This window comes from Pseudomonas sp. 22526, from assembly GCF_052044735.1.
In the GTDB taxonomy this organism is placed as follows: Bacteria; Pseudomonadota; Gammaproteobacteria; order Pseudomonadales; family Pseudomonadaceae; genus Aquipseudomonas; species Aquipseudomonas piscium.
On sequence record NZ_JBQENK010000003.1, the window covers coordinates 145,209 to 229,583 of the forward strand.

85 protein-coding genes, 4 tRNA genes and 1 riboswitch are annotated in these 84,375 nt (G+C 62.4%); of the genes, 44 read left to right on the forward strand and 45 right to left on the reverse strand.

Features of this window, described 5'->3' with window-relative positions; translation table 11 throughout:
- The first annotated feature begins 43 nt into the window (after nucleotides 1-43).
- Nucleotides 44-877: a nucleoside triphosphate pyrophosphohydrolase gene (gene mazG, locus ACTJKT_RS05450; protein ID WP_009050273.1), complete on the forward strand. Its 834-nt coding sequence runs from the start codon at nucleotides 44-46 to the stop codon at nucleotides 875-877.
- A 27-nt stretch (nucleotides 878-904) separates the two neighbouring features.
- On the forward strand, nucleotides 905-1,444 hold the full coding sequence (locus ACTJKT_RS05455) for a DUF2058 domain-containing protein (protein WP_007927770.1): 540 nt from the start codon (nucleotides 905-907) through the stop codon (nucleotides 1,442-1,444).
- A gap of 94 nt (nucleotides 1,445-1,538) precedes the next feature.
- Here ACTJKT_RS05455 and ACTJKT_RS05460 read toward each other — a convergent pair whose 3' ends face one another.
- From ACTJKT_RS05460 to purM, 4 genes are all read right to left on the reverse strand, one after another.
- Nucleotides 1,539-1,727 (reverse strand): hypothetical protein, encoded by a 189-nt coding sequence (locus ACTJKT_RS05460; RefSeq protein WP_025805664.1) that lies wholly within the window; start codon nucleotides 1,725-1,727, stop codon nucleotides 1,539-1,541.
- Between the two features lie 329 nt (nucleotides 1,728-2,056).
- Nucleotides 2,057-2,770 carry a DUF3108 domain-containing protein gene (locus ACTJKT_RS05465; protein ID WP_097304672.1) on the reverse strand — a complete coding sequence of 238 codons (714 nt, stop codon included), beginning with the start codon at nucleotides 2,768-2,770 and terminating at the stop codon, nucleotides 2,057-2,059.
- Between the two features lie 8 nt (nucleotides 2,771-2,778).
- Nucleotides 2,779-3,429, reverse strand: a complete 651-nt coding sequence (gene purN / locus ACTJKT_RS05470; RefSeq protein ID WP_440786589.1) for a phosphoribosylglycinamide formyltransferase — start codon at nucleotides 3,427-3,429, stop codon at nucleotides 2,779-2,781.
- An 11-nt stretch (nucleotides 3,430-3,440) separates the two neighbouring features.
- The gene (gene purM, locus ACTJKT_RS05475) at nucleotides 3,441-4,499 is read right to left on the reverse strand and encodes a phosphoribosylformylglycinamidine cyclo-ligase (RefSeq protein WP_038634283.1); all 1,059 of its coding nucleotides are present in this window, start codon (nucleotides 4,497-4,499) and stop codon (nucleotides 3,441-3,443) included.
- Between the two features lie 386 nt (nucleotides 4,500-4,885).
- On the opposite strand from purM, the gene ACTJKT_RS05480 reads away from it, so the two are divergent.
- The 6 genes from ACTJKT_RS05480 (at nucleotide 4,886) to ACTJKT_RS05505 (ending at nucleotide 10,193) form a co-directional block, all read left to right on the forward strand.
- Nucleotides 4,886-5,923: a DUF2066 domain-containing protein gene (locus ACTJKT_RS05480; RefSeq protein WP_440786433.1), complete on the forward strand. Its 1,038-nt coding sequence runs from the start codon at nucleotides 4,886-4,888 to the stop codon at nucleotides 5,921-5,923.
- A gap of 36 nt (nucleotides 5,924-5,959) precedes the next feature.
- Nucleotides 5,960-7,033 (forward strand): AI-2E family transporter, encoded by a 1,074-nt coding sequence (locus ACTJKT_RS05485; RefSeq protein WP_097304671.1) that lies wholly within the window; start codon nucleotides 5,960-5,962, stop codon nucleotides 7,031-7,033.
- Nucleotides 7,034-7,261: 228 nt separating this feature from the next.
- Nucleotides 7,262-7,966: a DnaA regulatory inactivator Hda gene (hda, locus tag ACTJKT_RS05490; protein ID WP_007898944.1), complete on the forward strand. Its 705-nt coding sequence runs from the start codon at nucleotides 7,262-7,264 to the stop codon at nucleotides 7,964-7,966.
- Between the two features lie 213 nt (nucleotides 7,967-8,179).
- Entirely contained in the window at nucleotides 8,180-8,803 is a 624-nt protein-coding gene (locus ACTJKT_RS05495) for a C40 family peptidase (RefSeq protein WP_440786434.1), read from the forward strand.
- Between the two features lie 165 nt (nucleotides 8,804-8,968).
- Nucleotides 8,969-9,502 (forward strand): C40 family peptidase, encoded by a 534-nt coding sequence (locus ACTJKT_RS05500; protein WP_007927778.1) that lies wholly within the window; start codon nucleotides 8,969-8,971, stop codon nucleotides 9,500-9,502.
- Between the two features lie 28 nt (nucleotides 9,503-9,530).
- The gene (locus tag ACTJKT_RS05505; RefSeq protein ID WP_440786435.1) at nucleotides 9,531-10,193 is read left to right on the forward strand and encodes an O-methyltransferase; all 663 of its coding nucleotides are present in this window, start codon (nucleotides 9,531-9,533) and stop codon (nucleotides 10,191-10,193) included.
- A gap of 2 nt (nucleotides 10,194-10,195) precedes the next feature.
- Here ACTJKT_RS05505 and ACTJKT_RS05510 read toward each other — a convergent pair whose 3' ends face one another.
- Nucleotides 10,196-11,515: a PQQ-dependent sugar dehydrogenase gene (locus ACTJKT_RS05510; RefSeq protein WP_440786436.1), complete on the reverse strand. Its 1,320-nt coding sequence runs from the start codon at nucleotides 11,513-11,515 to the stop codon at nucleotides 10,196-10,198.
- Nucleotides 11,516-11,587: 72 nt separating this feature from the next.
- Nucleotides 11,588-12,169 carry a hypothetical protein gene (locus ACTJKT_RS05515; RefSeq protein WP_440786437.1) on the reverse strand — a complete coding sequence of 194 codons (582 nt, stop codon included), beginning with the start codon at nucleotides 12,167-12,169 and terminating at the stop codon, nucleotides 11,588-11,590.
- A 170-nt stretch (nucleotides 12,170-12,339) separates the two neighbouring features.
- A riboswitch (cobalamin riboswitch) is annotated at nucleotides 12,340-12,575 on the forward strand.
- Nucleotides 12,576-12,655: 80 nt separating this feature from the next.
- Between ACTJKT_RS05515 and cobO the strand changes: the two genes are divergently transcribed.
- The 14 genes from cobO (at nucleotide 12,656) to ACTJKT_RS05585 (ending at nucleotide 23,995) form a co-directional block, all read left to right on the forward strand.
- A complete protein-coding gene (gene cobO / locus ACTJKT_RS05520; protein ID WP_025805652.1) occupies nucleotides 12,656-13,267 on the forward strand; it encodes a cob(I)yrinic acid a,c-diamide adenosyltransferase in 612 nt (203 codons plus the stop codon).
- Nucleotides 13,264-14,589 carry a cobyrinate a,c-diamide synthase gene (locus ACTJKT_RS05525; RefSeq protein WP_440786438.1) on the forward strand — a complete coding sequence of 442 codons (1,326 nt, stop codon included), beginning with the start codon at nucleotides 13,264-13,266 and terminating at the stop codon, nucleotides 14,587-14,589. The genes cobO and ACTJKT_RS05525 overlap by 4 nt, the downstream gene beginning before the upstream one ends.
- Nucleotides 14,586-15,236: a 5,6-dimethylbenzimidazole synthase gene (gene bluB / locus ACTJKT_RS05530; RefSeq protein ID WP_097304666.1), complete on the forward strand. Its 651-nt coding sequence runs from the start codon at nucleotides 14,586-14,588 to the stop codon at nucleotides 15,234-15,236. The genes ACTJKT_RS05525 and bluB overlap by 4 nt, the downstream gene beginning before the upstream one ends.
- A complete protein-coding gene (gene cbiB, locus ACTJKT_RS05535) occupies nucleotides 15,233-16,141 on the forward strand; it encodes an adenosylcobinamide-phosphate synthase CbiB (protein WP_007927792.1) in 909 nt (302 codons plus the stop codon). Before bluB ends, cbiB begins: the two co-directional genes overlap by 4 nt.
- Nucleotides 16,134-17,126: a threonine-phosphate decarboxylase CobD gene (cobD, locus tag ACTJKT_RS05540; protein WP_440786439.1), complete on the forward strand. Its 993-nt coding sequence runs from the start codon at nucleotides 16,134-16,136 to the stop codon at nucleotides 17,124-17,126. Before cbiB ends, cobD begins: the two co-directional genes overlap by 8 nt.
- Nucleotides 17,123-18,574: a cobyric acid synthase gene (locus ACTJKT_RS05545; protein WP_440786440.1), complete on the forward strand. Its 1,452-nt coding sequence runs from the start codon at nucleotides 17,123-17,125 to the stop codon at nucleotides 18,572-18,574. Before cobD ends, ACTJKT_RS05545 begins: the two co-directional genes overlap by 4 nt.
- A 61-nt stretch (nucleotides 18,575-18,635) precedes the next feature.
- On the forward strand, nucleotides 18,636-19,157 hold the full coding sequence (gene cobU / locus ACTJKT_RS05550) for a bifunctional adenosylcobinamide kinase/adenosylcobinamide-phosphate guanylyltransferase (RefSeq protein WP_053280432.1): 522 nt from the start codon (nucleotides 18,636-18,638) through the stop codon (nucleotides 19,155-19,157).
- Complete coding sequence (gene cobT / locus ACTJKT_RS05555; RefSeq protein ID WP_440786441.1) at nucleotides 19,154-20,209, forward strand: nicotinate-nucleotide--dimethylbenzimidazole phosphoribosyltransferase; 1,056 nt, start codon at nucleotides 19,154-19,156, stop codon at nucleotides 20,207-20,209. The genes cobU and cobT overlap by 4 nt, the downstream gene beginning before the upstream one ends.
- Nucleotides 20,206-20,781, forward strand: coding sequence for an alpha-ribazole phosphatase family protein (gene cobC / locus ACTJKT_RS05560; RefSeq protein ID WP_440786442.1), 576 nt, complete (start codon nucleotides 20,206-20,208; stop codon nucleotides 20,779-20,781). The genes cobT and cobC overlap by 4 nt, the downstream gene beginning before the upstream one ends.
- 2 nt (nucleotides 20,782-20,783) lie before the next feature.
- Entirely contained in the window at nucleotides 20,784-21,515 is a 732-nt protein-coding gene (locus ACTJKT_RS05565; protein WP_210477132.1) for an adenosylcobinamide-GDP ribazoletransferase, read from the forward strand.
- Nucleotides 21,516-21,597: 82 nt separating this feature from the next.
- The gene (locus ACTJKT_RS05570; protein ID WP_124372772.1) at nucleotides 21,598-22,002 is read left to right on the forward strand and encodes a MarR family winged helix-turn-helix transcriptional regulator; all 405 of its coding nucleotides are present in this window, start codon (nucleotides 21,598-21,600) and stop codon (nucleotides 22,000-22,002) included.
- Nucleotides 22,003-22,053: 51 nt separating this feature from the next.
- The gene (locus tag ACTJKT_RS05575) at nucleotides 22,054-23,256 is read left to right on the forward strand and encodes an MFS transporter (RefSeq protein WP_053280427.1); all 1,203 of its coding nucleotides are present in this window, start codon (nucleotides 22,054-22,056) and stop codon (nucleotides 23,254-23,256) included.
- Nucleotides 23,253-23,375: a hypothetical protein gene (locus ACTJKT_RS05580; protein ID WP_256581500.1), complete on the forward strand. Its 123-nt coding sequence runs from the start codon at nucleotides 23,253-23,255 to the stop codon at nucleotides 23,373-23,375. Before ACTJKT_RS05575 ends, ACTJKT_RS05580 begins: the two co-directional genes overlap by 4 nt.
- A 68-nt stretch (nucleotides 23,376-23,443) precedes the next feature.
- Nucleotides 23,444-23,995 carry a glutathione peroxidase gene (locus ACTJKT_RS05585; protein ID WP_440786443.1) on the forward strand — a complete coding sequence of 184 codons (552 nt, stop codon included), beginning with the start codon at nucleotides 23,444-23,446 and terminating at the stop codon, nucleotides 23,993-23,995.
- Between the two features lie 73 nt (nucleotides 23,996-24,068).
- On the opposite strand, the gene ACTJKT_RS05590 is transcribed toward ACTJKT_RS05585, so the two are convergent.
- From ACTJKT_RS05590 to ACTJKT_RS05600, 3 genes are all read right to left on the reverse strand, one after another.
- Nucleotides 24,069-25,355 carry an OmpP1/FadL family transporter gene (locus tag ACTJKT_RS05590; protein ID WP_440786444.1) on the reverse strand — a complete coding sequence of 429 codons (1,287 nt, stop codon included), beginning with the start codon at nucleotides 25,353-25,355 and terminating at the stop codon, nucleotides 24,069-24,071.
- 146 nt (nucleotides 25,356-25,501) lie between these two features.
- Nucleotides 25,502-25,984, reverse strand: coding sequence for a hypothetical protein (locus tag ACTJKT_RS05595; RefSeq protein ID WP_025805636.1), 483 nt, complete (start codon nucleotides 25,982-25,984; stop codon nucleotides 25,502-25,504).
- A 274-nt stretch (nucleotides 25,985-26,258) separates the two neighbouring features.
- Complete coding sequence (locus ACTJKT_RS05600) at nucleotides 26,259-26,483, reverse strand: hypothetical protein (protein ID WP_007927809.1); 225 nt, start codon at nucleotides 26,481-26,483, stop codon at nucleotides 26,259-26,261.
- Between the two features lie 943 nt (nucleotides 26,484-27,426).
- Here ACTJKT_RS05600 and ACTJKT_RS05605 point away from each other — a divergent pair.
- The gene (locus ACTJKT_RS05605; RefSeq protein WP_081251686.1) at nucleotides 27,427-27,750 is read left to right on the forward strand and encodes a hypothetical protein; all 324 of its coding nucleotides are present in this window, start codon (nucleotides 27,427-27,429) and stop codon (nucleotides 27,748-27,750) included.
- A 175-nt stretch (nucleotides 27,751-27,925) separates the two neighbouring features.
- The gene (gene rmuC / locus ACTJKT_RS05610; protein ID WP_164486445.1) at nucleotides 27,926-29,293 is read left to right on the forward strand and encodes a DNA recombination protein RmuC; all 1,368 of its coding nucleotides are present in this window, start codon (nucleotides 27,926-27,928) and stop codon (nucleotides 29,291-29,293) included.
- Between the two features lie 110 nt (nucleotides 29,294-29,403).
- Here the strand turns inward: rmuC and ACTJKT_RS05615 are convergent, their stop codons facing one another.
- Both ACTJKT_RS05615 and ACTJKT_RS05620 read right to left on the reverse strand, forming a co-directional pair.
- Complete coding sequence (locus tag ACTJKT_RS05615) at nucleotides 29,404-32,874, reverse strand: hybrid sensor histidine kinase/response regulator (protein WP_440786445.1); 3,471 nt, start codon at nucleotides 32,872-32,874, stop codon at nucleotides 29,404-29,406.
- Between the two features lie 181 nt (nucleotides 32,875-33,055).
- Entirely contained in the window at nucleotides 33,056-33,601 is a 546-nt protein-coding gene (locus ACTJKT_RS05620) for a TetR/AcrR family transcriptional regulator (protein WP_440786446.1), read from the reverse strand.
- Between the two features lie 91 nt (nucleotides 33,602-33,692).
- Between ACTJKT_RS05620 and ACTJKT_RS05625 the strand changes: the two genes are divergently transcribed.
- From ACTJKT_RS05625 to ACTJKT_RS05640, 4 genes are all read left to right on the forward strand, one after another.
- Nucleotides 33,693-34,898 carry an MFS transporter gene (locus ACTJKT_RS05625; protein WP_440786447.1) on the forward strand — a complete coding sequence of 402 codons (1,206 nt, stop codon included), beginning with the start codon at nucleotides 33,693-33,695 and terminating at the stop codon, nucleotides 34,896-34,898.
- Nucleotides 34,899-34,993: 95 nt separating this feature from the next.
- On the forward strand, nucleotides 34,994-35,305 hold the full coding sequence (locus ACTJKT_RS05630) for a cupin domain-containing protein (RefSeq protein WP_025805630.1): 312 nt from the start codon (nucleotides 34,994-34,996) through the stop codon (nucleotides 35,303-35,305).
- 107 nt (nucleotides 35,306-35,412) lie between these two features.
- Nucleotides 35,413-36,561, forward strand: coding sequence for a TDT family transporter (locus ACTJKT_RS05635; protein ID WP_440786448.1), 1,149 nt, complete (start codon nucleotides 35,413-35,415; stop codon nucleotides 36,559-36,561).
- Nucleotides 36,562-36,645: 84 nt separating this feature from the next.
- Nucleotides 36,646-38,520, forward strand: a complete 1,875-nt coding sequence (locus ACTJKT_RS05640) for an MFS transporter (protein WP_440786449.1) — start codon at nucleotides 36,646-36,648, stop codon at nucleotides 38,518-38,520.
- A gap of 144 nt (nucleotides 38,521-38,664) precedes the next feature.
- Here the strand turns inward: ACTJKT_RS05640 and sugE are convergent, their stop codons facing one another.
- The 3 genes from sugE to rdgC form a co-directional block, all read right to left on the reverse strand.
- On the reverse strand, nucleotides 38,665-38,982 hold the full coding sequence (gene sugE, locus ACTJKT_RS05645; protein ID WP_097304652.1) for a quaternary ammonium compound efflux SMR transporter SugE: 318 nt from the start codon (nucleotides 38,980-38,982) through the stop codon (nucleotides 38,665-38,667).
- 117 nt (nucleotides 38,983-39,099) lie between these two features.
- A complete protein-coding gene (locus ACTJKT_RS05650; protein WP_440786450.1) occupies nucleotides 39,100-40,065 on the reverse strand; it encodes a bile acid:sodium symporter family protein in 966 nt (321 codons plus the stop codon).
- Between the two features lie 100 nt (nucleotides 40,066-40,165).
- On the reverse strand, nucleotides 40,166-41,086 hold the full coding sequence (gene rdgC / locus ACTJKT_RS05655) for a recombination-associated protein RdgC (RefSeq protein ID WP_009045083.1): 921 nt from the start codon (nucleotides 41,084-41,086) through the stop codon (nucleotides 40,166-40,168).
- A 160-nt stretch (nucleotides 41,087-41,246) separates the two neighbouring features.
- Here rdgC and ACTJKT_RS05660 point away from each other — a divergent pair.
- The 4 genes from ACTJKT_RS05660 (at nucleotide 41,247) to ACTJKT_RS05675 (ending at nucleotide 41,776) form a co-directional block, all read left to right on the forward strand.
- Nucleotides 41,247-41,322, forward strand: a tRNA-Val gene (locus ACTJKT_RS05660).
- Nucleotides 41,323-41,341: 19 nt separating this feature from the next.
- Nucleotides 41,342-41,418: transfer RNA gene (locus ACTJKT_RS05665), tRNA-Asp, on the forward strand.
- Between the two features lie 186 nt (nucleotides 41,419-41,604).
- Nucleotides 41,605-41,680: transfer RNA gene (locus tag ACTJKT_RS05670), tRNA-Val, on the forward strand.
- A gap of 19 nt (nucleotides 41,681-41,699) precedes the next feature.
- Nucleotides 41,700-41,776: transfer RNA gene (locus ACTJKT_RS05675), tRNA-Asp, on the forward strand.
- Between the two features lie 130 nt (nucleotides 41,777-41,906).
- On the opposite strand, the gene ACTJKT_RS05680 is transcribed toward ACTJKT_RS05675, so the two are convergent.
- Entirely contained in the window at nucleotides 41,907-43,043 is a 1,137-nt protein-coding gene (locus tag ACTJKT_RS05680) for a catalase family protein (RefSeq protein WP_440786451.1), read from the reverse strand.
- 29 nt (nucleotides 43,044-43,072) lie between these two features.
- The gene (locus ACTJKT_RS05685; RefSeq protein WP_440786452.1) at nucleotides 43,073-44,881 is read right to left on the reverse strand and encodes a di-heme-cytochrome C peroxidase; all 1,809 of its coding nucleotides are present in this window, start codon (nucleotides 44,879-44,881) and stop codon (nucleotides 43,073-43,075) included.
- Nucleotides 44,882-45,150: 269 nt separating this feature from the next.
- On the opposite strand from ACTJKT_RS05685, the gene ACTJKT_RS05690 reads away from it, so the two are divergent.
- The 5 genes from ACTJKT_RS05690 to ACTJKT_RS05710 all read left to right on the forward strand — a co-directional run bounded on the left by ACTJKT_RS05690 (nucleotide 45,151) and on the right by ACTJKT_RS05710 (nucleotide 47,858).
- The gene (locus ACTJKT_RS05690) at nucleotides 45,151-45,864 is read left to right on the forward strand and encodes an FKBP-type peptidyl-prolyl cis-trans isomerase (protein ID WP_440786453.1); all 714 of its coding nucleotides are present in this window, start codon (nucleotides 45,151-45,153) and stop codon (nucleotides 45,862-45,864) included.
- Nucleotides 45,865-46,153: 289 nt separating this feature from the next.
- Nucleotides 46,154-46,609, forward strand: coding sequence for a YkvA family protein (locus ACTJKT_RS05695; RefSeq protein ID WP_007927824.1), 456 nt, complete (start codon nucleotides 46,154-46,156; stop codon nucleotides 46,607-46,609).
- Nucleotides 46,610-46,716: 107 nt separating this feature from the next.
- A complete protein-coding gene (locus ACTJKT_RS05700; RefSeq protein WP_053280555.1) occupies nucleotides 46,717-47,058 on the forward strand; it encodes a helix-turn-helix domain-containing protein in 342 nt (113 codons plus the stop codon).
- The gene (locus ACTJKT_RS05705) at nucleotides 47,055-47,426 is read left to right on the forward strand and encodes a hypothetical protein (protein ID WP_003179080.1); all 372 of its coding nucleotides are present in this window, start codon (nucleotides 47,055-47,057) and stop codon (nucleotides 47,424-47,426) included. The genes ACTJKT_RS05700 and ACTJKT_RS05705 overlap by 4 nt, the downstream gene beginning before the upstream one ends.
- Nucleotides 47,427-47,858, forward strand: coding sequence for a sel1 repeat family protein (locus ACTJKT_RS05710; RefSeq protein ID WP_440786454.1), 432 nt, complete (start codon nucleotides 47,427-47,429; stop codon nucleotides 47,856-47,858).
- Here the strand turns inward: ACTJKT_RS05710 and ACTJKT_RS05715 are convergent.
- Nucleotides 47,794-49,620: a bifunctional diguanylate cyclase/phosphodiesterase gene (locus ACTJKT_RS05715; RefSeq protein WP_440786455.1), complete on the reverse strand. Its 1,827-nt coding sequence runs from the start codon at nucleotides 49,618-49,620 to the stop codon at nucleotides 47,794-47,796. The two genes, ACTJKT_RS05710 and ACTJKT_RS05715, sit on opposite strands and share 65 nt — an antisense overlap.
- A gap of 133 nt (nucleotides 49,621-49,753) precedes the next feature.
- Nucleotides 49,754-51,838: a carboxy terminal-processing peptidase gene (locus ACTJKT_RS05720; protein WP_440786456.1), complete on the reverse strand. Its 2,085-nt coding sequence runs from the start codon at nucleotides 51,836-51,838 to the stop codon at nucleotides 49,754-49,756.
- Between the two features lie 138 nt (nucleotides 51,839-51,976).
- Between ACTJKT_RS05720 and ACTJKT_RS05725 the strand changes: the two genes are divergently transcribed.
- A complete protein-coding gene (locus tag ACTJKT_RS05725; RefSeq protein WP_440786457.1) occupies nucleotides 51,977-52,939 on the forward strand; it encodes a zinc-binding dehydrogenase in 963 nt (320 codons plus the stop codon).
- A gap of 111 nt (nucleotides 52,940-53,050) precedes the next feature.
- Here the strand turns inward: ACTJKT_RS05725 and ACTJKT_RS05730 are convergent, their stop codons facing one another.
- The 6 genes from ACTJKT_RS05730 to ACTJKT_RS05755 all read right to left on the reverse strand — a co-directional run bounded on the left by ACTJKT_RS05730 (nucleotide 53,051) and on the right by ACTJKT_RS05755 (nucleotide 58,361).
- Complete coding sequence (locus ACTJKT_RS05730; RefSeq protein ID WP_023966499.1) at nucleotides 53,051-53,704, reverse strand: HAD family hydrolase; 654 nt, start codon at nucleotides 53,702-53,704, stop codon at nucleotides 53,051-53,053.
- A gap of 37 nt (nucleotides 53,705-53,741) precedes the next feature.
- The gene (locus tag ACTJKT_RS05735; RefSeq protein ID WP_440786458.1) at nucleotides 53,742-54,746 is read right to left on the reverse strand and encodes an ABC transporter ATP-binding protein; all 1,005 of its coding nucleotides are present in this window, start codon (nucleotides 54,744-54,746) and stop codon (nucleotides 53,742-53,744) included.
- On the reverse strand, nucleotides 54,743-55,543 hold the full coding sequence (locus ACTJKT_RS05740) for an ABC transporter permease (RefSeq protein ID WP_440786459.1): 801 nt from the start codon (nucleotides 55,541-55,543) through the stop codon (nucleotides 54,743-54,745). The genes ACTJKT_RS05735 and ACTJKT_RS05740 overlap by 4 nt, the downstream gene beginning before the upstream one ends.
- The gene (locus tag ACTJKT_RS05745; RefSeq protein ID WP_440786460.1) at nucleotides 55,530-56,375 is read right to left on the reverse strand and encodes an ABC transporter permease; all 846 of its coding nucleotides are present in this window, start codon (nucleotides 56,373-56,375) and stop codon (nucleotides 55,530-55,532) included. The genes ACTJKT_RS05740 and ACTJKT_RS05745 overlap by 14 nt, the downstream gene beginning before the upstream one ends.
- Complete coding sequence (locus ACTJKT_RS05750) at nucleotides 56,372-57,178, reverse strand: alkaline phosphatase family protein (protein WP_440786461.1); 807 nt, start codon at nucleotides 57,176-57,178, stop codon at nucleotides 56,372-56,374. Before ACTJKT_RS05750 ends, ACTJKT_RS05745 begins: the two co-directional genes overlap by 4 nt.
- 115 nt (nucleotides 57,179-57,293) lie before the next feature.
- Entirely contained in the window at nucleotides 57,294-58,361 is a 1,068-nt protein-coding gene (locus ACTJKT_RS05755; RefSeq protein WP_025805607.1) for an ABC transporter substrate-binding protein, read from the reverse strand.
- Nucleotides 58,362-58,724: 363 nt separating this feature from the next.
- On the opposite strand from ACTJKT_RS05755, the gene phnR reads away from it, so the two are divergent.
- Nucleotides 58,725-59,438: a phosphonate utilization transcriptional regulator PhnR gene (gene phnR, locus ACTJKT_RS05760; RefSeq protein WP_097304640.1), complete on the forward strand. Its 714-nt coding sequence runs from the start codon at nucleotides 58,725-58,727 to the stop codon at nucleotides 59,436-59,438.
- A 53-nt stretch (nucleotides 59,439-59,491) separates the two neighbouring features.
- Here the strand turns inward: phnR and ACTJKT_RS05765 are convergent, their stop codons facing one another.
- From ACTJKT_RS05765 to minC, 8 genes are all read right to left on the reverse strand, one after another.
- Nucleotides 59,492-61,648, reverse strand: a complete 2,157-nt coding sequence (locus ACTJKT_RS05765) for a mechanosensitive ion channel family protein (RefSeq protein ID WP_097304639.1) — start codon at nucleotides 61,646-61,648, stop codon at nucleotides 59,492-59,494.
- A gap of 78 nt (nucleotides 61,649-61,726) precedes the next feature.
- On the reverse strand, nucleotides 61,727-61,903 hold the full coding sequence (locus ACTJKT_RS05770) for a hypothetical protein (RefSeq protein WP_007927853.1): 177 nt from the start codon (nucleotides 61,901-61,903) through the stop codon (nucleotides 61,727-61,729).
- Nucleotides 61,904-62,105: 202 nt separating this feature from the next.
- A complete protein-coding gene (locus tag ACTJKT_RS05775; RefSeq protein WP_053280404.1) occupies nucleotides 62,106-63,395 on the reverse strand; it encodes a M18 family aminopeptidase in 1,290 nt (429 codons plus the stop codon).
- Nucleotides 63,396-63,500: 105 nt separating this feature from the next.
- A complete protein-coding gene (locus ACTJKT_RS05780; protein ID WP_440786462.1) occupies nucleotides 63,501-64,337 on the reverse strand; it encodes a hypothetical protein in 837 nt (278 codons plus the stop codon).
- A 155-nt stretch (nucleotides 64,338-64,492) separates the two neighbouring features.
- Nucleotides 64,493-65,128, reverse strand: coding sequence for an RluA family pseudouridine synthase (locus ACTJKT_RS05785; RefSeq protein WP_007928667.1), 636 nt, complete (start codon nucleotides 65,126-65,128; stop codon nucleotides 64,493-64,495).
- Nucleotides 65,129-65,245: 117 nt separating this feature from the next.
- Complete coding sequence (minE, locus tag ACTJKT_RS05790; protein ID WP_007928666.1) at nucleotides 65,246-65,500, reverse strand: cell division topological specificity factor MinE; 255 nt, start codon at nucleotides 65,498-65,500, stop codon at nucleotides 65,246-65,248.
- Nucleotides 65,500-66,312 carry a septum site-determining protein MinD gene (gene minD, locus ACTJKT_RS05795; RefSeq protein ID WP_009050222.1) on the reverse strand — a complete coding sequence of 271 codons (813 nt, stop codon included), beginning with the start codon at nucleotides 66,310-66,312 and terminating at the stop codon, nucleotides 65,500-65,502. Before minD ends, minE begins: the two co-directional genes overlap by 1 nt.
- A gap of 167 nt (nucleotides 66,313-66,479) precedes the next feature.
- Nucleotides 66,480-67,217: a septum site-determining protein MinC gene (gene minC / locus ACTJKT_RS05800; RefSeq protein ID WP_440786463.1), complete on the reverse strand. Its 738-nt coding sequence runs from the start codon at nucleotides 67,215-67,217 to the stop codon at nucleotides 66,480-66,482.
- A gap of 121 nt (nucleotides 67,218-67,338) precedes the next feature.
- On the opposite strand from minC, the gene ACTJKT_RS05805 reads away from it, so the two are divergent.
- Nucleotides 67,339-68,271: a lipid A biosynthesis lauroyl acyltransferase gene (locus tag ACTJKT_RS05805; protein ID WP_097304636.1), complete on the forward strand. Its 933-nt coding sequence runs from the start codon at nucleotides 67,339-67,341 to the stop codon at nucleotides 68,269-68,271.
- A 50-nt stretch (nucleotides 68,272-68,321) separates the two neighbouring features.
- Nucleotides 68,322-69,494, forward strand: a complete 1,173-nt coding sequence (locus tag ACTJKT_RS05810; protein ID WP_440786464.1) for a patatin-like phospholipase family protein — start codon at nucleotides 68,322-68,324, stop codon at nucleotides 69,492-69,494.
- A gap of 52 nt (nucleotides 69,495-69,546) precedes the next feature.
- Here the strand turns inward: ACTJKT_RS05810 and ACTJKT_RS05815 are convergent, their stop codons facing one another.
- The 10 genes from ACTJKT_RS05815 to puuE form a co-directional block, all read right to left on the reverse strand.
- Nucleotides 69,547-70,401 (reverse strand): pirin family protein, encoded by an 855-nt coding sequence (locus ACTJKT_RS05815; protein WP_440786465.1) that lies wholly within the window; start codon nucleotides 70,399-70,401, stop codon nucleotides 69,547-69,549.
- A gap of 142 nt (nucleotides 70,402-70,543) precedes the next feature.
- Nucleotides 70,544-71,329 (reverse strand): outer membrane protein OmpK, encoded by a 786-nt coding sequence (locus ACTJKT_RS05820; RefSeq protein ID WP_440786466.1) that lies wholly within the window; start codon nucleotides 71,327-71,329, stop codon nucleotides 70,544-70,546.
- A gap of 39 nt (nucleotides 71,330-71,368) precedes the next feature.
- Nucleotides 71,369-71,713, reverse strand: coding sequence for a hypothetical protein (locus tag ACTJKT_RS05825; RefSeq protein WP_143492568.1), 345 nt, complete (start codon nucleotides 71,711-71,713; stop codon nucleotides 71,369-71,371).
- Nucleotide 71,714: 1 nt separating this feature from the next.
- Complete coding sequence (locus tag ACTJKT_RS05830) at nucleotides 71,715-72,500, reverse strand: outer membrane protein OmpK (protein ID WP_440786467.1); 786 nt, start codon at nucleotides 72,498-72,500, stop codon at nucleotides 71,715-71,717.
- A 145-nt stretch (nucleotides 72,501-72,645) separates the two neighbouring features.
- Nucleotides 72,646-74,004, reverse strand: a complete 1,359-nt coding sequence (locus ACTJKT_RS05835) for a nucleobase:cation symporter-2 family protein (RefSeq protein ID WP_440786468.1) — start codon at nucleotides 74,002-74,004, stop codon at nucleotides 72,646-72,648.
- Nucleotides 74,005-74,154: 150 nt separating this feature from the next.
- Nucleotides 74,155-75,474, reverse strand: coding sequence for a urate hydroxylase PuuD (locus ACTJKT_RS05840; protein ID WP_440786469.1), 1,320 nt, complete (start codon nucleotides 75,472-75,474; stop codon nucleotides 74,155-74,157).
- Between the two features lie 51 nt (nucleotides 75,475-75,525).
- Complete coding sequence (locus ACTJKT_RS05845; RefSeq protein ID WP_009050214.1) at nucleotides 75,526-76,029, reverse strand: ureidoglycolate lyase; 504 nt, start codon at nucleotides 76,027-76,029, stop codon at nucleotides 75,526-75,528.
- Nucleotides 76,030-76,177: 148 nt separating this feature from the next.
- Nucleotides 76,178-77,173 (reverse strand): allantoicase, encoded by a 996-nt coding sequence (alc, locus tag ACTJKT_RS05850; protein ID WP_440786470.1) that lies wholly within the window; start codon nucleotides 77,171-77,173, stop codon nucleotides 76,178-76,180.
- Nucleotides 77,174-77,251: 78 nt separating this feature from the next.
- Nucleotides 77,252-77,767, reverse strand: coding sequence for a 2-oxo-4-hydroxy-4-carboxy-5-ureidoimidazoline decarboxylase (uraD, locus tag ACTJKT_RS05855; protein WP_009050212.1), 516 nt, complete (start codon nucleotides 77,765-77,767; stop codon nucleotides 77,252-77,254).
- Complete coding sequence (gene puuE / locus ACTJKT_RS05860; RefSeq protein WP_440786471.1) at nucleotides 77,764-78,690, reverse strand: allantoinase PuuE; 927 nt, start codon at nucleotides 78,688-78,690, stop codon at nucleotides 77,764-77,766. The genes uraD and puuE overlap by 4 nt, the downstream gene beginning before the upstream one ends.
- 421 nt (nucleotides 78,691-79,111) lie before the next feature.
- Here puuE and uraH point away from each other — a divergent pair, with 421 nt between their 5' ends.
- Nucleotides 79,112-79,465: a hydroxyisourate hydrolase gene (gene uraH / locus ACTJKT_RS05865; RefSeq protein WP_440786472.1), complete on the forward strand. Its 354-nt coding sequence runs from the start codon at nucleotides 79,112-79,114 to the stop codon at nucleotides 79,463-79,465.
- Nucleotides 79,466-79,624: 159 nt separating this feature from the next.
- Here uraH and ACTJKT_RS05870 read toward each other — a convergent pair whose 3' ends face one another.
- From ACTJKT_RS05870 to ACTJKT_RS05880, 3 genes are all read right to left on the reverse strand, one after another.
- Nucleotides 79,625-80,251, reverse strand: coding sequence for a LysE family translocator (locus tag ACTJKT_RS05870; RefSeq protein WP_023966462.1), 627 nt, complete (start codon nucleotides 80,249-80,251; stop codon nucleotides 79,625-79,627).
- A gap of 63 nt (nucleotides 80,252-80,314) precedes the next feature.
- Nucleotides 80,315-81,664: an NCS2 family permease gene (locus ACTJKT_RS05875; protein ID WP_151264420.1), complete on the reverse strand. Its 1,350-nt coding sequence runs from the start codon at nucleotides 81,662-81,664 to the stop codon at nucleotides 80,315-80,317.
- 328 nt (nucleotides 81,665-81,992) lie between these two features.
- Complete coding sequence (locus ACTJKT_RS05880) at nucleotides 81,993-82,427, reverse strand: MarR family transcriptional regulator (protein ID WP_169914573.1); 435 nt, start codon at nucleotides 82,425-82,427, stop codon at nucleotides 81,993-81,995.
- Between the two features lie 82 nt (nucleotides 82,428-82,509).
- Between ACTJKT_RS05880 and ACTJKT_RS05885 the strand changes: the two genes are divergently transcribed.
- Together ACTJKT_RS05885 and ACTJKT_RS05890 are read left to right on the forward strand one after the other, a co-directional pair.
- A complete protein-coding gene (locus ACTJKT_RS05885) occupies nucleotides 82,510-83,676 on the forward strand; it encodes a PLP-dependent aminotransferase family protein (protein WP_440786473.1) in 1,167 nt (388 codons plus the stop codon).
- 12 nt (nucleotides 83,677-83,688) lie between these two features.
- Nucleotides 83,689-84,291 (forward strand): glutathione S-transferase family protein, encoded by a 603-nt coding sequence (locus ACTJKT_RS05890; protein ID WP_440786474.1) that lies wholly within the window; start codon nucleotides 83,689-83,691, stop codon nucleotides 84,289-84,291.
- Nucleotides 84,292-84,375: the final 84 nt, after the last annotated feature.

The following is an 84,375-nucleotide window of genomic DNA, read 5'->3' on the forward strand; positions in this document are numbered from 1 at the left end:
CTATCGCGGGCAAGCCTCGCTCCTACAAAAGAGAATGAGTGTGATGTACAGCCTTGAAGACCTGTTGCACCTGATGGCGCGGCTGCGGGACCCGCAGTACGGCTGCCCTTGGGATATCAAGCAGAGCTACGCCACCATCGTCCCGCACACCCTGGAAGAAGCCTACGAAGTGGCCGATGCCATCGAGCGGGGCGATTTCGAGCACTTGCAGGGCGAGCTGGGCGATCTGCTGTTCCAGGTGGTGTATTACAGCCAGCTGGCGCGGGAGGAGGGGCGTTTCGAGTTCGACGGCGTGGTCGACAGCATCACCCGCAAGCTGATCCGTCGCCATCCCCATGTGTTCCCTACCGGGGACCTGTACGCGCCGCTGGATACCCCGCGGCTGGATGAAGAGCAGGTCAAGCAGCGCTGGGAAGAGATCAAGGCCGAGGAGCGCGCCGAGAAGTCGGCAGAGCCTTTGCAGTTGTCCTTGCTCGACGATGTGCCCGCGGCGCTGCCGGCCCTGTCCCGTTCGGCCAAGTTGCAAAAGCGCGCGGCCCAGGTCGGTTTTGATTGGCCGGACGCCTTGCCGGTGGTGGACAAGATCCGCGAAGAGCTCGATGAAGTGCTCGAAGCCATGTCCGAGAATGACCCGCAGGCGATCGCCGACGAGGTGGGCGACCTGCTGTTCGCCGTGGTCAACCTGGCCCGGCATCTGAAGGTCGATCCGGAAACCACCCTGCGTGGCGCCAATGCCAAGTTCGAGCGGCGCTTCCGATTTATCGAGCAGGCATTGCGCGATACCCGCCGACCCATGGAAGATTGCACCCTCGAAGAGTTGGACGCCTTGTGGGGCGAAGCCAAACGTCAGGAAAAGAATTTGCCCAGCTGTGGCTGAGGCTGTTGCCTAAGTGAGTGAGCACCAATGAGCCTTTCCCTTCGCGACCAGTTGCTCAAAGCAGGACTGGTCAACCAAAAGCAGGCCAAGCAGGTCAGCAAAGAGAAACAGAAGCAGCAACGTCTGGTCCATAAGGGCCAGGTCGAGGCGGACGATACCCAGGCGCGCCTGGCCCAGGAAGCGCAGGCCGAGAAGGTCAAGCGCGACCAGGAACTCAACCGCCAGCAGCAGGAGAAGGCCGAGCAGAAGGCCCGTGCCGCGCAGATCAAGCAACTGATCGAAGTGTCGCGCCTGCCGAAGCTGACCACCGAGGACTACTACAACTTCGTCGACGACAAGAAGGTCAAGCGCCTGTCGGTGAACACCCTGATGCGCAACAAGCTGAGCAGTGGCTCGCTGGCCATCGTGCACCATGCCGGCGGTTATGAAGTCATCCCCCGTGAAGCCGCGCTGAAGATCCAGGAGCGCGATCCGCGGCGCATCGTTCAGCTCAACACGCCGACCGAGGCGCCGGACGAGGACGATCCGTACGCGGCTTACCAGATCCCTGACGATCTGATGTGGTAAACCCGCAGAAACAACAAACCCCGCCATGAGCGGGGTTTGTTGTTTCTGAAGCGCCTGCCGATGCGTGGCGGCAGGCGCGGCAGTCAGTGTGAGATCAGGAGCTTTGCGGTGCGCGGTTCTGCTCCAGCTTCTCCAGTTCGGCCTTGTAATTATGGGCATCGCTCTCGGAATGAAACATTCCCACCAGCATGTCTTGTTGATGCACGTCCCAGATCCGTACACCTGCGGCTACGCCTTCATGGGACATGTGTGAATCGTCGCGTTCAGTTACTTTTACAGTCATCTGCTAGCTCCAATCTCTATTGATCTGCAGCAAGGCGTGTGCAGGACTCTGTTATATATTTTGTTAGCTGGCTAAGTAAATTGCTTTCAAACGCAACAATCTTTTGCAGATTTCGCAACAGTTCCGCAGGCCGCGGAAACTGTGACATCCGGTCGCAGGGGGCGGAGTTTTATGACAAAAGTTTCATGTTGGGCGGCGGTCGTGCTGGGCCTTTTTGCCCGGCGAGCGAGCCTGCAGGGTCGCCAGGAGAGCTGTGCTTGAGCGGTTAACTAGAAACTCCAGGCGAAAAAAAGCCCCGCATCGGCGGGGCTTTTTTATGGTCGTGGGGCTTAGCTGCCTTTGACGGTCTTGCCGTTGACGGTGCCGTTCAGGAGCATGATGTTGTACTCCTTGCCGTCGGTTTCGACCTGTTGCAGGCGGACCAGCAGGTAATCCCAGTCCTTGGCGAACCACATGACGGTGATGCGTTTGCTTTGTGTCGGGTCGCGCACGCGCTCGACCTTGATTGCATCGATCTGGCCAGCCTTGGTGTCGACTTTTTCCGAGCCCAGGACACGGAAGTCGTAGGTATCGACTTCGCCATCATCGACGACCTGATAGCTCATGCTTTTCTTGCCGGCGGCCACATCGTGCTGCAGGGCGAGCTGGTAGGTGGATTTGTCGACCATGCCGCGATTGAGCGGGATCTTGACTGCATCGCCGCGATCGGTGCCGGTGACCATCTTGGCGTTCCAGTCGAAGTCCAGATCGGCCTTCTTGGCTTTGCCCAGGCCGCCACGCTCGAAGTGATAGGACTGCGGCAGCAGGGTGTCCTTGTCGAGCGTCAGGGTGCTTTCTTCAGTCAGGCTGGCGATCATCATCGAGGCCTTGAAGCTGAGCTTCCAGGTGCCGTCGGCTTTCTTTTCCAGGCTGCGTTCGGCAGTACCGCTCATCGGCAGCTGTTTCCAGTCGGCGGTATAGCTGGCGGAGAAGGGTTGAAGGTCCGCAGCCTGCGCGAAGGGCAGGGCGAGCAGAGCACAAGCGAAGAGCAGGGCGCGACGCATAAAATCTCCTAATTACGAATCAAGTGGCCACTGGCGGCCAGTAACTGACCATCCAGTAAAGCACCCTGTTCGCCGAGTGTGAGTCGACCTTCGGCAAACCAGCGTACGGCCATCGGGTAAATCCGGTGTTCCTGGACGTGGACCCGCTGCGCCAGGCTTTGCGGCGAGTCGTGCAACTCTACCGGGATCACTGCCTGTACGACCAGTGGTCCGCCATCGAGTTCCTCTGTCACAAAGTGCACGCTGCAGCCGTGCTCAGTGTCTGCGGCCTCCAGCGCTCGCTGATGAGTGTGTAACCCTTTGTATTTGGGTAGCAGCGAAGGATGGATGTTGAGCAGGCGACCCTGATAGTGCCGCACGAAGTCTGCGCTGAGAATGCGCATGAATCCGGCAAGCACCACGAGCTTGGGCTGGAAGGCGTCGATCAGTTCGATCAGCGCGGCATCGAAGGCCTCGCGGCCTTCGAATGTCTTGTGATCGAGGGAGCGGGTATCGATACCCGCGTCCTGGGCGCGTTGCAGGCCGTAGGCATCGGCGCGGTTGGAAATCACCGCGCGGATGCGTACCGGGCTGTCGCCGGCCTGGGTGCTATCGATCAGGGCCTGCAAGTTGCTGCCGGTACCGGACAACAGCACCACTACATCACAGGTGGCGGGCATCGGCTCTTGCATCAATGTGCCTTGAGGTTTTTCAGCTCGACCTGGGCAGCGCCTTCGGCGGCGCTAGCGATCTGACCAATGACCCAAGGTTGTTCGCCGGCTTCGCGCAGGACGTTCAGGGCCGTTTCAACATGCTCCTGAGCCACGCAGATCACCATGCCCACGCCGCAGTTCAGCACGCGGTGCATTTCGTGTTCTTCGACGTTGCCCTTCTCCTGCAGCCAGTCGAATACCGCCGGACGCTGCCAGCTGGCCACGTCGACCACGGCCTGGGCGCCTTTTGGCAGAACGCGCGGGATGTTGTCCAGCAGGCCGCCGCCGGTGATGTGGGCCATGGCCTTGACTGCGCCAGTGTCCTTGATCAGCTTGAGCAGTGGCTTGACGTAGATGCGGGTCGGGGCCATCAGCAGTTCGGTCAGCGGCTTGCCGTCGAGCTGGACGGTTTCGATGTCGGCACCGGAGACTTCGATGATCTTGCGGATCAGCGAGTAGCCGTTGGAGTGCGGGCCGGAAGACGGCAGGGCGAGCAGGGCGTCGCCGGTGGCCACCTTGGAGCCGTCGATGATTTCGGCTTTTTCCACCACGCCGACGCAGAAACCGGCCAGGTCGTAGTCTTCGCCTTCGTACATGCCTGGCATTTCAGCGGTTTCACCGCCAACCAGGGAGCAGCCAGCCAGTTCGCAGCCGGCACCGATGCCGGTGACCACGGTGGCGGCGACGTCGACGTTGAGTTTGCCGGTGGCGTAGTAGTCGAGGAAGAACAGCGGTTCGGCACCGCAGACCACCAGGTCGTTGACGCACATGGCGACCAGGTCCTGGCCGATGCTGTCGTGCTTGTTCAGGTTCAGTGCCAGGCGCAGCTTGGTGCCCACGCCGTCGGTACCGGACACCAGCACTGGCTGCTTGTAGCCGGCCGGGATTTCGCAGAGGGCGCCAAAACCGCCCAGGCCGCCCATGACTTCCGGGCGCGCAGTGCGCTTGGCGACGCTCTTGATGCGTTCGACCAATGCTTCACCGGCGTCGATGTCTACACCGGCGTCTTTGTAGCTCAGGGAGGGTTGCTTGCTCATGATCCAGGCCTTTAGGGGGGATTCAGGGGGTATCGACCGAGTCCAGGGAGGCCATTGAAACAGTCGCGGCGGCAATGCCGCGCGATCATTTCAGCGACCCCGGCTGTTGCCGGTCTGCGAAGGCGCGCGATTTTATCAGGCTTGAGGTGTAGCGGCCATCCTCGGGCCGACGGGCAGGGCATATCCGCTTAAAAAAAACCGCAATTGCGTGTGTCGATCGCGTCGCTCAGGGCTGTATAAGGTATAGCCTTGTATCCGCTGTCGTTATGACAGCACGAAAACTTCCACCGATCGGGTGAATGTTTGCCTGGGCTTTGTGGTCACAGCCTGGGCCAGTCCTGTTCATGCGGTCTGTTCCAGCCGCCTTTTGTCGTCGGGAATCCTCCATGCGTTTGTACAAATTTCTTTTTATGGGCTGTTTGTCATTGGTCAGCCTGGCGAGTCATGCCGAAACCCTCAATAACCTGTATCAGGTCCGCGAGCCGGTCAGCAGCCAGGCTCCTGGCGAGCGCGATCAGGCCACCCAGCGGGCCCTGGAAACCCTGGTATTGCGCCTGACCGGCGATAGCAAGGCCCTGCAGAACCCCGGGCTGGCGGCGATCCGCAAGGACCCGCAGCAGATCATCAGCCAGTACGGCTACGACGCCGGTCCTCCCGAGAGCCTGCAGGTCGACTTCGATCCGTCCAGTACCGATCGGGCGTTGCGCCAGGCTGGCCTGTCGCTGTGGGGCAGTAATCGCCCATCGATTCTCGGCTGGTGGCTGACCGACTCCAGCGAAGGTTCCAGCCTGGTGGGGGATGGCCAGGCCAGCGCTACGCCGTTGCGTCGCGCGGCCCTGCACCGCGGTTTGCCGCTGCGTTTGCCGCTGGCTGACCTGAATGAGCAGATTGTCGCCACGGCGCCGAATCTCGAAGGTTCCGATCCGGCGCCATTGCGTGCCGCGTCGGAGCGTTATGGTGCGGATGCGCTGCTGGCGGTGCATGCCAGTGAAGAGGGCGGTCAGTGGCAGGCCAAATGGCGCCTGTGGCTGGGTGACCAGAAGGAGCAGGGCAGCGTCCAGGGAGCTGATGTGCCGGCCTTGGCCGATGCCGTGCTGTTGGCGGTCAGCCAGCGCCTGGCGCCGCGTTTCGTGGTCAAGCCGGGGGCATCCAGCGAGCAGTTGCTGGAAGTGCAGGGCATGAACCTGGAGCGTTATGCGGCGTTGGGGCGTCTGCTCGAACCCTTCGGCGGGCGTTTGCAGAGCGTCGATGGCGATCGCTCGGTGTACCGGGTCAGCGGCAGCGCCGAGCAATTGCGCGCGCAGCTGAGCCTGGCTCGGTTGCAGGAAGTCCCGGCGGGCGCTGCGCCTGTCCAGCCGACTGTCGAAGGCGCGGCACCTGCGCCGACACCTGCACCGGCCGCGCAACTGCGTTTTCGCTGGTAGGTTTTCTTTCTTTATATAGAAGCAATGGAGTGGTTCATGGCTGATACGCGTCGATGGGTCTGGTTGGGTGGGTTGGTCCTGCTCTGTGGGTTCGTGTACCTGTTGCATCCGATCCTGACGCCGTTCCTGGTGGCCTTGCTGCTGGCCTATCTGTTCGATCCGCTGGTGGATCGCCTGGAAAAGCTCGGCTTGTCGCGCACCTGGGGCGTGGTGGCGGTGTTTGCCCTGTTCACCCTGATCGTCATGGCGTTGCTGCTGGTGCTGGTGCCCATGCTCGCCAAGCAACTGCTGCGCCTGTACGAACTGGCGCCGCAGATGCTCGACTGGCTGCAGCACACGGCGATGCCCTGGGCGCAGTCCAAGTTGGGCTTGTCCGACGGTTTCTGGAAGTTCGACAAGGTCAAGGCGGCGATCAGCGAGCACATGGGGCAGACCACCGATATCGTCGGCGTGGTCCTGAGCCAGGCAACGGCCTCCAGCCTGGCGCTGATCGGCTGGCTGGCCAACCTGGTGCTGATTCCGGTGGTCAGCTTTTACCTGCTGCGCGACTGGGACCTGATGATGGCGAAGATCCGCAGCCTGTTGCCCCGTGATCGTGAGGAGCGGGCGGTGGCGCTGGCCGGGGAATGCCATGAGGTACTGGGGGCGTTCGTCCGTGGCCAACTGCTGGTAATGGTCGCCCTGGGAATGATCTATGCCGCCGGCCTGATGCTGGTCGGGCTCGAGCTGGGCCTGTTGATCGGCTTGATTGCCGGCCTGGCGGCCATAGTGCCGTACATGGGGTTTGTCATCGGCATTGGCGCGGCGCTGATTGCCGGGTTGTTCCAGTTCGGCGGTGACCTGTACCCGATGATCGGCATCGTGGCGGTGTTCATGGTTGGCCAGGCCCTGGAGGGCATGGTACTGACCCCCTTGCTGGTGGGCGACCGGATCGGCCTGCACCCGGTGGCGGTGATCTTCGCAATTCTCGCCGGGGGCGAGTTGTTCGGTTTCACCGGCATCCTGCTGGCCTTGCCGGTGGCGGCGGTGATCATGGTGCTGGTGCGCCATGTGCACGACTTGTACAAGGATTCGGACATCTATAGCGGCGCAGAGGAGTCCGAGCGGTAATGCCCACTGTTGATGCTTTCGGGCTGCCCGTGTTTCGGGCGGGTGGCCCCGAGGGGCTTTACAGCTGTCACATCCACCGTCAAAGAAACCCCCGTGATTTCATCAGGCTGACGCAAACCTTTGATTTTGCTTGTGGTCTGCTGCATTGTGCGCCCGGCGTCACGGGTATAAACTTTGCAAACTTTACACAGAGGCCACTAACGGTTCGTTTGGAACTGTTCAGTCAGCATGAAACCGATTCAGCTGCCCCTAGGTGTGCGTCTGCGTGATGACGCCACCTTCATCAACTACTACCCAGGCGCCAATGCCGCTGCACTCGGCTATGTCGAGCGGCTTTGCGAAGCCGACGCCGGCTGGACCGAAAGCCTGATCTACCTCTGGGGCAAGGATGGGGTAGGGCGTACGCACTTGCTGCAGGCGGCCTGCCTGCGGTTCGAGCAGTTGGGGGAGCCGGCGGTCTATCTGCCCCTGGCGGAATTGCTGGATCGCGGCATCGAAATCCTCGACAACCTGGAACAGTACGAACTGGTCTGCCTGGACGACTTGCAAGCGGTGGCGGGCAAGGCTGACTGGGAAGAGGCGCTGTTCCATTTGTTCAACCGTCTGCGTGACAGCGGCCGGCGCCTGTTGATCGCGGCCTCGACCTCTCCCCGGGAGCTGCCGGTGAAGCTGGCGGACCTCAAATCCCGCCTGACCCTGGCACTGATCTTCCAGATGCGCCCGCTCTCCGACGAAGACAAATTGCGTGCATTGCAATTGCGCGCTTCGCGTCGCGGGCTGCACCTGACCGACGAAGTCGGGCACTTTATTCTGACGCGCGGGACCCGCAGCATGAGCGCCTTGTTCGAGCTGCTGGAGCGCCTCGATCAGGCGTCCTTGCAGGCTCAGCGCAAGCTCACCATTCCCTTCCTCAAAGAAACCCTGGGCTGGTAAACCGCGGGCGGTAGTGGCTTTTTGGCATATTTCAGGCGCCAGAAAACCCGCATCCGGAAGCGGTTCCAGAGACGCGTGCGTTTAAAATGGGCTTAAGGCCTTAGATGTTGAGTCGAAACCGATAAGTCACATTTCAATCGATTGAATTTGCAAATTAGAGCGATAGAGGGCATAGTCGCGACTTCTTTATAACTTTAAGCCACGGTCGTGCCCATGCTGAAGCGCTTCGCACCCCTCGTGCCTCTTGCACTCGTCACCCTGTTGTTTGGTTGCGCCACCCACTCTCCGGTGAGCCAACAAGAGCAGCAACAACAGGTTCAAAACTCTTCAAAAGCCCAGTCTTCCGCTATTTTCCAGGAAGAGCTGGCAACCGAAAAAGAACTCGCCGAGTTCGCTGACAGCAAGCCTTACCAGCTGCCAGTGCTGGCTGACAGTATCCTCGAACGTGGCATGTCCCTGATCGGTACCCGTTACCGTTTCGGCGGTACCTCCGAAGCCGGTTTCGATTGCAGCGGTTTCATCGGCTACCTGTTCCGTGAGGAAGCCGGCATGAATCTGCCGCGCTCCACCCGTGAAATGATCAACGTTGACGCTCCGCTGGTTGCGCGTAACAAGCTGCAGCCGGGCGATCTGTTGTTCTTCGCCACCAATGGCCGCCGCGGTCGCGTAAGCCACGCTGGCATCTACCTGGGCGATGACCAGTTCATCCACTCCAGCAGCCGCCGCAGCGGTGGTGTGCGGGTGGACAGCCTGGGCGACAGCTACTGGAGCAAGACCTTCATCGAAGCCAAGCGCGCCCTCGCCATGGCCCCGACCGTGATCACTGCACGCAAGTAAGCGGACTTTTTGTAAGGTGAAGTTAAAGTCTTACTTGAAGTTTGGCGCGTAGACGCTAGAATCCTGATCTATTGTTGAAAACTAACCGCGTAAGCCCTGCTTACGCGGTTTTGTTTTCGGCCTCACGGCAGAGAAAGCCGCATCCAGATCAGGATTGTTCTGCATATGTCGACGTCGGCCCGCCTCGCATTGATCGTTCTCGCCGCGCTGCTCAGCGCGTGTGCCAGCCGTACCCCGCCACCCGCGCCTGTGGTCCGTGCTCCGGTTTTCAATACTCCCCAGACCTTCTCGCCAGCTGCCGAAGACGTGCTGTTTCGTGCGTTAGGCCTGGTGGGCACGCCTTATCGCTGGGGCGGCAACACGCCGGACTCCGGTTTCGATTGCAGTGGCCTGATCGGCTACGTCTATCGCGATGCCGCCGGTATCTCGCTGCCACGTTCGACCCGCGAAATGATCGGCATGCGTGCACCGAATGTCGGCAAGAACGCCTTGCAGACCGGCGACCTGATATTTTTTGCCACCAATGGTGGTTCTCAGGTCAGCCACGCGGGTATCTATGTCGGCGAAGGCCGCTTCGTCCATGCGCCGGCCACCGGCGGCACGGTAAAGCTGGACAGCCTGTCCAAGGCCTATTGGCAAAAAGCCTACCTGAGCGCCAAGCGCGTGCTGCAGCCAGAGCATCTGGCGCACAACCCTTAGGTTCTTCTTTCTTTGCGTCGAGGTGGCCATGACCGCTCGTACCCTCAACCTCGACGACGCCCTCTATCACTACCTGCTCGACGTTTCCCTGCGCGAAACGCCGCTGCTGCGCCGTCTGCGTGACGAAACCCAGGCGCTGCCCATGGCGCGCTGGCAGGTGGCGCCCGAGCAGGGGCAGTTCCTCGCCTTGCTGATCAAACTGATCGGCGCCCGGCGTGTGCTGGAGGTGGGGACTTTCACCGGCTACAGCGCCTTGTCCATGGCCGCGGCTTTGCCGGAGGATGGCCAGTTGATCTGCTGTGACATCCCGGGCGATTACAACGCCACCGCGCGCCGCTACTGGCAGGAAGCGGGTGTCGCCGGGCGGATCGAGTTGCGTCTGGCGCCGGCCCTGGAGACCTTGGCCAGGATCGAGTGGGAGGAGGGCGAGGCTGGTTTCGACCTGGTCTTCATCGACGCCGACAAGGCCAATTATCCGGCTTATCTGGAAAGTGCCCTGCGCTTGCTGCGCGTGGGTGGGCTGGCGGTGTTCGATAACACGCTGTGGAGCGGTCGGGTGCTGGAGGAGAATCCCCAGAGCGAAGACACCCGGGCCATCCAGGCACTCAATCGTGCCTTGAAGGATGACCCGCGTGTCGACCTGTCGCTGCTGCCCCTGGGGGATGGCTTGACCCTGTGCCGCAAGCGCTGAACCTATTGCGCCTTGGCTGCTGACACGCGCCAGACCTTGTTGCCGACATCATCGGCCACCAGCAGATCCCCTTGCTTGTCGATCACCACGCCGACCGGGCGGCCCATGGCTTTTTCATCGGCATTGAGGAAACCGGTCAGTACATCCACCGGTTGGCCCACCGGCTTGCCGTTGGCGAAGGGCACGAAGATCACTTTGTAGCCGCTGTGGGGCTTGCGGTTCCACGAGCCATGCTGGCCGATGAACACGCCTTGGGTGAACGGCGTCGGCAGCTTGCTGCCTTCGGCGAATGCCAGGCCCAGGGAGGCGGTATGCGGGCCGACGGCATAATCCGGGGCGATGGCCTTGGCCACCAGGTCCGGGTTCTGTGGAGTGACTCGCACGTCCACATGCTGGCCGTAGTAACTGTATGGCCAGCCATAGAAGGCGCCGTCCTTGACCGAGGTGATGTAGTCCGGCACCAGGTCGCTGCCGATCTCGTCGCGCTCGTTGACCGCGGTCCATAGCTTGCCACTTTGCGGCTCCCAGGCCATGCCGTTGGGGTTGCGCAGGCCGGAGGCGAAAATCCGTTGCTTGCCGGTGGCGCGGTCGACTTCCCAGATGGCGGCGCGACCTTCCTCCTGGTCCATGCCGTTTTCGCCGACGTTGCTGTTGGAACCGACCGTGACGTACAGCTTGCTGCCGTCCTTGCTGGCAATCACGTTTTTGGTCCAGTGGTGGTTCAGCTTGCCGCCAGGCAGGTCGACCACCTTGGCCGGCTGGGCGCTGATCTTGGTGTCGCCGTCCTTGTAGGGGAAACGCACCAGGCGATCGGTGTCGGCGACGTACAGGTCATTGCCCACCAGGGTCATGCCGAACGGCGAGTTGAGGTTTTCCAGGAACACCGTGCGGGTTTCCGCCACGCCGTCGTGATCCTTGTCCCGCAGCAGGGTGATGCGGTTCGGGCTGGGCACGCCGGCGCCGGCGCGGCTCATGAGCTTGCCCGCGATCCAGCCGCGCAAACCCTTGCCGTCATCGGGCGTGGGCGGGGCGTTGGTCTCCGCCACCAGGACGTCGCCGTTGGGCAGCACGTACAGCCAGCGCGGATGGTCCAGGCCTTCGGCGAATGCGGCCACCTGGGTGCCGGCGGCGGCCACCGGTTTGGCGCCTTGCGGCCAGCCGATCGCGGGCGCGATGTTCACGGTTGGGAACAGGGTTTTGTTCGGTTCGGGCAGTTTCGGCGAGGGGCCGGTGCCGTCGGAGACCTGGAGGGTGGAGCTTTCGCCACAGGCGGCAAGGCCTGCGGCGAGGGTAATAAGGATTGCGTATCGAGGCTTGAGCATGCTGATTTCCCTATGAATGCACGACGTCGGTGTAGTCATAGAGAAGCACAGACGGGCGATGGTTCAACCCGTTCAGCGCGCTTCCTTGAACAGCACGGCAACGCCGGGGTGATAGTTGCCGGCTTCGTTGCGCAATTTGCGGTACGCGTAGGGGAAGTACCAGGCCACGGCACAGCAATGTTCCTTTTGCAGGTCGTCGACCATGTCCTGCAGTTCTTCCGGGGTGGCGCTGTGCTGGGTTTTCTGTGGCGTGACGAACAGGCAGCCGAGTTTCAGGTCGCTGGGGTAGCTGGCTTTTTTCGCGTCGCTGGCGGCATCCAGCAACGGTTGGGTCAGGTGCAGGCTGTTGACCCGGGGCCAGCGCTGGGTGGTCTGGATATAGACGCGTTCCTCTTGCGTGGCGATGTAGAGGTCGGTGCGGCCGCTGCGGTCGCCGTCCTCGACCTGTTTTTTGCTCGGGGTGTGTTCCAGGGTGACCATCTCGGCCATCCAGGCCGCCGCCGAGAGCAATCCCAGGTTGGCTTGTTCGTCGAACCAGTAAGGGCTTTCGTTATCACCGCGCACGGCGTTGTAGCGGTCGATGCAATCAAACCAGCGTTCCAGGGCAGGGCGCAGGAATTCCAGTTTCGGATTGCTGACGATCATGCCTTTCATCGGACTTTTCCTATTATTGTTGAGATATTGGAGTTTTTTAACGGGATTATGGCTATTTGATATCGCTGCACTGAGTGTGGCACAAGATTGGCGTCATATTTCCGATATGCAGCAGTTCGTCGATCTGTCGGCCCCCGGCTTTAATTGACGCTCCACCCCCAACCCTCTAACCTTCGCGACTTGTTTCAGGTGCTCTGTGGCCGCAGGTCGACAGAGTGAAACAGGGAAGCCGGTGAGTACGCGTGCCGAAGGCGCACGCACGACAATTCCGGCGCTGCCCCCGCAACGGTAAGTGAGTCAAGACTGCGCCTGAGGCCACTGTGTCGATTGTCGACATGGGAAGGCGCGCAGTTGGGCGTCCAAGCCACTCACAAGCCCGGAGACCGGCCTGATCCATCCAACGGCATCACGGTGGGCGATGCCAGGCTTGCGCCGTCTATTCCTATTCCTGCCCCCCGTTATCCAGCCCCAACGGAGAGCTGCCCCATGACTGAATCCCCTGATCGTGACGAACGCCATCTGGCGCGCATGTTGCGCAAAAAAGCCGTGATCGATGAACGCATCGCCAACTCGCCGAACGAGTGCGGCTTGCTGCTGGTGCTGACCGGCAACGGCAAAGGCAAAAGCAGCTCGGCCTTCGGCATGCTCGCCCGCGCCATGGGCCACGGCATGCAATGCGGCGTGGTGCAGTTCATCAAGGGTCGCAACAGCACTGGCGAGGAGTTGTTTTTCCGGCGCTTCCCGGAGCAGGTGCGTTTCCATGTCATGGGCGAAGGTTTCACCTGGGAAACCCAGGATCGCCAGCGCGACATCGCCGCTGCCGAAGCGGCCTGGGCGGTTTCCCGCGAACTGCTGAGCGATCCGAACATCGGCCTGGTGGTGCTCGACGAATTGAACATCGCCCTCAAGCACGGCTATCTGGACCTGGACCAGGTGCTCAGCGACCTGCAGGCGCGTCCGCCGATGCAACATGTGGTGGTCACCGGGCGTGGCGCCAAGCCGGAGATGATCGAACTGGCCGACACCGTCACCGAAATGGGCATGGTCAAGCATGCCTTCCAGGCCGGGATCAAAGCGCAAAAAGGCGTCGAACTGTGAGTGATGCCCGTCATTGCCCGGCGGTACTGATTGCCGCGCCGGCTTCCGGTCAGGGCAAGACCACCGTGACCGCCGCGCTTGCCCGCCTGCATCGCAACCAGGGACGCAAGGTGCGCGTGTTCAAGTGTGGCCCGGACTTTCTCGACCCGATGATCCTCGAGCGCGCCAGCGGTGCGCCGGTGTATCAGCTGGACATGTGGATGGTCGGCGAGCAGGAAAGCCGCCGCCTGTTGTGGGAGGCCGCCGGCGAGGCGGACCTGATCCTGATCGAAGGCGTGATGGGGCTGTTCGACGGCACGCCGTCCAGCGCCGACCTGGCGCGGCATTTCGGCGTGCCGGTGCTCGCGGTGATCGATGGCACGGCCATGGCCCAGACTTTCGGTGCCCTGGCGTTGGGGCTGGCGCGTTATCAGCCGGACCTGCCGTTCGCCGGGGTGCTGGCCAACCGCGTCGGCACCCTGCGCCATGCGCAGTTGCTCGAAGGCAGCCTGACCGAGGGCCTGCGCTGGTATGGCGCGTTGTCCCGGGAAACCGGCATCGAACTGCCCAGCCGCCATCTGGGGCTGGTGCAGGCCAGCGAACTCAACGATCTGGATCTGCGTCTCGACGCCGCGGCGGCGGCCCTGGCCGACAGCTGCGAAGTGGCCTTGCCGCCCGCCGTGGCGTTTGCCGCTCCCCAGGCGGTTGCTATCGAACCGCTGTTGGCCAGGGTGCGCATTGCCGTGGCCCGCGACGAAGCCTTTGCCTTTACCTATGGCGCGAGCCTGGATCTGCTGCGGGCCATGGGCGCCGAGCTGAGCTTTTTCTCGCCGATCCATGACGCGGCACTGCCCGAGGCGGACAGCCTGTATCTGCCGGGCGGTTACCCGGAGTTGCATCACCGGGCGCTGGCGGCGAACGGCTCGATGCTCAGGGCGATCCGCGCGCATCACGCTGCCGGCAAACCCTTGCTCGCCGAGTGCGGCGGCATGTTGTATCTGCTGGACTCCCTGACCGACGTCGACGGCGAACGCGCCGAACTGCTGGGCCTGTTGCCCGGCGATGCGGTGATGCAAAAGCGCCTGGCGGCCCTGGCCTTGCAGGCAGTGGAGTTGCCGGAAGGCTCGCTGCGCGGCCATACCTACCACCATTCGCTGACCAGCACCGAGCTTGCGCCGATCGCCCGCGGCCTGAGCCCGAATGGCGGGCGCGGCGCGGAAGCGGTTTACCGCGAAGGGCGGATGACCGCCTCTTATGTGCATTTCTATTTCCCGTCCAACCCCGAAGCGGTGGCGGCCCTGCTGGCGCCGGCAGGAGCGAGCCTGCTCGCGCGGTGCCCATGAGCGACAACGCCTTTTCCGCGGCCGAACGCGATGCGGTCTATCGCGCGATCGCCGAGCGTCGCGACATGCGCCACTTCGTCGGTGGCAGGGTCGAGCCGCAGGTCTTGCGTCGCCTGCTGGAGGCGGCGCACCAGGCGCCCAGCGTCGGCCTGATGCAGCCCTGGCGTTTCATCCGTATCAGCGACCGGCCGTTGCGCGGGCAGATCCAGCAACTGGTGGAAGAGGAGCGGGTACGCACCGCCGAGGCCCTGGGCGAACGCTCCGACGAGTTCATGAAGCTCAAGGTCGAAGGCATCAACGACTGCGCCGAGGTCCTGGTGGCGGCGCTGATGGACGACCGTGAGCGGCATATCTTTGGCCGGCGCACCTTGCCGGAAATGGATCTGGCTTCGCTTTCCTGCGCGATTCAGAACCTGTGGCTGGCGGCCCGGGCCGAAGGACTGGGCATGGGCTGGGTGTCGCTGTTCGAGCCCGCTGCCCTGGCCGAGCTGCTTGGCCTGCCGGCCGGGGCCAAGCCGCTGGCGGTGCTGTGCCTGGGGCCGGTGGGCGAGTTTTACCCGGCGCCGATGCTGGTGCTCGAAGGCTGGGCGCGGGAGCGTCCGCTGAGTGAATTGCTGTATGAAAACTACTGGGGAGTGAGTCAATGAGTGTGGCGTTGCTGAGTGTCGCCGGGGTAGCGCTGGACGCGTTGCTGGGCGAACCCAAACGCTGGCATCCGCTGGTGGCGTTCGGCCGTTTTGCCGATCGCATCGAGCAACGTTTCAACTCCGGCGGTCGCGGCTGGCGCAGTCATGGCGTCACTGCCTGGGTCATCGCGGTGCTGCCGCTGACCCTGCTGGCGACGCTGTTTTCCTGGCTGCCCTATATCGGCTGGCTGTTCGAGATCCTGGCGCTGTACTGCGCCCTCGGCCTGCGCAGCCTCGGCGAGCATGTCGAGCCGGTGGCCCAGGCCTTGCGCAGCGACGACCTGGATCAGGCGCGGCAGCGGGTCGGCTATCTGGTCAGTCGCCAGACCAGCGAACTGGATGCCACCGAAGTCGCCCGCGCCGCCACCGAATCGGTGCTGGAGAACGGCAGCGACGCGGTGTTCGCCGCCTTGTTCTGGTTTGCCGTGGCCGGCGCGCCGGGCGTGGTGCTCTATCGTCTGAGCAATACCCTGGATGCGATGTGGGGCTATCGTAATGAACGTTTCGAGCGTTTCGGCTGGGCGGCGGCGAAGATCGACGACCTGCTCAACTATATTCCGGCCCGTCTGGTGGCCCTGACTTACGCACTGCTGGGCAAGACCCGCCTGGCGCTGAAATGCTGGCGCCGCCAGGGACCGACCTGGGATAGCCCGAATGCCGGGCCGGTGATGGCGGCCGGGGCCGGGGCCCTGGGTGTCGAGTTGGGCGGCGCAGCGATCTATCACGGCGAGCTGCACCAGCGCCCGCAGCTGGGCGAGGGCGTGGCGGCCGATGCTTCGTCCATCGATCGCGGCTGGCAACTGGTACAGCGCGGGGTCTGGTTATGGCTGCTGATTCTCTGCGTGGGAGCTGAGTTCTATGCTTGAGCACGGTGGCCGCCTGCGCAAGGCGGCCGAGCAATACGGCATCGCCGAGGCCGACTGGCTGGACCTGTCCAGCGGCCTGGCGCCCTGGCCCTGGCCGATTCCCGAGATAGGCATACGCGCTTGGGCGCGCCTGCCGGAAACTGACGACGGCCTGGAGCAGGCCGCCCGCGACTACTACGGCGCCGCCCATGTGTTGCCGGTGCCCGGTTCCCAGGCGGCGATCCAGTTGCTCCCGCGTTTGCGTCGCGCCGGCAAGGTCGGCGTGCTGTCGCCCTGTTATGCCGAACACGCCGAAGCCTGGCGCCGCAGCGGCTACATCGTGCGTGAAGTGCTGGAGCAGGAAGTGGACTTTTTCCTCGACAGCCTGGACGTGCTGGTGGTGGTCAACCCGAACAACCCCACGGGCCTGAGCCTGACCCCGGAGCGCCTGCTGGACTGGCACGCGCGCCTGGCGCAGCGCGGTGGCTGGCTGGTGGTCGACGAAGCCTTCATGGACAACACCCCGCACCTGAGTCTGGCGGCCCAGGCCGATCAGGTGGGGTTGATTGTCCTGCGCTCCTTCGGCAAGTTTTTCGGCCTGGCCGGTGTGCGCCTGGGTTTCGTCCTGGCTGAGCGCAAGCTGCTCAAGCTGCTGGCCGAACAGGTCGGCCCCTGGGCCGTCAGCGGACCGACCCGGGTGCTGGGCCAAGTATGCCTGCGCGACAGCGAAGGCCATGGGCGGCAACGGCTGCGCAGCGAAGCGGCGAGCCTGCGCCTGGCGCAACTGCTCGAGCGCCACGGCCTGAAACCCCTGGGAGGCTGTGCGCTGTTCCAGTGGCTGATCACCGATCGCGCCGAGTTGTTGCATGAGTTCATGGCCCGTCGCGGCATCCTGCTGCGGCTGTTCACCCACAACAGCAGCCTGCGCTTCGGCCTGCCGGCCGACGAGGCCGACTGGTCGCGTCTCGAACAGGCCTTTGTCACCTACGCCAAGGAACATCCATGACCACCCTGATGGTGCAGGGCACCACCTCCGATGCCGGTAAAAGCACCCTGGTGACGGCCCTCTGCCGCTGGCTGACGCGCCAGGGTGTCAGCGTCGTGCCCTTCAAGCCGCAGAACATGGCCCTCAACAGCGCGGTGACCGCCGACGGCGGCGAGATCGGCCGCGCCCAGGCGGTGCAGGCTCAGGCCGCGCACCTGGAGCCGCACACCGACATGAACCCGGTGCTGCTCAAGCCCAACAGCGACACCGGGGCCCAGGTGATCATTCACGGTCGTGCGGTGACCACCATGAACGCCGTGGCCTATCACGACTACAAGGCCATCGCCATGCAGGCGGTGCTGGCCTCTCACCAACGCCTGAGCGCGGCCTATCCGGTGGTGATGGTGGAGGGCGCGGGCTCGCCGGCGGAGATCAACCTGCGGGCCGGCGACATCGCCAACATGGGCTTTGCCGAAGCGGTGGACTGCCCGGTGCTGCTGATCGCCGACATCAATCGTGGCGGGGTTTTCGCCCATCTGGTGGGCACCCTGGAGCTGTTGTCGCCGAGCGAACAGGCGCGGGTCAAAGGTTTCATCATCAACCGTTTTCGCGGCGATATCGCCCTGTTGCAACCGGGCCTGGACTGGCTCGAAGCGCGTACCGGCAAACCGGTGATCGGCGTGCTGCCCTACGTACTGGACCTGCATCTGGAAGCCGAAGACGGTATTGATCAGCGTCAAGCCGACAAGGCCGAGCAGGTGCTGAAAGTGCTGGTGCCGGTGTTGCCGCGTATCAGCAATCACACCGACTTCGACCCGCTGCGCCTGCACCCCCAGGTGGACCTGCAATTCATCGGTCCGGGCCAGGCGATTCCGCCGGCCGACCTGATCATCCTGCCCGGCTCGAAAAGCGTGCGCAGCGACCTGGCGTATCTGCGCGCCCAGGGCTGGGACACGGCCATCGCCCGGCACCTGCGTTATGGCGGCAAGTTGCTGGGCATTTGCGGCGGTTTGCAGATGCTCGGCGAGCAGTTGCACGATCCCCTGGGGCTGGAAGGCGCGCCAGGCTCCAGCGCGGGTTTGGGGTTGCTGGCGTTCGAGACAGTACTGGAACAAGAGAAGCAACTGCGCAACGTGCGTGGACACCTGGCGCTGGAAAAGGCCGAGGTCAGCGGTTATGAGATCCATGCCGGGGTCACGACGGGGGCTGCGCTGGAACTGCCGGCCGTGACCCTGGACGATGGTCGTTGCGACGGCGCGCGCAGCGACGATGGGCAGATTCTCAGTACCTACCTGCATGGCTTGTTCGAAGCGCCGGCGGCCTGCAGTGCGTTGCTGCGCTGGGCGGGTTTGCGCGAGGTGCAGGCGGTCGATTACCACGCCCTGCGCGAGCGCGACATCGAGCGCCTGGCCGACCTGGTGGAACAGCACCTGGACACTGAGCGCCTGCGCCAGCTTTGCGGGCTTTAGAGCGTCGGCGCCAGCATTGCGGCGCCGCTGTGGCTGTACCTCAATTCAAGGGTTTCCAAGCATGTTGCAACTGATCCTCGGCGGCGCCCGCTCCGGCAAGAGTCGCCTGGCTGAAAAGCTCGCCGGCGAGAGCGGCCTGGCCGTGACCTATATCGCCACCAGCCAGGCGCTGGACGGCGAAATGAACCAGCGCATTGCCCATCACCGCGAACGGCGTCCGGCCGAATGGGCCTTGATCGAGGAGCCGCTGGAACTGGCGCGGGTGCTGCGCGAAGCGGCGAGCGCCGAGCGCTGCCTGCTGGTGGATTGCCTGACCTTGTGGCTGACCAACCTGTTGCTGCTGGAGGATGCCGAACGGCTCGCCAGTGAGCGCGAAGCCCTGTTGCAGTGCCTGGCGTCGCTGCCGGGCGAAATCATTTTTGTCAGCAACGAGACCGGAATGGGTGTCGTGCCGCTGGGCGAATTGACTCGCCGTTATGTCGATGAAGCCGGTTGGTTGCATCAAGCCCTGGCCGAGCGTTGTCAGCGGGTAGTGCTGACGGTGGCCGGCCTGCCCCTGACTCTGAAAGGAACTGCGTTATGAATGACTTCTGGTGGCTGCGGCCGTGCAAGGCGCTCGACACTCAAGCCCTGGAGGCGGCGCGGTTGCGTCAGCAGCAATTGACCAAGCCCGCGGGTTCGCTGGGGCAACTGGAGCGGGTAGCGGTACAGCTGGCCGGCTTGCAGGGGCGGGTCAAGCCTGGCCTGGAGCAACTGTGGATCGCGATTTTCGCCGGTGACCACGGGGTGGTGGCCGAGGGCGTTTCGGCCTATCCGCAGGAAGTCACCGGGCAGATGCTGCACAACTTCGTCACTGGCGGTGCGGCCATCAGCGTGTTGGCGCGGCAGCTGCGGGCACGCCTGGAAGTGGTCGACCTCGGCACGGTGACGCCCGGGTTGAACCTGCCTGGCGTGCGTCATTTGAACCTGGGGCCGGGCACCCGCAACTTCGTCGAGGGGCCGGCCATGACCCAGGCCCAGGGCGAGCAAGCCCTGCAGGCTGGACGTGACACTGTGCTGCGGGCCGTCGAGCAGGGCAGCGAGCTGTTTATCGGTGGCGAGATGGGCATCGGCAACACCACTGCGGCCAGCGCCGTGGCCTGCGCCTTGCTGGACATTCCGGTGACGCATCTGGCGGGGCCCGGCACCGGCCTGGATGCGGCGGGTGTCAGCCACAAGGCGCGGGTGATCGAGCGAGCCTTGAGCCTGCATGCCGCCCAGCGTGGCGATGCCTTGCAGACCTTGTTCAACCTCGGCGGTTTTGAAATCGCTGCCCTGGTGGGGGCGTACCTGGCCTGTGCCCAGGAAGGCGTGGCGGTGCTGGTCGACGGCTTCATTTGCAGCGTGGCGGCACTGGTAGCAGTGCGGCTGAACCCCGAGTGCCGCCAGTGGTTGCTGTTCGGCCATCGTGGGGCCGAGCCGGGGCATCGGCATATCCTGCAAACCCTCGAGGCCGAGCCCTTGCTGGACCTCGGTTTGCGCCTGGGCGAGGGCAGTGGCGCGGCGCTGGCGGTGCCCCTGCTGCGCCTGGCCTGCGACCTGCACGGGCAGATGGCGACCTTCGCTGAAGCGGCCGTGGCGGATCGCCCGGCATGACTTTGCGCCTGGACCTGCTGCGCCATGGCGAAACCGAGCTTGGTGGTGGCCTGCGCGGCAGCCTCGACGATGCCCTGACCGATGCCGGATGGCAGCAGATGCGCGCCGCCGTCGCCGGCCAGGGGCCCTGGGATCGGCTGGTGAGCTCGCCCTTGCAACGCTGTGCGCGTTTCGCCGAGGAACTGGGCTTGCGCCTGGCGCTGCCGGTGACTCTGGAACCGGATCTGCAGGAGCTGCATTTCGGCGCCTGGGAAGGGCAGAGCGCGGCGGCGCTGATGGCGACCGATGCCGAGGCGCTGGGGCGGTTCTGGGCCGATCCTTATGCCTTTACCCCGCCGCAGGGCGAGCCGGTGCTGGCGTTTTCCGCGCGGGTGCTGGGGGCGGTCGAGCGTCTGCACCAGCGTTATGCCGGCGAGCGGGTGCTGCTGGTCAGCCATGGCGGGGTGATGCGGCTGCTGCTGGCCCGGGCCCGGGGTTTGCCGCGAGAGCAGTTGCTGAATGTCGAGGTCGCTCACGGTGCCTTGTTCGCCCTGACTGTCGAGGCGGGCCTGGTGTTGAGCGAAGGAGCCTGAACGTGCTGCCATTCTGGATCGCCCTGCAATTTCTCAGCAGTTTTCCGGTGCGTTTGCCGGGCATGCCGTCGCCCGAGGAAATGGGCCGGTCATTGCTGTTCTATCCGCTGGTCGGCCTGCTGTTCGGGCTGCTGCTCTGGGGCATGAACCAGTTGTTGATGGGCGCGCCGTTGTTGCTGCATGGGGCGTTGTTGCTGACGGTCTGGGTGCTGCTCAGCGGTGCCCTGCATCTGGATGGGCTGGCCGACAGCGCGGACGCCTGGCTGGGCGGCTTCGGCGATCGCGAGCGCACGCTGACGATCATGAAGGACCCGCGCAGCGGGCCGATCGCCGTGGTCACCCTGGGGTTGGTGTTGCTGCTCAAGTTCGCCGCGCTGGTAGCGCTGATCGAGCAGCAGGCCGGCGTTGCCTTGCTGCTGGCGCCGCTGATCGGTCGCGGCGCCTTGCTGGGGCTGTTCCTTTGCACGCCTTATGTGCGCCCTGGTGGCCTTGGGCAGGCGCTGGCGAATCATCTGCCGCGTCTGGCCGGCAAGTGGGTGCTGGCGCTCGCAGCGCTGGCGTGCGTAGTGCTCGGTGGCTATAGCGCAGTGTTGGCGTTGCTGCTGGCGGGCGTGGTGTTTGTCGGCTTGCGCCAGCTGATGCTGCGTCGTCTGGGCGGCACCACCGGGGACACGGCGGGGGCTCTGCTGGAACTGCTGGAGGTGGCGGTCCTGGTGGGGTTAGCGCTGTTCTAGAAAGGCGGGGCGCGGGTGTTATCCGCGCCCTGGGCTTTGCAAAATTCTTGCATTCCGTTAATCGCGGGTATATACACGCACCATGCTTCCTTCTCAATGTCTGTGCACCAACCTGCGTCGCGCCGCCCGTGGCGTCAGCAGGTTCTACGACGGCGCTCTCGACGGCTTCGGGATCAACGTTGCCCAGTATTCTTTACTGAGCAACCTGCAGCGCCTGGACCAACCGAGCATTTCCAGCCTGGCCGAGGCCATGGGCCTGGATCGCAGCACCCTGGGCCGCAACCTGCGGGTGCTGGAAGGCGAGGGGCTGGTCCGGCTGTCCGAGGGTGAGGATCAACGCAATCGTATCGTCCAGCTGACCCAGGAGGGCCAGCAACGACTGCTGGCGGCCTTGCCGGCCTGGGAAGCGGCGCAACAGCGCTTGATCGATCGTCTGGGGGCAGAGAAACGCGAAACCTTGCTGGCCTTGCTGAACGAACTGTCGTGAGCACTGTTCGTTCGATGATAAGCGGGTATATACCCGTAAATGGAGAATAAAATGACTTCGATGTGGCGTACCAGCGGTTGGGTTCTTCTCGGGAGTGCGCTGATCCTGGCCTTGTCTCTGGGGGTTCGACATGGCTTCGGGCTGTTTCTGCCGCCCATGAGCGCTGAGTTCGGCTGGGGGCGCGAGGTGTTTGCCTTTGCCATCGCCTTGCAGAACCTCATTTGGGGCCTGGCCCAGCCTTTCACTGGTGCCCTGGCCGATCGCTTCGGCGCGGCCAAGGTGGTGGTGATCGGCGGCGTGCTGTACGCCGTGGGCCTGCTGTTCATGGGGTTGGCCGATTCGCCGCTGTCGCTGTCATTGAGTGCCGGATTGCTGATCGGCATCGGTCTTTCGGGGACCTCGTTCTCGGTGATTCTCGGCGTGGTGGGGCGCGCGTTACCGCCGGAAAAACGCAGCATGGGCATGGGGATCGCCAGTGCGGCCGGTTCGTTCGGCCAGTTCGCCATGCTGCCGGGCACCCTGGGTTTGATCGGCTGGCTCGGCTGGTCGTCAGCGCTGCTGGTGCTGGGCTTGCTGGTGGCGTTGATCGTGCCGCTGGTGAGCATGCTCAAGGACAAGCCGCTGCCAAGCCTGGGCCATGAGCAGAGCCTCTCCGAGGCCTTGCGCGAGGCCTGCTCCCATTCCGGGTTCTGGCTGCTGGCGTTCGGCTTTTTCGTCTGTGGTTTCCAGGTAGTGTTCATCGGCATACATTTGCCGGCCTACCTGGTGGACCAGCACTTGCCGGCTACAGTGGGCACCACGGTGCTGGCGCTGATCGGCCTGTTCAATATCTTCGGCACCTACACCGCCGGCTGGCTGGGCGGGCGCATGTCCAAACCGCGCTTGCTGACCGGCCTGTACCTGCTGCGTGCGGTGGTCATCGGCCTGTTCCTCTGGCTGCCGGTGACGCAAGTCAGTGCTTATCTGTTCGGCATGGCCATGGGCTTCCTGTGGCTGTCGACGGTGCCCCTGACCAATGGCACGGTGGCCACCTTGTTCGGTGTGCGCAACCTGTCCATGCTGGGCGGCATCGTGTTTCTGTTTCACCAGTTGGGCTCGTTCCTCGGCGGTTGGCTCGGCGGGGTGGTCTACGATCGAACCGGGAGTTATGACTTGATCTGGCAGGTGGCGATTCTCCTCAGTCTGCTGGCCGCGGCCCTGAACTGGCCGGTGCGCGAACGTCCGGTCGCGCGTTTGCAGGCAAGCGCGGCATGAGCCGGACAGGTCTGCGCTGGGTCGGCCTGGCGGTTGTCGTCGCGCTGTTGGCGTTGGCCTGGTGGGGCTGGCACCAGGGCGGGCTGGCGCTGATGCAGTTGGGCATGGGCGTCTGCTAGGAGGCGCTTGCTAGGGCCTCCGCCGGGCGAGTAGCTTCACCCCTGACGGTACTTTCAAGGAGTTGAATATGTTGGCGCGTTGGCTGGCTGTTCCAGCTGTACTCATGGTGTTTGCCGGTTCGACCTGGGCGGGCGAATGCCCGTCGCTGTTGCAGGGCTCGTTGCCCAAGCTGCGCGCCAAGGAATCCATCGATCTGTGCCAGCGCTTTGCCGGCAAACCGCTGGTGGTGGTCAATACCGCAAGCTTTTGCGGTTTCGCCCCGCAGTTCAAGGGGCTCGAAGCGCTGTACCAGCGTTACAAGGATCAGGGGCTGGAGCTGGTAGGTGTGCCGTCCAATGACTTCAAGCAGGAGTCCAGGGATGGCGCGGAAACGGCCAAGGTCTGTTATGTGAACTACGGCGTCACCTTCACCATGACCGAGCCGCAGCAGGTCCGAGGCCCGGACGCGGTGCACCTGTTCAAGGTCCTGGCCGAGCAGAGCAGTGCGCCGAAGTGGAATTTCTACAAGTATGTGGTCGATCGCCAGGGCAAGGTGATCGCCAACTTCTCCAGCCTGACCAAACCGGACAGTCCTGAGTTGATCGAGGCAGTGGAACAGGCGCTGGCATCCAAGCCTTGAGTGTTATTTGCGGCCAATAAAAAAGCCCCGGCATCCTTGGATGCGGGGGCTTTTTCGTTCAGGCCATCAGGCTTTAGAAGCGGTAGGTTGCACCCACGCCGAAGCCGTTCGCGCTGTTTTCGTACTCGGAGCTGTAAGACTGGCCGAGTTGCTGGTTCCTGTTGTTGACCTTGACTTTCTCTTCCTTGAGGTAGGAGTAGGCCACGTCGATGGTCAGGTCTTCGGTTGGGCTCCAGCCGGCGCCGAGGCTGAAGATGGTCCGGTCGCCGGTAGGAATGCGTGGCGAACGGTTGGTGTTGTTGGCTGGCGACTGGTCGAAGCTCAGGCCGGTACGCAGTACCCACTGCTTGTTCAACTGGTAGGACGTACCGATGGCGTAGGCCCAGGTGTCGTGCCAGTTCTGCTCTTCCTTGACGGTGCTGAGCGCACCCGGGGCCAGAAGGCCGCCGGCGCTGGCAGTTACGCCTTCGTTTTCCACGGTGATGTCTTTCAGGCGGCTCCAGCGGGTCCAGGTCGCACCGGCGTAGAGTTTCCAGGCATCGTTGAGGTCCTGGGTCACCGAGAAGTCGGCCGATTCAGGGGTGGTGATGTCCAGCGAGGCGTCATAGCGAGCGCCACGCAGCAGGGCGCTCGGAGTGCCGGCGCCTGGGCTGACTTCAGTGTGGCCTTCGAGCTTGTACTTGACCTTCGAGTGGTAGGTCAGGCCCACGCGGGTGGTGTCGGTCGCCTGGACCAGCACGCCGATGTTGTAGCCGTAGCCAATGTCGTTCCCCTTGATCTGGACACGACCGTCGTTGGGCGACAGAGGGGTGGTCAGTGCGGATTCCAGGACGCCGGAAATGCGGTTGATGGTCGGGCCGAAACCGATCGACACCTTGTCGTTGAAGGCGTAGCTGACGGTTGGCTGGAAGGTGATGACCTTGACTTCGCTCTTGCTGCCGAAGTTACGGCCTTGGAAGCCGTTTTCGTAGTCGGTGATCAGGCCGAATGGGGCGTAGACACCCAGGCCGAAGGCCCACTGATCGTCGATAGGCTTGACGTAGAAGCCCATGGGCACGGTGGTGAAGGGCACCATATCGCCTTTGTTGGTACCGCTACGGCTGCCGCTGGCATCGTTGATGTCGGTGGATGCATCGATGGCCGCGACACCGCCAGTGACTTGCTGGCGTTTCAGGCGCGACATACCGGCAGGGTTACCAAAAACTGTGCTTGCATCATCGGCAGCAGAGGATCGACCGGCGAAACCAGTGCCCATGCCGCTGATGCTTTGTTCGTTCAGGGCAAAGCCACTTGCGAAGAGTTGAGTGGATGCCATGGCAACGGCAAGGCTAAGACTGGTTTTGAGTATTACTTTTTTCATTATTAGAACTCCTGGTGATCACCGGAGCGAAAATTACCAACATTTCCTCCTCAGCGCTATAGGCTGTATGGCTTGAGATAGAGCGGTTTTGTAGGACAATCCGACCAAAATTGCCGTTGTTTGCACGATCTTGCAAAAAGTCCGATTCAGCAGGCGACCTGATTCAGCGGTGCAACACAGGTTTGCCAGGCGTCGGCAAAGTCCCGCAAGCGTCCTTGTGGCTGGAAGATCTGCTTCCAGATGCGGGCCATGCCGACCAGGTCGTCGGCCTCGGGGAGCGGGGTGTTCTGCTCTTCTACCAGCAGCCAGGCGATGGCGGTGGCGTAACGCAGGTTGACGGTCAATTCCAGGTGTGGCCCGCTGAGGAATGCATGCTGGCTGGCCAGGCCGCGAACCAGGCTGGCCCGCTCCGGGTCCAGGGCCAGGTAGTGGTCCCAGAGTGCCTGGTGGCGGGGTTCGGCGATGCGATAGAGGCCGTGGCCTCTGCGGTCGTGCAGGGCGGAGCCGAGGGCGGATTGGCTGGCAGCGATGCCTAGCAGCAGTGATTCTGCAGTGCGACTGTGACTGCCCAGATAGATCAGGGTTGGGCGGATCACGTAGCGGCACAGTTCGCTGGCGGCAATACCCATAAAACCCTCGAAAGGTGAAAGTGGCCGGCGAGGCCTGATGGGGGAGCTTGGCAGCGGTGGATCGGTCAGACTCGCCGGAAGCGGATCATGCCGCTTGAGTTGAAGTCTAGTGTCATATCGTTGCTGTAAAGGACTGTTTTTAAAATATTTCCAGCTTCGAGTTATAACCGTTATATCGGATGGTGCTTTAGCCGAAGGCGGAAAAACCGAAATAACAGGCAACAAAAAGCCCCGCTGTTCAGGCGGGGCTTCGGGTTTTCAGCGCTCTGGCGTCTCAGGCAGTCAAGGCCTGGCGGGTTCGCTCGATCACCGCTTGCAGCGGCTCGGCGCTGGAGTACTGGTCGGGGTACAGGCGTTCGCTGTGACGAGCGATACCGTGTTCGTTGACCAGGGTGAAGCTGAAGCAGCCTTTGCGAGCAGCCATGATCAGGCAGTTCATTGGAGCAAAAGCGTTGGTGAGGGTGCGAATGGCATCCTGGGTCTGGATTTGAGTAGACATAGTTATTGGGTGTTCCTACAAATGACACGGTTAAGAACCGTGCAACGTTAAAACGTTCCAGTAACGTCGACCACCATTGGTCGAACGAAGAACCCGACTGGAACAAAGCAGCCAGTTGGAAGCGCTTTATCAAGTGCGCGCTAGGGCTGGCAGGTAGGTACTTAGGAGGGCAGGCAATCACAGCGGGGGGTTAAGGTTCTGGGCCCCAGGTGAAGATCCTGATCAATTTGCAGGTTGGTTCGGTCAGAGTAAAAGTGCTTCGCGACATCCTTTGCAATGTGTTCAAAGGCGGTGTCGGCGAAAGCTTTACCTGGAAACCAGCGAGGTGGTCGATCCCTTGTAGTCGGTAGAAACTTCTCTTGAGGGAAGCTGAACCGGGGGACTTGTTCGACCAGAATTGACTTTCAGCTTGGTACTAACGCTGTGGATGATAACGGATTGATGTAGCTGGTGCAAGTGTGTTAGGCAAAATGGTTATGAGCGTTGCAGGGGCGAGGCCATGAACGAGACAGGCTGGGCTTTCCAACGTAGTTGAGCAGAAAGTTGTTACTGGAATCTTTGGTCCTCGATGCTGTTCTCCCGTGAACGGGCGAAAAAGGTGCAGCGATATAACCGGATCGAGGGTACTTGTGCACAATAGTTGCGCGGGCTGTCACCAGCCTGTCACCTCAGCTGCCGGGCCCTTCAATGCCTGCGATGAAAATTTAAGTCAATGAAAAACATCGGTTTTTTTTACTGGTGAAAAAATCGTCAGTTTGACTGCGGGCCCCGTCCCATGCGGCTTTCGGCGACTTGTAGGGCGGTTGTCCACTGAGTTATCCACAGCTTCTGTGGATTGTCCCAAGCGCTTGCTCTAGCACGGGCGTGCCGAGTTTTTTTCGACTTTACGCATGCGAAAAAAGGAGTAGAGTGGCGCGCCTTCCGATCTGCCCTACAGTGCTTTATGAAGTTTCGCTCAGTGTCACCTTCTGTTACTTCTGCCTCCTCCAGTGTTACCGAACCCAAGCGTTTTACGTTACGCGTGGCCATGTGGCTGCTCGACAGTCCACGCCTGGGGGATAACCGGAACGTCAAACACTTTGCCGGGCGTTTGCTCAAGCAGCCTGCCCGGGAAGGGGTGGTGGCGGCGCAGAGTCGTCTTGGCCAACTGATGTGCCGCGAGTGCGGCAACGCCCGCGATCGGCGGATCGGCCACGATCTGCTGCGCCAGGCGGCACGAGCCGGCGACCGCCGCGCCCAGTTGGAGCTGGGCCAGATCGAAGACTGAGCTGTCCAAGCCTCGGTCCCTTGGTTAACCTTCAAGCTTTATTTCACTGTCTGGAGTGGCTATGGCTATGGACTTGACCAGCGTATTGCTTGGTCTGGCAGGCGCGGCATTGCCCTTGGTGGCGCTCGCCTGGCAACTGCAGCGCCGTCTGAGCTCCCGCCAAACCGAACTGTCCCTGCTGGAGGAGCGCCTGGCCACCGCGCTGCTGGCGCAGGATGGCTTGAACGCCCAGTTGGATGCCTGCCGCGACGAGATCAGCGACCTGGGCCAGGCCAATGCCGTGAAGCAGGCCGACCTGGCTGCGGTGCGCCGGGAAGTCGAGTTGTTGCAGATCGAGCGCGACAACGCCCGTGATGCCGCCCACGCCTGGAACCTTGAACGGGCCAATAAAGAAGCCGAACTGCGGCGCCTGGATGCCCAGGCCGCGTCGTTGAATGCCGAGCTGCGCGAGCAGCAGGAAAGTCACCAGCAACGCCTGAGCGATCTGCAAGGCTCGCGAGATGAGTTGCGGGCGCAGTTCGCCGAGCTGGCGGGCAAGATCTTCGACGAGCGTGAACAGCGTTTTGCCGAGAACAGCCAGCAGCGTCTCGGACAATTGCTCGACCCGCTCAAGGAGCGCATCCAGTCCTTCGAGAAGCGGGTCGAAGAGAGTTATCAGGCAGAAGCGCGTGAGCGTTTTTCCCTCGGCAAGGAACTCGAGCGCCTGCAACAGCTGAACCTGCGCTTGAGCGACGAGGCAACCAACCTGACGCGCGCGCTCAAGGGCCAGAAAACCCAAGGCAACTGGGGCGAGCTGATTCTCGAGCGGGTGCTGGAGCATGCCGGCCTGGAGAAGGGCCGCGAGTACCAGACCCAGGTCAGCCTCAAAGGGCCCGACGGCGAGCGTTTCCAGCCTGACGTGCTGATCATGCTGCCCGGCGACAAGCAAGTGGTGGTGGATTCCAAGGTCAGCCTGACCGCCTACCAGCAGTTTGTCGCGGCGGACGACGAAGTGATCGGCCAGGCGGCGCTGAAGCAGCATGTGCTGTCCTTGCGCAATCACGTCAAAGGCCTGGCCGGCAAGGACTACAAGCGCCTGGAAGGCTTGCACAGCCTGGATTTCGTGCTGCTCTTCGTACCCATGGAAGCAGCCTTTTCCGCTGCCTTGCAGGCCGAGCCCAACCTGTTCCAGGAAGCCTTCGACCGCAACATCGTGATCGTCAGCCCGACCACCCTGCTGGCCACGCTGCGGGTGATCGACAGCCTGTGGAAGCAGGAGCGGCAGAGCCAGAACGCCCGGGAAATCGCCGAGCGCGCCGGTTGGCTGTACGACAAGTTCGTGTTGTTCATTCAGGATCTGGACGAGGTCGGTAATCGTCTGCAGCAGCTGGACAAGGCCTACAGCGCCGCGCGCAACAAACTGACCGAGGGGCGCGGCAACCTGGTCAGCCGCAGCGAGCAACTGCGGTTGCTTGGCGCGCGCGCCAGCAAGAGCCTGCCGGCGGACCTGCTGGAGCGGGCGATGACTGATGCCGACGGCGCCGTGCTCGAACTGCCGGATTGATCTGTAGCCGCTGCCGTAGGCTGCGATCGGCCCCGGAGGGGACGCGGCATTTTCAATATCGCTGAAGGCCTTCGGCCTTATTGCAGCCGGCGGCAGCGACTACAGGACTCTCAGAGCGGCAGATGCCGGCTCAACAGCGCTCGCAACGCTGCCGGCTTCACCGGTTTGGCCAGGTAGTCCAGCCCTGCGGCGTGTACCTCGGCGACCATCTCGGGGCGCCCGTCGGCGCTGATCACCACGCCTGGCACCGGATCCCCCAGCTGGGTGCGCAGCCAGGCCATGACCTCGGTGCCGGTTTCGCCATCGTCCAGGTGATAGTCCACCAACGCCAGTTGCGGGCGCACGCCGTCACCCAGCAGCACGGCGCATTCTTCCCGGTTGCGTGCGGTCCAGACCTGACAGCCCCAGCGGCTGAGCAGGCTGTTCATGCCGATCAGGATGCTGTCTTCATTGTCGACGCACAGCACTTGGGCGCCGGACAGCAGATGGCCATTGAGTTCGGCCACCTGCCTCGGTGCGCTGACGGCCGCCTTGGCCAAAGGCACGCTGACGCTGAAGACGCTGCCCTTGCCCGGCCAGGAGCGGACCTGCAGGCCATGGCCGAGGACGCGACACAAGCCGTCGGCGATCGCCAGCCCGAGGCCCAGGCCTTTTTCGGCGCGGGTCTGGTGGCTGTCGAGGCGCTTGAACTCTTCGAAGATCACTTGCTGCTTGTCCAGCGGGATGCCCGGCCCGCGGTCCCAGACCTCCAGACACAGCTGGTTGCCGCGGCGGCGCACGCCCAGTAGCACAGGGCCCTTGGCGTAACGGAAGGCATTGGTCAGGAAGTTCTGCAGGACCCGGCGCAATAGCTTGATGTCGCTGTCGACCCTGAGGTGGCTGCCACGCAGGCGGAATTTCAGGCCTTGCTCCTGGGCCAGCGCCTTGAATTCGGCCCCCAGGGTATCGAACAGCTCGTTGAGCACGAACGGCTTGCGCTCCGGATTGATCTTGCCGTTTTCCAGGCGGGAGATATCCAGCAAGTCGCTGATCAGGTCTTCGGCGGAGCGCAGGGAGCTGTCCAGGTGCTGGACCAGTTGCTGGGCTTCGCTGGACAAGCCGTCGTCCTGGTGGGAGAGGGCGGCGGAGAACAGCCGGGCGGCGTTCAGCGGTTGCATCAGGTCGTGACTGACCGCCGCCAGGAAGCGCGTCTTGGATTGGTTGGCGGCCTCGGCGGTGCCCTTGGCCTCGGTCAGCGCGGCGTTCAGCTGCGACAGTTCCTGGGTCCGTTCGGCGACCCGTTGTTCCAGGCCTTCGTTGGCTTCGGTGAGGGCCTGTTCGGCCTCGCGGAACGGGGTGATGTCGGTGAAGCTCATGACAAAGCCGCCGCCGGGCATCGGGTTGCCGATCAGCTCGATCACCCGGCCATTGGGGAACAGCCGCTCGGAAGTGTGGGCGCGGCCCTGGCGCATCCAGTGCAGGCGGCGGGCGACATGCACTTCGGCCTCGCCCGGCCCGCACAGGCCACGCTCGGCGTTGTGGCGGATGATGTCGGCGATCGGCCGGCCGACGCTGATCAGCCCGTCCGGGTAGTTGAACAGTTCCAGGTAACGACGGTTCCATGCCACCAGCCTGAGGGACTGGTCGACCACGCTGATGCCCTGGCTGATGTTCTCGATCGCGCCTTGCAGCAGGGCGCGGTTGAACTGCAGCACCTCCGAGGCTTCGTCGGCGATGCGCACCACGTCTTCGAGCTGCATCTCCCGTCCTTCGATGGCGGCCTTGACCACCGCGCGGGTGGACGAGGCGCCGAGGACGCCGGCCAGCAGGCGTTCGGTATGGGCGATCCACTCGCCATCGGCGTTCTGGTTGGGGTTGAAACCCTTGCCCTGGCGGTAGGCAAAGCGGATGAAGCTCTGGCGGGCCCGTTCTTCCCCGACAAAACGCGCGGCGAGCTTGAGCAGGTCGTCGATCTGCACCGACAGCATCGAGCGGGAGCTGGGGCGGCCGCTGATTTCCTGGCCGATGAAACGCCCGGCCTGCCAGTGTTCCGAAACCCGGGTGCGCGACAGCACCGAGACCCAGGCGAACAGGGTGAAGTTACCCGCCAGCGACAGCACCACACCCTGGGTCAAGGGCGTGATCGGCAGGTTCAGCGGGTTGCCGTGCAGCCAGGCCAGGCCCGGGAAGCTGCTCAGTGACCAGCCCAGGCTGTGGGCGGCGATCGGCAGGATCAGGGTGTAGAACCACAGGAAGGTGCCGGCCGCCAACCCGGCGAACACGCCGCGGCGGTTGGCCTGCTTCCAGTACAGCGCGCCGAGCATGGCCGGGGCCAGTTGGGTCACGGCGGCGAAGGCGATCTGGCCGATGGTCGCCAGGCTCGCGGTGGAGCCCAGCAAGCGGTAGCTGACATAGGCCAGCAGCAGGATCACCACGATGCTGACCCGGCGTACCGAGAGCATCCAGTGGCGGAACACTTCGAAGGGCCGCTCGGCACTCTGCCGGCGTAGCAGCCAGGGCAGCAGCATGTCGTTGGAGACCATGGTCGACAGCGCCACGCTGGCGACGATCACCATGCCGGTGGCGGCCGACGCGCCGCCGATAAAGGCCAGCACGGCCAGGGCCGGATGGGCCTGGGCCAGGGGTAGGCTGATGACGAAGGAGTCCGGCAGGACCGAGCTGGGCAGCATCATCTGCCCGGCCAGGGCGATCGGCACCACGAACAGCGCGGCCAGGGCCAGGTAGGCGGGAAACACCCACTTGGCCAGGCGCAGGTCCTGGGGCTCGATGTTTTCCACCACTGTGACGTGGAACTGCCGCGGCAGGCAGATGATCGCCATCATGGCGACGCCGGTCTGCACCACCATCGACGGCCAGTTGATGGTTTCCTGCCAGTACCGCTCCAGGCGCGGGGCGAGCATGGCCTGGCTGAACAGATCGTCGAAACCGTCGTACAGGCCATAGGTGACAAAGGCGCCGACCGCGAGAAAGGCCAGCAGCTTGACCAGGGATTCGAAGGCAATCGCCAGCACCATGCCGCGGTGGTGCTCGGTGGCGTCGAGGTTGCGGGTGCCGAAGACGATGGTGAACAGCGCCAGGATCAGCGACACGATCAGCGCCGTGTCCTGGGCGCGGGTGCCCATGGTGTCGGCGCCGGCACCGATCAGCAGGTCCACGCCGAGCACGATGCCCTTGAGTTGCAGGGCGATGTAGGGGAGCACGCCGACCAGGCAGATCAGCGCCACCACCACCGCCAGGGACTGGGATTTGCCGTAGCGTGCGGCGATGAAGTCGGCGATGGAGGTGATGTTTTCCTGCTTGCTGATTATCACCATCTTTTGCAGGACCCAGGGGGCGAGTACCAGCAGCAGGATCGGCCCCAGGTAGATCGGCAAGAACGACCAGAGTTGCTCGGCGGCCTGGCCGACGGCGCCAAAGAAGGTCCAGCTGGTGCAGTACACCGCCAGCGACAGGCTGTACACCCAGGCACGAACCCGCGGCGGCAAGGGCGCGCTGCGACGGTCACCGTAAAAGGCGATGGCGAACATGATGGCCATATAGGCCAGGGCGACGATGGCGATCAGCCCGCTGGACAGCGACATGGAAACTCCGAACATAAAGGCGCGCCGGGCATTTGGGCCCGGTCAGACAGTCTCGCACGATGTTCGGGGTTCGTCAGTGTCGACCAAGGTATTGGCGCGGCCAGGTGTCGCAGGGGGAAGAGGGCTAGCTGTCAGGCTTTGCCCTGAACAGGCGCGCTCCTGCAGAAGCGCGATGACGGCCTCAAGACTGCAGCGCGATGTCGATCAGTTCATGCAGCTCCTGCACGTCAAGCGGTGCCGCGGCGAACAGGATGCGGAACACCGTCGGCGCCACCAGCATATTCAGTAGCCGGTCGAGGTTGGGCAGGGCTGCTTCGCTGTGCCGGTGGCGATCGAGGATGATCTGCAATTGCCCGCTGAGAATGCTCACGCAATAGCCGGGCGTGGCGCTGCATTGCACGTCGCGCATCATGGTGCGTCCGGGTTCGGAGCTCATTTCGTCGAGGTACTGTTCGGCCCAGGCCCGCAGGTCGCCGCGCAGGCTGCCGGTAGTGGCCGGTTCGCCGTCCGGGCGCATGCGTTCCAGGGCGACATCCGCCAGCAGCGCCGACAAGTCACCCCAACGCCGGTAGATGGTCGAAGGCGTGACGCCGGCGCGGACGGCGATCTGCGGCACGGTCAGGGTCGAGCGCTCCTGTTCTTCGAGGAGTTCACGGACTGCCGAGTGGATGGATTCCTGCACCCGGGCACTGCGCCCGCCCGGGCGTAAACCTTCTTTAATAGCCATGGATCGAACCTTAACACAAAGAATTTGCTTTAAGAGCGAGGCGGTAGCACACTCCGCAAAAGCAAAAAATTAGCTTTAATGGAGCGTGCCCATGTCCAGTCCTGTCGACTCTTCACTGTCAAACCGTTCCAGACTGCTGTTTCTGGCGATCACCTTACTCAGTTTTCTCGCCGCTTCCAGTGTGCCGACGCCGATGTACCACCTGTATCAGCAAGCGCTGCAATTCTCCTCGGCGACCTTGACCCTGATCTTCGGCGTCTACGCCTTGAGCCTGTTGGCGGCACTGCTGAGCGTGGGTTCGCTTTCGGATTATCTGGGGCGCAAGCCGGTGATCTTCGTGGCGCTGCTGCTGGACATACTGGCGATGCTGCTGTTCATCCAGGCCGACAGCGTGGCCTGGCTGATTGCCGCACGGGTGATGCAAGGCTTCGCCACCGGTATGGCCACCAGTGTGCTGGGGGCGGCGCTGCTGGACACCGACCGGCAGCAGGGGCCGCTGGTCAACAGCGTGGCGCCCTTGCTGGGCATGGCGTGCGGGGCGATGGGCAGCGGCTTGCTGGTGGAATACGCACCGTTGCCGCTGCAACTGGCCTACTGGCTGCTGCTGGTGTTGTTTGTCGCCCAGGCGCTGTACCTCTGGCGCCTGCCGGAGACGGTCAGTGCCCAGCCTGGTGTCTGGGCCTCCCTGCGGCCCACCCTGCATGTGCCGCCCCAGGCGCGACGGGCACTGTGGCTGGCGTTACCGGTGGACGTGGCAGTGTGGGCCGTGGGCGGGTTCTTTCTGTCGTTGGCGCCATCGCTGGTGCGCACCGCGACGGGCTCGACCTCGAACCTGATCGGTGGCGGCCTGGTGGCGGTGCTGACCCTGAGCGGTGCCCTGATGATTTTTGCCCTGCGCCATCGTCCGGCGGACAAGGTGCTGCGGCTGGGCGCGAGCCTGCTGGTCGTCGGCATCGGTCTGGTCCTCATCGCCGTGCACACCGCCAGCCTGCCGTTGTTCTTCCTCGGTACCCTGGTCACAGGTGGCGGTTTTGGCTCCGGGTTCCTCGGCGCCTTGCGCAGTGTGATGCCCCTGGCCTTGCCCCATGAGCGGGCGGGGTTGATGTCGGCGTTTTATGTCCTGAGTTATCTGGCGTTCTGCCTGCCGTCCCTGCTCGCGGGAAACCTGACGCGCAGCCTTGGCCTGATCGCGACCACCGACGGCTATGGCGTGGTGTTGATCCTGCTGTCCCTGGCCGCTTTGCTGGGGCTGCTGCGTCAGCGAACCGCCAAGACCTGTATCGCCCAGGAAAGTTGAGCACTGGGGTGGCTGATCCGGGCGCCGGCTTGGGTTAGCCTGCACACCGGGCGCGTGCAGGGTGCGCGCGCCAACCTTGGGAGCGGCGGGCATCGATGAAGATTATTCGCAGTAAAACCTTTACCGGGGAGCGGGCCTGGGCGGCGCTGGATATCGCCAACATGAACGGCATCACCACACGCCTGCATTGGACCGACCAGCCTTATAAATGGCACACCAACGACGGGCAGGAAGTCTTTGTCGTGCTCGATGGCCAGGTGCGCATGCACTATCGGGAAAACGGCCTGGAACAGTCGGTGCTGCTGGAAGTGGGCGATATCTTCTACGCCGATGTCGGTACCGAGCATGTGGCCCATCCGCAAGGTGCGGCGCGGGTGCTGGTGGTGGAAACCGAGGGCAGTGTCTAGTTCTTGTATTTGTAAAATAGATAACAGATAGAGAAATTACCCGTTATATAGATATTCGATCCGGTTCTATCATGGCTCCACCTCATCGGAGGACAGGAGATCACACCATGACATGCCCCAACACCCTCAGAACCGGACGGCCCTTGAGCCAGTTGCAGCATCCTCGCGAAGCCATCCGCCAGTTCACCCCCAACTGGTTCGCCGCCACCATGGGCACCGGCGTGCTGGCCCTGGCGCTGGCCCAGTTGCCGCTGCGGATCCCGGGCCTGCACCTGTTGGCCGAGGGGCTGTGGCTGTTCACCATCGTACTGTTCGTAGTGTTCAGCGCGGCCTATGCGGCACGCTGGGTAATGTTCTTCGACGAAGCCCGGCGGATTTTCGGGCACTCCACGGTCTCGATGTTCTTCGGCACCATCCCCATGGGCCTGGCCACCATCATCAACGGTTTTCTGCTGTTCGGCCTACCGCGCTGGGGCGAGGGCGTGGTGCAGTTGGCCGAGCTGTTGTGGTGGCTGGACGTGGCGCTGTCGCTGGCTTGCGGGGTGCTGATTCCCTACATGATGTTCACTCGCCAGGAGCACCGTATCGACCAGATGACCGCGGTCTGGCTGTTGCCGGTGGTCGCGGCCGAAGTCGCCGCCGCCAGTGGCGGGCTGCTGGCGCCGCACCTGGTGGACGCGCATTCGCAGCTGGTGATGCTGGTGACCAGCTATGTGCTCTGGGCCTTCTCGCTGCCGGTGGCCTTCAGCATCCTGACCATTCTCATGTTGCGCATGGCCTTGCATAAGCTGCCTCACGAAAGCATGGCTGCCTCGAGCTGGCTGGCCCTGGGACCGATCGGCACAGGGGCCCTGGGTATGTTGCTGCTGGGCGCGGACGCTCCGGCGATCTTTGCCGCCAACGGCATGACCGGAGTGGGCGAAATCGCTGAGGGCCTGGGGCTGGTGGCCGGTATCACCCTGTGGGGTTTCGGCCTGTGGTGGATGCTGACGGCGTTGCTGATCACTCTGCGTTACCTGCGCGACGGCATTCCGTTCAACCTCGGCTGGTGGGGGTTCACCTTCCCGCTGGGGGTCTATGCCCTGACCACCCTGAAACTGGCCAGCACCCTGAACCTGACGTTTTTCGCGGTGTTCGGCAGCCTGTTGGTCCTGGCGCTGGCGTCGATGTGGCTGCTGGTGGGCAAGCGTACGCTGCAGGGCGCTTATCGAGGTGAGTTGTTCGTTTCGCCTTGCATCGCAGGATTAGCGAAATAATCCGCGAACTTTAGGTAAGGTTGTGGCCTGGATCGAAGATCGATAATCCAATAACAGCATCCAAGCCACTCAGGGACATGGAAGATGAGTCACCCCTCACAGTTCACCTTGCTTCGTACGCGGCGTTTCCTACCGTTCTTCATTACCCAGTCCCTCGGTGCGTTCAACGACAACATCTTCAAGCAGTCGCTGATCCTCGCCATTCTCTACAAGCTGGCCATCGAGGGGGACCGCTCGATCTGGGTCAACCTCTGCGCCTTGCTGTTTATCCTGCCGTTCTTCCTGTTCTCGGCGCTGGCCGGGCAATTCGGCGAGAAGTTCGCCAAGGACGCGTTGATCCGCCTGATCAAGCTCGGCGAGATCCTGATCATGGCGGTGGGGGCGGTGGGTTTTGTCTTCGATCACCTGTCGCTGATGCTGCTGGCGCTGTTCGCCATGGGCACTCACTCGGCGCTGTTCGGCCCAGTGAAATATTCGATCCTGCCCCAGGCGTTGCGGGAGGAAGAATTGGTGGGGGGCAACGGCCTGGTGGAAATGGGCACCTTCCTGGCGATTCTCGCCGGGACCATAGGCGCCGGGATCATGATGTCTTCCGCCCATTACGCCCCCATCGTCTCGACGGCGATCATTGCCGTCGCCGTGCTCGGTTACCTCGCCAGCCGAGGCATTCCCCGGGCCGCGGCAGCCACCCCGGACCTGCGCCTGAACTGGAACATCTTCAGCCAGTCCTGGGCCACCCTGCGCCTGGGTCTGGGGCAGACTCCGGCCGTGTCGCGCTCGATCGTCGGCAACTCGTGGTTCTGGTTTGTCGGGGCGATCTACCTGACGCAGATCCCGGCCTATGCCAAGGAGTGGATGCACGGGGACGAGACGGTGGTCACGCTGATCCTCACCGTGTTCTCGGTGGGGATCGCTGTCGGTTCCATGCTGTGCGAGAAGCTCTCGGGACGTAAGGTCGAGATCGGCCTGGTGCCCTTCGGTTCGTTCGGCCTGACGGTGTTCGGCCTGCTGCTGTGGTGGCATTCCGGCGGGATTCCGGTCAGCGAGGCGGGTTACGGCTGGATCGAGGTACTAGGTTATAGCCACGCCTGGTGGGTGCTGATCGATATTCTCGGCCTGGGTATCTTCGGCGGTTTCTACATAGTGCCGCTGTACGCCCTGATTCAGTCGCGGACCCCGGAGCACGAGCGGGCGCGGGTGATTGCCGCGAACAACATTCTCAACGCGCTGTTCATGGTGGTGTCGGCGATCGTCTCGATCGTCTTGCTGAGCCTGGCCAAGCTGTCGATCCCGCAGCTGTTCCTGGTGGTGTCGCTGCTGAACATCGCGGTCAACGCCTACATCTTCAAGATCGTCCCCGAGTTCAGCATGCGTTTCATGATCTGGCTGCTCAGCCATTCCATGTACCGGGTCGAGCATCGCAACCTGGAGGCGATCCCGGACGAAGGCGCGGCGTTGCTGGTGTGCAATCATGTGTCCTTCGTCGATGCCTTGCTGATCGGCGGCGCGGTGCGACGGCCGATTCGTTTCGTGATGTATTACAAGATCTACAACCTGCCGGTGCTCAACTTCATCTTCCGTACCGCCGGGACCATTCCGATTGCCGGACGCAACGAAGACATCCAGATCTACGAAAGGGCGTTCACCAAAATTGCCCATTACCTCAAGGATGGCGAGCTGGTGTGCATCTTCCCGGAAGGCAAGCTGACCGCCGATGGCGAGATCAACGAGTTCAAGGGCGGGCTGACGCGGATTCTCGAAGAAACGCCGGTGCCGGTGATTCCGCTGGCGTTGCAGGGGCTGTGGGGCAGCTTCTTCAGCCGTGATCCGAGCAAGGGGCTGTTCCGCCGCCTGTGGTCGCGAGTGACCCTGGTGGCCGGTTCGGCCGTGACAGCCGACAGTGCCGAACCGGCCCGTTTGCAAAGCCTGGTGGGCGAGCTGCGCGGCTCCGTGCGCTGATACCTGTAGCCGCTGCCGAGCCTGCGAGGCTGCGATAAGGCCCGCAGGGCCTTGGTTCCCGATCTGCCGCCAGACCGCTGGCGATCTTCAGAACGCTGCGACCGTGCCGGTCGGTCGCAGCCTGCGGTAGCGGCTACAGAGGGTTCAGGCCGCGCTGACCTTCAAGCCGACCAACCCGGTAATGATCAGCGCCACGCTGGCCAGGCGGAACAGCGCCATGGACTCACCGAACAGAATGATCCCGGCGATCACCGTGCCGACCGCACCGACCCCGGTCCAGATGGCATAGGCGGTGCCCAGCGGCAGTTCCTTCATCGCCAGCCCCAGCAGGCCGAGGCTGACCGCCATGGCGGCGATGGTCAGGGCAGTAGGGAGAGGGCGACTGAAACCGTCGGTGTATTTGAGGCCGACGGCCCAGCCCACTTCAAACAGGCCGGCGAAAAGCAGAATGATCCAGGACATGATGACCTCCATCGATTGACGGGGTCGTCCCCAGATTAATGACTCGATCGAGCCGCGGGGTCGTCCCCGCGTTGCGCAGTATAGTGTCCAGCATTAATCCGGGGATCAAGTTTCTCCTTAGTCGCTCGCTTGCTGGGCCGCCAGCACGCGCTCGTCCTTTTCGCTCATGCGGCGGAACCAGGTGGAAAGCAGCGCCCCGGAAATGTTGTGCCAGACGCTGAACAGTGCGCTGGGCACCGCCGCCAGCGGCGAGAAGTGCGCGCTGGCCAGGGCGGCGCCGAGGCCGGAGTTCTGCATGCCGACTTCCAGGGCCAGGGATTTGCGTTGCGCCAACGGCAGCTTGAACAGGCGGCCGGTGAAGTAACCCAGCAGGTAACCGAAGCTGTTATGCAGCATCACCACAGCCATGATCAGCAGGCCGGACTCGGCGATTTTCGCCTGGCTGGCGGCCACCACCGCGGTGACGATGATCACGATGCTGACCACTGACACCAGCGGCAACACCTCCACCGCATGCCGCACTCGGTCGCCGAGCACGCGCTGGGCAATCACCCCGAGCACGATCGGCAGCAGCACCACTTGCAGGATCGACCAGAACAGCTCCATGAACGAGACCGGCAGCCAGGCCGAGGCCAGCAGCCAGATCAGGGCCGGGGTCAGCAACGGCGCCAGCAGGGTGGTGACGGCGGCGATCGCCACCGACAGCGCCAGATCACCGCGGGCCAGCCAGGTCATGACATTGGACGAAGTACCGCTCGGGCAGCAGCCGACCAGAATCACGCCGACGGCGATTTCCGGCGGCAGCTGGAAGACCTGGCACAGCAACCAGGCCACGCCCGGCATGATCACGAAGTGCGCGACCACGCCCAGGGCCACGCGCCATGGATGGCGGGCGACTTCGGCGAAGTCCTCGAGCTTCAGGGTCAGGCCCATGCCGAACATCACCAGGCCCAGCAGCGGCACGATGGCGCCCTTGAGGCCGATGAACCAGCCCGGCTGCAAGAACGCCACCACCGCGAAAATCAGTACCCAGTAGGCAAAGGTATTGCCGACAAAACGACTTAATGCTGCCAGTGCACGCATGGCCTGTTCCTTCTTATATGAAAACGCCACCGAAAGCGGTGGCGTCTATGGTGCTCCTGCAGGAGCGAGCGGCGGATCGGGCCAGCTGGCTGCTACAAGGTCAGATGCCTTGTGGAATCTCTTCGCCACCCAGGGCTTCGAACAGCGCCGGGAGGAAGTCGCCGAAGGTCAGCATCATCAGGGTGAAGCTGGCGTCCAGTTGGCCCAGGGCTTCGTCGCCGCCGTCCTGTTCCGCCTGGTCCTGCAACAGGTCTTCGAACTTCAGGCGCTTGACCGTCATCTTGTCGTCGAGCATGAAGGACAGCTTGTCCTGCCAGGCCAGGGACAATTGGGTGACCACCTTGCCGGTGCTCAGGTGCAGCTGGATTTCTTCGCTGGTCAGGTCCTGGCGCTTGCAACGGACGATGCCGCCGTCTTCGTGGGTGTCGCGCAGCTCGCATTCGTCGAGGACGAAGAAGTCGTCGGCGGCTTGTTGGGTTTTCACCCAGTCGGTCATGATCGCGGTCGGCGCGGTCTTCACGGTCAGCGGACGCACCGGCAGGGTGCCGAGCACTTCGCGCAGGGTGGAGAGCAGGTCTTCGGCGCGCTTCGGGCTGGCCGAGTTGACCAGGATCAGGCCCTGCTTCGGCGCGATGGCGGCGAAAGTCGAGGAGCGGCGGATAAAGGCGCGCGGCAGGAATGCCTGGATGATTTCATCCTTGATTTGGTCGCGTTCCTTTTTATAGACCTTGCGCATTTGCTCGGCTTCGATCTCTTCGACCTTTTCCTTGACCGCGTCGCGCACCACGCTGCCAGGCAGAATACGTTCTTCCTTGCGCGCGGCGACCAGCAGGAAGTCCTGGCTGACGTGTACCAGCGGCGCATCTTCGCCTTTGCCGAACGGCGCGACGAAACCGTAAGTGGTCAACTCCTGGCTTGCACATGGACGCGCCAGTTTGGTGGCCAGTGCGGTTTCCAGCGCCTCAGCATCAAAGGGCAGATCTTGGGTCAGGCGATAGATAAGCAGGTTCTTGAACCACATGGGGTGAATCTCTCCTTTATACAAAGGGGGGCATTATTCTCCGCGCAGCTCCATAGGCCAACCCTCCGCTAAGCCTTTGGAAGGCCTGAAAAAATTATTTTAAAAAGTGCTTGCCAGAGTAGGGGGCGCTCCGTAGAATGCGCGCCACACCGAACGTGAAGGGTGATTAGCTCAGCCGGGAGAGCATCTGCCTTACAAGCAGAGGGTCGGCGGTTCGATCCCGTCATCACCCACCATTCGCTTTCAGTGTTACGCGCAGCGGTAGTTCAGTCGGTTAGAATACCGGCCTGTCACGCCGGGGGTCGCGGGTTCGAGTCCCGTCCGCTGCGCCATATTCGATGATCTGGAACACTGAACGCCAGGTCATCACAGAAAGCCCGCTAACGCGGGCTTTTTTGTGCCCGTGTTTCATGCGCGGCGCCCGATACATCGAAATTCAGCTTTTTTTGATAATTTTGTTATTTAAATCAGCACGTTATGAATTTCTGTGTAATAATGCGCCCCGCAACGAAGGTAAAGGGTGATTAGCTCAGCTGGGAGAGCATCTGCCTTACAAGCAGAGGGTCGGCGGTTCGATCCCGTCATCACCCACCACTTGCTTTCAACGCTACGCGCAGCGGTAGTTCAGTCGGTTAGAATACCGGCCTGTCACGCCGGGGGTCGCGGGTTCGAGTCCCGTCCGCTGCGCCATATTCGATGAGCTGGAACACTGAACGCCAGCTCATTACAGAAAGCCCGCTAACGCGGGCTTTTTGCTGTCTGGGGTATGCGAATGCCCCCCCAAAAAAGCGGCCTGCGGGCCGCTTTTTTCGTTTGTGGCTCACTGCTCGGCGTTGCGACTGTGCCGGTAGTCGCTGACCGCTTCGTACACCGCCTTGCGCAGGCGGTTGATGCCACCGATGGGGCGGTGCGCCTCCAGGCCGAACCAGGGGTTGAAGGACAGGTTGTCGCATTGCAGGTTCTGCTGCGGGGTATCGAAGTCCTGGGCGGGAATCCTGATCCGCGCCACGGTTTCGAAGGGCGCATCGCTTTCTCGCCATTCGATGCTGGTGTCTTCGATGGGCATGTAGTGGCTTGGGTCCTGGCGTTGCACCTGCAGCACGAAGCAGGCCGGCACCCGGTCGGTCGACAGCTGCTGGTTCAGGGCGTGGCGCAGAAAGTTGGGCAGGGCCTGGTTCTGTGGGGGCAGGTTGTACGCCGGGCAGCTGTCCGGATCCGGTGCGACGCGGAACTTGGCGTTGACGCCGCCGAACTTGTAGGGCGAAACCGAAAAATAGCGGGTTTGCGTCGGGCTGGCCGGGGGCGGTGACAGGGTGGCCAAGGCAATGAACAGGTGACGGACCTGCCAGGTGCGCGGGTCCCAGCCAGGGAAAAAGGCTCCGACCTTTTTTCCGTCCGCCTGCGCGGCGACATTCTGCCGATACTCGGCGACATCGCTGACGAAGAAGTTCGGATGGTTGAACATCACAAAGTCCTGCTCGCCACGGCCCTGCTGCTCCTTCAATAGCTGGGTGCCGGGCACATTCAGCAACTTGATCGCCATCCCGCGTGCATCACGAATGCTGTCGAACTGTGGATAAGCATTGCCGTTGGACAGCCGCACCATGGCTTGCCAGGTCTTGCCGGGTTCGGCGAACACGCCCTGGCGCAACGGCGGCGTCAGTTGCTCGAGAACCTGGACCTCGGCCTTTATGCAGCCGTGGGCCTTGGCGTGGGCGTCGCGCAGGTATCGGGTGTTGTCCCGGTGCTGATCGACGATGCGCACGGCGGTCTTGATGATGTCCTGGGTCATGGCGGCTTCGCCGGGCGGGACCTGCTCTTCGGTCGAGACTGGCCCCTGGTAGCGCCAGATCGACCAGGCGCTGTTCAGTGCCCAGCCGAGCAGGGCGATCAGCACCAGCAGCACAAGTGTCTTGAGCAGCAGCGCACCAAGGCGCAGCCATAAGGTGATCAGCATCAAACCGTCCTTTCGATGAGGGGGCAGGGTCATGGCAGCTGCGCCTCCAGCGGCCCGCCCAGCACTTTCAGGTATTCCAGCAGCGCCCAGCGTTCCTCGGGTTGCAGCAGGTGGCCGATCACCCCGTTGCCACGCTTGCCCGAGCGGAATTCATGGCCGCTGTTGTGGTTGCCGCTGATCCGCGTATCGAACAGGAAGCCGTTCTTGAAGGGCGCGGTGCGGTAGCCCAGGTGCTTCGGATCGTATTCGAAGGTGCCTTTATAGAAGGTGCTGGCGCGTTCGGCCTGAGGCGAGAGCAACTGGTACAGGCTGGGCACCGAACCGTTATGCAGGAAGGGTGGGGTGGCCCACACTCCTGCCAGCGGCCGGGCCTTGTAGGCCCGCAGTTCGCGAACGCCGATCGGCAGGCCGTAGCCGTCGAGCCGCGGCCGCTCGGCCGGGGTCACCTGGGCGTCCCGGTAGGCGCGCTCCTCGACGAAGGCCGTGACATAGGCCAGGCCCTTGGCCGCGGACAACTGGCGCATGTCCAGCGGTTCGCCGGGTGTTGGGTGCAGTTCGACATTCGACTGGGCCAGCTCGGCGGCATCCCATTGCAGCGTGCTCAGGTCATAGCGTTGGTCGGCAATATTGTTGGCGGTATTGGGGTCGGTGCCGATCACCGCAACCGGCAGCATTTTCAGTCGTTGCACCGGGCGTCCGTTGACCTCGCTGACCGGCGGGACATGGCAGCCCGCACAGTTTTCCGCGAACAGCGCTCGCCCCTTGGCTGCCAGCGGCTTGTCGATGCTGCCGAACAGTTCTTCGGGCCAGGTTGGCGGTTTCAGCCGTTGCAGGGTTTCTTCGATGCGATTGAGGTCGCGCACCCGAACGCTCGACGGATACCGGGCATCGCCCTTGAGCGGCTGGCCCTGGGTATCGAAGAAGTTCAGGGTGGCGCCGACGCCCAGCGCCTCGCCGATATTGCGGGCCATGGGTTGCTGGGCCGAGCCGTTCCACTGCACCCAGTCGAAGGTCCAGATGTCCCATAGCTGGGGGTAATCCACCGGCGCATTGGCTACCCGATAGTTGTCGGGGGAAATGGCGTCGCCGAAGCTGGCGTTGGCGATCCGGCCAAAGGCGTCGGTACGCCCGGGGCCTTCTTCGGTGGGATAGAGGCCACGGTGGGTGTCGTTCCAGGCGACGCGCAGGAAGGTGTCCAGCGACGCCTTGAAGTCCTTGCGCAGCTGTTCATGCTCGGCATCGTAGTTCTGGCCCAGCACGTTGCGGGCGAAGCGCTCGAATTTCCACGGGTTGTAATAGGTCGACGCCAGGCTGGCGACCAGCGCCTGGCCGAAGCTGCCGCCACGCAGGGTGGGCACGCTGGAGGGCAGTACATGCTGCGCTGAACCGCCATCGACCCGCAGGGCCTGCTGGTTGTAGCGCAGCTCGCCGGTGTGGCAGGCGGCGCAGGTGATGTCCAGGTAGTGCTGCGGGCTGCCAGGGTTCTGATGGCGGGTGAAACCCACCGGCAGGTTCGCCGGATTATCGGCGCTGGCCTGCTGCGCCGGATCGACCAGGAAACCAAAGCGGGCCAGGTACTGGGGCGCGGCGAAGCGTTGCGTGGAGAAGGGCAGTTCCAGGGCGGCGAACCACTCATAGCGCAGGCCCTTCACCTGCGTGCCCTGGGGCGTGAAGTAATAGGCCTGGCGGTCGGCGGCGCTCCATTGATCCTGATAATGCACCTGTCGGGCGGGCACATAGTCGGGCAATTTCGGATTGGCCACGTAATACAGGGCTACGGCCAGGGCGACGCCGATCAGGGCGAGAATCAGCAGCAAAACACGGGATAAGAGGCGCAAGATGTACATCCTTGTCGAATTGTGGCTCTCTTATGCCTCAGGGCAAACTGCCGGGCAAGTGGCCATTACGTCAGATATCAGCCAGGTGTCATTACCTTGTGTGTGATGCATTCTTCCCCGCACTCGTTGTAATGACCGGCAAAATGCTTTTAAACACGTGAACTTATCGGGTTAATCCAGCTCTCATGCCGGTAGCCATTGGTCGTGGCCGCCTGATAAGCTCGCGGCTTTACTCGAATGCCCTTTAGGCGCATGAACAAGGAAATAGCATGAAACAGCATCGGTTAGCGGCGGCGGTAGCCCTGGTTAGCCTGGTACTCGCGGGTTGTGACTCGCAGACCAGCGTGGAGCTGAAAACCCCGGCGCAGAAAGCTTCCTATGGTATCGGCCTGAACATGGGCAAAAGCCTTGCCCAGGAAGGTATGGATGATCTGGATTCCAAAGCTGTAGCCCAGGGCATCGAAGATGCCATCGGCAAGAAAGAACAGAAGCTGAAAGACGACGAATTGGTCGAAGCCTTCGCCGCGCTGCAAAAGCGTGCTGAAGAGCGCATGGCCAAGATGAGCGAAGAGTCGGCAGCCGCCGGCAAGAAATTCCTCGAAGAAAACGGCAAGAAGACTGGCGTGACCACTACCGCCTCGGGCCTGCAGTACGAAGTGCTGAAGAAAGCCGATGGCGCCCAGCCTAAGCCGACCGACGTGGTGACCGTTCACTACACCGGTACCCTGACCAACGGCACTGTGTTCGACAGCTCGGTCGAGCGCGGCAGCCCGATCGATCTGCCGGTCAGCGGCGTGATTCCGGGTTGGGTCGAAGGCCTGCAACTGATGCACGTCGGCGAGAAGTACAAGCTGTACATCCCGAGCGATCTGGCCTACGGCGCACAGAGCCCGAGCCCGGCCATTCCGGCCAACTCGGTTCTGGTGTTCGAGCTGGAACTGCTGGGCATCAAGGATCCAGCGAAACAAGACGCCGCCAAGTAATCTTCGTCTGGTTCAATGACAACGCCCCGTCCTTACGGGGCGTTGTCGTATCTGGTCGTTGGTCCGGGAAAAAATGCGAACCCACGGCATAAGGCATAGTCTTAACAGGACGCGCTGCGGCTAGCCGCATGAGACTGCCAAGTCAATGAAATTATGGGTTTTTTTATGTGAGTAAAAAACGCCCGATCTGAGCCGAGCCCTTGTAAAACGGGGCTTTCAGCTGTGAAAAGCGGCTCTGTTCACAAGGTTATCCACAATTTGTGTGGATAACATTTCAGTGGGAGTGACGATGAAAGCACCCTGGAATTTTGCCCGCTTCCTGCCCCTGGCCGGCCGCTTGCTCAGCCGTGGCCGGTTGCCGACCCTGTTGTTCGCCGTGGCCAGCAAAGGCGCCTTGCAAGGCGGCCGTCTCGGCAAGCTCAAGGACGATTTGCGCCTGCTGCAGGCCCTGTGCCTGGCTTACTGGCGTGGCGAGTACCGCGCCATCAGCCCCAAGGCGCTGCTGTCGGTGGTCGCGGGCCTGATGTACTTCCTCAGTCCGCTGGATGCCATCCCGGACTTCCTACCCATGTTCGGCATGCTCGATGACATCGCCGTGCTGGCCTGGATCATGAAAACCCTGGACGGCGAACTCAGCGCCTTTCGCGCCTGGCGCAATCGCCAGCAACCGGAGAAGCTGGCGGTGGTGGAGCGTTTGCCCGACACCCCGGAACAACTGCAATTGGAAGGTCCGAAGAAAAACTGAGGTGAATTCGGATCCATACAACGCTGCCCCCGCGACCTTAGTGACTGTTAGGATTACACTTCATAAGGAAAAGTCCGACTCGTTATGTGTCGTCCTACGGGGTAGTAATGGATATTCAGATAATTGCACGCGATGGCGAGCCCGAGTATGCGGTTCTGCCATGGGCTCAGTATCAGGCTTTGCTAAAGGCCGCAGGTGTCACCGATCAATCTTCGCGAGAGGCCAGGGGGCCTGTCGCAACCGCAGCCGACCAGCCGCTTCCGGGTCTGGATCAACTCCGCAGTTTGCGCGAAACCAAGGGAATCGCCATCGAGGCGCTTGCCCGTACGGTAGGTATCAGTCCGTCATATCTGGCCATGATTGAAAGCGGTGAGCGTCAACCGGACGCCGCTATACGCCGTAGCCTGGCCTGGGAATTGACGGTTCCGGGTTGGAGGGATGAATCGTGAGCGTAAGGATCAGTCGTCAACATTGGGATGGCCTGTTGGGGGAACTCGACCAGGCCCGTCGGCAACGCCATCTTTTGACCTATCGCGCTCTGCTTGAGCGCTTGCAGCTACCCAGCCCCGCCATGCAGACCCTGACCGCGGCCCTTGAGCATCTGGCCGCGCTGGATGCGCGTGCGGAGCAGCCGTTGCGCAGTTCGCTGGTGATCAGCCAGGGGGCGAGCCGTTTGCCACGCACCGGTTTTTTCGAGTGTGTGGAGCGCCTCGGACGTTTTTCCGGGCCTTCCGACGGGGTGGCGGCCGCCTCATGGCATGCCTCGGAAGTGGTGCGTGTATTCGAGTACGAATACCCTGAGTCGGCGGAGGCCTGAGTGTACTGGCGCCTCAAGGCGCGGGCCGGCTACTGGCTGGCCCGCCGGTTGTTTCATTGGCCCTGGTTTGTGCGACAACCCCGGGGCTGGCACTGGCTGGAAGGGCAACTGGCGCGCATGGCGAACCTGGGGGACGTCGGCGCACAGAGCTTTTATGGCCATATCCTGACCTTTCGTGGCCAGGGCCTGGGGGCCCGTGAAGAAGGCATACGCCTGTTGCGTCTTGCCGGCTTGGCCGGGGACGCCAAGGCGGCCTATCAGATGGGCGTCATCAGCCTGGCCGGCTCACCCAGCAAGGCTGCGGATGCGGCAGAAGCGACCCGTTGGTGGACGCTGGCGGCGAAAGCCGGGCACCCCCTGGCCGAGGTCAAGCTGGCGCAGCTGAATCAGTCGAGTGCGCCGGATCCGCTAGCGGGGCCGCGTCAGTCGTAAAGCCGCCGGCCACCTGGCGGCTGTCGATCACATGAATGCTGTAGCCCGGCACGTTCTTGGCGTGGTGCTTGGCTTGCGAGGCCAGCTCGGCCAACTGGCTGGCATCGAGTTGTCCACAGGCCTGTGGATACAGATGCACCACGCCAATGGACAGTGACAGCAGGGCGAACTCCTGGCGAATGCCCTGGCGGTTGGGGGCGATGAAGCAGCCGGCTTCCAGGTGTTCGCTGCGATAGAAACGCCGGCACTGGCTGTGGAAGTCGTCCAGCAGCTGGTTCAGGCGCTTTTGCCAGTCTTCGGGGCCCAATACCAGGAGAAAGTCGTCGCCGCCGATATGGCCGACGAAATCGCGGCTGGGGTCCACCCGGTCATTCAGGCACTGCGCCAGACACAGCAGCACTTCATCGCCACGGCCGTAGCCATAGATATCGTTGAAGGGCTTGAAGCTGTCGATGTCCACATAACAGATCAGCGATTCCCGTCCTTGTTGCAGCAGGTGGGTCAGGCACTGCTGGATCGGTACGTTGCCAGGCAGCAGGGTCAGCGGGTTGGCATAACGCGCCTGCTGGATCTTCAGCTCGGTAATCAGCTTGAGCACATCGATCACCCGGCCCAGGCCCAGGTAGCCGCCGTTGAGGGTGATGATGAAATCCTCCTCGATCCGTTGCCGGGCGCGGCTGGTGATCAAGCGGCTGACCTGTTGTAGCGACTGGCTGAGCTCCACCGCGAGGAAGTCATCGTTCATCAGGCGGCTGATGGGCTTGCGGGCAAACAGATCGGTGGCAAAGGGCTTGAGCAGGGCGTCGGACAACGAATGGCGGTGCACGATGCCGCAAGGCTGGCCCTGTTCGTCGAGCACCGCCAGCGAGTTGAGGTTGGCCTGGCGACGGAAGGCTTCCAGTACCGTGGCTGTCGGTATGTTGCGCGCCACCGCTGGTTGTTCGTTGAGCAGGGCACTGAGGTCGCTGCCTTCGTCGTTGAGCGTCGCGGGAGTGCTTTCGCGCTTGGGCAGCAGGTTGCGGCCATCGCGGGGCGGATGTTCCTGGGGGCGGCAGAGCAGGTAGCCCTGCAGCAGGTCCACGCCCATTTCCGTGAGCACCTCCAGCTCTTCCGCCACTTCGATGCCCTCGGCGATCACCTGGGCGCGGGAGGCCTTGGCAATTTGCAGGATCGAGCCGACGAATTCGCGCTTGAGGGCGTCCTGGTGAATGCCGTCGATAAAGTGCCGGTCGATCTTCACGTAGTCCGGACGCAGCTCGGACCACAGGCGCAGGCTCGAATAACCGGCGCCGAGGTCGTCCAGGGCAATCGAGAAACCCATGTCCCGATAGTGATGCAGCGCATTGTGCAGCAGCTGGAAGTCGTCGATCGGCGTCTGTTCGGTGAGTTCGATCACCACCTGGCTCGGCGGGATACCGAAGTCCTGCAGCAATTGCAGGGTGCGGCCGGGCTGGTGGGCGGCCTCCAGCAATGATTCCGGGGACACGTTGAGGAACAGCTTGCCGGGCAACTGCTGCTCGCTGAACCCCTTGCAAGCGCTCTGGCGACAGGCGATTTCCAGCTCACTGAGGCGTCCGACCTGGCGGGCCACGGCAAACAGGGCGACAGGGGAGTGCAGCGGGCTGTTGGACGGGCCGCGGGTCAAGGCTTCATAGCCGAGAATGCGCCGTTCGGAGAGACAGATGATCGGCTGGAACAGACTGTGCAAACCGCTTTGAGCCAGGATTGAGCTCAAGGCACTCAGCTGTTCGGTCGTGGTCATGGCGATCTCTGTCGATAAAAAAAGGACCGGGCGCGCCCTTGATTCAAGAGCAGCGCCCGGTCCTTTATTTCACGACAGAATGATGACTGTTTGATGACGCTCCGAGGAGCGTCAGCATTAAATTGCCATCATCTCAGTGCTTGGCTACCGCAGTGTTGAGCTTCAGGTAATCGAGGAGGATTCGCCCGGTTTCGCTCAGGTAAGCGTCGTCTTCCGGCTTGGTCTTGTCCGGATCGGCGGCCGCGATGGCGTCTTCGTCTTCTTTCTTCAGCTCCTTGAGCGGCTCTTCACCCTTGGCCTTGCGGCGGATGTTTTCCAGCGCCAGTTGCTTGGCCTCGATGTCGGCGTGCTGCGCCCGACGTTCGGCTTCGTTGAGGCTGACGGTTTTTTCCGCCATCAGCTTCTTGGCCAGGGCCAGCTTGTCGCGGATGAAGACGAACTCGGCGTCCTTGGCCGAGCGCGCGTCATGCTCGGATTTCAGCTGCGTGAGGAACGGCTTGAACGGATCCACCGCCGGCTTGATGGCCGGGCGAATGGTGTCCCACGGCATGGCTTCGGGCAGGGCGCTTTCGCCGATTTCCTTGGTGTCGATGATCGACGGGTAATCGATGTCCGGCAGCACGCCCTGATGCTGGGTGCTCTGCCCGGAAACCCGGTAGAACTTGGCCAGGGTCAGTTTCAGCTCGCCGTGGTTGAGCGGCTGGATGGTCTGCACGGTGCCTTTGCCGAAGGTCTGGCCACCGATGATCAGTGCGCGGTGATAGTCCTGCATGGCACCGGCGAAAATCTCCGAGGCCGAAGCCGAGAGGCGGTTGACCAGCAGCGCCATCGGCCCTTTGTAGAAGGCGCCAGGGTTTTCATCTTCGAGCACGTCGACCCGGCCGTCGGCGTTACGCACCAGCACGGTAGGGCCCTTGTCGATGAACAGGCTGGTCAGTTCGGTGGCTTCCTGCAGGGAGCCGCCGCCGTTGTTGCGCAGGTCGATGACCACGCCGTCGACCTTGTCTTTCTGCAGCTCGGTCAGCAGCTTCTTGACGTCACGGGTGGTGCTCTTGTAGTCCGGATCGCCGGCACGGAAGGCCTTGAAGTCCAGGTAGAAGGCCGGGATCTCGATCACCCCGAGCTTGTAGTCCTTGCCGTCCTGCTTGAGGTTGAGGATCGACTTCTTCGCCGCCTGCTCCTCCAGCTTCACCGCTTCGCGGGTGATGGAGACGATCTTGCTGGTCTGGTCGTTCGGCGCGTTGCTCGCCGGGATGATTTCCAGGCGCACCACCGAGCCTTTCGGACCGCGGATCAGCTTGACCACTTCGTCCAGGCGCCAGCCGACCACGTCGACCATTTCCTTGTCGCCCTGGGCCACGCCGATGATCTTGTCCGCCGGTGCCACCTGCTTGGTCTTGTCCGCCGGGCCGGCCGGCACCAGGCGCACGACCTTGACCTGGTCGTTGTCGCTCTGCAACACGGCGCCGATGCCTTCCAGCGACAGGCTCATGTTGATGTCGAAGTTCTCCGCGTTATCCGGCGACAGATAGTTGGTGTGCGGGTCGTAGGACATGGCGAAGGTGTTGATGTACGCCTGGAAGATATCTTCGGCGCGGGTCTGGTCCAGGCGGGCGAGCTGATTCTTGTAGCGCTTGGTCAGCGTTTCCTGAATCTGCTTGGGTTCCTTGCCAGCGATCTTCATGCGCAGGACTTCGTCCTTGACGCGCTTGCGCCACAGGTCGTCGAGTTCCGCGGTGGTCTTGAGCCAAGGGGCGTCCTTGCGATCGATCAGCAGGGACTCCTTGGTGGTGAAGTCGAATTTGTCGACGCCTTTGCCCAGCTCGGCCAGGGCGAAGTCCAGACGCGCCTTGACGCGGTCCAGGTAGCGTTTGTAGATGATGAAGCCGGCGTTCAGGTCACCGCTCTTCAGGAAGTCGTCGAACTGGGTTTTCCACTTGTCGAATTCCGCGATGTCGCTGGCCATGAAGTAGCTGCGCGACGGGTCCAGCAGCTTCAGGTAGCTGTCATAGATGATCGCCGAGCGCGCGTCGTCCAGCGATGGCTTGCTGTAATGATGACGCTTGAGCAGCTCGACGACATTGAGGCTGGCAATTACCTCGTCGCGATCCGGCTGAAGTTTGTCCCAGCTATTGGCTGCGAACGTATTGGTCGACATCGGCAGCAGACCGAGACCAATGAAAAGAGCGAGGGCGGTGCTGGGGAACAAATGCTTCATGCTGATTCGACGCGGGGGCAATTGATAACGCATATTAGGCCGTCTTTGAAGTCGCCGGTTCCACAAGGGCCGGTCGCATAATGCAAAAAGCCCGGTGCTACAGCTCCGGGCTCAGTCCAGACTCACTATGGAGGCACTGTGAAAGCATTGCAAGGCGTTGAAGGTCATGTGGAGTGGGTTGAAGAGCCGAGTCCGACGTGCGACGTAGGACAAGTGCGAATCCGCGTGGCAGCTGCGGGACTGAACCGGGCCGACCTGTTGCAACGGGCCGGGCTCTATCCTCCGCCACCGGGCGCCAGCAAGGTGCTGGGCCTGGAGTGCTCGGGCGTGATCAGCGAGGTCGGCCCGGGTTCTGCGTGGCAGGTCGGCGATCGGGTCTGCGCGCTGCTGGCCGGTGGCGGCATGGCCGAGGAAGTGGTGGTCGATGCCCGTCATGTCCTGCCGGTGCCGGAAGGGCTGTCCCTGGCGGAAGCGGCGGCGCTGCCCGAGGTGTACAGCACCGCCTGGCTGAACCTGTTCCAGCTGGCGGCCCTCAAACCGGGGGAAAAGGTCCTGCTGCACGCTGGCGCCAGCGGCGTCGGTTCGGCGGCGATCCAGCTGTGCAAGGCTTTCGGCAACCCGTGCTGGGTCAGCGTCGGTTCTGCCGACCGCCTGGCCTACTGTGAAGCGTTGGGGGCCCAGGGCGGCGTGGTGCGCACCGATGGCCTGGAAGGCCTGCGGGATTTCGGGCCGTTCGATGTGATCCTGGATCCGGTCGGCGCCAACTATGCGGCGCACAACGTCAAGCTGCTGGCCCTCGATGGGCGCTGGGTGCTGATCGGGCTGATGGGCGGGCGCGAGGCCCAGCTGGACCTGGCGCAGATCCTCGGCAAGCGCATCCAGTTGCTGGGCTCGACCCTGCGCAGCCGCGACGAGCAGTTCAAGGCCGATCTGTTCAGCGACCTCAGCCAGCATGTCTGGCCGCTGTTCGCCGAAGGGCGCCTGAGCCCGCAGCTGGCCATGACCTTCCCGATCAAGGACGCCGAGGCGGCCTTTGCCGAGCTGGCGACCAACCAGGTGTCGGGCAAGCTGGTGTTGGTGATCGACGAGACTTTGGTGTGATCCTGTAGCCGCTGCCGCAGGCTGCGATAAGCCCGAAGGGCTTCAGCGATCTTCAGATCTTGCGCCCACGTTGTGGGCGATCGCAGCCTTCGGCAGCGGCTACAGAGGCGTTTATTTCCAGTGGTGGATCGGCCAGCCGGCCTTTTCCGCGTGTTCGCGCAGCACCGGGTCCGGGTTGACCACGTGCGGGTAGTCGACCTTCAGCAGCAGCGGCAGGTCGTTGCGCGAATCGGAATAGAAGCTCGCGCCTTCAAGGTTTTCTTCTTCGGCATCCAGCCATTCCAGCAGGCGGGTGACCTTGCCTTCGCGGTAGGTCAGGGTGCCCAGGGTATTGCCGCTGTAGACCCCGTGCAGCACCTCCAGCTCGATCCCCAGGACTTCATCGATGCCCAGGCGTTCGGCAATGGGCTGGACCAGATGGGTGCCCGAGGCCGAGATTACCAGGATCCGGTCGCCGGCCTTGCGGTGTGCGGCGATGGCCTTGCAGGCGTCGCTGAAAATGATCGGCTCGATCACATCCTCGACCCAGGGACCGACCAGGTGCCCGACCTCTTCCGGGGTACGGCCGGCCATCGGCTCCAGGCTAAAGGCCATGAACTCCTCCATGGCCAGCTTGCCGTGGCTGTAGGCGTCCATCAGCTCATTGTTGCGGCGCATGAAAGACTCGCTGTCGACCCAGCCCAGGCGCCCCATCTGTTCGCTCCAGAGGGTGGCGCAGTCGCCGTGGATCAGGGTTTCGTCCAGATCAAAAATTGCCAGGGCCATTAGTACCGCTCTCTCTTAATCGTCTGCGTCAAAGTCATCAGGCTACCTCACAGAGGGCCGTGGGATCGATGGAAAGTGCCAGGCGTTGACCGTCGGGGTGCAGGTCGTCCGGCGAGCGGTTCAACACATCCACCACCAGTTCCACGCCACGGGCCTCGACCCGGTAGCGGATTACGTTGCCCAGCAGGCTGTGGCTGCGGATCTGTGCGTCGGGTTCGCCGTCCTTGCGCAGTTCGATGGCCTCGGGACGAATCGCGATACGCCCGTTGATCGGCCGTTGCAGCAGCTTGCTGGCACTCTCGGCATCCAGCAGGTTGTAGTTGCCGATAAAGCCGGCGGCGAACACATCCACCGGTGCGGTGTAGAGCGTCTCGGCGTCGCCGCTCTGGACAATCTTGCCCTGGTTCATCAGGAAGATGCGGTCGGACATGGTCAGGGCTTCTTCCTGGTCATGGGTGACGAAAATCGTGGTCAGCCCCAGTTCGCGCTGGATCTGCCGGATCTGCTCGCGCAGGTGCTTGCGGATCCGTGCGTCCAGCGCCGACAGCGGCTCGTCCAGCAGCAACAGGCGCGGACGGGTCACCAGCGAGCGAGCCAGGGCCACGCGCTGGCACTGGCCCCCGGACAGTTGATGGGGATAACGACTGGCGAAGTCGTGCAGCTCCACCAGGCGCAGGACTTCGAGCACGCGCTTGCGGCTCTCGTCGGCGTTGACCTTCTGCATGCGCAGGCCGAAGGCCACGTTCTGTTCCACGGTCATGTTGGGGAACAGCGCATAGCTCTGGAACACCATGCCGATCCCGCGCTTCTGTGGGCTCAGGGGGACTATGTCGTGGCCGTCGAGGAGGATCTTGCCGGCGTCCACCGGGGTCAGGCCGGCGATGCAGCGCAGCAGGGTGGACTTGCCGCAGCCGGACGGGCCGAGCAGGGTGACGAATTCGCCCTTGTGGATTTCGCAGTTGATGTCGCTGAACACCGGGGTGCCTACATGCCCTGATGGAGAGTAGCTTTTCTGCAGGTGTTGGACGCTGACGAAGCTCATTGGCTTTTGTCCTTGTTCAAGATGTTGGCGGCCCAGGTCAGAACCAGCACAAAGAAGAAGTAGGAAATCACCAGTGCGCTGGTGAAGTGGCCGCTGCTGTTGCGCATGTTGTTCAGGTAGACCTGCAGGGTTTCGTAGCGGGTGCCCACCAGGATGTTGGCGAACACGAACTCACCGAACAGGAACGAGAACGACAGCAGCAGGGCCACCATCAGGCCCTTGCGCAGGTTCGGCAGCACCACCAGGAAGGCTGCCTGCCAGGTGCTGGCGCCCAGCAACTGGGCGGCGTCCATCAGGTCGCGCAGGTTGATCGCCTGCAGGTTGTTGGTGATCGCCCGGTACATGAAGGGCAGGGCCACGGTGAAGTAGCAGCCGACCAGGATCCACGGTGTGCCGACCATGGCGAACGGGCCGGAACCGTAGAGTTGCAGCAGGCCCACCGAGGACACCACCGGCGGCACCGCGAACGGCAGCAGGATCAGGATGTTCATCAGCGCGTCGAGCCGCGGGAAGTGGTAGTGCACCACGAACAGCAGCGGCAGGATCAGCACCACCGACAGGATCAGGGCGCCGACGCAGACCAGCAGCGACTGGCCGAAGGCATGCAGGAAGCGCGGGTCGCTCCACAGCTGGATGTACCACTTGAGGGTAAAGCCGCTGGGCAGGATGGTCGCCGACCAGCTGCTGGCGATGGAGTAGATCAGGGTGCCGGCCAGAGGCAGCAGGAGGATGGCGAACAGCAGGTAGACCACGAACCGGTGATAGAGGGCGGCGGAGCCGGGTTCAGCGCGAGACATGGTAGCTCCTCTTCAACAGCAGCTGATGGACGATGGTCACCAGGGTCATCAGCGCCACCAGGACCACGGCCAGGGCGCTGGCCATGTTCGGGTCGAGGGAGATGTCGCCGGAAACCATGGCGGCGATGCGGATCGGCAGCACGTTGAAGTTGCCGGTGGTCAGCGCATAGACCGTGGCATAGGCGCCCAGGGCATTGGCCAGCAGGATCACGAAGGTCCCCAGCAGCGCCGGGGTTAGCACCGGCAGGCCGATGTGGCGCCAGAACTGCCAGCCACTGGCGCCGAGCAATGCGGCGGACTCGCGCCAGTCTTCGCGCAGGGCGTCGAAGGCCGGGTAGAGCAGCAGCACGCCCAGGGGGATCTGGAAGTAGGTGTAGAGGATGATCAGGCCGGTCTTGGAGTACAGGTTGAAGTCCTGAATGATCCCCGCCTGCTTGAGCATGATGGTGATGCTGCCGTTGAAGCCCAGCAGGATGATGAAGGCGAACGCCAGGGGCACGCCGGCAAAGTTGCTGGTCATATTGGCGAAGGCGTTGACGAAGTTGCGCAGCTTCGAGTCGACCCGGCGCAATGAGTAGCTGCCGAGAATCGCGATGACGATACCGAACAGGCTCGACCAGAAGCTGATCTCCAGGCTGTACTGGATGGCTTGCAGATAGAACTTCGAGCTGAAGATCTTGTTGAAGTTGGCCAGGCCCCAGCCGAACTCTTCCGATTGCAGGCTGTTGACCAGCACCCAGAGCAGCGGGGCGATCTGGAACACGATGAAGAACAGGGCAAAGGGCAAGAGGCAGAGGATCGCCAGCCATTTGCCGCGGGTGAATGCATTCACTTCAGCAACTCCCGGCATACAGGTTTGTCGTGGGGTACGCCGAGCAATTCGCAGATGGTGCCGCACAGCTCGGTCTGATCCGGCGTAGCGACAGGGCTGAAGCTGAACGCATCGCCGAGGACGAACAGCGGCACTTCCCGCTCCTCGGGCAGCAGGCCGTTGTGCGAGCGGTCGTTGTTCATGCCGTGGTCGGCCGTCACCAGCACCTGGTAGCCGGCGTCGAGCCAGCCTTGCAGGTAGTCGGCGAGGATGATGTCGGCCGCGCGTGCGCTGTTGCGGTACTGCGGGGTGTCGAGGCCGTGCTTGTGCCCGGCGTCGTCGATGTTCATCGGGTGCACCAGGAGAAAGTTCGGCGCATGGCGCAGCCGCAGGTGTTCGGCATCGGCGAACAGATGGGAATCGGGGTAGTGGTCGTTCCAGTAGAAATGCCCATGCTGGATCGGCAGCTTCTTGTTGTCGGTATGCCGGTCCCGGGCCGGCTCGAACGGCGAACGGTTGTACAGCTCGCTGATCCAGTGATAGGCCGCGGCGGCGGTGCTGAGCCCGGCGGCGCTGGCATAGTGGAAAATACTGCGCTGGTTGGACAGGCGCGAGACGTTGTTGTGCACGATGCCGCTGTCCAGCGGCGGTACCCCGGTGAGGATGCATTCGTAGAGCGGTCGGGACAGGGCCGGCAGTTCACATTCCAGTTTGTACAGCGCGGCGCGTCCTGCGCCGACATAGGCCTGAAGGTGTCCCATGGCATGGCGGGCGACCTCGTGGTTGAGGCCGTCGAGCACGACAAGGATGACGTTGTGCTTCATAGGGCGGGTGACTCCGCAAGGCAAGATAAAACAATCCTGTGTAGGAGCGAGGCTTGCCCGCGATGGGGGCACTGCGGTTNTCGCGGGCAAGCCTCGCTCCTACACGGATGCAGCATTACTGCATGTTGATGATCACTTCTTCCTGCCATTTCTGTGGCAGGGCCTTGGAGGTCTTCTCCCAGGCGTCGGCGTCCTTGATCGGCGTGACTTTCTTGTACTGCTCGTTGGGCAGCAGGTTGGCCTGGACTTCGGCGGGCAGGGTCAGGTGCTCGGCGCGGATCGGACGAGCATTGCCGCGCGCCAGGTTGATCTGCCCGGCATCGCTGAAGATGTATTCACGGGTCAGCTTGGCCGCGTTCGGGTGCTTGGCGTATTTGTTGATGATAGTGGTGTAGCCGGAGATCACCGAGCCGTCCGACGGGATCAGCACGATGTAGTCGTCCTTGTTGACCATCTTGTTGCGGTAGCTCAGGCCGTTGAAGTCCCAGACCACGCCGACTTCCACTTCACCCTTTTCCATGGTGGCGATGGTCGGGTTGGCCAGCGACAGACGACCCTGCTTGGCGATCTCGGCGAACATCAGCAGCGCCGGCTGCAGGTTCTTTTCATCGCCGCCCTTGGCGATGGCCGCGGCCAGCACGCCGTTGGCAGCCTGCGCCGCGGTGCTCACGTCGCCGATGGAGACCTTGTATTTGCCTTTCTCCAGGTCGGCCCAGCTTTTCGGTGCTTCGGAACCGTGCAGCAGCTTCTTGTTGATGATGAAGGCGATGGTGCCGGTGTAGGCCAGCGCCCAGTTGCCGTCCTTGTCCTTGGCCCAGGCCGGGACCTGGTCCCAGGTGCTTGGCTTGTAAGGCTGGACCACGCCCTGCTTGACCGCGATCGGGCCGAAGGCCGCGCCCACGTCGCCGATGTCGGCGCTGGCGTTGTCTTTCTCGGCGGCGAACTTGGCGATCTCCTGGGCCGAGCTCATGTCGGTGTCGATGTGCTTGAGGCCGTAGTTCTTGGCCAGGTCTTCCCAGGTCCCTTTCCAGTTGGCCCAGTCGTCGGGCATACCGACGCTGTTGACGGCGCCTTCAGCTTTCGCCGCGGCTTCCAGGGTCTTCAAGTCGGTATCAGCGGCCATGGCGGCGGTGCACATGGCGATGGTCGAGCCTAACAGTGATGCCAGGAAAAGCTGTTTCATCCGAAGCTCCTTTGGGCGTGTTCAACGCTGCGTTTTTATCTAACGTTTGCGGTTGGGTTGGTCTAGGTCAGCAATACCTGAGCCAATCTAAGCCGGCTGGATGACACTTTGATGTCGGCATCAGTCCTGCAAGGCATTCGCGGGCGGCAGGCGCGGGGCTGCGAGATAAGCGTAGACCAAGGCTAAACGGCTGATATGAAAGGACTTGGCCAGCCAATTGCAGGCCTCTGGCACAGCCGTTGGGCGGCTTTGTCATCTGTCAGTCATATGCAGTGCCTAGGCTCTCGGTGAAGGCTGAGGGCCTTTTTTCCAGGCACGTTTTGCCCTGAAACAGTACTGGTCTAGTCCAGATAGGTAACGTTGATGCGCGAAGAGGCAGTCAAGGCGGTGACAGCCATTGGGCAGGTCCTGCAGGAACAGATCGATCACGGGTTGTTGGCGCCCGCTAGCAAGCTGCCGGCCGAGCGCAAGCTCAGCGAGTTGTTCGGTACCACCCGGATTACCGTGCGCGAAGCCTTGTTGCAGCTGGAGGCCCAGGGCCAGATCTATCGCGAGGAGCGGCGCGGCTGGTTCGTCTCGCCACCGCGCCTGGCCTACAACCTGATGCAGCGCAGCCACTTTCACGCGATGGTCAGCGCCCAGGGGCGGGTGCCGTCGACCGAGATGATTTCGGCGCGCCTGCAACCGGCCTCAGCGGCGGTCTGTGCCTGGCTGCAGCTGCCGGCGCTGTCCAGCGTGATCCAGATCCGTCGGGTACGGCGCATCGACGAGCGCCTGGTGCTGTATGTGGAGCACTACCTCAATCCGCAGTATTTCCCGGGCATTCTCGAGTTCGACCTGAACCAGTCGATCACCGAGCTGTATGCGCGGCACTACGACCTGCATTACGGTCGGGTGCGCTTCGAGATCGTGCCGACCTCCTTGCCGGTGGAAGCCGCGGCGGCGCTGAAGGTGTCGGCGGGCAGTCCCGGGCTGCGGATCGCCCGGGTCAATTACGACCAGCACCAGCGCCTGATCGACTGCGACCTGGAGTTCTGGCGCCACGACGCGATCCATGTCGGCGTCGATGTAGTCTGAGCCCGCTCCCTTGTAGGAGCGAGCTTGCTCGCGATAACGCCCGCCAGGGCGTTTTACGCCTCTTGTTCAGGCCCGCCGCCGGCGGTGATCACTTGCACGCTCATGCGTGGCGTGGCCAGGTCCATTCCGGCTTCGTCGAGGTGGCGCTTGAGGGACAGGTTGAAGGCTCGCGACACTTCCCATTGTTTGATCGGCGCGGTCTTGAAGCGGGCGCGCAGGATCGCGTTGCCGGATTCGAAGCTTTCCACCCCCTGGAACTCCAGCGGCGACCAGATATTGCGCCGTTGCAGCGGGTCGGTGCGCATCTTCTGGCCGACATCGCGCATCAGCTTGATGGCCTCGTCTATGTCCATGTTGTACGGAATGGCCACCCGGAAGATCGCATAGCCGAACTCCCGGGAGTAGTTCTTGATGCTCTTGATTTCGCTGAACGGGATGGTGTGCACGATGCCGTCGATGTCCCGCAGGCGCACGGTGCGGATGGTCAGGCCTTCGACGGTACCCAGGTGGCCGCCGACGTCCACGTAGTCGTCGATGGCCAGGGAGTCCTCGATGATGATGAACAGGCCGGTGATCAGGTCGGCCACCAGCGACTGGGCGCCAAAACCGATGGCCAGACCGATCACCCCGGCACCGGCCAGCAGCGGCGTGACGTTCATGCCCATGTTCGCCAGGGCGACGATCAGGCCGATGATGAAGATCGCCACGAACAGCACGTTGCGGATCAGCGGCATCATGGTCTGCGCCCGGGCATTGGCCAGGCCTTTGCGCGATCGGGTCAGGGCGTGGTGCACCGCGGTGTCGCTGAGGATCCAGATCAGCCAGGCGAACAGCAGGGTGCCGCCGAGGCCGAACAGCTTGACGCTGATTTCGTGGCCGTCGCCTTCGGTGAAGCGGATCAGCGACATGCCCCAGACCCGCAGGCCGAGTTCGATGAACACCAGCCACACCACCAGGTGGGCGAGGGTGTAGAAGAAGCCTTTCAGGCGCTCGGAGTACAGGGCGTGGCGCTTGTGCCCGCGTTGGGGCTTGAGGGAATGGCGGCGCACCAGGCCGTTGATCACCATGCACAGCACCAGCAGCACGGTGCAGATCAGCGACTGGCGCAGGGCGGTGCTGGTGTCGCCGGCGGAAATGAAGGTGGCGAACAGGGAAATGGCCACCAGTACCAGTGCCGGCAGGTACCAGAAGGTGCCGATGATCTCGATGGTGTCGCTCAGGGCGCGGCGGGTCAGGCGGCGGGACAGCGGCTGGTTGCGGATCAGGTGAGCGATCGGCCGCCGGAAACGCAGGATGAACACCCCGGTGGACAGGGCCGCCATCACATTGGCGAAGGTGGCCGCGGTGTGCGCCAGGTGGCTGCCCAGGCTGGCGATCAGCCGGGGGTCGCTCAGGGCCTCGCCGAAGGCGGCGAAACTGCCGATCAGCCACAACGGCCGGAAGGCCTGGCGACGCAGGATGTACAGCGCGCGGTGGCGATTCGGACCGTCCAGCACGGAAAAGGCGATCACGCAGATCGCCGAGAAGCAGGTGCCGACCACCAGCGCATAAGCCAGGACCATGGCCAGGTCCTTGCCCAGGGACGACGGCAGTTTGTAGGTCATGTACACGGTCATGATCAGGGCGATCAGCCAGGGCCCCAGTTTGCGCAGGGCGAAGCGCAGCAGGTCCCAGGTCTTGGGGTGTTGCGGCAGTTCTTCGGTGAGGCCGAAACGCTCCCGCAGGCGGTGACTGAGCCAGATCAGCGCCGCCGCCAACAGGCTCCAGACCATCAGGATCAGGGCGAAGGCGAAGATGATCGGCAGCCATTCGCTGGCCGGCAGCATCAGGGCCGCCAGTTCATCCTGGGCCTGATCGAATTCGTTCGACCAGCGGGTGATCGGGCTGTCGGCGCCGGAGAACTGTTTTTCGAAGCTGGACAGGGTGCCGCCGATCAGGCCGAGCACGCCTTCTTCGGCAGGTGTCTGGGCTTTTTTCGTGGCGTCGCGGAGCTTTTTCAGGTCGGTCAGCAACTGGGTGCGTTGCTGGTCGTTTTCCAGGGACTTGATCACTTCATCCAGCGACTGTCCCAGGGGCTGCTCGGCTTGTGGCTGGGTTTTGCCGCTGTTGAGCAGGCCCGGCAAACCCACCGCCTGGGCCGATGACAGCGGCAACAGGGTCAGGAGACAGAGAAACAGGCAGTAGGGCAGAACGGAAAGACGAGCAAACACTGGGCGGTCAACCTCAGAAAAAGCGGATCGACCGAGTGTACGAGGCAGCTAATACCAATGCGAGCCTGGACGGCGCATTTATTCGGCGAGTTTGGCGAGGATCTTGTAGATCACGGTACCGAGGATCAGCAGCATACCGGCCCACATGCTGAAGATGCCGGCATTCTTGTCGCGGAAGTTGTAGCCGATGGCCAGCAGGATCATCCCCGAGAGAATGGGAATGAGCATGGCGTGGAACGAAGACATCGAGATCATGGCGACAGCCTTGTCGGAGGAGATACTCACCAGTCTAGGTGGCTTTGGCGGAGTTCGGGTTGATGTGCATCAGAAATGCCTCGACGCCTGGGTTTTCGCGTCTTGTAGGAGCGAAGCTTGCTCGCGATGGCGGCGACGCGGAGGTACTGGACGACCGCGTCATCGTTCATCGCGAGCAAGCTTTGCTCCTACAGAAGAGGGCTTACGGCAGGTCGCGGCTGGCGTAGAACGCGCTCAAGACCTTCACCAGATGGGCCAGGTCCTGGCTGCCGCACAATTCGCGGATCGAGTGCATGGCGAAGGTCGGCAGGCCGATATCCACGGTGCGCACGCCCAGGTGGCTGGCGGTGATCGGGCCGATGGTCGAGCCGCAGCCCATGTCGCTGCGCACCACGAAGCTTTGCACCGGCACTTCCTCGGCCATGCACAGATGGCGGAAGAAACCGGCGGTTTCGCTGTTGGTGGCGTAGCGCTGGTTGCTGTTGACCTTGATCACCGGGCCGGCGTTGAGTTTCGGGCCGTGGTTGGCATCGTGCTTGTCGGCGTAGTTGGGGTGTACGCCGTGGGCGTTGTCGGCCGAGACCAGCAGCGACTTCTGGATGGTGCGCACGAACTCGTCGCCTTCGGGCAGCAGGCGGCGCAGGGTCTGCTCGAGCATCGGGCCGTCGGCGCCGCAGGCCGAGCAGGAACCGACTTCTTCGTGGTCATTGCAGACCAGCACGCAGGTTTCCTCGGTGTCGGCGTTGAGCAAGGCTTGCAGGCCGGCGTAGCAGGACAGCAGGTTGTCCAGGCGCGCGCCGGCGATGAAGTCGCCGTGCAGGCCGATCACCGCGGCGCTTTGGGTGTCGTAGAAGCTCAGCTCGTAATCGAGCACCACATCGGCGTTCAGGCCGTGTTCGCGGGCCAGCTGGTCGGTCAGCACCGCGCGGAAGTCGACCCGCTCGTCACCGGCGAATTGCGCGAGGATCGGCGGCAGTTCGGTCTGGGCGTTGATGGCCCAGCCCTGGTTGGCTTCGCGATTGAGGTGAATGGCCAGGTTGGGGATGGTCGCGATGGGCGCCTTGAAGTCGATCAGCTGGCTTTCAACCTTGCCGTCGCGACGGAAGGTGACGCGGCCGGCCAGCGACAGGTCGCGGTCGAACCAGGGCGCCAGCAAGGCACCGCCGTAGACTTCCACGCCCAGTTGCCAGAAGCCCTGGCGTTGCAGCTCCGGTTGCGGCTTGACCCGCAGGCACGGGCTGTCGGTGTGCGCGCCGACCATGCGGATCCCGCCTTGCAGGGGCGAATGCCGACCCAGCTTGACGGCCACGATGGAGGAGTCATTGCGGGTGACGTAGTAGCGACCGTTGGCTTCGGTGGTCCATGGCTCGCGCTCGTCGAGACGCTGGTAGCCTGCGGCCTCCAGGCGTTGAACGAGGCTGGCGGTTGCATGGAAAGGGGTAGGGGAGGCCTTGAGGAAGTCGATCAGGCCCTGGTTCAACTCTTCGCGCATAAGTAACTCCAGACAGCAGTGGCGCGAGTTTACCGTATCGGCTCGCGGCATTGCAGGCGCAATGCCGTTGAGGGAGACAACATTCATCGCAGCCGGGAAAACGACTCAACCGGTGATCAGGTTGCCCTTGAGGAACACTTCGCGGCGCTGCTTGCGGCCCACATATTCATGCTTGCTGGCCTGGTAAACCTCGGTGAATTTCTCTGCGCAGATGCCCGGCAGTTGATCGAGGTATTCCTCCACCAGCGCGTCGTACTGCGCTTCGGTGATCAGTTTGTAGACTTCGCGACGATAGAAGAACCCCAACTGAAAACCCAGGGTCTCGCTGGGATGGGGCGTGATGGTGGCGAAGCAGTTCTCGAAGTCGATGGCCTTGAGCGGAGCCTGGGGGCTGATCATGATGTTGCCGGCCCAGAAATCCATGTGGGTGATGTTCTTTTGCGCGAGGGAGTGCAGCAGTCCGAACGCATCGCGGATAAAGGGCTCGATCTTGTCCGGGTTGTTGCGCAACCACTGTACGCCGTCGATGTAATCATCCAGCAGACGGGTAAGGATGAAGTATTCCTGTACCAGTCCCAGGCGGTCCCGGGTATAGCCGAATCCTTCAAGGTCGGACATCTGTACGCCGCGTCGCTGGGCTTCGACGGTGTTGATCAGCTCTTCCAGCGGCCAGTCGAAGCGGCCGTTGCGCTGGGGCTTGCCCAGGGTGACGCGAACTTTCGCCTTGAGCGTATCCAGGGGCTGCACTTTGGCGAACAGCGGTGTCTCGCCGCTCGCCAAGGGCGCGCTGGCGCGGGTCTGCTTGTGTTCGTGACGTTGGCGGATGAGTTTTTCGAGGGCTGCGCAGGCGTCTGCCGAAGGTTTTTCACGAAGGTGCAGGGTGGTATTGAGAAAGCAGAAGGTGAAAGGGTAATCGCGTTGAAATGGCTGACTGCTGAGCACGGGGCTTCCTGCCTTAATGTCGAATAGCCACTATTTTAATATTTTTTTCACAAATTCATAACAAATTATTCAGACCAATCTTTATTTTTGATCGGATTTTTCTTGGGAGTGTGCCCCTCAATCGAGGGGCGTCCCGCTAGGGCGGCCGCTCTCGATCAGAAGGGGGCCGGGCACTCGAAGCGCAGGCGTTCGCCACTCTGCGGATGGGTGAAGCTGAGCATGCTGGCGTGCAGGCACAGGCGTGGCCAGGCGGCTAGCGCTTGCGGGTGCGCGTACAGGCCGTCGCCCAGCAGCGGGTGACCGATGGACAGCATATGCACCCGCAACTGGTGCGAGCGCCCGGTGATCGGGGTCAGCTCGACGCGGCACCAGTCGCCGCAGCGCTCCAGCACCCGCCAGAAGGTCAGGGCGTTCTTGCCGAATTCGTGGTCCACCACGTGCCGCGGTTTGGTCGGCGGGTCATAGCGCAGTGGCAGGTCGATGCTGCCGCTGTCCAGTTCCGGCTGGCCCCAGCACAGCGCGGTGTAGGCTTTTTCGGTCTCGCGGTCGTGAAATTGCCGGGACAGTTCGCGGTGGGTGTCGGGGTCGCGGGCCAGCAGGATGATGCCGGAGGTTTCCCAGTCCAGCCGATGGACGATACGGGCTTCCGGGTAACCGTTTTCCTGCAGGCGGGTTATCAGGCAATCCTTGTTGTCATCGGCCCGGCCGGGCACGGAGAGCAGCAGGGTGGGCTTGTCCACCACCAGGACGGCGGCGTCCTGGTGAATGATGCGGATATTCGACAGCGGCATTAAAACAGCCTCGTAACAAACGCCAACGGCGGCTCGATCAACCCGGCTTCTACAGGAGCAGGCTTGCTCCTGTAGAAAAACCGAGGGATCGAGCCGCCGTGGCTCCAACCGAATCGATCAGCGATCAGGCAGGGTGATATTGAGTTCCAGGATCGAGCAGCTGCCCTGGTTTTCCAGAGCGACGTGCACGTCATCGGACCCGATATTGACGTACTTGCGGATTACTTCCACCAGTTCCTTCTGCAAGGCAGGCAAGTAATCGGGGGTAGTGCGTTGGCCGCGTTCATGCGCCACGATGATCTGTAGACGCTCTTTCGCTACCGACGCGGTGCTTACTTTTTTGCTGGCACGAAAGAAGTCAAAAAGGTTCATTACCTACCTCCAAACAGGCGCTCGAAGAATCCCTTCTTCTCGACATTGAGGAACCGGTGTTCCTTTTCCTTGCCCAGCAAGCGATCAACGGTATCGCTGTAGGCCTGACCGGCATCGCTCTGGTCGTCGAGAATCACCGGCACGCCCTGGTTGGAGGCCTTGAGCACTGCCTGGGATTCCGGAATTACGCCGAGAAGGCGCACAGCGAGGATTTCCTTGACGTCTTCGACGCCGAGCATTTCCCCTTTTTCGACACGCTCCGGGTGGTAGCGGGTGATCAGCAGGTGTTCCTGGATCGGCTCTTCGCCTCTTTCGGCGCGACGGGACTTGCTGGCCAGAAGGCCGAGCATGCGGTCGGAGTCACGTACCGAGGAAACTTCCGGGTTGGTCACGACAATCGCTTCGTCGGCGAAGTACATGGCCAGGTGGGCACCTTTCTCGATACCGGCCGGGGAGTCGCAGACCACGAAATCGAAGGTCTCCTTGAGCTCCATCAGTACTTTTTCCACGCCTTCCTGGGTCAGCGCGTCTTTGTCGCGGGTCTGACTGGCGGCCAATACGTAGAGGTTTTCCAGGCGCTTGTCTTTGATCAGGGCTTGCTGCAGGTTGGCTTCGCCGTTGACCACGTTGACGAAGTCATACACCACGCGACGTTCGCAACCCATGATCAGGTCGAGGTTACGCAAGCCGACGTCGAAGTCGACGATGACAGTTTTGTGACCGCGCAGAGCGAGGCCGGTACCGATAGCGGCGCTGGTGGTGGTCTTACCCACACCACCCTTGCCGGATGTAACCACGAGAATCTTGGCCAAGGTGTTTCACCCCTAAGGAAGAAGGACTTTTTAGCCCCTGAAAAACATCTCTTGAAAACTACTGCAGTCGGACAGCCTTGGCTGGAGGTCGGTTGACACCTGCTCCTACTTCGTTTGAGCCGTAATCGCTACGTTTTAGAGATGCTTGGAAAATGCGGCAGTATCCGTTAAAGACGTGTGATGTTCAACACGTCACCCGACAGGCTGACCTGGACTCCGGCACCCCACAGCGGATCGCGCCGCAGGTCCTCGGAAACCTTGTACTGGCCGGCGATGGACACCAGTTCAGCGCTCAACTGCTGACAGAAAATCCGTGCCTTGGTGTCGCCCTTGACCCCGGCCAGCGCCCGACCGCGCATCGGGCCGTATACATGGATGTTGCCATCGGCCAGAAGTTCCGCACCCGGACTGACTGAGGAAGTCACTACCAGATCGCCACCCTGGGCATAGATCTGCTGCCCGCCGCGTACTGGCGAAGTGATGATGCGGGTGGGCTTGATGGTCGGCTCAGGCGGCTTCTCAGGCTTTTTCCGTACTTCGTTTTCCTGCGGTTCCAGTGGCCGTTCCCGGGCGCCGGAGGGTGGCAGGACGGGCAGATCGACGGCGATCGCCGCGGCGATGTCTTCGATGCGGCTGGCGCGGATCGCCAGGGTGCGCAGACCATGGTGACGACAGACGCGCATCAGGCCGGGCAGATCGACGGCGCCTTCGTTGGCCGGCAGTTTGTCCAGCGCCAGCACCAACGGGGCGTTACTGAAGAAATTCGGGGCTTGCGCGACCTTCGCCGCCAGTTGGCGATCGAGGCCCTCGAGGTCGTTGCGGGCCAGTTCCAGCACGGTGATGGCCAGCATGCTGCCCTTCAACTGGAACACAGGATCCAGGTCTTGCGATTCGGTTTGGCTCATGGTCGGCATAAAGCGGCTTGTCACTAAAAGTGCCGAGACTTATAACGAGAACGCCCGCGGGCCGCAAGCCGGGTCGAACCGATGTAGAATGCGCGACCTTGTTGTCTGTCCGGAATCTGTAATGGATCGCCCGCGTTTTCGAGCTGCATTTCTTTATCCCCGTTTTTGGCCGCTGTGGCTGGGCCTGGGCCTGCTATGGCTGGTGGTCCAGCTGCCTTATCCGTTGCTGCTGTGGATCGGTCGTGCCCTGGGGGCGCTGATGTACCGGGTGGCCGGCGAGCGCCGGCGGATCGCCAAGCGCAACCTGGAACTGTGTTTCCCCGAAAAGTCCGCCGCCGAGCGCAAGCGTCTGCTCAAGGAAAACTTCGCCTCCACCGGCATCGCTTTTTTCGAGATGGCCATGAGCTGGTGGTGGTCCAAGCCGCGCCTGGCGCGCCTGGCCCATGTCGAAGGCCTGGAGCATCTCAAGCAGGCGCAGCTGGAAGGCAAGGGCGTGATTCTCATGGCTTTGCACTTCACCACCCTGGAAATCGGCGCGGCGTTGCTGGGCCAGCAGCACACCATCGACGGCATGTACCGCGAGCACAAGAACCCGCTGTTCGATTTCATCCAGCGCCGTGGTCGCGAACGGCACAATCTGGATTCCCTGGCGGTGGAGCGTGAAGACGTGCGTGGCATGCTCAAGCTGCTGCGTGCCGGCCGTGCCATCTGGTACGCACCGGACCAGGATTACGGCGCCAAGCAGAGCGTGTTCGTGCCGCTGTTCGGCATCCAGGCGGCGACGGTCACCGCCACCAGCAAGTTCGCCCGGCTGGGCAAGGCCCTGGTGGTGCCTTTCACTCAGCAGCGGCTGGCCGATGGCAGTGGTTATCGGCTGGTGATTCACCCGCCGTTGCAGGATTTCCCGGGTGAGACCGACGAGGCCGATTGCCTGCGCATCAACCAGTGGATCGAAGGCGTGTTGCGCGAGTGTCCGGAGCAGTATCTGTGGGCGCACCGCCGCTTCAAGAGCCGCCCGCCAGGCGAGCCGAAGCTATACAAGAAGCGCGGTTGAAATTATCGCGTTAGATTGAAAACCCTTTATCAACGCCATGGAGTGTAGCGATGAGCCCAGCGGAACCGGTCACAGGATTGATTCTTTCCGGCGGCGGGGCTCGTGCGGCATATCAGGTGGGGGTGCTGGCGGCGATTGCCGAGTTGCTGCCGGCGGGGGCGAGCAATCCGTTTCCGGTGATAGTCGGGACCTCGGCTGGGGCGATCAATGCGGTCAGCCTGGCCAGCGGCGCGCTGGATTTCACTGCGGCCATCGAGCGTCTCACCGCATTCTGGCAGGGCTTTCGCAGCCATCAGGTGATCCGCAGCGACTGGCCCGGGGTGATCCGCCAGGCCACCCGGTTCGTCGGCCACAGCCTGCTTGGCCTGGGCGCACAGGTGCCGGTGGCACTGCTCAACAGCTCGCCGCTGCGGCAGTTGTTGAACGATAAGCTGCAGCTGTCCGGTATTCGTCAGGCTATCGCGCAAAAGCATCTGAAGGCAGTGGCGGTCACGGCCTTCGGTTATGAGTCGGGCCAGGCGGTGACCTTCTACCAGGGCGGCGGCACCATCGATGCCTGGCTGCGTCATCGGCGCATCGGCCTGCCCACGGAACTCACGGTTGAACACTTGCTGGCCAGTTCGGCGATCCCACTGCTGTTCGCGCCGGTGAGAATCGGCCAGGAGTTTTTCGGCGACGGCGCGGTGCGGCAATCGGCGCCCATCAGTCCGGCGTTGCACCTGGGGGCCAGCCGGGTGCTGGTGGTCGGGGTCAGCGGCAACCCTCGTGGCATCGACCCGCAGGCGCCCCAGCAGCGCAGCTATACCGGGCAGCAGCCGACGCTGGCGCAGATCGGCGGCCACATGCTCAACAGTACGTTCATTGACAGCCTGGAGAGCGATATCGAACTCCTGCAGCGGCTCAACCAGTTCAGTCATCTGCTGCCGTCGGGCACGCCCGTCCGTACCCTGGGGGTGGCGCCGGTGGAGGTGCTGGTGATTGCGCCCAGCCAGCCGATCGATGAAATCGCTGCCCGTCACCGGCATGAGTTGCCAGCGGCGCTGCGCCTGTTTCTGCGCGGGCCGGGGGCGACCAAGACCAGCGGTGCCGGGGTCCTGAGTTACCTGCTGTTCGAGGCGGGGTATTGCAGCGAGCTGATCGAGTTGGGGCGCAGCGATGCATTGGCCAAGCGCGACGAGCTGCGGCGGTTTCTGGGGTTGGCGGCTGCGGTCGAGACGGCCTGAAAAAGCATCGCGAGCAAGCTNNNNCTCGCGATAGCGTTTCTAAGGGCAATGCTCAGGCGGTCAGTTTGTCGTCGCGAAAATCCCGCAACGCCTGCTCGATCTCTTCCCGGCTGTTCATCACGAACGGGCCGTACTGCACGATCGGCTCGCCCAGGGGCTTGCCGGCGATCAGTAGCACACGGGCGCCTTCGGCACTGCTGAGCTGGATCTCGCCCTGGTCGGACAGGCGCACCAGCTTGCTGCTGGCCACCTGCTGCGGGTGCCCGGGCAGCTCGATCTGGCCTTCATAGACATACAGCAGGGCCCGGTGCCCCTCGGGCAGACGCGGACTGATGCTGGCGCCAGCAGGCAAGCGCAGGTCGAAGTAGTGGGGTTCGGTGTCCGGTCGTTCGACGGCACCGGTCTGCTGCGCCTGACCGTCATCGAAGCGGCCGGCGATCACCACCACCTCCACGCCATTGGCAGTGGTCAGGCGCGGGATGTCCTGGGGTTGAATGTCCCGGTAGCCGGCCTTGTCCAGCTTGTGTTTGCCCGGCAGGTTCAGCCATAGCTGGAAGCCGCGCATCACGCCTTCTTCCTGCTCCGGCATCTCGCTGTGGATGATGCCCTTGGCGGCGGTCATCCATTGCACGCCACCGCCTTCCAGCAGGCCGACGTTGCCCAGGTGATCCTCATGGCGCATGCGGCCTTCGAGCATGTAGGTGACGGTTTCGAAACCGCGGTGGGGGTGGGGCGGAAAGCCGGCGATGTAATCGTCGGGGTTTTCCGAGCCGAACTCGTCGAGCATCAGGAACGGGTCGAAACGCTCGACACCCTGGCCACCGAAGACCCGGGTCAGTCTGACGCCGGCGCCGTCCGAAGCGGGCTGGCCGGTATGGACGCTGAGTACTTTGCGAAATTGAGTCATCGATGCAACTCCTGATCAGGTTGGAATGAGCGACATGCTATGCCAGCTCAACTGATCGATGGTTGCGAATATCGGGGTGTTGCTATCGATTTATTCGATGCAATCCGTTCCCGCGACCAGCACGGGAACGGCGCTTACAGCATCAGAAGTGGTACTTGAGCAGCAGGCTGGCGGTGTTCTGGTCGGTGTCGAAGTAGGGGGTGTCCTTGACCCCGTACTTGTTCTTCCAGTAGTCGTATTCGATACCGACATACAGCTGTTTATCGCCCAGTTTCAGCGCCTTGCCCAGGTCGTACTTGATTTGCGGGTTGATGTGCAGGTTGGCGTGGTACTCGCCTTTGGCGTTCTTGTCGTTGTCCACCACCCAGTCGATGAAACCGTCGACCAGGATGTCCGAACTACCCACGGGAATGGTGTAGGACCAGACCGGGGTGATCTGCCAGACATTGTCGCCGGCACGGCTGCCTTCGGTCTGACGGTTGTAGAAGTTCAACTGGAAGTAATCGAACCCGGGGATCGCCAGGTCAAAACCCGGACCGATCAGGTAGGACTCGTTATCGCCTTCGCCGAACTCGTAAGTCATGGCCAGCAATACATCCTTGATCGGGCCGAACTCCAACTTCTGATCAAAGATCTTGCCGAACGAAAGACGCGGGCTGAACTCGCCGTAATAGGTGTTCGGGCCGACGTTGCCGTCCTTTTTACCGTTGTAGAAGATCTTGTCGATAAACAGGAAGTTGTCGCCGTACTTCCAGGCATCGGCATGTTCGAACGTAACGGTCTGTTGGATCTCCGGATTGATCGCGAAGTCTTTGCCGTAGAGGTAGGTCAGGCTGTTGTTCTGCCATTGCAGCAGGTCGCCGGCGTTGGCCTGGGCCCCTGCCAGCAAGGATCCGGCAAGCATCAGGCCTTTACAGATGCGGTTCATTCGGTTGCTCCCAAAAAGTAAGTGGTTCTACGTTTTTCTTTAAAAGCCGGTGCTCTGGTGTGGCACCTTTTCAATGGCTGAAAAATCATCCGATCGGTCAGCTTTGTTGCTGATAGCAAGAGCTGAGCCAAGGCGAAAAAAAAGCGCAAAAACTCCCGCGCGGCTGTACCAATACAGTCGGTCGAGAGTGAATTCGGTTTTAAATCGGTACGCCTTGGTACTTTCCAGAGGCCGGGATAAGTTGGCTTTCTGGTCAGGTTTTAAATCCGGGCTTTTTTTTTCACCGGACTCAGGCGGCCGCGGAGAATACTGACTCCCACGGCCTTGCTCAAGTGCTCTGCAATAGCGCACTTGAAACAACTTTGGGGCGCGTTTGCCGGCCATCCTAGAAATGCACCTTCACCAGCAGGCTGGCGGTGTTCTGGTTGGTGTCCAGGTTCGCGCTGTGCTGGATGCCGTACTTGTCTTTCCAGTAGCTGTATTCGAGGCCGACATACAGCTGCTTCTCGCCCAGGCTCAGGGCCTTGCCCAGGTCGTATTTGATCTGCGGGTTGATATGCAGGTTGGCGTGGTAGGTGCCGCGGTCGTTCTGGTCGTTGTCCACCACCCAGTCCAGGTAGCCGTCGATCAACAGGTTCGAGCGCCCCAGCGGGATGCTGTAGGACCAGGACGGGGTGATCTGCCAGACACCGTCGCCGGGGCGCGGGCCTTCGGTCTGGCGGCGGTAGAAGTTCAGGGTGAAATAATTGAAGCCCGGAACGGCGAGGTCGAAACCGGGGCCGATCAGATAGGCCTCGCTGTCGCCTTCGCCATATTCGTAGGTCGTGGCCAGCAACAGGTCCTTGACCGGGCCGAAGGCGAATGAGCGCTCGAGGATCTTGCCGAAGGACAGCCTTGGGCTGAACTCGCCGTAAAAGGCGTGGGGGCCTTTGTTTCGGTCTTCCTGGCCGTTGTAGAAAATCTTGTCGACGAACAGGAAGGTATCGCCGTATTTCCAGCGGTCGGCGTGCTCGAAGGTCAGCGTCTGCTGGATCGACGGGTTGATCGCGAAGTTCTTGCCGTACAGGTACGTCAGGCTGTTGGTCTGCCACAGCAGCAGGTCGCCAGCCATGACCTGGGTTGTCGCCAGCAGTCCACCGCTCAGCAGCAGGCGTGCGTGTGCATGTCTCATCGTGTTGCTCCCTGTTTGTTTTTATTGTCAAGGCGCAGGCAGCCGCCGACTGCGACCGGGCGCGGTGCCGGGTCTGCCTGTCGTGCGTGTATTTCGGGTATCGACGGTCAAGCAGGGGCGACCGCCAGGCCGCCCCGTTCAGGCTTCAATGCTGGTGGGCGTGTCGGGTGTTGCTGGCGGCTCGTTCGGTGCCGCCCAGGATGTTGAACAGCAGGTTCAGGGTCAGGGCACTGAGGGTCGCCATGGCGATTCCGCTGTGGGTGATGGGGCTCATCCACAGGGGCAAGTGAGCGAAGAACTCCGGCCGGACCACCGGAATCAGGCCCATGCCGATGCTCACCGCTACCAGCAGTTGATTGCGGCGGTCGGCGATGTCGGCTTCCTGGAGGATCTTGATCCCGGTCGCCGCCACCATGCCGAACATGGCGATGGCCGCGCCGCCCAGTACCGCGGGTGGAATCGAGGCCACCAGGAAAGCCGCCTTGGGCAGCAGGCTCAGCACTATCAGCAGGCCGCCGGCGACTATGGTCACCGAGCGGCAACGCACGCCGGTCATCTGCACCAGGCCGATGTTCTGGGCGAACGAAGAGTGGGTGAAGGTATTGAGGAAACCGGCGAAAAACGAGGCGCCGGCATCACACAGCAGGCCGCGCCGCAGCATGCGCGGGGTGACTTCCTGGCCGGTGATCTTCCCCAGCGCCAGGAACATCCCGGTGGACTCGACGAAGATGATCACCACCACCAGGCACATCGAAAGGATCGGTGCCAGATGGAACTGCGGCATGCCGAAGTGCAGCGGGGTGACCACCTGCACCCAGGGCGCCTGGGCCATGCCGCTGAGGTCGACCATGCCGATCAGGCCGCAGAGCAGGTAGCCCAGGCCCATGCCGATCAGCACGGAAATGTTCACCCAGAAACCGCGCATGAAACGGTGCACCAGCAGGATGGTGCCCAGTACCAGCGCGGCGATGCTCAGGTAGATGGGGGAGCCGAACTCGGCATTGTGGCTGCCGCCGCCCGCCCAGTTCACTGCGACCGGGAACAGCGACAGGCCGATGGAGGTGATGACGGTACCGGTGACCAGGGGTGGGAAGAAGCGCACCACCTTGGACATGAAGGGCGCGATCAGCATGCCGAAGAAACCGGCGGCGATGGTCGCGCCAAAGATCCCCTGCAAACCGATGCCCGGCATGCCGGCCATGGCCACCATGCTGCCCACGGCGGCAAAGCTGGCGCCCATCATCACCGGCATGCGGATGCCCATGGGGCCGATGCCGAGGGATTGCACGATGGTGGCGATGCCGGCGACCAGCAGGTCGGCATTGATCAGGAAGGCGATTTCTTCACGACTCAGACCCGCGGCCTGTCCGATGATCAACGGCACCGCGATGGCGCCTCCGTACATCAGCAGGACGTGCTGCAAACCGACCAGGATCAGTTGCAAAAGGGGCAGTCGCGCAAAGGCGGGTGCGTCGGGGATGCGCGGTTCGTTTAACGCGGACATGCAACACCTCGGATCTTTTTTATTCTTGTGATTAGAAGCTGTGTGGTTGCGAACAGCTTTTTTGCAGCAGGCCAACCGCGTGGCGGTTGATCGCGAGCAAGCTCGCTCCCGTAGGAGCGAGGCTTGCCCGCGATGTTTTTCAGCGGTGACTCAGTTGGTGCGTGCCCCCTGGGTGATCCAGGCGCCGATCAGGTCACGCTCCTGCTGGGTCATCTGGGTGATGTTGCCCAGCGGCATGATCTGGCTGGCAACGGCCTGGGCCTGGATCCGTGGGGCCTGGAGCTTGATCTGCTCCGGGGTGTCGAACATCACGCCGGCTGGCGCGGCACTGAACAGCGGGCTGGTGGGCTTGGCCGAGTGGCAGACGGTGCAACGTTCCTGGATCACGTCATGCACCTTGTCGAAGCTCGGGCCCTGGGTTGCCGTGGACGCTTGCGTCGGAGCAACTTCGGGAGCCGCCGGAGCTGCCGGAGCCGCTGCGGTTGCTGGCTTGGCACCGCCGCCAAGGGCGGTTTCCGGCAGTGGCTGGTACTCGATCTTCGCCGACGCCTTGGCCACTTCCGGAGCCTTGGCCATTTGCGCGGGGCCGGTGACGTAGGCCAGGCAGATCATGCCCAGGGCTGCGACCGGCAGGGTCCAGGCGAACTTGTGGCTGTCGTGGCGGGTGTTGAAGTAGTGACGCACCAGCACTGCCAGCACCGCGATCCCGGCCAGGATCAACCAGTTGTACTTGCTGCCGTAGGTGCTCGGGAAGTGGTTGCTGATCATGATGAACAGCACGGGCAGGGTGAAGTAGTTGTTGTGGCGCGAACGCAGCAGGCCCTTGGCCGGCAGGGTCGGGTCCGGCGTGCGGTTTTCCGCGATGGCGGCCACCAGCGCGCGCTGGGCCGGCATGATGATGCGGAACACGTTGCCGACCATGATGGTGCCGATGATGGCGCCGACATGCAGGTAGGCGCCGCGACCGCTGAACACCTTGCTGAAGCCATAGGCTGCGGCGATCAACAGCACGAACAGGATGAAGCCGAGCAGGGCGGGTTTCTTGCCCAGGGGCGAGTCGCAGAGGAAGTCGTAGACGAACCAGCCGGCGATCAGGGAAGCGATGCCGATGGCCACGCCTTCAGGGCCGGTCAGGCCGCTGCCGGGCGCTACCAGGTAGAGCATCGGGTTGTAGTAGAACACCAGGCACAGCAGGGCGATCCCCGACATCCAGGTGAAGTAGGCTTCCCACTTGAACCAGTGCAGGTTCTCCGGCATGGAGGGTGGGGCCAGTTTGTATTTTTCCAGGTGATAGATACCGCCACCGTGGATGGCCCAGAGGTCGCCCGACAGGCCGTCCTTGGGGTTGACGCGATTGAGGTTGTTTTCCAGCCAGACGAAGTAGAACGACGCGCCGATCCAGGCCACGCCAGTGATCATGTGAACCCAACGCACGCTCAGGTTGAGCCATTCCAACAGATGTGCTTCCACAGTCTTTACCTCTCGCCTGTCACCCTTGTTTTCGGGTGATCAGACCTTCTCTTATTGGTGGGGGGCGAGGATCAAACACTCATCCTCTTCAAAGAAATGCTCATCGCAGTTATTGCCTGTGCCACTGCGATCAACCACCAGGAAGTCATCCCGCTTTTCGATCGTCAGCACCGGGTGGTGCCAGACGCCGCGATGGTAATTAATGCCCTGCCTGCCATTGCTGACAAAGGCGCGGACCAAGCCCGATACAGGTGCATCGCCAAGTGGCGCGACCACGATCAGAAAGGGGTTGCCGAGCAGCGGAATGAAAGCCTGGCTGCCCAGCGGATGGCGCTCCAGCATGCGCACGGTCAAGGGCATGTCCAGCGCGTCGGCGCGGAAGATGCTGATGATCGCCTTGTCGTCCGGCGTGGCGGTTTCCACGGTAGCCAGACGATGGAAGCGCATGGTCGAACCGTTGTTGATCATGAAGTGATCGCTGCCGTCGGTTTCGATCACGTCACCGAAGGGGGCGAAGGCTTCTTTGGTCAGCGGTTCGATCATCAATGTGCGCATGCTGTTCTTCTTAATCTGTGAATTCGTTGTTGTCGGTGAATCATGTTTTTGTAGGAGCGAAGCTTGCTCGCGATGGCGTCAGACCGGACAGCGGATGTCGACCTGACAACCGCTATCGCGAGCAAGCTGCGCTCCTACAGGCTCGGCATTACTTCGCTACCTTGCCCAGGATCCGCAGGCGGCTGACGCCACCGTCCGGGAATACGTTCAGGCGGATATGGGTGATCGGGCCCAGGGCCTTGATCTGCTCGGCGAAGCTGTGTTCGGCGTGCATTTCCAGCTTCTGGCTCGGCAGCAGTTCGCGCCAGAACAGCGACTGGGTTTCGATCTGGCTGTCGGTGCCGCCCTTGACGAAGGCGCCCTGGATCGAGCAGCTGTCCGGGTAGTTGCCCTTGAAGTGCAAGGTGTCGACGATGATCTTCTCGATCTCGCCCGGATGGCCCAGGGCGACGATCACCCAGTCATTGCCTGGCGTGCGGCGGCGGGCGGTTTCCCAGCCATCACCCATGTTGATGCCGCGGCCCGGGTTGAGGATGTTGCTCATGCGGCCGAAGTGTTCGTCGGAGCAGGCGAGGGCGCGGCCACCGTTGAGGGCGGCTGCCAGGTCGACCTGTTCGTTGTCGCCGACCGCCGACCAGTCGCGGTATGGAATGCCATGCACGCGCAGGCGGGCCACGCCGCCATCCGGGTAGATGTTGAAGCGCAGGTGGCTGAACGCCTGGTCGTTGCTGATCTCGTGGTAGTGGTGGCTGTTGCCTTGCAGCTCGACGGCCGGCAGCACTTCCACCCACTGGGTGTTTTCGTTCGGCTCGCCTTCGGCCAGGAAGCAGGCTTCCAGGGAGGCCGATGGCGGGAAGTTGCCGGTGAAGAATGAGGTGTCGATGTCCACACCCTTGATCTGGCCAGGCACGCCCAGGCGGATCACGGCGCTGTCGTAGCCTTCGAAGCGCTTGCGGCGCGACTCCCAGCCGTCCATCCACTTGCCGTTGTCATCGAATACGCCCTCCTTCCATACGGCCGGGGTCGGCTGGAACAGACGGTTGGCGTCAGCGAACCAGTCATCGGTCACCGAGATGATCTTGGTGCCCAGGCGGGCGTCGGCCAGGTTGACGAACTTCTCGAAAGGTACGGCGTAAGCTTTCATTCTTCTTGTCTGCCTTTGATTGAGTGGCTTGGGATGCTTGCAGGGCCCTGGGTACGTTCCGTACTCGGGCCAGGCTTGCTAGAGAGTCAGTAATCGGAACAAGGCGATCTTGTTGATCTCCGCCAGCGCGCAGCGGAATTCGGTGTCCACCGAGTTGTGGATGCGTGCTTCGAACGCCGCGAGGATCTGATGCCGGTTGCTGCCTTTTACCGCCATGATGAAGGGAAACTTGAACTTGGCCTTGTAGGCGTCGTTCAGCTCGGTGAAGCGCTGGAACTCTTCGGCCGTGCATTGGTGAATACCGGCGCCAGCCTGTTCATGGGTGCTGGCTTCGGTCAACTGCCCCTGGACGGCGGCTTTGCCGGCCAGGTCCGGGTGAGCGTTGATCAGGGCGAGTTGGCTCTGGTGATCGGCGCTCAACAGGATGTCGCTCATGCGCTGGTGCAGGGTGTCGATCCGGTCGATCGACGCATCCTGGCCCAGGTCGAAGGCCTTTTCGGCGACCCATGGCGAATGTTCGTAGATATCGGCGAAGGCTTTGACGAAGGCGTCGCGGCTCAGGGTCGAGGGTTTCAGGGTTTGGAAGGTGCTCATTTCGCAGCCCCCGGGAACGGATGGGTTTGCTGCCAGTGGCGGGCGATGTCCACGCGGCGGGTGAACCAGACCTGATCGTGACCTTTAACGTACTCGATAAAGCGCTTCAGGGCGGCCAGGCGCGCCGGGCGGCCGATCAGGCGGCAGTGCAGGCCGATGGACAGCATCTTCGGCGCCTCGGCGCCTTCGGCATACAGCACGTCGAAGGCATCCTTGAGGTACTGGTAGAAGTCATCGCCCTGGTTGAAGCCCTGGACCTGGGTGAAACGCATGTCGTTGGTGTCCAGGGTGTAGGGGATCACCAGGTGCGCCTTGCCGGTCGGGTTGTTGGTTTCCCAGTAGGGCAGGTCGTCGTCGTAGGTGTCGCAGTCGTAGAGGAAACCGCCTTCTTCCATCACCAGGCGCCGGGTGTTCGGGCCGGTGCGGCCGGTGTACCAGCCCAACGGGCGTTCGCCGGTGAGTTCGGTGAGGATGCGGATCGCTTCGAGCATGTGCTCGCGTTCCTGGGCTTCGTCCATGTACTGGTAGTCGATCCAGCGGTAGCCGTGGCTGCAGATCTCGTGGCCGGCTTCGACCATGGCGCGGATCACGTCCGGATGGCGCTGGGCGGCCATGGCGACGGCGAAGATGGTCAGCGGAATGTCGAATTCCTTGAACAGCTTGAGGATCCGCCAGACGCCGGCACGGCTGCCATACTCGTACAGCGATTCCATGCTCATGTTGCGCTCGCCCTGCAGGGGCTGGGCGGCGACCATTTCCGAAAGGAAGGCTTCCGACTCCTTGTCGCCGTGCAGGATATTGCGCTCGCCGCCTTCTTCGTAATTGAGCACGAACGACAGGGCGATGCGGGCATTGCCCGGCCAGTGAGGGTGAGGAGGGTTGGAGCCATAACCGATCAGGTCGCGTGGGTAGTCAGCGCTCACTGCAGTCTTCCTTCTTATCGTGATAACGGTGGCGTGGCGGGGCCTGAGGGGGAAAGGCAGGCTGGCGTCACAGCGATGGACTGATTGTATACAACTTTTCAATCGGTTTGTAAGCCCGATTTTTTGCATTTTTCATCGATTGTGCTCATGGCTGGGTGCTGCAAGAAACCTGCCTGGTTGGTCAGCTAATGGATGAAAAGTCTTCTGTCCTCATGGTGTAGCCGCTGATCAAGGGAATACGGAGGCTTGGCAGAAGTACCCGGAAATGGGTGATTTTTATTGTGTACAATTTTTTTGAAAAGTGTCTTAATAAATTCCTCGCCGTATCCTTTCGTGCTCCGAAACGGTGCGGTCTCCTTATCAACTGACTTCAGGAGGCGCGAGGTCTGGACGTGTGAGCGCGCACAGACACGCAGAATCAATGGGACGTTTGACTACACACGTGTTGGATGCCGCGCATGGCTGCCCAGGCAGCGCCATCAAGGTCGAGTTGTACCGGGTCGAAGGTACGCAACTGGAACTGGTTGCCAGTGTCCTGACCAATAGCGATGGCCGTTGCGATGCGCCGCTGCTGCAAGGCGATGACTACCGCACCGGGGTTTACCAGCTGCAATTCCATGCCGGCGATTACTACCGTGCTCGCGGCGTACAGCTGCCTGAGCCGGCGTTTCTTGATGTGGTGGTGCTGCGTTTCGGCATCTCGGCCGAGCAGGAGCATTACCACGTACCGCTGCTGATCTCGCCCTACAGTTATTCGACCTATAGAGGAAGCTAGGACTTTCCCCCCACGAAGCCTGCGCAAATAGCTTCTTTGGTCTTTCGCCCGCTCACACTGCGGGCTTTTTTTCGTCCCCAGAAAAGTGGTGCTTGTGAGGACGCTATCGCGGGCAAGCCTCGCTCCTACAGAGAAACTGCTACAANNCCCGCGAAGCTTTCAGCGGCTCAACAACGACGCGGCCCCCGCACCGCTGAACAGCCCGGCGCTGACCCGGTTGAACCAGCTCTGGCCCTTGCCGCTGCGCAGGTAGCGCGCCGCGCCATGGGCACCCAGGCCGTAAGCCAGCTTGCACAGCAGGTCAAGCAGGGTCCAGGTGACGATCATGATCAGCAGCTGCGGCAGGAAAGGTTGTTCGGCACTGAGAAACTGCGGCAGAAACGCGGCGAAGAACAGAATGTCTTTCGGGTTGCTGGCGCCCAGCACAAAAGCGCGCCCGAACAGTGCGCGAAAGCGCGGTTTCGGTGCGGCTTCGGGCACTTCGGCGCCGAGGGAGGGTTGCCGCGATTGCTGCCAGCTTTGCCAGGCGAGATAGAACAGGTACAGCGCGCCGACGATTTTCAGGGCGCTGAACAGCTGTTCCGAGGCCAGCAGCAGGGCGCCCAGGCCCAAAGCCGAGGCGCTTAGCAGGCAGATCGAGGCAAACACGCCACCGAGAAACGCCGGGTAGGACCGACGCAAACCGTAATTCAGGCTGTTGCTGATCATCAGCAGCGACAGTGGGCCCGGGATCAGGATCACCACCAGTGCCGCGCCGCTGAACAGCAGCCAGGTTTCCACGCTCATTGTCTTTCTCCTTATGTGCAAAAGCCTCACCCGACGGGGTGAGGCCGTTTGAAACCGATGTGCCTACAAGAAAATGAACTTGGCGATAAAGATCGCGCACAGCACCCACAGGCTGATGGAGATTTCCTTGTACTTGCCCGTCCCGGCCTTCAAGGCCACGTAGGTGATGAAGCCCAGGGCGATACCGTCGGCAACCGAGAAGGTCAGCGGCATCATGATTGCGGTCACGATCGCCGGGATGCTGTCGGTGGCCTCTTCCCAATCGATGTGGGCCATGCCGCCCATCATCAGCATCGCCACATAAATCAGCGCGCCGGCGGTGGCATAAGCGGGGATCATGCCAGCCAGCGGGGCGAAAAACATGGCTGCGATAAATAGCACACCTACGGTCACTGCGGTAAGACCAGTCCGACCACCCGCGGCGACACCCGCAGCACTTTCCACGTAGCTGGTCACGGGCGGAACGCCGACCACCGCACCGAAGACGCTGGAGGCGCTGTCCGCCTTCAGGGCGCGGGAGAGGTTCTCGATCTTGCCGTCGGGGTTGACCAGGCCGGCGCGCTGGGCCACGCCCATCAGGGTGCCGGCGGTATCGAACATGTGCACGAAGAGGAAGGCCAGCACCACGCTGATCATGCTGACGTTGAACACCCCGGCGACGTCCATGGCCATCCAGGTCGGTGCCAGGCTCGGCGGGGCCGACATGATGCCCTCATAGTGCACCAGGCCCAGGCCCCAGCCGGCCAGGGTCACGGTGATGATGCTGATGAGGATCGCGCCGAACACCCGGTGATAACTGAGCACTGCAATCATCAGGAAGCAGATCGCCGCCAGCAGCGGGCCGGGTTCGCGCAGGGAGCCGAGCTTGATCAGGGTCGCCGGGCTATCGACCACGATGCCCGCGGTCTTCAAGCCGATCAGCCCGAGGAACAGGCCCACACCGGCGCCCATGGCAAAGCGCAGGCTGGCCGGAATGCTGTTGAGCAGCCATTCGCGGATCCGCGAGAAGGTCAGGAACATGAACAGCACGCCGGACACGAACACTGCACCGAGGGCGGTTTCCCAGTTGTAGCCCATGGTTCCGACCACGGTGTAGGTGAAAAAGGCGTTCAGCCCCATGCCGGGCGCCAGGCCTACCGGCCAGTTGGCGTACAGCCCCATCAACAGGCAACCCAGGGCGGCGGCGATGCAGGTGGCGACGAATGCCGCGCCGTGGTCGATGCCGGCGTCGGCCATGATGTTGGGGTTGACGAAGATGATGTAGGCCATGGTGATGAAGGTTGTCAGACCGGCGATCAATTCGGTCTTCACCGTGGTGCCATGCAACCTGAGTTTGAAGATGCGCTCCAGCCAGCCACTGTTCAGCGGCGGCGAGAGTTCCAGCGTAGGGGCGTCGGATTTGCGGCTTTCCACAGCGAGTACTCCTCAAGAGTTTTATTATTTTTTCCAGAGCCGGACACGCAAGGGTGGGCAGCGGCTCTTTGAGGCATGTAAGGCTTGCGGGCTTTTATTGACCTAAGGGTCAGGAACTCGCACGTGGCGAATTATGCTTTTGTATACAAAGAAAGCAAATAATGTTTTTTAGGTTGTGTGCGAAAAGTTCGCCAGAAAGGCTATATGGCCTGTAGCCGCTGGCGCAGCCTGCGATCGAGCGCGCAGCGGTCGCAATGGGGATGAAGCGGTCTTGCAGAAGCATCGGGTATGCAGGTTGACGACCGTTGCGCGCTCGCAGGCTGTGGTGTCAGCGGTTTTCGCCCAAGGCCTTGTTCACCGCCAGCCAGCCATCCACCGCCGCCTCGCCGGCCTCGGCGAATACCCGTTGCAGCAGCTTCACCTGCTCGCGCCGCAGCGACTGTTCAAAGCGCGCGCCGTCCTCCGTCAGCTCCAGCAGGCGTTTGCGCTTGTCGCTTTCCGGGGCAAGGCTGTTGACCAGGTGCATCTCCATCAGTTGGCGCAGCGGAATGTTCAGCGCCTGCTTGCTCACCCCCAGGGCGGTGAGCAGTTCCTTCACGCTCAGCCCCGGGTAGCGGGCGATGAAAAACACGATGCGCTGGTGCACGCGACTCAGGCCGCGGCGCTCGAGCATTTCGTCGGCCTTGGCGGTGAACGCCTGGTAACCAAAGAAGAAGGCTTCCATGGCGGCTTGTTGCGTGGTCTGGTTTTTAAGGTCAAGCATATTGACGTATCTGCGAAAGTCGGCGTAATTTCGGTCAAGCAGTTTGACGTATTTTCCTCCGCCTTTGCTACGGGTGCCCCTCATGGCCTTCTCCGAACGTGTTTCGCGTCTTAAAAGCTCACTGATCCGTGAAATCCTTGCCGCCGCGCAGCGTCCGGAAGTGATGTCGTTCGCCGGAGGCCTGCCCGCCGAAGCGATGCTGCCGAAGACCGATTGGCAGGCGATGCCGGTGTCCATGGGCCAATACGGCATGAGCGAGGGCGAGCCACAGCTGCGCGAGGTCCTGGCGGCGCAGGCCCGGGCGCTGGGTGTGCCGTGCGAGGCTAGCCAGGTACTGGTGGTCAGCGGTTCCCAGCAGACCCTCGATCTGGCGGCCAAGCTGTACATCGACAAGGGCACCGAGATCATGCTGGAAGCGCCGACCTACCTGGCGGCGCTGCAGATCTTCCAGCTGTTCGGCGCCGATTGCCTGACCGTGCCGCTTCAGGCCGATGGGCCGGATCTGGCGCAATTGCGCGCGCGCCTGGAGCAGCATCGTCCCGCGTTCATCTACCTGATCCCGACCTTCCAGAATCCTTCGGCGGTGCGCTACAGCGAGGCCAAGCGCGATGCCGTGGCGGCGTTGCTCGACGAGTTCGGAGTGACCCTGATCGAAGACGAGCCTTACCGCGAACTGACTTTCGACGGTGGCAGTGCCATGCCCATCGTCGGGCGCCTGCGCAACGCCAGCTGGATCTACACCGGCACCCTGTCGAAGACGCTGCTGCCAGGGCTGCGGGTCGGTTACCTGATCGCCAGCCCGGACCTGTTTCCCCATCTGCTGCGGTTGAAGCAATCGGCGGACCTGCACACCAACCGCGTCGGCCAATGGCAGGCGCTGCAATGGATAGGTACCGAGCAGTACCAGCAGCATCTGGGCGAGTTGCGCGATTTCTACCGGGTTCGCCGCGACGGCTTCCAGGCCGCCCTGCAACGTCATTTCGGCGATCTGGCCGACTGGCAGGTGCCCCAGGGCGGGCTGTTTTTCTGGTTGACCTTGAAACAGCCGCTGGACACCCGCACTTTGCTGACAGCGGCGCTGGAGCAGGACGTGGCATTCATGCCGGGCGAACCCTTCTTCTCCGAGCCGGACCGCAATCCAGGTCACCTGCGGTTGAATTTCAGTCATATCGATCCGGCGCGTCTGGACGAAGGTCTCAAGCGGCTGGCCACCGTGGTACGCCAAGCACAGGCTGCACAGGCAGCCTGAGAGGAGAGGGCCATGTACAAGGTTTATGGGGATTACCGGTCCGGCAACTGCTACAAGGTCAAGCTGATGCTCAATCTGCTGGGCCAGCCTTACGAGTGGCACGCCGTGGACATCTTGAACGGGGATACGCAGACCGAGGCGTTTCTGGCGAAGAACCCCAACGGCAAGATCCCGGTGCTGGAGCTGGAAGACGGCACCTGCCTGTGGGAGTCGAACGCGATTCTCAACTTTCTCGCCGATGGCAGCGAATTTCTGCCGAGCGAGCCGCGTTTACGCACGCAAGTGCTGCAATGGCAGTTTTTCGAGCAATACAGCCATGAGCCGTACATTGCCGTGGCACGTTTCATCCAGCTTTATCTGGGAATGCCGCAAGAGCGCCTTCATGAGTACGAGAAGCTGCAAAAGCGTGGTTACAAGGCGCTGGATGTGATGGAGCACCAGCTGGCGCGCACGCCGTATCTGGTGGGCGAGCAGTATTCGATTGCCGATATCGCGCTCTATGCCTACACCCATGTCGCTCATGAAGGCGGCTTCGACTTGGCGCGCTACCCGGGCATCCAGGCCTGGATGCGGCGGGTGGAAAGCCATCCGCGGCATGTTGGGATGCTCGACTGAGCCTCTGCGGGAAATAAAAAAACCGACCCTTGGGTCGGTTTTTTTTATGGTATGGCTCTTGCGGGGGCTGTTCTGGCGCTATCG

What these genes read in the sequence shown, in the direction of transcription:
- mazG (WP_009050273.1), top strand. Translation starts at nt 44, where the DNA reads ATGTACAGCCTTGAAGACCTGTTGCACCTGATGGCGCGGCTGCGGGAC.
- ACTJKT_RS05455 (WP_007927770.1), top strand. Translation starts at nt 905, where the DNA reads ATGAGCCTTTCCCTTCGCGACCAGTTGCTCAAAGCAGGACTGGTCAAC.
- ACTJKT_RS05460 (WP_025805664.1), bottom strand. Translation starts at nt 1,727, where the DNA reads ATGACTGTAAAAGTAACTGAACGCGACGATTCACACATGTCCCATGAA.
- ACTJKT_RS05465 (WP_097304672.1), bottom strand. Translation starts at nt 2,770, where the DNA reads ATGCGTCGCGCCCTGCTCTTCGCTTGTGCTCTGCTCGCCCTGCCCTTC.
- purN (WP_440786589.1), bottom strand. Translation starts at nt 3,429, where the DNA reads ATGCCCGCCACCTGTGATGTAGTGGTGCTGTTGTCCGGTACCGGCAGC.
- purM (WP_038634283.1), bottom strand. Translation starts at nt 4,499, where the DNA reads ATGAGCAAGCAACCCTCCCTGAGCTACAAAGACGCCGGTGTAGACATC.
- ACTJKT_RS05480 (WP_440786433.1), top strand. Translation starts at nt 4,886, where the DNA reads ATGCGTTTGTACAAATTTCTTTTTATGGGCTGTTTGTCATTGGTCAGC.
- ACTJKT_RS05485 (WP_097304671.1), top strand. Translation starts at nt 5,960, where the DNA reads ATGGCTGATACGCGTCGATGGGTCTGGTTGGGTGGGTTGGTCCTGCTC.
- hda (WP_007898944.1), top strand. Translation starts at nt 7,262, where the DNA reads ATGAAACCGATTCAGCTGCCCCTAGGTGTGCGTCTGCGTGATGACGCC.
- ACTJKT_RS05495 (WP_440786434.1), top strand. Translation starts at nt 8,180, where the DNA reads ATGCTGAAGCGCTTCGCACCCCTCGTGCCTCTTGCACTCGTCACCCTG.
- ACTJKT_RS05500 (WP_007927778.1), top strand. Translation starts at nt 8,969, where the DNA reads ATGTCGACGTCGGCCCGCCTCGCATTGATCGTTCTCGCCGCGCTGCTC.
- ACTJKT_RS05505 (WP_440786435.1), top strand. Translation starts at nt 9,531, where the DNA reads ATGACCGCTCGTACCCTCAACCTCGACGACGCCCTCTATCACTACCTG.
- ACTJKT_RS05510 (WP_440786436.1), bottom strand. Translation starts at nt 11,515, where the DNA reads ATGCTCAAGCCTCGATACGCAATCCTTATTACCCTCGCCGCAGGCCTT.
- ACTJKT_RS05515 (WP_440786437.1), bottom strand. Translation starts at nt 12,169, where the DNA reads ATGAAAGGCATGATCGTCAGCAATCCGAAACTGGAATTCCTGCGCCCT.
- cobO (WP_025805652.1), top strand. Translation starts at nt 12,656, where the DNA reads ATGACTGAATCCCCTGATCGTGACGAACGCCATCTGGCGCGCATGTTG.
- bluB (WP_097304666.1), top strand. Translation starts at nt 14,586, where the DNA reads ATGAGCGACAACGCCTTTTCCGCGGCCGAACGCGATGCGGTCTATCGC.
- cbiB (WP_007927792.1), top strand. Translation starts at nt 15,233, where the DNA reads ATGAGTGTGGCGTTGCTGAGTGTCGCCGGGGTAGCGCTGGACGCGTTG.
- cobD (WP_440786439.1), top strand. Translation starts at nt 16,134, where the DNA reads ATGCTTGAGCACGGTGGCCGCCTGCGCAAGGCGGCCGAGCAATACGGC.
- ACTJKT_RS05545 (WP_440786440.1), top strand. Translation starts at nt 17,123, where the DNA reads ATGACCACCCTGATGGTGCAGGGCACCACCTCCGATGCCGGTAAAAGC.
- cobU (WP_053280432.1), top strand. Translation starts at nt 18,636, where the DNA reads ATGTTGCAACTGATCCTCGGCGGCGCCCGCTCCGGCAAGAGTCGCCTG.
- cobT (WP_440786441.1), top strand. Translation starts at nt 19,154, where the DNA reads ATGAATGACTTCTGGTGGCTGCGGCCGTGCAAGGCGCTCGACACTCAA.
- cobC (WP_440786442.1), top strand. Translation starts at nt 20,206, where the DNA reads ATGACTTTGCGCCTGGACCTGCTGCGCCATGGCGAAACCGAGCTTGGT.
- ACTJKT_RS05570 (WP_124372772.1), top strand. Translation starts at nt 21,598, where the DNA reads ATGCTTCCTTCTCAATGTCTGTGCACCAACCTGCGTCGCGCCGCCCGT.
- ACTJKT_RS05575 (WP_053280427.1), top strand. Translation starts at nt 22,054, where the DNA reads ATGACTTCGATGTGGCGTACCAGCGGTTGGGTTCTTCTCGGGAGTGCG.
- ACTJKT_RS05580 (WP_256581500.1), top strand. Translation starts at nt 23,253, where the DNA reads ATGAGCCGGACAGGTCTGCGCTGGGTCGGCCTGGCGGTTGTCGTCGCG.
- ACTJKT_RS05585 (WP_440786443.1), top strand. Translation starts at nt 23,444, where the DNA reads ATGTTGGCGCGTTGGCTGGCTGTTCCAGCTGTACTCATGGTGTTTGCC.
- ACTJKT_RS05590 (WP_440786444.1), bottom strand. Translation starts at nt 25,355, where the DNA reads ATGAAAAAAGTAATACTCAAAACCAGTCTTAGCCTTGCCGTTGCCATG.
- ACTJKT_RS05595 (WP_025805636.1), bottom strand. Translation starts at nt 25,984, where the DNA reads ATGGGTATTGCCGCCAGCGAACTGTGCCGCTACGTGATCCGCCCAACC.
- ACTJKT_RS05600 (WP_007927809.1), bottom strand. Translation starts at nt 26,483, where the DNA reads ATGTCTACTCAAATCCAGACCCAGGATGCCATTCGCACCCTCACCAAC.
- ACTJKT_RS05605 (WP_081251686.1), top strand. Translation starts at nt 27,427, where the DNA reads ATGAAGTTTCGCTCAGTGTCACCTTCTGTTACTTCTGCCTCCTCCAGT.
- ACTJKT_RS05615 (WP_440786445.1), bottom strand. Translation starts at nt 32,874, where the DNA reads ATGTCGCTGTCCAGCGGGCTGATCGCCATCGTCGCCCTGGCCTATATG.
- ACTJKT_RS05620 (WP_440786446.1), bottom strand. Translation starts at nt 33,601, where the DNA reads ATGGCTATTAAAGAAGGTTTACGCCCGGGCGGGCGCAGTGCCCGGGTG.
- ACTJKT_RS05625 (WP_440786447.1), top strand. Translation starts at nt 33,693, where the DNA reads ATGTCCAGTCCTGTCGACTCTTCACTGTCAAACCGTTCCAGACTGCTG.
- ACTJKT_RS05630 (WP_025805630.1), top strand. Translation starts at nt 34,994, where the DNA reads ATGAAGATTATTCGCAGTAAAACCTTTACCGGGGAGCGGGCCTGGGCG.
- ACTJKT_RS05635 (WP_440786448.1), top strand. Translation starts at nt 35,413, where the DNA reads ATGACATGCCCCAACACCCTCAGAACCGGACGGCCCTTGAGCCAGTTG.
- ACTJKT_RS05640 (WP_440786449.1), top strand. Translation starts at nt 36,646, where the DNA reads ATGAGTCACCCCTCACAGTTCACCTTGCTTCGTACGCGGCGTTTCCTA.
- sugE (WP_097304652.1), bottom strand. Translation starts at nt 38,982, where the DNA reads ATGTCCTGGATCATTCTGCTTTTCGCCGGCCTGTTTGAAGTGGGCTGG.
- ACTJKT_RS05650 (WP_440786450.1), bottom strand. Translation starts at nt 40,065, where the DNA reads ATGCGTGCACTGGCAGCATTAAGTCGTTTTGTCGGCAATACCTTTGCC.
- rdgC (WP_009045083.1), bottom strand. Translation starts at nt 41,086, where the DNA reads ATGTGGTTCAAGAACCTGCTTATCTATCGCCTGACCCAAGATCTGCCC.
- ACTJKT_RS05680 (WP_440786451.1), bottom strand. Translation starts at nt 43,043, where the DNA reads ATGCTGATCACCTTATGGCTGCGCCTTGGTGCGCTGCTGCTCAAGACA.
- ACTJKT_RS05690 (WP_440786453.1), top strand. Translation starts at nt 45,151, where the DNA reads ATGAAACAGCATCGGTTAGCGGCGGCGGTAGCCCTGGTTAGCCTGGTA.
- ACTJKT_RS05695 (WP_007927824.1), top strand. Translation starts at nt 46,154, where the DNA reads ATGAAAGCACCCTGGAATTTTGCCCGCTTCCTGCCCCTGGCCGGCCGC.
- ACTJKT_RS05700 (WP_053280555.1), top strand. Translation starts at nt 46,717, where the DNA reads ATGGATATTCAGATAATTGCACGCGATGGCGAGCCCGAGTATGCGGTT.
- ACTJKT_RS05715 (WP_440786455.1), bottom strand. Translation starts at nt 49,620, where the DNA reads ATGACCACGACCGAACAGCTGAGTGCCTTGAGCTCAATCCTGGCTCAA.
- ACTJKT_RS05720 (WP_440786456.1), bottom strand. Translation starts at nt 51,838, where the DNA reads ATGAAGCATTTGTTCCCCAGCACCGCCCTCGCTCTTTTCATTGGTCTC.
- ACTJKT_RS05730 (WP_023966499.1), bottom strand. Translation starts at nt 53,704, where the DNA reads ATGGCCCTGGCAATTTTTGATCTGGACGAAACCCTGATCCACGGCGAC.
- ACTJKT_RS05735 (WP_440786458.1), bottom strand. Translation starts at nt 54,746, where the DNA reads ATGAGCTTCGTCAGCGTCCAACACCTGCAGAAAAGCTACTCTCCATCA.
- ACTJKT_RS05740 (WP_440786459.1), bottom strand. Translation starts at nt 55,543, where the DNA reads ATGTCTCGCGCTGAACCCGGCTCCGCCGCCCTCTATCACCGGTTCGTG.
- ACTJKT_RS05750 (WP_440786461.1), bottom strand. Translation starts at nt 57,178, where the DNA reads ATGAAGCACAACGTCATCCTTGTCGTGCTCGACGGCCTCAACCACGAG.
- ACTJKT_RS05755 (WP_025805607.1), bottom strand. Translation starts at nt 58,361, where the DNA reads ATGAAACAGCTTTTCCTGGCATCACTGTTAGGCTCGACCATCGCCATG.
- phnR (WP_097304640.1), top strand. Translation starts at nt 58,725, where the DNA reads ATGCGCGAAGAGGCAGTCAAGGCGGTGACAGCCATTGGGCAGGTCCTG.
- ACTJKT_RS05770 (WP_007927853.1), bottom strand. Translation starts at nt 61,903, where the DNA reads ATGATCTCGATGTCTTCGTTCCACGCCATGCTCATTCCCATTCTCTCG.
- ACTJKT_RS05775 (WP_053280404.1), bottom strand. Translation starts at nt 63,395, where the DNA reads ATGCGCGAAGAGTTGAACCAGGGCCTGATCGACTTCCTCAAGGCCTCC.
- ACTJKT_RS05785 (WP_007928667.1), bottom strand. Translation starts at nt 65,128, where the DNA reads ATGCCGCTGTCGAATATCCGCATCATTCACCAGGACGCCGCCGTCCTG.
- minE (WP_007928666.1), bottom strand. Translation starts at nt 65,500, where the DNA reads ATGAACCTTTTTGACTTCTTTCGTGCCAGCAAAAAAGTAAGCACCGCG.
- minC (WP_440786463.1), bottom strand. Translation starts at nt 67,217, where the DNA reads ATGAGCCAAACCGAATCGCAAGACCTGGATCCTGTGTTCCAGTTGAAG.
- ACTJKT_RS05805 (WP_097304636.1), top strand. Translation starts at nt 67,339, where the DNA reads ATGGATCGCCCGCGTTTTCGAGCTGCATTTCTTTATCCCCGTTTTTGG.
- ACTJKT_RS05810 (WP_440786464.1), top strand. Translation starts at nt 68,322, where the DNA reads ATGAGCCCAGCGGAACCGGTCACAGGATTGATTCTTTCCGGCGGCGGG.
- ACTJKT_RS05815 (WP_440786465.1), bottom strand. Translation starts at nt 70,401, where the DNA reads ATGACTCAATTTCGCAAAGTACTCAGCGTCCATACCGGCCAGCCCGCT.
- ACTJKT_RS05820 (WP_440786466.1), bottom strand. Translation starts at nt 71,329, where the DNA reads ATGAACCGCATCTGTAAAGGCCTGATGCTTGCCGGATCCTTGCTGGCA.
- ACTJKT_RS05825 (WP_143492568.1), bottom strand. Translation starts at nt 71,713, where the DNA reads ATGGCCGGCAAACGCGCCCCAAAGTTGTTTCAAGTGCGCTATTGCAGA.
- ACTJKT_RS05830 (WP_440786467.1), bottom strand. Translation starts at nt 72,500, where the DNA reads ATGAGACATGCACACGCACGCCTGCTGCTGAGCGGTGGACTGCTGGCG.
- ACTJKT_RS05835 (WP_440786468.1), bottom strand. Translation starts at nt 74,004, where the DNA reads ATGTCCGCGTTAAACGAACCGCGCATCCCCGACGCACCCGCCTTTGCG.
- ACTJKT_RS05845 (WP_009050214.1), bottom strand. Translation starts at nt 76,029, where the DNA reads ATGCGCACATTGATGATCGAACCGCTGACCAAAGAAGCCTTCGCCCCC.
- alc (WP_440786470.1), bottom strand. Translation starts at nt 77,173, where the DNA reads ATGAAAGCTTACGCCGTACCTTTCGAGAAGTTCGTCAACCTGGCCGAC.
- uraD (WP_009050212.1), bottom strand. Translation starts at nt 77,767, where the DNA reads ATGAGCACCTTCCAAACCCTGAAACCCTCGACCCTGAGCCGCGACGCC.
- uraH (WP_440786472.1), top strand. Translation starts at nt 79,112, where the DNA reads ATGGGACGTTTGACTACACACGTGTTGGATGCCGCGCATGGCTGCCCA.
- ACTJKT_RS05870 (WP_023966462.1), bottom strand. Translation starts at nt 80,251, where the DNA reads ATGAGCGTGGAAACCTGGCTGCTGTTCAGCGGCGCGGCACTGGTGGTG.
- ACTJKT_RS05880 (WP_169914573.1), bottom strand. Translation starts at nt 82,427, where the DNA reads ATGCTTGACCTTAAAAACCAGACCACGCAACAAGCCGCCATGGAAGCC.
- ACTJKT_RS05885 (WP_440786473.1), top strand. Translation starts at nt 82,510, where the DNA reads ATGGCCTTCTCCGAACGTGTTTCGCGTCTTAAAAGCTCACTGATCCGT.
- ACTJKT_RS05890 (WP_440786474.1), top strand. Translation starts at nt 83,689, where the DNA reads ATGTACAAGGTTTATGGGGATTACCGGTCCGGCAACTGCTACAAGGTC.